We start from the raw sequence: 99,067 nt of genomic DNA on the forward strand, positions 1-99,067 counted from the left end.
ATGCGAGAGTAGGTCATCGTCAGGCATTTATTTCGACACCCCCGGCCATTGGTCGGGGGTGTTGTCGTTTGGGGCCGCAAAAAGATACGGGATCGTTCAGCGAACGATCAGCAGTCGTCGATCAGTCAATTCGTTGCGCTTTGGTCGGCTATGCTCCCCCAGCGGGGCGCATTTCGATAGAATGACGTTTTTCCCGACGGGGACGATCGGAATGACGATTGGTGATCTGATCCGTTTACTGAGCGACGGTGAGTATCACTCCGGCGAACAATTGGGCGAGCAACTGGGCGTTTCACGTACGGCAGTCTGGAAGCAGCTCAAGAAGCTGGAGAAAATGGGATTGCAGTTAGAAGCGGTGAAAGGGCAGGGGTATCGCTTGACCGAGCCGCTGGACCTGTTGTCCGGGCCGGCGATCATCGAGCGCCTGCCTGCAGAGCCGCGTCATCATTTGACCCGCCTTTTCGTCGAAGATGCGTTGCCTTCAACCAACACCTTTCTGCGCGAGCGCTTTCAGCAGGGCGCAGGGCATGCCGAGGTGTGCCTTGCGGAGAGCCAGAGTGATGGACGTGGGCGGCGCGGTCGTCACTGGGTCTGTCCCTGGGGAAGCGGTCTGCTTTTCTCGCTGGGCTGGCGTTTCGATGAAGGTGCGTCTGCGCTGGAAGGCTTGAGCCTGGCCGTGGGTGTGGTGCTGGCCGAAGTGCTCGAGAGCCTCTCCGTGCCTGTGGCGCTTAAATGGCCCAATGACGTGCTGTTGCGACGAAATGGCGATCTCGCGAAGTTAGCTGGGATCCTGTTGGAAGTGAGTGGCGATGTCGCCGGGCCCTGTGAGGTGGTCATCGGTATCGGGCTCAATGTGGCCTTGCCTGAATCGGCTCGAGACCGCGTGGAACAGCCCGTTGCCGCCCTACATGACGTCAGGCCCGACGTTTCGCGCAATGCGCTGTCCGCGTCACTGGTAGAAGCCTTGCTGGGAATGTTGCCTCTTTTCGAGCAACATGGCTTCGAGCCGTGGCGTGATGCCTGGAATCGTCGCAATGCCTATGCAGGGCGCGAGGTGGATATCGCCCAGGGTGGGCGCACCTATACGGCTGTTGCCGAGGGTGTGGATGCCACCGGCAATTTGCAAGTCAGTGTGGATGGAGACGTCCGGCTCTTGGCCGGTGGTGAAATAAGCTTGCGCGCGCGCTCATGATTCTCGATCTCGATATAGGCAACACTCTGTCGAAGTGGCGTCTAAAGGATGTCGCCAGTAGCGAAATCCGCTCACGTGGTGCCGTATGGACGCGGGAGGAGTGGCGTCCCGGTGCTGATATCCCGGATCTCGATGTGGTAGAGGCCGTGCGTATCTCGAGCGTCGCGCGAGAATCCGTGTTGCGCGATACCGTGACATTACTCCGGCGCCAAGTCGGTGTGGTGCATGTGGCGCGGTCAACGGCGGAGGCGCTCGGTGTCAGTTGCGGTTACGATGAGCCCGGACGGCTTGGCGTCGACCGCTGGATGGGGGTTTTGGCCGGCTATCAGTTGACCGGGGGTTGCTGCAGCGTCGATTGCGGAAGTGCGATCACCATGGATTTCGTGCTGCCCGGAGGCAATCATCTGGGCGGCTATATCATCCCTGGGCTGCGTTTGATGAAGGAAAGCCTCAAGCTGGGGACGCGTAATGTGGCCATAGATCCCGATAGTGAGGCGGATGAGCTGCTGGCACCTGGGCGCAATACCGTCGAAGCGGTCAATCACGGCATCTACATGTCAGCGGTCAGTGCCGTCAATCGTATTTACAGTGAGGTGTGTGATCGCGAGGGCGTCGCGTTACCGCTGCTCCTGACTGGAGGCGATGCCCGTGTGGTGTCGCAAGGGCTGCGTATCCCGCATGCGGTATGGCCGGATATGGTCTATGCAGGACTTGAAACATGCTTTCCGCTGACCGCGGCAGAACGCGCTGGGCGACTGGCGGGCGCGCCGTTGCCACCTCCCGTTCCGCCTCTGGAAAAAGTCCGGGCCGGCCTTGCATTCTCAATGCTGCTTTGACACAATGCTGCGCGTTTCGGGTCGACGGGCTCATGGAGAGAGAAAAGCATTGTAAATTAAGTGCTTGACACAGCTCTCAAAAGCCGTAGAATTCGTCGCCACGTTGGAGGGGTTCCCGAGTGGCCAAAGGGAGCAGACTGTAAATCTGCCGCGAAAGCTTCGAAGGTTCGAATCCTTCCCCCTCCACCAGTTTAAGTGCTTGACCGCTAGCTTGTAGAGCGCAAGCAAGAGTGGGTAGGCGGGCATAGTTCAATGGTAGAACCTCAGCCTTCCAAGCTGATGATGCGGGTTCGATCCCCGCTGCCCGCTCCAGGTTAGGCTCATGTAGCTCAGGGGTAGAGCACACCCTTGGTAAGGGTGAGGTCGACGGTTCAAATCCGTCCATGAGCTCCACTATTGGGCGAGGCTCGCTTCTCGCCTTGATGCGATACAATTGGGTTGCCTTCCTGGTTGTAGTTAGCTAACATGGCGCGCGCTGTGGCAAAAGCCTATCAGTAAAGCGCCAGGTTGCAGAGTATAGGCCAGTAGCTCAATTGGCAGAGCAGCGGTCTCCAAAACCGCAGGTTGGGGGTTCGATTCCCTCCTGGCCTGCCAGCCTTCCTCAGCGCTGGTTATTCCTTTATTATTTCTTGTTACGCTTGCCGCGCCTTTAGGAGTTCCTTTCCATGAAACAAAGCGCCGAAGTGCAAGAGTCGCGTTTCGATGTCGCTAGATGGGCGGTCGTCGTCGTTCTTGTCGTTCTGGCGGTGGCAGGCAACGCTTATTTTGCCGATCAAGCGCTACTTTATCGCGTTCTGGGTGTCGTTGTGCTTGGTGTGGCCGCTGCTGCGGTTGCCTTGACTACCACCAAGGGGCGCGCGCTGGCTGAGCTGGCGCGTGGGTCGCGTAAAGAAATTCAGCGTGTGGTTTGGCCGACGCGCCCCGAGACCATTCAGACCACCGCAATCGTGCTGGTAGCCGTGTTGCTGGTCGGAATTCTGCTGTGGTTGATCGATACGCTTCTCGGCTGGGCCATGTCCGGCATCATAGGTTAGGAGTTTTCATGTCCAAGCGTTGGTACGTCGTCCACGCCTACTCCGGTTTCGAAAAGCATGTGATGCGCTCGCTCAACGAGCGCGTCAAGATGTATGGCATGGAAGACCAGTTTGGCGAAATCCTGGTGCCCACCGAAGAAGTCGTCGAGATGCGTGACGGCAAGCGTCGCAAGAGCGAGCGTAAGTTCTATCCGGGGTATGTGCTGGTCGAGATGGAAATGACCGATGCTACCTGGCACTTGGTGAATGAGACGCCACGTGTCATGGGGTTCATCGGCGGTACGCCGGAAAAGCCGGCACCGATTACGCAGAAAGAAGCCGATGGTATCCTGCGCCGCGTGCAGGACGGCACGGATAAGCCGCGTCCCAAGACGCTCTTCGACCCAGGCGAAACAGTACGTGTCGTCGATGGGCCTTTTGCTGACTTCAATGGTGTGGTGGAAGAGGTCAACTACGAGAAAAGCCGTTTGCATGTCAGCGTGCTGATCTTCGGGCGCTCGACCCCTGTCGAACTCGAGTTCGCGCAGGTCGAAAAAGACTGAATTCAAGACGCCGGCTCGGTAGCAGCCGGTGCATGTCGTAGAGACCTTCGGGTCTTGTTGAAACGGGGAGCCGCAAGGCGTTATTACCCAACTGGAGTCCAATATGGCGAAAAAAGTACAGGCCTATATCAAGCTGCAGGTCGCAGCGGGTAAGGCCAATCCGAGCCCCCCCGTGGGCCCCGCGCTGGGTCAGCACGGCGTCAATATCATGGAGTTCTGCAAGACGTTCAATGCCGAAACTCAGGATATCGAGCCGGGCCTCCCGACGCCGGTCGTGATCACGGTCTACTCTGATCGCAGCTTCACGTTTATCACCAAGACGCCGCCCGCAGCAGTGTTGTTGAAGAAAGCGGCAGGAATCAAGTCTGGCTCTGGCGTGCCGAACAAGACCAAGGTCGGTACTGTGACACGCGAGCAGCTGGAAGAGATTGCCAAGACCAAGGAGCCCGATCTGACGGCTTCCGACCTCGATGCGGCTGTGCGCACCATCGCAGGCAGTGCCCGTAGCATGGGCCTCAACGTGGAGGGTCTCTGATCATGGCCAAGCTTACCAAGCGCGCTCAGATGCTCCAGGAAAAGGTCGACAACTCCAAGGTCTATACGTTGGAAGATGCCGTCGCTCTGTTGTCCGAAGTGTCTGCGGTCAAGTTCAAGGAATCCGTCGAAGTTTCGATCAATCTCGGCGTCGATCCACGTAAATCCGACCAGGTTGTGCGTGGCGCTACCGTCATGCCCAATGGTACGGGTAAAGACACTCGCGTCGCCGTTTTCGCGCAAGGCGCTGCCGCCGATGCCGCGAAAGAGGCCGGTGCCGATATCGTGGGTATGGATGAGCTGGCAGCAGACGTCAAGAAAGGCAATATGGACTTCGATGTCGTCGTCGCGGCCCCCGATGCCATGCGTGTCGTCGGTCAGTTGGGTCAGATCCTCGGCCCACGTGGCCTGATGCCCAATCCCAAGGTGGGTACCGTGACGCCGGACGTCGCCACCGCGGTCAAGAACGCGAAAGCCGGTCAGGTACGTTTCCGTACCGACAAGAACGGCATTATCCATGCCGCTATCGGTAAGGTGGATTTTGACGCCAGTGCGATCAAGGGCAACCTTGATGCGTTGGTCGGCGACCTCAAGCGTCTGAAGCCGAGCACGTCCAAGGGCGTTTACTTCAAGAAAATCACCCTGTCCACTACCATGGGGCCAGGGTTGACCGTGGACCACACGCCGTTCGTGTGAGCTACGGTAAACAGGCAGTAACTTTGCGGTCCCCGTGCGCAGCGTCGAGGCGTGACGGCGGGGCACCGTCAAAGACCGCAGGTGTCGCACTTCCTTGAGGGGAATCGACTTAATCGACTTCAGAGTCGCCTGCGCAGATGGTGTGCCGCCAGTCTTCTGGTGAGCACCATCACCCGGCCCCCTCTCGTGGCAATCGAAGATGGGGGAGATGGTAACCACCGGAATGCCTTATAAGGTGTCCGGTACGAAGGAGTGATCACTGTGCCACTAGCACTCGAAGGCAAGAAAGCGATCGTTGCCGAGGTCAGTGAAGCCGCACAAGATGCGCTCTCCGTCGTCGTTGCCGATTCTCGCGGCGTGGCGGTAAGTGCCATGACCGAACTGCGCAAGCAGGCTCGCGAGAATGGTGTGCAAGTCCGTGTTGTGCGCAACACACTGGCACGCCGCGCCCTTGAAGGTACTCCTTGGGAGTGCCTCAACGAGACGTTTTCGGGTCCGACCATGTTGGCTTTCTCCTATGAGCATCCGGGCGCTGCCGCTCGCCTGTTCAAGGAGTTCGCCAAGAGTGAGAAGGACTTCGAGGTCAAGGCGCTGGCATACGAAGGCGAGTTCATCCCGGCTTCCGATCTTGACCGTCTGGCGACGCTGCCGACTCACGACGAAGCCATCGCCAAGCTGCTCTCCGTGATGAAAGAAGCATCGGCTGGCAAGCTGGCTCGTACACTCGCTGCGTTGCGTGACCAGAAGCAGGAAGAAGAAGCGGCCTGAGGGCTGGCTGAAACGCACTGGCACGCACCCTGTATCAATGAGTTCTCGCGAGGCGAGGCTCCCGCAAAGTTAGGAATCTGACAATGGCACTAACTCAAGAAGATATCATCAACGCCGTCGCCGAAATGTCCGTCATGGAAGTGGCTGAGCTAGTTTCCGCGATGGAAGAGAAGTTCGGCGTTTCTGCAGCCGCTGCTGTCGTGGCTGGTCCTGGTGGCGGCGGTGAAGCCGAAGCCGCTGAAGAACAGACCGAGTTCGACTTGGTGCTGACCAGCGCTGGCGACAAGAAGGTCAACGTCATCAAGGTGGTTCGCGAGATCACCGGTCTGGGCCTCAAGGAAGCCAAGGCAGCTGTCGACGGCGCGCCGGCGACCCTCAAGGAAGGCATGTCCAAGGACGATGGCGACGAAGCCAAGACCAAGTTGGAAGAAGCTGGCGCATCCGTGGAACTCAAGTAACTCCGGTGACCATGGCTTTACGCGCTGCGTAAGCTTCATGGCTGGCGGCGGGCATTCCCGCTGCCGGCCTTTTTCTGTTGCTGCTAGCCAGAATGCCACATGTCTGGATAGACGAATTCCGACGGCGAGCTCTCGTAAGAGCTTGCCGTCAGCGCCTGATGGGAAGTCCCTTCAGGCGGCGCCGACCACGCACCGGTCACCCAAGGTGAACAAGCTGGGGAATACAGATGGCTTACTCATACACTGAGAAAAAACGCATCCGCAAGGATTTCGGCAAACTGCCACAAGTGATGGATGTGCCTTACCTGCTGGCCATTCAGCTTGATTCCTACTACGACTTCCTCCAGCAGGACCGGGCGATTGAAGAACGCCTCGACGTCGGCTTGCATGCTGCTTTCAAGTCCGTGTTCCCTATCGAGAGCTTTTCCGGCAATGCCGCTCTCGAGTATGTCAGCTACCGCTTCGGCACACCGGCGTTCGACGTCAAGGAATGCCAGCTGCGTGGCGTGACCTATTCGGCGCCGCTGCGGGTCAAGGTGCGCTTGATCATCTACGATAAGGACTCGTCCAACAAGGCGATCAAGGACATCAAAGAGCAGGAAGTCTACATGGGGGAAATCCCCCTGATGACCGAAAACGGTACCTTCGTCGTCAACGGTACCGAACGTGTCATCGTCTCTCAGCTCCACCGCTCGCCGGGGGTGTTCTTCGATCACGACAAAGGTAAGAGCCACTCGTCCGGCAAGCTGCTTTACTCCGCGCGGATCATCCCGTATCGCGGTTCTTGGCTGGATTTCGAGTTCGATCCCAAGGACAACGTCTACGTCCGCATTGACCGTCGCCGCAAGCTGCCGGCCACGGTGCTGTTGCGCGCGTTGGGCATGGGGGCCGAGGAGATCCTCGAGACCTTCTTCGACACCAGTACCTTTCATATCGAGAAGAAAGGCTTCAGCGTCGAGCTGGTGCCGTCGCGGCTGCGCGGTGAAACGGCGACCTTCGATATCAAGGACGGCGAGGACAACCTCATCGTCGAAGAAGGGCGTCGGATTACCCAGAAGCATATCCGCCAGATGGAAAAAGCCGGCCTCGAGCGTCTCGATGTGCCGATGGAATACCTGTTTGGCAAGACCCTGGCCAAGGATCAGGTCGATCCAAATACTGGCGAGCTGGTATGCGAATGCAATACGGAAATCACGCCCGAGCTGCTTGAAACGCTTGGTCAGGCGGGTATTACCACGCTCGAGACGTTGTACACCAACGATCTTGACGCCGGCTCGTTCGTGTCCGATACATTGAAGATCGACACCACGCGTTCTCAACTCGAGGCGCTGGTCGAGATCTATCGTATGATGCGTCCCGGTGAGCCGCCGACCAAGGAAGCGGCCGAGACGCTGTTCCACAACTTGTTCTTCACCGAGGACCGCTACGACCTATCGGGCGTCGGCCGCATGAAGTTCAATCGTCGTCTGCGTCGCGAAGGGGACAAGGGCTCCGGGATTCTCGACAATCAGGACATCCTCGATGTGCTGAGTGAACTGATCAACATCCGCAATGGCTTCGGTGACGTCGACGATATCGACCACTTGGGCAATCGTCGCATTCGCTGCGTTGGCGAGATGGCAGAAAACCAGTTCCGTGTCGGCCTAGTGCGTGTCGAGCGCGCGGTCAAGGAACGCCTCTCCATGGCCGAAAGCGAAGGCCTGATGCCGCAGGACCTGATCAACGCCAAGCCCGTTGCCGCAGCGGTCAAGGAGTTCTTTGGGTCCAGCCAGCTGTCGCAGTTCATGGATCAGAACAACCCGCTATCCGAGGTCACGCACAAGCGTCGCGTGTCAGCGCTCGGGCCGGGTGGCCTGACCCGTGAGCGTGCCGGTTTCGAGGTGCGCGACGTTCACGCTACGCACTATGGTCGTCTGTGCCCGATCGAGACGCCGGAAGGCCCCAACATCGGCCTGATCAACTCGCTGGCGACCTACAGCCACACCAACAGCTACGGTTTCCTGGAAACGCCGTATCGCCGTGTGAACGAACGTCAGGTCACCGACGAAGTCGTGCATCTGTCGGCCATCGAGGAAGGTGACTTCATCATCGCCCAAGCGTCAGCCACGGTGGACGAAAACGGCAAGCTGGTCGATGATCTGGTCCAGGTCCGCCATCGGGGCGAGACCACCTTCATGGCGCCCGACAAGGTCACCCTGATGGACGTGTCGCCGCGTCAGGTGGTATCCGTCGCCGCAGCACTGATCCCGTTCCTCGAGCACGATGACGCCAACCGTGCCTTGATGGGCTCGAACATGCAGCGTCAGGCCGTGCCGACCCTGCGTGCCGAGAAGCCCCTGGTGGGTACCGGCATGGAGCGCTTCGTCGCCCGCGACTCCGGTGTCTGTGCCGTGGCGCGTCGCGGCGGGGTGATCGACTCTGTCGATGCCAAGCGCATCGTGGTACGCATCAACGAGGACGAGATCATCGGCGGTGAAGCGGGTGTCGATATCTACAACCTCACCAAGTACCTGCGCTCCAACCAGAACACCTGCATGAACCAGCGTCCGATCGTGCGTCCGGGAGACACTGTGGCGCGTGGCGATATCCTGGCCGATGGCCCGTCCGTCGACATGGGTGACCTGGCGTTGGGCCAGAACATGCGCATGGCTTTCATGCCGTGGAATGGCTACAACTTCGAGGATTCCATTCTCATCTCGGAGCGTGTGGTCGAGGAAGACCGCTTCACCAGCATCCATATCCAGGAGCTGACCTGCGTGTCTCGCGACACCAAGCTGGGCGCCGAGGAAATCTCCTCGGACATTCCCAACGTTGGTGAAGCGGCACTAGGCAAGCTCGATGAGGCGGGTATCGTCTATATCGGCGCCGAAGTTGGCCCCGGCGACATCCTGGTCGGCAAGGTCACGCCCAAGGGCGAAACCCAGCTGACGCCAGAAGAGAAACTGCTGCGCGCGATCTTCGGCGAGAAGGCGTCCGACGTGAAGGATACTTCGCTGCGTGCGCCGACGGGCATGAAAGGCACGATCATCGACGTGCAGGTCTTCACCCGTGATGGCGTCGAGAAGGATGCGCGCGCTCTGTCCATCGAGCAAAGTCAGCTCGATGAGGTGCGCAAGGATCTTCAGGAAACTTATCGCATCGCCGAAGAAGCCACCTTCGAGCGCCTCAAGCGCACATTGCTCGGCCAGCCGGTCAATGGAGGCCCCAAGCTCAAGAAGGGTGACGTCCTTGACGAGGCCTATCTTGACGAGCTGCCGCGTAGCCAGTGGTTCAAGCTGCGCATGCAGGACGAGTCGCTCAACGAGCTGCTGGCCCAGGCCGACGAGCAGTTGGAAAATCGTCGCAAGGAGATGGACGAGCGTTTCGAGGACAAGAAGCGCAAGTTGACTCAGGGCGACGACCTGGCGCCGGGCGTGCTCAAGATTGTCAAGGTTTACCTGGCCGTCAAGCGTCGCATCCAGTCGGGTGACAAGATGGCTGGTCGCCACGGTAACAAGGGTGTCATTTCGTCGATCATGCCGGTCGAAGATATGCCGTTCGATGACAATGGTGAGCCGGTCGACGTGGTGCTCAACCCACTGGGCGTTCCCTCGCGCATGAACGTCGGACAGATCCTCGAGACGCACTTGGGCATGGCGGCCTGGGGGCTCGGAGTGAGGATCGACGAGATGTTGCGCGAGGCGCGTCAGCAGCAGGTGGCGGAGATTCGTGACTTCTTGGGGCAGGTGTACAACACCGCCGAGACGCGCCAGGAGGATATCGATTCGCTCGACGATGACGAGATCATTACGCTGGCCAAGAACCTGCGTAGTGGCGTGCCAGTGGCCACGCCGGTCTTCGATGGTGCCAAGGAGCATGAGATCAAGCATCTCCTGAGCTTGGCCAACCTTCCGGATTCCGGCCAGATGGCGCTTTATGACGGCAGGACCGGCGAAGTCTTCGATCGTCCCGTGACGGTGGGCTACATGTACATGCTCAAGCTCAACCACTTGGTCGACGATAAGATGCACGCGCGTTCCACTGGTTCGTACTCGCTGGTTACCCAGCAACCGTTGGGCGGCAAGGCGCAGTTCGGCGGACAACGCTTCGGCGAGATGGAGGTCTGGGCGCTGGAAGCCTATGGCGCGGCCTATACCTTGCAGGAAATGCTGACCGTCAAGTCCGACGATGTGGAAGGTCGTACCAAGATGTACAAGAACATCGTCGACGGTGACCACTCGATGCAGGCGGGCATGCCGGAATCCTTCAACGTACTAGTGAAGGAAATCCGCTCGCTGGGTATTGATATCGAGCTGGAAGGCTAAGCGTTTCACGCTGACGAATGACGGTCCGCGGGGCCTTACGAGGCCCCGCTCATGACAACTCCGCTACGGAGCCGACCCCATGAAAGATTTGGTGAAAGTCCTCAAATCGCAGGCACAGTCCGAAGAATTCGACGCGATCAAGATTACGCTCGCGTCGCCGGACTTGATCCGCTCCTGGTCCTATGGCGAAGTCAAGAAGCCTGAGACCATCAACTACCGTACGTTCAAGCCTGAACGTGACGGCCTGTTCTGCGCCAAGATCTTCGGTCCGGTGAAGGACTACGAATGCTTGTGCGGGAAGTACAAGCGCATGAAGCATCGCGGCATCATTTGTGAAAAGTGCGGCGTCGAGGTCACCAAGGCCGCCGTGCGTCGCGAACGCATGGGCCATATCGAACTGGCTGCGCCGGTGGCGCATATCTGGTTCCTCAAGTCGTTGCCTTCGCGCATCGGCCTGTTCCTGGACATGACCCTGCGCGATATCGAGCGCGTGCTTTACTTCGAGAGCTTCATGGTCATCGATCCAGGGATGACGACCTTGGAGCGTGGCCAACTGCTCAACGATGAGCAGTATTTCGAGGCGCTGGAAGAATTCGGCGACGACTTCGATGCCCGTATGGGTGCAGAAGCCGTACAGGCGCTGCTTAATGATGTCGATCTCGGGGAAGAGATCGAGCGCCTGCGTGAGGAAGTCCCGCAGACCAACTCCGAGACCAAGATCAAGAAGCTCTCCAAGCGCTTGAAGCTGCTGGAAGCCTTCCACAAGTCCGGCAATGATCCGGCGTGGATGATCATGGAAGTGTTGCCGGTGCTGCCGCCGGATCTGCGTCCGTTGGTGCCGTTGGACGGTGGCCGTTTCGCGACCTCGGATCTCAACGATCTGTATCGGCGCGTGATCAACCGCAACAACCGCCTGAAGCGTCTGCTCGATCTCAACGCGCCGGACATCATCGTGCGCAATGAGAAGCGCATGCTGCAGGAGTCGGTCGATGCGCTGCTCGACAACGGTCGTCGCGGTCGTGCGATTACCGGTTCCAACAAGCGTCCGTTGAAGTCGCTGGCCGACATGATCAAAGGCAAGCAGGGGCGTTTCCGCCAGAACCTGCTGGGCAAGCGTGTCGACTATTCCGGCCGTAGCGTGATCACCGTAGGGCCGACGCTGCGCCTGCATCAGTGTGGTCTGCCCAAAAAGATGGCGCTTGAGCTGTTCAAGCCGTTCATCTACTCCAAGTTGCAGTCGCTGGGCTATGCCTCGACGATCAAGGCCGCCAAGAAGATGGTCGAACGCGAGCTGCCGGAAGTGTGGGACATTCTTGCCGATGTCATCCGCGAGCACCCGGTCATGCTCAACCGTGCGCCGACACTGCACCGCTTGGGCATCCAGGCATTCGAGCCGCTGTTGATCGAAGGCAAGGCGATTCAGTTGCATCCGTTGGTATGCGCGGCTTACAACGCCGACTTCGACGGTGACCAGATGGCTGTGCACGTGCCGCTGACGCTGGAATCACAGCTCGAGGCACGTACGCTGATGATGGCCACCAACAACGTGCTGTCACCGGCCAACGGCGAGCCGATCATCGTACCGTCCCAGGACGTTGTGCTGGGTCTGTATTACATGACCCGTGAGAAGATCAATGCCAAGGGCGAAGGCATGGTCTTTGCCAACCTCGAGGAAGTCGAGCGTGCCTTTGGCACCGAAAGCGTGTCGCTGCATGCGCGGGTCAAGGTGCGTCTCACCGAGTACGAGCGGAACGAGGAAAGCGGTGAGCTGAGCGGTACGACTACGACCTCGTTGCGCGACACGACCGTGGGGCGTGCGTTGCTGTTCCGTATCCTGCCCAAGGGTATGCCCTACGAGCTGGTCGACCAGCCGATGAAGAAGAAGGCGATCTCTGGCCTGATCAACGCCGTTTATCGCCGTGCGGGTCTCAAGGATACGGTCATCTTCGCCGACCAACTGATGTACACCGGGTTTCGCCTAGCGACCTGGTCGGGCGCTTCGATCGGGGTCAACGATTTCGTCATCCCCGATTCGAAGAAAGAAATCGTCGATGGGGCCGAAGACGAAGTCAAGGAAATCGAGGACCAGTTCTCCTCTGGCTTGGTAACCGCCGGCGAGAAGTACAACAAGGTGATCGATATTTGGTCCAAGGCCAACGACAAGGTGGCCAAGGCAATGATGGCGGGCATCTCGAAGGAAACCGTCACTGATCGTCACGGCGAGCAGGTTGAGCAGGACTCCTTCAATAGCGTCTTCATCATGGCCGATTCCGGGGCACGTGGTAGTGCCGCCCAGATTCGTCAGTTGGCGGGGATGCGTGGTTTGATGGCCAAGCCGGACGGCTCGATCATCGAGACACCGATCACTGCCAACTTCCGCGAAGGCCTTAACGTCCTGCAGTACTTCATTTCGACACACGGCGCGCGTAAGGGGCTGGCAGATACGGCACTCAAGACCGCCAACTCGGGTTACCTGACGCGTCGTCTGGTCGACGTATCTCAGGACCTGGTCGTTACCGAAGAGGATTGCGGTACTTATGAGGGGCTGACACTGCATCCGGTGATTGAAGGCGGTGACGTCATCGTCTCATTGGCGCAGCGTGTGCTGGGCCGTGTCGTGGCGCAGGACGTCATCGATGCTCAGACCGAGGATGTGTTGATCCCGCGCGGCACCCTGTTGGATGAAGCTTGGTGCGCTGATCTCGACACCATGGGTGTCGACGAGATCATCGTGCGCAGTGCCATTACCTGTGAAACGGCACACGGCGTTTGCTCGTCGTGCTATGGCCGTGACCTGGCGCGTGGTCATCAGGTCAACATCGGTGAGGCGGTCGGTGTCATCGCCGCACAGTCGATCGGTGAGCCGGGTACTCAGCTCACCATGCGTACCTTCCACATCGGGGGGGCTGCATCGCGTGCCTCGGCCGTTGACAGCGTGCAGGTCAAGCACGGTGGCACGGTACGTTTGCACAACATCAAGCATGTCGAACGCAATGACGGTAAGCTCATCGTCGTCTCTCGTTCGAGCGCCCTAGCTGTGGCTGACGAGCAAGGCCGCGAGCGGGAGTACTACAAGCTGCCGTATGGTGCCGAGCTATCGGTGCGCGACGGCGATATGGTCGAAGGTGGGGCGACGGTCGCCAAGTGGGATCCGCATACACACCCGGTCGTCGCCGAGGTTGAGGGCAAGGCCCAGTTCAGTGACATGGAAGAGGGCATCACGATTCACCGCAGTGTGGACGAGATGACCGGCCTTTCGAACATCGAGGTGATCGAGAGTGCCAACCGTCCGGCTTCCGGTCGTGAAAAGCGTCCTATGATCATGCTGCTCGACGACAACGGTGGTCACGTCACGTTGCCGGGTTCCAATACCCCCGTGCAGTATATGCTGCCCGGCAAGGCGATTATCGCGGGTGAAAACGGCGCCCAGGTGGGCGTTGGTGAGGTCATCGCGCGTATTCCGGTCGAGGCGTCTGGCAACAAGGACATCACCGGCGGTCTGCCGCGTGTCGCCGACTTGTTCGAAGCGCGCAAGCCGAAAGAGCCTGCAATCCTGGCTGAGGTTACCGGGACGATCAGCTTCGGCAAGGAAACCAAGGGCAAGCGTCGTTTGACGATCACGCCGGCAGAAAGTGATCCGGTCGAGATGCTCATTCCCAAGTGGCGTCAGATCGGCGTGTTCGAAGGCGAGACGGTGGAGAAAGGTGAGGTCATCTCCGATGGCCCCAGCAATCCGCATGACATCCTGCGTCTACTCGGGATCGCGGAATTGGCCAAGTACATCACGGCCGAGATCCAGGATGTCTATCGCTTGCAGGGCGTGGTTATCGATGACAAGCACATCGAAGTGATCGTGCGTCAGATGCTGCGCAAGGTGGAAATCACCGATGCTGGGGATTCCTCCTTCATCACCGGCGATCAGGCTGAGTACGTCCGCGTCCTCGAGGAAAACGCGCGCCTGGCCCAGGAAGATAAGTTCCCGGCCAAGTGCGAGCGCCTGCTGCTGGGTATCACCAAGGCGAGCCTGGCGACCGAGTCGTTCATCTCGGCGGCTTCGTTCCAGGAAACCACGCGTGTGTTGACCGAGGCGGCGGTATCCGGCAAGCGCGACTATCTGCGCGGCCTCAAGGAAAACGTCGTGGTAGGCCGTCTGGTGCCGGCGGGTACCGGTCTGGCGCACCACGCCGAACGGCGTCGCAAGCGTGAAGACGGTGATCAAGCGGAGGCGCCGTCGGCAATGGATGTCGAGCAGGAGTTGGGTGCGCAGCTCACCGCGCTCGACGCCGACGACGAAGACCTCTAGGCGTGGGTCGTCAAGCCCACTGCCCACGGGTGGTGGGCTTGACGTGGCTCGCCGCCAGACATTAGAATGCGCAGCCTTTAACAGTGGGGTGGGTACGTCCTGCTCCATTGTTGAAAGGTTTGGCAACCATTGGAGTCAGCTACAGATATGGCAACGATCAATCAGCTCGTGCGCAAGCCGCGCAAGCGCCCGGTCGCCAAGAGCGACGTGCCGGCGCTGCAGTCTTGCCCGCAAAAGCGCGGGGTTTGCACCCGTGTCTACACCACCACCCCGAAGAAGCCTAACTCGGCGCTGCGTAAGGTTTGCCGTGTGCGCCTGACCAACGGCTACGAAGTCGCTTCCTATATCGGCGGTGAAGGTCACAACCTGCAGGAACACTCTGTGGTCTTGATCCGCGGCGGTCGCGTCAAGGACTTGCCGGGTGTGCGTTATCATACCGTTCGCGGTGCGCTGGACACGTCTGGTGTGCAGAACCGTCGTCAGGGCCGTTCCAAGTACGGTACCAAGCGTCCCAAGTCTTGATCGCCAAGCGGTCGAGAATTTAACTGTTGTCGGTCAGATAAGAGTAAGGTCGAGCGCGCCATGCGTCGTCTCGAGTTTACCTGAAGGACCCTTCGAATCGAGGGCTTATCATGCCTAGAAGAAGAGTTGTCGCCAAACGCGAAATCCTCCCGGATCCGAAATTCGGAAGTGAGCGTCTGGCCAAGTTCATGAACCACCTGATGATCAGCGGCAAGAAATCTGTAGCTGAGCGCATCGTCTACGGTGCGCTAGACAGGGTTGCCGAACGTAGCAAGGATGAGCCGCTGGAAATCTTCGACAAGGCGTTGGAAACCATCCAACCGATGGTCGAGGTCAAGTCTCGCCGCGTGGGCGGTGCGACTTATCAGGTGCCCGTGGAAGTCCGTCCCTCACGCCGTCAGGCGCTGGCCATGCGTTGGCTGGTGGATGCGGCGCGCAACCGTGGCGAGAAGACCATGGTGCAGCGTCTCGCTGGCGAAATGCTGGATGCCGCCGAAGGCAAGGGTGCTGCTGTGAAGAAGCGTGAAGACGTGCATCGCATGGCAGATGCCAACAAGGCCTTCTCTCACTACCGCTTCTAACCAACGGGGTATTCCATCGTGGCACGCAAGACTCCGCTTAAGCGTTACCGCAATATCGGTATCGTGGCTCACGTCGACGCCGGGAAGACTACCACTACCGAGCGTGTCCTGTTCTACACCGGCCTGTCGCACAAGGTTGGCGAGGTCCATGATGGTGCCGCCACCATGGACTGGATGGAGCAGGAGCAGGAGCGTGGTATCACGATCACCTCCGCTGCGACCACCTGTTTCTGGCAGGGGATGAGCAAGCAGTTCGACGAGCACCGTATCAATATCATCGATACGCCAGGACACGTCGACTTCACGATCGAAGTCGAGCGCTCCTTGCGTGTTCTCGATGGTGCGGTCGTCGTGCTGTGTGGCTCCTCCGGTGTTCAGCCGCAGACCGAGACGGTCTGGCGTCAGGCCAACAAGTACGAAGTTCCGCGTATGGTGTTCGTCAACAAGATGGACCGTGCCGGGGCCGATTACTTCATGGTGCTCGACCAGCTCAAGCAGAAGCTGGGGGCTAACACCGTCCCGATCCAAATCAACTGGGGCGCGGAAGATAACTTCAAAGGGGTTATCGACCTGATCCAGATGAAAGGCATCCTCTGGGACGAAGCCAACCACGGCATGAACTATGAGCTAGTCGATATTCCCGATGAGCTCAAGGAAACTGCCGAGAAGTATCGCGAGGCTATGGTCGAGGCTGCCGCCGAGGCGTCCGAAGAGTTGATGGACAAGTACCTTGAAGAGGGTGAGCTCTCCGAGGCTGACATCAAGGCAGGCTTGCGGCGCCGTACCCTGGATAACGAGATCGTTCTGGTGACGTGCGGTAGTGCGTTCAAGAACAAGGGCGTCCAGGCGGTGCTCGATGGCGTGATCGAATACATGCCGTCGCCCACCGAAGTCAAGGCCATCGAGGGTGAACTAGACGATAAGGACGGCACGATTGCGACGCGCGCAGCGGACGATAGCGCACCTTTCGCCGCGTTGGCCTTCAAGATCGCTACCGACCCGTTCGTTGGTACCCTGACCTTCATCCGTGTCTACTCGGGTGTGCTCAAGTCCGGTGACAGCATCTTCAATTCCGTGAAGAGCAAGAAGGAGCGTGTGGGCCGTATCGTCCAGATGCACTCCAATTCACGCGAGGAAATCAAGGAAGTCTACGCCGGCGATATCGCCGCGTGCATCGGGCTCAAGGATGTCACCACGGGTGATACCCTCTGCGACCTGAATGACAAGATCATCCTTGAGCGCATGGAGTTTCCGGATCCGGTGATCTCGGTCGCCGTGGAACCGAAATCCAAGCCCGACCAGGAAAAAATGGGGACCGCGCTGGGCAAGCTGGCCCAGGAAGATCCCTCTTTCCGCGTCAAGACCGACGAGGAAACCGGTCAGACGATCATTTCTGGCATGGGCGAGCTTCACCTCGACATCATCGTCGATCGTCTGCGTCGTGAATTCAAAGTCGACGCCAACATCGGTAAGCCGCAGGTTGCCTACCGCGAGACGATTCGCGCTAGTGTCGAGCAGGAAGGCAAGTTCGTTCGTCAGTCGGGCGGTCGTGGTCAGTACGGTCACGTGCTGCTGCGCATTGAGCCGCTGACGGCCGAAGACAAAGGCGAAGACGAAGAAATGAACTTCAAGTTCGCCTCCGAAATCGTCGGTGGTGTGGTTCCCAAGGAATACGTGCCGGCCGTCGAGAAAGGGGCCTATGAGCAGCTGCAGAACGGTGTCATCGCGGGCTACCCGATGATTGACGTCAAGGTCACGCTGTTCGATGGTTCCTATCATGACGTGGACTCGAACGAGACTGCGTTCAAGGTTGCCTCTTCCATGGCGATCAAGGAAGGTGCGCCGAAGGCCAAGGCCGTGCTGCTGGAGCCGGTGATGAAGGTCGAGGTCGTGACCCCTGAAGAGTTCATGGGGGATGTCATGGGTGACCTCAATCGCCGCCGTGGCCTCGTTCAGGGCATGGATGACTCGTCGTCGGGCAAGATCATCCGCGCCACGGTGCCGCTGGCTGAGATGTTCGGTTACGCGACCGATTTGCGTTCTCAGACCCAGGGCCGCGCAAGCTACACTATGGAGTTTGCGGATTACGAAGAGGCGCCCTCCAGCGTCGTTGAAGCCGTCATCAACCAGAATGGTTAACCGTTAGCTAACGTAAAGAGGTTATAGCAGTGGCTAAGGAAAAATTTGAACGTAACAAATCGCATATCAACGTCGGTACCATCGGTCACGTCGACCATGGCAAGACCACGCTGACTGCGGCACTGACTCGCGTTTCCGCGGAAGTCTTCGGCGGCGACTGGCGCGAATTCGACACCATCGATAATGCGCCGGAAGAGCGTGAGCGCGGTATCACCATCGCGACTGCTCACGTCGAATATCAGTCCGAGGAGCGCCACTACGCGCACGTCGACTGCCCGGGGCACGCTGACTACGTCAAGAACATGATCACCGGTGCCGCGCAGATGGATGGCGCGATCCTGGTTTGCTCCGCTGCTGACGGCCCCATGCCGCAGACGCGTGAGCACATCCTGCTGTCTCGTCAGGTCGGCGTTCCGTACATCGTCGTGTTCCTGAACAAGGCCGACATGGTCGATGACGAAGAGCTCCTCGAGCTGGTCGAAATGGAAGTTCGTGAGCTCCTCAACGAGTATGACTTCCCGGGCGACGACACGCCGATCATCATCGGTTCCGCACTGATGGCGCTGGAAGGCAAGGACGACAACGGCATGGGTACCACCGCCGTTGCCAATCTGATCAAGGCGTTGGACGCGTACATTCCGGAGCCGGAGCGTGCCATCGATCAGCCGTTCTTGATGCCGATCGAAGACGTGTTCTCCATCTCCGGTCGCGGTACCGTCGTGACGGGTCGTGTCGAGCGCGGCGTCGTCAAGTCTGGTGAGGAAGTCGAGATCGTGGGTCTCAAGGACACCACCAAGACGACCGTTACCGGTGTCGAGATGTTCCGCAAGCTGCTCGACGAAGGGCGTGCTGGCGAAAACATCGGCGCCCTCCTGCGTGGCACCAAGCGTGACGACGTCGAGCGTGGCCAGGTTCTGGCCAAGCCGGGCACCATCACGCCGCACACCGTCTTCGAAGCTGAAGTCTATGTGCTGTCCAAGGAAGAAGGTGGTCGTCACACCCCGTTCTTCAAGGGCTATCGTCCGCAGTTCTACTTCCGTACCACGGACGTGACCGGTACTTGTGAACTGCCGGAAGGCGTCGAAATGGTCATGCCGGGTGACAACGTCAAGATGACCGTGACCTTGATTGCGCCGATCGCCATGGAAGACGGCCTGCGCTTCGCGGTTCGCGAAGGTGGCCGTACCGTGGGCGCCGGCGTCGTCGCCAAGATCGTTAAGTAAGTCTTGGACTTCTGATGATCGAAGGGGGCTCCTCAAGGAGCCCCCTTTTCTGCGCATGTTGGTTTTCCTGTTTGACTCGGGGATCTTGCATGCCTATAATGCGCATCCTTTGAATGCGTGGGTAGACGGCTCGCGCCGTCGACATCCATTGGAGTTTAGGGCTAATGCAGAACCAAAAGATTCGCATTCGGTTGAAAGCCTTTGACCATCGCCTGATTGATCAGTCTGCGCAAGAAATCGTGGATACCGCGAAGCGTACTGGTGCTCAGGTCCGTGGTCCGATCCCGCTACCGACCAACCGCGAGCGCTATACCGTATTGATCTCTCCGCACGTCAACAAGGACGCGCGCGATCAGTACGAGATTCGCACTCACAAGCGTGTGCTCGACATCGTCGAACCCACGGAAAAAACCGTAGACGCGCTGATGAAGCTCGACCTCGCCGCTGGCGTGGACGTGCAAATCAAGCTCGACTGATCACACTAGTCACTAGCGGCTTTTTATAAGGTCGCCACGCCGCGACGGCGTCACACAATGTGCTAGTGGAATGCTCTGGAAAGGGCAGCCATAGCGGGTGATAGCCCCGTACACTAAAGGAGACTGAACATGACTATCGGTTTGGTCGGTAAGAAGAGCGGCATGACCCGTATCTTCACCGAGAATGGTGCCTCCGTGCCCGTAACCGTTATCGAAGTCGAGCCGAATCGCGTGACTCGCGTTAAAACCGTCGAAAGCGACGGCTATAGTGCGATTCAGGTGACTTCGGGATCCCGCAAGGCCAAGCATCTGACCAAAGCTGCCGCAGGGCAGTACGCCAAGTCGGGTGTCGAGGCTGGTCGTGCATTGATGGAGTTTCGTCTGGCAGAAGGCGAAGAGGCTCCTGAAGTGGGCGGCAATATCACCGTATCCCTCTTTGAAGCCGGTCAGAAAGTCGATGTGACTGGCACCTCTAAAGGCAAGGGCTTCCAGGGCGCCGTCAAGCGCTGGAATTTCCGCACTCAAGACAATGGTCACGGCAACTCGCTTGCGCACCGTGCACCGGGCTCCATCGGTATGTGCCAGACGCCAGGTCGCGTCTTCAAGGGCAAGAAGATGGCCGGTCAATTGGGCAATGAGCGTGTCACTGTCCAGAGCCTGGAAATCGTGCGCGTCGATGCCGAGCGTAACCTGCTGTTGGTCAAGGGCGCCGTACCGGGCGCGACCGACTGCGAAGTCATCGTACGCAGTGCCGTTAAAGCTCGCTGAGGGGTATGAGACCGATGAATCTGAATCTCGCAGGTGCCGAAGCCGGCACTGTCGAAGTGTCCGACGCTACCTTCGGTAAAGAGTTTAACGAGTCGCTGGTTCACCAGGTCGTGACTGCGTACTTCGCAGCCGGTCGCCAGGGGACTCGTGCACAGAAGACTCGCGCCGAAGTGCGTGGCGGCGGCAAGAAGCCGTGGCGTCAGAAAGGAACCGGCCGCGCGCGTGCCGGCACTATCCGCTCACCGCTGTGGCGCAGTGGTGGCGTGACCTTTGCGGCGCGCCCGCAAGACTACACCCAGAAAGTCAACCGCAAGATGTACCGCGCTGCCATGCGCTCGATTCTTTCCGAGCTGGTGCGTCAGGAGCGTCTTGTCGTCGTTGACAGCTTTGCGGTGGATGCCCCCAAGACCAAGCAGTTGATTGCCAAGCTGAAGGACCTGGATCTCGAGAAAGCGCTGATCGTCACCGAAGATATCGACGAAAAGCTGTTTCTCGCCGCGCGTAACATTCCCTACGTCGATGTGGTGGATGTCGCGGCTGCCGATCCGGCGAGCCTGGTTGCCTTTGACAAGGTGCTGGTCACCGTTTCCGCTCTGCGTAAATTCGAGGAGAAGCTGGGATGAACCAGGAACGCGTATTCAAGGTTCTGCTCGGGCCTCACATGACCGAGAAGGCCGCATTTGCCGCCGAAAACAACCAGTACGTGTTCAAGGTGGCCCAGGACGCGACCAAGCCCGAGATCAAGAAAGCCGTCGAAGCGCTCTTCGAGAAGAAGGTCGCCGGTGTGCAGGTCTTGAACGTAAAGGGCAAGACCAAGCGCACGCAGCACGGTGTTGGTCTGCGCAAGGGATATCGCAAGGCATACGTCACTCTGGCGGCCGGCGAGACTCTCGAAGACTTCTCTGGCGCCGAGTAAGGCAGGAGTACGGATCATGGCAGTTGTTAAGACCAAACCCACGTCCGCCGGTCGTCGTCACGTCGTCAAAGTCGTCAACGACGAACTCTACAAGGGCCGCCCTTATGACGGCCTGTTGGAGAAGAAGTCCAAGAGCGGCGGTCGGAACAATAACGGTCGTATCACTACCCGTCACGTCGGGGGTGGTCACCGTCAGCACTATCGTGTGATCGATTTCAAACGTGCCAAGGATGGCGTTGCCGCCGTCGTTGAGCGCCTCGAATACGATCCCAATCGTAGCGCCAACATTGCGCTTCTCAAGTACCTGGATGGTGAGCGTCGCTACATCATTGCTCCGCGTGGCGTGAAGGCGGGCGATCGCTTGGAGTCCGGCGTCAATGCAGCGATCAAGCGTGGTAATGCGCTGCCGCTGCGCAACATTCCGGTAGGGTCTACCGTGCACTGCATCGAGCTGAAGCCCGGAAAGGGTGCTCAGATCGCGCGGAGTGCCGGTGCCAGTGCCCAACTGGTCGCACGTGAAGGCAACTACGCCACTGTGCGTCTGCGCTCCGGCGAGATGCGCAAGATTCTGGCGGAATGCCGTGCAACATTGGGCGAAGTGGGCAATTCCGAGCACAGCCTCCGTCAACTTGGCAAGGCCGGTGCGAAGCGCTGGAGAGGCGTGCGCCCGACGGTTCGCGGTGTCGCGATGAATCCGGTGGACCACCCGCATGGTGGCGGTGAAGGCCGCACAAGCGGTGGTCGTCATCCGGTGAGCCCGTGGGGTATCCCCACCAAGGGCCACAAGACCCGTAAGAACAAGCGCACCGACAAGCTGATCGTACGTCGCCGCAAGGCTCGTAGCTGATCGAAATTGCCAAGACATTAAGAGGTAACGGCTGTGCCACGTTCACTGAAGAAAGGTCCTTTTATTGACCTTCATCTGTTGAAGAAGGTTGAGACTGCAGTGGAAAAGAGCGATCGCAAACCGATCAAGACCTGGTCGCGTCGCTCCATGATCCTGCCGAATATGGTCGGGCTCACCATTGCAGTCCATAACGGGCGTCAACATGTCCCGGTGCATGTCTCCGAGGAAATGGTTGGCCATAAGCTGGGCGAATTCGCTGCCACCCGCACCTACCGTGGTCATGCGGCGGACAAGAAAGCCAAACGGTAAGCCAGAGAGGTTAGAGAGATGGAAGTCACAGCAAAGCTGCGTGGCGCTCGTTTATCCGCCCAGAAGGCCCGTTTGGTGGCTGACCTGGTGCGCGGTAAGCCGGTCGCCGAAGCACTGGATACATTGACATATTCGCCGAAAAAAGCGGCGAAGATCGTCAAGAAAGTGCTTCAGTCCGCCATCGCGAATGCGGAAGAAAACAATGGCATGGACATCGACGAGCTGCGTGTCTCGACCATCTGCGTCGATGAGGGCATGACGCTCAAGCGCATCCAGCCTCGCGCCAAGGGCCGTGCGGATCGCATTTTGAAGCGCACTTGCCACATCACCGTCAAGGTAGCCGAGAAGTAGGAGTCGACCAGATGGGTCAGAAAGTAAATCCGACAGGTATTCGGCTAGGCATCGTCAAAGACCACACTTCCGTCTGGTATGCGGAGCGTGGTGCTTATGCCGATAAGCTGAATAATGATCTCGAAGTGCGCCGTTTCCTGGAGCAGCGTTTGAAGAACGCCTCCCTGAGCGGTGTTACCATCGAGCGTCCAGCCAATAACGCACGCATCACCATTCACACTGCCCGTCCGGGTATCGTGATTGGCAAGAAGGGCGAGGATGTCGATCGTCTGCGTCGCGACCTCTCCGAGATGATGGGCGTGCCTGTGCACGTCAACATCGAAGAGGTGCGTAAGCCTGAGCTCGACGCACAACTCGTCGCGCAGAACATTGCCGGTCAGTTGGAACGCCGTGTGATGTTCCGTCGTGCCATGAAGCGTGCCGTGCAAAACGCCATGCGTCTGGGCGCGGGCGGTATCAAGGTACAGCTTTCCGGCCGCCTTGGTGGCGCTGAAATCGCCCGTACCGAATGGTATCGCGAAGGTCGCGTGCCGCTGCATACGCTGCGCGCCGACATCGATTACGCCACTTACGAAGCGCACACCACTTACGGCGTTATCGGCGTCAAAGTGTGGGTCTTCAAGGGTGAGATCCTCGGCGGTATCGAGGAAGTGCGTGCCAAGCAGAAACAAGCTCAGGCACCGGGGCCCAAGAAGAAAGGTTCCAAGTAAGGGGAGAGTGATCGATGTTACAACCCAAGCGTACGAAATTCCGCAAGGTGCAAAAGGGCCGTAACCGCGGACTCGCGCATCGCGGAAGCCAAGTGAGCTTCGGCGAGTACGGCCTGAAAGCCACTGGTCGCGGACGTATCACCGCTCGCCAGATCGAAGCCGGCCGCCGTGCCATTACGCGTCACGTCAAGCGTGGCGGCAAGATCTGGATCCGTGTCTTCCCGGACAAGCCGATTACCGAGAAGCCGCTGGAAGTCCGTATGGGTAAAGGTAAGGGCTCCGTCGAATATTGGGTCGCCCAAATCCAGCCCGGGAAGGTGCTCTACGAGATCGAAGGCGTTTCCGAGGAGCTGGCGCGTGAGGCATTTGCCCTGGCCGCCCAGAAGTTCCCGGTCTCCACCACCTTTGTGAAACGGACGGTGATGTGATGAAAGCCCAGGAAATTCGTGAAAAATCAGTCGAAGCGCTTCAGCAGCAGCTGCTCGAGCTCCTCCGGGAGCAGTTCAACCTGCGTATGCAGAAGGCCACCGGTCAGCTGAGCCAGACCCATCTGCTCAAGCAGGTGCGTCGCGATATCGCTCGCGTTAAGACTGTGCTCAATGAGAAGGCAGGTGACTGAGATGGCTGAAGAAAATAATGCCCGCACACTGACTGGCAAGGTCGTGAGCGACAAGATGGACAAGTCCGTCGTCGTTCAGATCGAGCGCCGTGTCCGGCATCCGATTTACGACAAGTACGTGAAGCGCTCCACCAAACTGCACGCCCATGACGAGGCGAACCAGGCGAAGTTCGGGGACACGGTCTCTATCGAAGAGTGCCGTCCGATCTCCAAGTTGAAGGCCTGGACGCTGGTCGAGGTGGTCGAGCAGGCCAAGGGCTGAGCAGGCCAGCGCCTTTCACCAGTGCAGTCAGTTTAGGTTTGGAGAAAACCGATGATTCAGACGCAGACAATGCTGGATGTCGCCGACAACAGCGGCGCGCGCCGGGTGCAATGCATCAAGGTGCTGGGCGGGTCGCACCGCCGTTACGCCCGAGTTGGTGACGTCATCAAAGTGACGGTCAAGGAAGCGATTCCGCGAGGCAAGGTCAAAAAAGGCCAGGTCCTCAAGGCCGTCGTTGTACGTACCAAGAGTGGTGTCCGTCGCACAGACGGTTCACTGATCCGCTTCGATGGAAATGCGGCCGTTCTGTTGCAAAACGCCAACGAGCAGCCGATCGGTACCCGTATCTTCGGGCCGGTTACGCGTGAGCTTCGCAACGAGAAGTTCATGAAGATCATTTCCCTGGCGCCTGAAGTGCTGTGAGGAGCGAGGCGGATATGCGAAAGATTAAACGTGACGACGAAGTGATCGTCATTGCCGGCAAGGACAAGGGCAAGCGCGGCACGATTAAACGGGTCCTGGATGGGTCTTATGTCGTGTCCGGTGTGAACATGATCAAACGTCACACCAAGCCTAACCCCATGCAAGGCAAGCAGGGGGGTATCGTCGAGCGTGAGGCCCCGATTCACGCATCCAACGTGGCCATCTTCAATCAGGAGACCGGCAAGGCGGATCGCGTCGGCTTCCAGATTCAGGAAGACGGTACCAAGGTACGTATCTACAAGTCGACGCAAAAGCAGATCGACGCCTAACGCGAGTCGGGTAGCAAAATGGCGAACTTGAAAGAACGTTATCAGAACGAGGTGGCAGCTCAGCTCCAAGAGCAGTTCAGCTACGCCAACGTGATGCAGATACCGCGGATCACCAAAGTGACCCTTAATATGGGCATCGGCGATGCGACCAGCGACAAGAAGCTGATCGATAACGCCGTGGGCGACCTGGAGAAGCTTTCCGGTCAACGCCCGGTGATTACCAAGGCACGCAAGTCCATCGCAGGCTTCAAAGTCCGCGAAGGCTGGCCTATCGGCATCAAGGTGACCTTGCGTCGCGAACGGATGTGGGATTTCCTCGACCGTCTCGTGAACGTCGCGATACCGCGCGTTCGAGACTTTCGTGGTCTGAACCCCAAGTCCTTCGATGGCCGTGGCAACTACTCCATGGGAGTGCGTGAGCAAATCATCTTCCCCGAGCTCGAATATGATAAGATTGATCGTATTCGCGGGTTGGATGTCACAATCACCACTACTGCCAACACCGATGAAGAAGGCCGTGCGCTGCTGAGCGCGCTGAACTTCCCGTTCAAGAAATAAGGGTTGGATCATGGCAAAGAAAAGCATGGTGCAGCGTGAGCTCAAGCGCGCAAAGCTGGTAGACAAGTACGCTGCCAAGCGTGCAGAGCTCAAGGCCATCATCTATGACGTCAACGCTTCTGATGAAGAACGCTTCGACGCCCAGTTGAAACTTCAGGAATTGCCGCGCGATTCCAGTCCGGTACGCAAGCGTAATCGCTGCCGCGTGACCGGTCGTCCGCACGGCTTCTATAACAAGTTCGGCTTGGGCCGCAACAAGCTGCGTGAAGCCGCCATGCGTGGCGATGTCCCTGGACTGAAGAAGTCCAGCTGGTAAGCCACGTGAGAATCAGGAGCGCAACGTAATGAGCATGCAAGATACTCTAGCGGATATGTTTACCCGTATCCGCAATGCGCAGATGGCCACCAAGGAGACGGTTTCCATGCCGTCTTCCAACCTCAAGGTCGAGGTGGCCGGCGTATTGAAGCAAGAGGGCTATATCAACGACTTCACCGTTACTGAAGGCGCCAAGCCCCAGTTGGCCGTGACTCTCAAGTACTTCGAGGGTAAGCCGGTCATTGAGCACATCCAGCGCTTTTCCAAGCCGTCCCTGCGCTCTTACAAGGGCAAGGACGCGCTACCGAAAGTCGCGGATGGTCTGGGTATTGCGATCGTGACCACCTCCCAGGGCGTGATGACCGATCGTGCGGCGCGTCAGGCCGGTGTCGGTGGTGAAGTCATCTGCACCGTATTCTAGGAGTTTGGAATGTCCCGCGTAGCCAAATATCCGGTGAAACTGCCGAGTGGTGTCGAGGTCAAACTCGATGCCAACAAGCTGACCGTCAAGGGCGGTCAGGGCACGCTCTCCATGACCGTGCATTCCGATGTCACCATTGGTCAGGAAGAGGGCCAACTGACATTTAATCCGAGCGAGTCCGCCAAAAGCTGGGCGATGGTCGGAACCACCCGTGCGCTGGTGCAGAACATTGTCACCGGCGTCTCGGAAGGCTTTAGCAAGTCTCTCGAGATCAACGGTGTCGGTTACCGCGCGCAAGCAAGCGGCAACACGCTTAACCTGACACTAGGCTTCTCGCACCCCGTCGAGTATACGCTGCCTGAAGGTGTGACGGCTGAAACGCCGAAGAACACCACGATCGTGCTGAAAAGCGCGGACAAGCAGAAGCTCGGCCAGGTCGCAGCGGAAATTCGTGCCTTCCGTCCGCCCGAACCCTACAAGGGTAAGGGAATTCGGTATGGCGACGAAGTTGTCCGCCGCAAAGAAGCCAAGAAGAAGTAAGGCAGGGTTATGAACGCGAAGAAAGAATCTCGTCTCCGTCGTGCCCGCCGTGCTCGCGCCAAGATCCGCGAGCTTGGCGTGTCTCGCTTGAGCGTCAACCGCACGCCGCGCCACATCTACGCGCAGATCATTTCGCCGGATGGTGGTCAAGTTTTGGCCAGCGCATCCACGCTCGACAAGAGCCTGCGCGAAGGATCCACGGGTAATGCGGACGCTGCCGCCAAGGTGGGCGCCCTGATTGCCGAACGCGCGAAGGAAGCGGGCATCACCGAAGTGGCCTTTGATCGTGCCGGGTTTAAATACCACGGTCGTATCAAGGCCCTGGCAGATGCCGCTCGTGAAGGCGGCCTGGAATTCTAAAGGGTTTTACGATGGCGAATAACGAACAGAAGGGCGGCGATCTGCAAGAGAAACTCGTGCAGGTAAACCGCGTCGCCAAGGTAGTGAAAGGTGGTCGTATCTTCGGCTTCACCGCACTGACCGTCGTTGGCGATGGCAATGGTCGTGTCGGCTTTGGACGTGGCAAGGCACGCGAAGTGCCGGTCGCGATCCAGAAGGCGATGGATCAGGCTCGCCGCAACATGGTGAAGGTAAGCCTCAGTGGCTCGACGCTGCAGTACCCGACGAAGGCCCGTCATGGCGCCTCCAAGGTGTTCATGCAGCCGGCGTCCGAGGGTACCGGTATCATTGCTGGCGGTGCCATGCGCTCCGTACTCGAACTGGCAGGCGTCCACGACGTTCTCGCCAAGTGCTACGGTTCCACCAACCCGGTGAACGTGGTGCGCGCGACCATTAACGGTCTCGCCGCCATGCAGTCTCCGGAGGATATTGCCGCCAAGCGTGGTATGTCCGTCGAAGAGCTCGCGGGGTAAGGCATCATGGCAACAGCAACGATCAAGGTTACCCAGACCCGTAGTACCATCGGCATTCTGGAAAAGCACAAGGCCACCATGCGTGGCTTGGGCTTACGTCGAATCGGTCACACGGTTGAGCTGGAAGACACCCCCGCCGTACGCGGTATGGTCAACAAGGTTAATTACCTTGTGCGTGTTGAGGGAGAGTAATCCATGAAACTCAATAGCCTGAGCCCGGCACCGGGCTCAAAGCACGCCGAGAAGCGCGTCGGCCGTGGCATCGGCTCCGGTCTGGGTAAGACTGGTGGCCGCGGCCATAAAGGCCAGAAGTCACGCTCCGGTGGTACGGTGAAGCCCGGTTTTGAAGGCGGTCAGATGCCGTTGCAGCGTCGTCTGCCGAAATATGGTTTCACCTCCATCAAGGCGCTGGCCTCTGAAGAGGTGCGCGTTGCGGAGTTGGCCAAGGTCGACGCTGATATCGTCGATTTGGATAGCCTGAAGAAAGCCAACGTACTCAAGGATAACACCCAGTACGCGAAGGTGATTCTCTCCGGTGAACTGAACAAAGCAGTGACGGTTCGCGGTCTCAAGGTCACCAAAGGTGCCCGTGGCGCGATCGAAGCTGCCGGTGGCAAGGTAGAGGACTAATGGCTAAGTCAGGAAACATGCCGGCCAGTGGAAGTGGTCTGAGTGAACTTTGGGCGCGTCTGCGTTTCGTGTTCATCGCCATCGTGGTGTACCGTATCGGTGCCCATATCCCGGTGCCTGGCATCAATCCTGACCAGCTCGCTGCCTTGTTCAGGGAAAATCAGGGCACCATTCTGGGCATGTTCAACATGTTTTCGGGTGGTGCACTGTCGCGCATGAGTATCTTTGCGCTGGGGATCATGCCGTATATCTCCGCGTCGATCATCATGCAGCTCCTGACGGCGGTCTCGCCTCAGCTGGAACAGCTGAAGAAAGAAGGTGAGGCTGGCCGGCGCAAGATCAACCAGTACACGCGCTACGGTACGGTGCTGCTGGCATTGATCCAGGCGACCGGCATGGCAGTCGGTCTGGTCGGACAGGGCGTCGCCTATAGCGGCGATCTCAGCTTCTACTTCACGGCGATCATGACGTTTGTCGCGGGGGCTGTGTTCCTGATGTGGCTGGGTGAGCAGATCACCGAAAAAGGTATCGGTAACGGCATTTCCCTTATCATCTTCGCGGGTATCGTTGCAGGTCTTCCTAATGCCATCGGTCAGTCGTTTACACTGGCGCGTAATGATGGTGCCTGGAATATTCTGCCGTTACTGGCGTTGACGGTCCTGGGGGTCGCGACTGTTGCATTCGTGGTCTTCATTGAGCGCGGTCAGCGCCGCATCAAGGTGAATTACCCGCGTCGTCAGGTAGGCAACAAGATGTATGCCGGACAGAGCAGTTATCTGCCGCTGAAGGTCAATATGGCCGGCGTCATTCCGCCGATCTTTGCCTCCAGTATCCTGCTGTTCCCGGCCTCGATCGGTCAGTGGATCGGTCAAGGGCAGAACATGGCTTGGCTGCAGGCGGTGTCACAGGCTCTCGGGCCAGGACAGCCGCTTTACATCTTGCTTTTCGCGGCGGCGGTGCTATTCTTCTGCTTCTTTTATACGGCGTTGGTCTTCAATCCCAAGGATGTGGCCGACAACCTGAAGAAGTCAGGTGCGTTCCTGCCGGGTATTCGCCCGGGTGAGCAAACAGCCCGCTATGTCGATAAGGTCATGACGCGTCTGACCCTTTTCGGCGCTTTATATATCACCGCAGTCTCTCTGATGCCACAGTTCCTCGTGGTGGCTTGGCAGGTGCCATTCTACTTTGGCGGCACTTCCTTGCTCATCGTGGTGGTGGTGGTCATGGACTTCATGGCCCAGGTGCAGTCTCATCTGATGTCGAATCAGTATGAATCGGTGATGAAAAAGTCCAACCTGAAAGGCTATGGCAGCGGCGGTATCCTGCGTTAAACGAGCCCCGCTAGGTTTTTTGGAGAGAACGATGAAAGTTCGAGCTTCCGTCAAGAAAATGTGCCGTAACTGCAAGATCATTCGGCGCAATGGCGCGGTCCGCGTTATCTGTAGCGAGCCGCGGCATAAGCAGCGCCAGGGTTGATCCTGCGCTGACGTAAAAGCGGGTGCAGTCATACCCCTTGTCTCCTCAGAGGCAAAGGGGTATGCTATTGCGCCCTTATAGACGACTAAACGAGCAAGCCGCTCAACATTCGGAGTAAGCTGATGGCCCGTATTGCAGGCGTCAATATCCCGGACAACAAGCATGCGGCGATCTCGCTGACCTACATCTTCGGGATTGGCCGTACACGTGCGCAGGAAATCTGCGCCGCTACCGGCATCGCACCGACCGCGAAAGTGCAGGAACTGTCCGCCGACGAGGTGGATACTCTGCGCAACGAAGTCGGCAAGTATACCGTTGAAGGCGACCTTCGCCGTGATACGACGCTTAACATCAAGCGTCTCATGGACTTGGGTTGCTATCGTGGTCTGCGCCATCGTCGTGGTCTTCCGCTGCGTGGTCAGCGTACCAAGACCAACGCGCGTACCCGTAAGGGACCGCGTAAGCCGATTCGCAAATAATACGCACGTTCTGGCGTTAAGACAGGAATAGACATCAACATGGCTAACCCGCGTAGTAACCGTAAAAAGGTGAAAAAGCAGGTAGTGGATGCGGTTGCCCACATCCATGCCTCTTTTAACAACACGATCGTGACGATCACAGACCGCCAGGGCAACGCCCTTTCTTGGGCAACTGCCGGTGGTTCGGGTTTTCGTGGTTCTCGCAAGAGCACCCCGTTCGCTGCTCAAGTGGCAAGCGAACGTGCAGCGACCGCTGCAGCCGAGTATGGTGTGAAAAACGTCGACGTGCTGGTCAAGGGCCCCGGTCCCGGCCGTGAATCCGCCGTGCGTGCGCTCAATGCTGCGGGTTTCCGCGTGCAGAGCATTACCGACGCGACGCCCGTTCCCCACAACGGCTGCCGTCCGCCGAAGAAACGCCGCGTTTAAGGAGACAGATTCATGGCACGTTATATTGGACCGAAGTGCAAACTGTCTCGTCGTGAAGGCACCGACCTCTTCTTGAAGAGCGGTGTCACTCCCTTCGAGAAAAAGTGCAAATCCGAGCAGATCCCGGGTGTCCACGGCCAGCGCCGTCAGCGTCTTTCCGACTACGGCTTGCAGCTTCGTGAGAAGCAGAAAGTGCGCCGCATGTATGGCGTACTTGAGAAGCAGTTCCGTAACTACTACAAGGAAGCGGCCCGCCTCAAGGGCGCGACCGGTGAGTTGTTGTTGCAGCTTCTCGAATCCCGACTGGACAATGTCGTCTACCGCATGGGCTTCGGCTCTACGCGCGCAGAGGCGCGTCAGCTGGTCAGCCACAAGGCAATTGCCGTGAATGGCCGTAGCGTCAACGTGGCTTCCTATCAGGTCAAGCCGGGTGACGTGGTGTCCGTTCGTGAAAAGGCCAAGAACCAGGCGCGTATTCAGAACGCCCTGGGCATCGCCGCCAATCGTGGCGATGTGGCTTGGATCGATATCGACTCCAAAAAGATGGAAGGCACTTTCAAGGCTGTCCCGGAACGCGGCGACCTGTCTGCCGACATCAACGAAAACCTGATCGTCGAGCTGTACTCGAAGTAATCATGCAGCCATTGCGTGATGCCGCCAGGCCCCATGCCAGGGCCTGGTTTCGAGTACCGAGTATCCGTTTGGCAGCCTGAAAGGTGTTCTTATGCAGCGTTCAGTGACAGAGTTTCTCCGTCCTCGCGACATCAAGGTCGAAGAGATCAACGCGAATCATGCGAAGATCGTGCTCGAGCCGTTCGAGCGTGGTTTCGGCCATACCCTGGGGAATGCTCTGCGTCGCATCCTGCTGTCTTCCATGCCCGGTTGCGCTATTGTGGAAGCGGAGATTGAAGGCGTTTTACATGAGTATAGCGCCATCGAAGGCGTCCAAGAGGACGTCATCGAGATTCTCCTGAACCTCAAGGACGTCGCCGTCAAGATGCATGGCCGTGACGAAGTGGTTCTGACGCTGAGCAAGCAGGGGCCGAGTGTGGTGACTGCGGGCGATATCGCCGTCGACCACGATGTCGACGTCATCAACCCGGATCACGTTATCGCGCACCTCAACGACAGCGGCGAGCTGAAAATGCAGCTCAAGGTGGTTCGTGGTCGTGGCTACGAGCCGGCGGATACCCGTGCTTCCGAGGAAGACGAATCGCGTGCGATTGGTCGTCTCCAGTTGGATGCGACCTTCAGCCCGGTGCGTCGTGTGTCTTACTCCGTGGAAGCCGCGCGTGTCGAACAGCGAACCGATCTCGATAAGCTGATTATCGACTTGGAAACCGACGGCACCCTGGATCCGGAAGAGGCGATTCGCCGCAGCGCGACCATCCTGCAAGAGCAGCTGGGCGCGTTCGTCGATCTCGAAGCCGACAAGGAACAGGAAGTCGAAGAAGAAGAGGATCAGATCGATCCGATTCTACTGCGCCCCGTAGACGATCTCGAGTTGACCGTCCGCAGCGCCAACTGCTTGAAAGCCGAGAATATCTATTATATCGGTGATCTGATTCAGCGTACCGAAGTGGAGCTGTTGAAGACCCCGAACCTCGGCAAGAAATCCTTGAACGAGATAAAGGACGTTCTGGCAGCGCGCGGTCTTTCCCTCGGCATGCGGCTGGAAAACTGGCCGCCGGCGAGCCTGAAGGACGATAAGGCCTCTGCGTGAGCGCCGACTCGAGTCCCAGTTTGGTAAGGAATTTCAACCATGCGTCATCGTAAGAGTGGTCGTCACCTCAATCGTACGAGCTCGCATCGCCAGGCCATGTTCAAGAACATGTGCGTGTCGCTAGTCGAGCACGAAGTCATCAAGACTACCCTGCCCAAGGCCAAGGAGTTGCGTCGTCACGTCGAGCCGCTGATCACCCTGGCCAAGCAGGATAGCGTCGCCAACCGCCGTCTGGCCTTCAACCGTACCCGTTCCAAAGAAACGGTCGGTAAGCTCTTCAATGAGCTGGGCCCACGTTATGTCGAGCGTCCGGGCGGCTATGTGCGTATTCTCAAGTGCGGTTTCCGCGCCGGAGATAATGCGCCGATGGCTTATGTCGAGTTGGTCGACCGTCCGGTCGTGGAGGAAGCCGCCGAAGAGTGATCTTCGCGAGGCTTCGCCATCTCGGCACAATAAAGCCGGCCCCTTGGGGCCGGCTTTTCTATGCGCTGTACACAGCTAAGACCGAAAGTTAGGTCTCGGCAGTACTCGTTTCACGCGTCGTTTTGGAGATTGTGCGCTTGGCCAGAATTGGTTCGAGGAAGCGCCCGGTGTGCGAGACGTCCATCTTGGCGACCTGCTCCGGCGTACCCTCGGCGATGATGCGTCCCCCACCGGAGCCGCCCTCGGGCCCTAGGTCGATGAGCCAGTCGGCGGTTTTGATGACATCAAGATTGTGCTCGATGACCACGATGGTGTTGCCATGATCGCGTAGGCGGTGCAACACGCCGAGTAGTTGGCGGATGTCCTCGAAGTGCAGCCCGGTGGTGGGCTCATCGAGTATATACAGTGTCTTGCCGGTATCGCGCTTGGCTAACTCTCGGGCGAGCTTGACGCGCTGCGCCTCGCCGCCGGAGAGAGTTGTGGCGCTTTGTCCCAGGCGCACGTATGACAAGCCGACGTCCATCAGTGTTTGCAAGCGCCGGGCAAGGGCGGGGACCGGCGCAAAGAATTCCAGCGCTTCCTCGATGGTCATCTCCAGCACTTCATGGATATTTTTACCCTTGTACTGGATCTCCAGGGTCTCGCGGTTATAGCGCTTGCCCTTGCAGACATCGCAGGGAACATAAATGTCGGGCAGGAAGTGCATCTCGACCTTGATTAGCCCTTCGCCCTGGCACGCTTCGCAACGTCCGCCCTTGACGTTGAAGCTGAAGCGACCGAGCTTGTAGCCCCGCGAGCGGGCCTCCTGGGTGCCAGCGAAGAGCTCACGGATCGGTGTGAAAATCCCGGTATAGGTGGCCGGATTGGAACGCGGGGTCCGCCCGATCGGGCTCTGATCGATGTCGATGACCTTGTCGAGTAGCTCCAGCCCTTCGATACGCTCGTAAGGTGCGGGAGTGAGGCTCGTGGCGCGATTGAGCTCGCGTGTGGCGACCGGCATCAGCGTCGAATTGATCAGCGTTGACTTGCCCGAGCCGGACACACCGGTCACGCACACGAATAACCCAAGAGGCAGGTCGAGCGTGACGTCTTGCAGGTTGTTGCCGCTGGCACCGGTGAGATGCAGCATCTTCTCGGGGTTGCCTGGGATGCGGTATGGCGGAATCTCGATGCGTCGTTGATCCGACAGGTACTGGCCGGTCAGCGAGGCCTCGCATTGAGTTATTTGCTCCGGGGTGCCTTGGGCGACGATGCGTCCGCCATGTACGCCAGCGCCGGGGCCGATATCGAGCACATGGTCCGCCGCGCGGATTGCCTCCTCGTCGTGCTCGACGACAATGACCGTATTGCCGAGATCGCGAAGGCGCTCAAGTGTCTTGAGTAGCCGGTCGTTGTCGCGCTGGTGCAGGCCGATGGAAGGCTCATCGAGGATGTACATGACCCCGACCAGCCCTGCGCCGATCTGGCTGGCCAGGCGAATGCGCTGTGCCTCACCGCCGGATAGGGTATCGGCGCTGCGTTCCAGGGTCAGGTAATCGAGCCCCACGTTGACCAGGAACTCGAGCCGCGAGTGGATCTCGTGAATGATCTTGACGGCGATTTCGCCCTTGCGGCCGGGCAGTTCCAGCGCCGCGAAGTAATCCCAGGCCTCGCCAATCGGCAATTGCGATACTTCGGGAAGCGGGCGCCCGTCGATGTACACATGGCGGGATTCCTGGCGCAACCGGGTGCCGTGGCAGGACGGACAGGCCCGCACCGCCAGGTGCTTGGACAGGTCCTCGCGTACCATGCTCGATTCGGTTTCGTGGTAGCGCCGTTCCATGTTGGGCAGCACGCCCTCGAAGGCATGTTCGCGGGTGACCTTGCGGCCCCGGTCGTTGACGTAGCTGAAGGCGATCTGGTCTTGTCCGCTGCCGTGCAACACCACGTCACGCTCATGTCGAGCGAGATCTTGCCAGGGCGTTTCCAGCGCGAAACGGTAGTGTTGGGCGACAGCCTGGAGTTGGCTGAAGTAATACACACTACGCCGATCCCAACCCTTGATGGCGCCTTCGGCCAGCGACAGCTCGGGATGGCTTATCAACTTGTGTGGATCGAAATACTGGCGTACCCCGAGGCCGTCGCAGGTTGGGCAGGCGCCGGCGGGATTGTTGAACGAGAACATGCGCGGCTCGAGTTCCGCGATGGAGTAACCGCACACCGGGCAGGCGAAGCGTGCCGAAAAGACGATATTGTCGCGTGCACCGTCCATGTCTTGAATGATGGCGATCCCATCGGCCAGGCCGAGCGCGGTTTCGAACGACTCGGCCAATCGCTGGGCGAGCCCATCGCGGACCTTGATACGATCCACCACCACGCTGATGTCGTGCTTCTTGTTCTTGTCGAGCGGGCCCAGTTCATCAAGTTCCATGGCTTGACCGTCGACCATGGCGCGGACGTAGCCCTGAGCGCGCAGCTCGGCTAGTAGTTGCTGGTGCTCGCCCTTGCGGCCGCTGATGACCGGTGCCAGCAACATGAGCTTGCTACCTTCGGGCAGCCCGAGGACCTGATCGACCATCTGCGAGACCGTCTGTGCCTCGAGGTCGATGTCGTGCTCGGGGCAGCGAGGCGTCCCCGCACGGGCATAGAGCAGGCGCAGATAGTCGTGGATCTCGGTGATCGTGCCGACCGTCGAGCGCGGGTTGTGGGATGTCGACTTCTGCTCGATGGAAATCGCCGGCGAGAGTCCCTCGATGTGGTCGACATCGGGCTTTTCCATCATCGACAGGAATTGGCGGGCGTAGGTGGAGAGAGATTCCACATAGCGTCGCTGCCCCTCGGCGTAGAGGGTGTCGAACGCCAACGATGATTTACCGGAGCCGGACAAGCCGGTCACGACGATCAGCTTGTTGCGTGGTAGTTCGACGTCGATGTTCTGCAAATTGTGGGTGCGCGCACCCCTGACCAGAATTCTGTCCATGCCCACCTCGTGCCGGTTGCGCCGTGGCGGTGGCGCGGTCAAAGGATCGATTATAGAGGGTGGAGTGGAGTCCGGGCAAAGCGCGTCCTTTCCTTGACAGGCCGGCAGTCGGTAAAATGCGCTTGGTCGGCGTCTGCGCGCGTGCGAGACGCCGAGGTGTTGGTTCGTCACGGCCCCTGCGGCAAGGCCTCGTGGGCCGGTTTCGGTATCGAACGTTTCTTCTCTTCAACGACGCGACTCAATCATGTCTTCATCATTGCTTCACACCGAGCGGCGTGCCATTTTCGGCCTCGCCAGCTTATATGCGACGCGCATGCTCGGGCTTTTCATGGTATTGCCGGTCTTGGCACTGTATGCCGATGACTTGGATGGCGCGACCCCCTTGCTGGTGGGGATGGCGCTGGGCGGTTACGGCCTGACACAGGCGATTCTGCAAATCCCCTTCGGACTGCTGTCGGATCGGTTCGGTCGCAAGCTCATCATCAGCATCGGGCTTTTGTTGTTTCTGCTGGGCAGTGTGGTCGCCGCCCAAGCGACGTCGATAGGCTGGGTGATCGCCGGGCGCTGCCTGCAAGGCAGTGGCGCGGTCGCTGGTGCGATCATGGCACTGCTGGCCGATCAGACCCGGGAAGAGGTGCGTACGGCGGCGATGGCGACCATTGGCCTGTCGATCGGCATTGCATTTGGCGTGGCGATGGTCGTAGGTCCCCTGGTTGCCGATCCTTTCGGTTTGGCCGGCGTGTTCTGGTTCACGGCCGTGCTCGCGGCGGTGGGGCTGCTGGTACTATGGCGGTTGGTGCCGCGGGCGCCACGCCTGGTGTCGCATCGTGATGTAGGGCTCGACCGCACTCAACTGCGCGGAATGCTGGCGCGGCGTGATCTGCTGCGCCTGGATTTCTCGATCTTCGCCCTGCACGCCATCCTGACCGCCTGTTTCGTGGCTGTGCCGTTTCGTCTGGAAGCCTTGGGCATTGCGGCGGCGCATCATGGCTGGGTGTATCTGCCGATCATGGCGCTGGCCTTCGTGGCCATGGTGCCGCTGGTGATCGTGGCCGAGAAGTACCGCAAGATGAAGCCGATCTTCATCGGTGCCGTGGCGTGGTTGACGCTGTGCCTGGCCGGACTGGTGGAGTTTTCCGATGGGCGCTGGGCGTTGTTCTCGCTGCTCTGGGGCTTCTTCGTGGCCTTCAACTTGTTGGAAGCCACGCTGCCGTCGATGATCAGCAAGCTGGCCCCGGCAGGCGCCAAGGGCACGGCGATGGGCGTGTACTCCACCAGCCAGTTTCTGGGCGCTTTCCTGGGCGGAACGGCCGGGGGCTTCCTCTCCCAGCATTTCGGCCTGGATGCGGTCTTTCTGGGCGCGACGTTACTGGGTGCGGTATGGTTGGCGATTGTCTGGAAGATGCCGGCCCCCCGCCATCTCTCGAGCGAGATCGTCGCCCTGGACGAGCACTCGATGGGCACGATGGATACACTGATGGAGCGATTCGCCGCCGTGGCCGGCGTCGAGGATGTCATGGTGGTGCCCGACGAGCGTGTCGCCTACCTCAAGGTCGACCGTCAGCGGCTGGACGCCGAGGCGTTAGAGCGCGTCCTCGGATCCCAGCGAGATCACAAGAGCGCCTGATAACGGGCGCTGTACTATTTCAAGGAGACTCACATGGCGCGCGGCGTGAACAAGGTCATCCTGATCGGCAATCTCGGTCAGGATCCAGAAGTCCGCTTCTTACCTTCCGGTAATCCGGTGTGCAATCTACGCATCGCGACCACCGACACCTGGACCGACCGTCAAAGCGGTCAGCGCCAGGAGCGTACCGAATGGCATACGGTGGTGATGTTCAACAAGCTGGCAGAAATCGCCCAGCAGTATGTGAAGAAAGGCTCGCGTATCTATATCGAGGGCCGCCTGCAGACACGCAAGTGGCAGGGTCAGGATGGGCAGGATCGGTATTCCACCGAGATCGTCGCCAACGACATGCAGATGCTCGATTCGCGCAGTGGCCAAGGTGGCGGCGACTACGCTCAGCCCTCGCAAAATGCGCCTCAGCAAGGTATGGGGCAAGGCGCCGCGGCGCAGCAGGGCGGCTACGGCCAGCCACAAGGTGGCCCGCCCCCGCAGCAGGCACCTCAGCAACAGCCGCCCCAGCAGGGTGGGCAGCAAGGTAATTATGGCGCCCCCAATCCCGGCAATTTCGATGACTTCGACGACGAGATCCCGTTCTAGCGCCGGCGAAGTAGTGAATCGATAGTCGCTTGTAAAGCCCCGTGTAGCGGGGCTTTTTCTGTAGCCGGGTTGCCAACCCAAGCCAGTAGCTTCTAAGACTTGAGTCCTAGGCGTTTGGCCAGGCGGTGAAGGTTGCCGCTGTCCGTGCGCAGCGTTCGCGCGGTAGCGGCCCAGTTGCCGTCGTGCGCCTCCAGTGCGTGGGCGATATACTGGCGCTGGAAGGCTTCGACGGCTTCGCGTAGCGGCGCCGGGGGAGCGGGGCGTGCCTCGGGTGCTGACGGTTCGGGAGGCGCGGTGTCGTCGGCGGACGTCGTTGGCAGTTCCAGATGATGCTCGGTGATGCGTACCACGGCGTCGCGGCGCGCGCCCTGCCCTGAGGGTGGCTGTTCGCCGAAGGCGCGAAGTGCGGCACGTCCCAGGGTGTGTTCCAGTTCGCGGATGTTTCCTGGCCACGACCAGGCCAGCAGGGCATGTTCGGCTGCGGCGTCGAGGCGCAGGTTGGCGAGCCCCAGGCGAATGCGATTGTCCTCCAGGAGGCCGCCGACCAGCAGCGGCACATCCTCACGACGTTCCCGCAGGGGCGGGACCTGCAAGGGGAAGACGCTTAAACGGTGGTAGAGGTCTTCACGGAAGCGTCCAGCGGCGACTTCTTGGCTCAAGTCACGATTGGTGACCGCGACCAGGCGTACGTTGACGCGCTGCGGCGCCTCGCTGCCCAGTGGCTGAATCTCGCCTTCCTGCAGTACGCGCAACAGCTTGGGTTGCATGGCCAACGGTAGTTCGCCGATTTCATCGAGCATCAGCGTGCCCTCGTGGGCCATGGCGAAATGGCCGCGATGATCGCGGACGGCGCCGGAAAACGCGCCGCGTCGATGGCCGAACAGTTCGCTTTCGATCAGCGACTCGGGCAAGGCCGCGCAGTTGACGCGGACCAGCGGCCCTGCGCAGCGTGAGGAAAGCGCATGCACGCGCCGGGCGATCCGCTCCTTGCCGACCCCGGTCTCGCCATGCAGCAGCACGCTCATGTCGGTGGGCGCCACCAGGACAAGACTTTCTTCCAGTCGCCGCATGGCGGGGCTTTGCCAATCGGGCGTGCTATTGCGCGGTGCGTTGGGGTCGGGGAAGTGCTGGTCGAGTGCCTGGTTGAGGCGCGAGCGGGTATCGCTTAGCTGTTGCGCGAGACGCAGGCAGGTCGCCAGCAGGCCTGCCGCAGCCAACAGTTCGTCATCGTCGATGGCGGCCAGGCAGCCCGGTGTCAACGCATCCAGCGTCAGCATGCCGAGCAGCCGGTCACCATCGCGCAGGGCCACACCCATGCAGTCATGCACGTGGCTCAAGGTGTCGTCGAGCAGGCCATCGAAGGGATCGGGCAACGGCGAGTCGAGCGGAAAGCGGCACACGCCGGGATGCGCGGCGATCGCGGCCAGACGCGGGTGCTCCGCCAGGCTAAAGCGGCGACCGCGGACTTCGTCATCGAGGCCCAGCACGGCAACGGGTTGCAGGCCATCGTCGTGGGCGACCATCAAAGTGCTGGCATCGGCGGGATAAGCGCCGACCAGTGCGGCGAGCAGTTGTGCCCAGCGCTCGGGCAGGGCATCGCTGCCACGTCCGACGCTGAGGTCGGCGAGCAGGCCGCGCAAGGTATTCAGGAATGCTGTCATTTATACATAGTTTCCAAGAAAGTTGTCATAACGACACGCATAAATGAATGTTATTTTGACACTTGCGATGGCAAAGGCAAGGGTTCGCCCTTCACCGGGTCTCATCTTGAAGTACGCTGGAAGCGGCCACTACGCGGCCTTGCCGGCACTGGCGTGGCACAATGTCGCGGGGGCGGCGAAATGCTCCGAGTTGGCACTCCGATTGCGATAACAGGGATACATACTGCAAGTATCGCGAGGAGACATCATGCTGACATCCGCTCAGGAATCCGTTATCGCCGCCACTACGCCTGTGGTCGCCGAACACATCGAGGCCATCGCCAAGCGCTTCTATCCGTTGATGTTCGCACGCTACCCCGAGGTCAAGACGCTGTTCAATGCTGCGCATCAGCAAAGTGGCGGGCAGCCGCGCGCGCTGGCGGGTGCCGTCGTTGCCTATGTGCAACTGCGCCATGAGCCGGCACGTCTCGACGAGGTGCTGGGCATCATCGTCGACAAGCATGTGTCGCTGGGAATCCGCCCCGAGCATTATCCGATCGTCGGCGAATGCTTGATGGCGTCGATCGGCGAGGTGCTGGGCGAGGCAGTGACGGCGGAGGTCGCCGATGCCTGGAGCGCGCTTTACGAGGAACTGGCGGGGCTTCTGATCGAGAAGGAGGCACGCCGTTATCACGAATTCGCCGCTCAGCCCGGTGGCTGGGACGGTACCCGCGGGTTCCGCATCGTCGCCAAGCGCCCCGAGAGTGCCGTCATTACTTCCTTCGAGTTGGCGCCGGTGGATGGCGGTGCGGTCGCCGCGCATCGTCCGGGGCAGTATATCGGTCTCAAGCTGGCCATCGACGGCGAAACCGTGCATCGCCACTACAGTCTCTCGGCGGCGCCCAATGGCAAGACTTATCGGATTTCCATCAAGCGCGAGGAGGGTGGCCAGGTCAGCCGGTATTTCCATGACCGCCTGGCGGTGGGCGATACCCTGGAGCTGCTGCCACCGGCGGGGCATTTGACCTTGGTCGAGGGCGATACGCCGGTGATGCTGATCAGTGGCGGCGTGGGGCAGACGCCGATGTTGCCGCTGGCCCGGCAGGCGCTCGTCGAGGGGCGTCGCGTCGTCTACCTGCATGCGGCGCGTGATGGCGCGATGCGTGCTTTCGCTGGCGAGTTGGCCGAACTGCGCAAGGCGTATCCGGCATTATTGCGGGTGATTAGCGTCTATTCTCGACCGCGCGCGGAGGATATGCCCGATCATGTCGGCCGCGTGGATGCCGACCTGCTGTCGAAGTATGTGCCGCGTGACGCCGACTGTTATACGGTGGGGCCGACGGACTTCATGCGCTGCGTCGATGCGGTGCTGGGGACGCTCGGGATCGAGGCGGCACGTCGCCATCATGAGTTCTTCGGCCCGGCTGAGCCGCTGGCGGATGTCGCCTAAGACATGGGGTGATGTTTTAAATGCAAAACGCCACGCCATTCGGCGTGGCGTTTTGCATGATGCGTGGCGCCTGACGGGCGCCTTTTCAAAGGAGGGGTGAAGGGGCGCCGGGGCAATCCCGGCGCTTGTCTGATCGGTATGGATGATGAGGCTCAGCGAGTCTCGTTGAGCACCGCCTCGGGAAAATGTCGGCGTAGAATCTGATTCTGAAACGCATCCACGAAGCGACTGTTGATGATGATGATGAAGCGCTCGAAGGGCGCTCCGGCATCTTCCTGGTGAATGCCGTCCACGCTGTGGAAGAGACGGTCGTCACGCAAGTGCAGGATATCGCCGGGCGCGAGAGTCGTGTCGGCTACGGGGGCAGTGCCCGCCTTGTCGGCATAGAGATGGTTATCACCCCCGGCGACATTGTGGCGACTCAGCACCAGGATGCTCAGCGCCTTGCAGCCGTCGGCATGAATTCCTTGGCCCTGCAGAGGATCGATCATGCCTTCGCCACGAACGCCGGTTATCTGCATCAGGATGGGCTCGTTGGGCTTCAGATCCCAGAGTCGCGCCCAGGCACGCACGAAGGCCTTCACGTCCGGCCGGGCCATGAATGCCGGCGTCAGTGGCTCATAGTAGCGCAGGCGGTCCGCCATGCTCTCGGCATCATTGAAGGCACCGCCCTGAGCCATTGGGCAATGGCCCATATCGACGACGGCGTCACGTTCATCCAGCGTCAGCCAGGACATGCGTTTCCAGCGACGGTTGACATAGGGATCTCGGGGCAGGTCGGCGGTGAATGCCTGCCAGGCCTCGAGATCAATCCGAGAGCGCACCTCGGTCCTGGCCCAGTCCTGCTGTTGCAGGGCGTTGATAATCTCTGGTGACCAGTAGTCGGCGAGTGGGTCGGAAGGTATGGTGCTGGAATTGAAGCCATACTTGAGGGTGTCGAGTTTCATGAGATTTTCTCCATTAGAGTGTGGGGCGAGATTGCCCAAGGGTTGCACGGGATCGTCCGAGCAACCCTCGGAAAGGAGAATATCTGCCGCTAAATGTCAAAAAACGTATAAAACCTGTCATATTGATTTGACTTTGATCACACTTCGTGACGCTGGGTGGCAACGTCAGGCCGAGCCTGGCTGCCGTGTCGCTGAATTTCTGTGTATGCCTTTAGGATGAGAGGATCGAGGTGGTGCAAGGGGGCCATCTGGCCTAATGGTGCGAGCAACAGCACCTTTCGATGATGGATAAAGTGGATGAGCGGTCACGATTTCGTTTTCCGACGCTGGTTAGTGCGTCGGTGGCAACAGGTCCGGGCGAGATGGTTAGACGCCCATAGCGATAGCGTTCGGAGCGATATCGAACTCGTGCGCCGCCAGTATTTGGTGAGCGAACAGCGTTTCCGAGCTCTACTGGAGAGCCTGCCCAGGGTGGCGGTCCAGGGCTATGACCGCGAGCGCCGCGTGATCTATTGGAACGAGGCCAGCGCCCGGCTCTACGGCTATGGCGCCGAGGAAGCGCAGGGCCGATTGCTGGAAGAACTGATCATCCCGGAGTCCATGCGTGCACCGGTGGTTCAAGCGCATCAGGCTTGGGTGAGGGATGGGGTCGAGATTCCGCCGGAAGAGCTTGAGCTTCAGCACAAGAGTGGTGAGCTGGTCCCGGTCTTCTCCCACCATGTCATGCTCGGCGAGCACACCGAGGAGCCACTGATGTTCTGTGTCGACGTGGACCTCTCGGATCAGAAGCGGGCGCACCGCGAGCTGGACTTCGCCACGCGCTTCGATGCACTGACGCGTCTGCCCAACCGCCAGACCTTCGAAGCGCAGTTGGACGAGGTCATCATCTCTTGTCGTCGACAGAGTGCCGGGATGATGCTGGTCTATCTGGATGTCGATGACTTCGTGGCGGTCAACGATGTCCTTGGCTATGAGCAGGGCGACCGGCTGCTGATCGAGTTGACTCGGCGGCTGAATCAGGTGACGAGGGCGTCAGATATCATGTCGCGCCTCTCTGGCGACGAGTTCGTGATCGCCTTCCCGATGTTTCAGCGCAAGGAAGTGCTCCTGCAACTGGTCCACAAGCTCCAACAGGTCCTTCGCCCTCCTTTCCTGATGGATGGTGCTCAGCATCAGGTGACGGCCTGTCTGGGGATTAGCCTCTATCCGGACAACGGTGAAACGGCCCGCGAGCTAATCCATAACGCCGACGTGGCCAAGAACCGGGCCAAGTTGGATGGCCACGGTAGCGTGTGGTTCTTCGACCAGAAGCTCCATGACGAGCTGCTCTACCAGCACCGCCTCGTTGACCGCCTGTCGCAGGCCCTGGACAGTGAAGAACTCTCGCTGCACTACCAGCCTCAGGTGTCTGCCGCGAGCGGGCGTATCGAGAATCTCGAGGCGCTGCTCCGCTGGCAGCCGGCGGAGGGGCCGCCGATCTCACCGGCCGAGTTCATTCCGCTTGCTGAGCGTTCTGGCCTGATTCACCGTCTCGGTGATTGGGTCATGGAAACAGCCTGCCAACAGCGGGCGCTGTGGAAGAATGCTGGCCTGGCCATCGAACGCATCGATATCAATGTCTCCGGCCGGCAGTTGAGTCGGCCCGATATCTTCCAGCGCTTCGAAGACTGTCTGGCGCGCCATGGCCTGGGCCCTCGTGATATAGGACTGGAGCTCACTGAGAATGTGCTCATCGAGGCCGACGGCCGTATCCTGGAGGGTTTGCGCCGGCTCCATAGCCTGGGCTTTCGTATCGCCATCGATGATTTCGGCACCGGCTATTCGTCGCTGAGTTACCTCAAGCACTTTCCGGTCACGGCTCTCAAGATCGATCGAACCTTCGTGCGGGATGCCCCGGATCAGCCAGAGGATCGCGCGATCATGGAGGCTGCGATCTTCATCGGTCACCGCCTGGGTCTGGAGGTCGTGGCCGAGGGGGTCGAGAACCGTGAGCAGCTCGAGCTGATCCGGGAGATGCGCTGCGACCTGGTCCAGGGGTTCTATTTCTTCCGCCCTATGCCTGCTCTGGAAATGGAGCGCGTGCTGGGCGGCCTGGTAACGGGGCATCCCGGGGGCTCGGGCTGAGTCCACCGTCCGCTTGGCGTAGAATGTAAGTCTGCGGATCACCACGGCGGCAGGACATCTCCGTGCGCAGTCTGTCGGCGGCAATGAAGATGACAGGCAATGCGGTGATGGGTGAATATGAGGCCCTGGCGCCGGGGTGGGCGACGAATCGAGGAGACGAACATGCGAAAGGAGAGGCCGTGAAGCTGTTGCTGGCGGGTGCGGGACATTGCTTGAGCCTGGCGCTGGCGCGCGAGGCCAATCGGCGTCGCGACACCCAACTGACCATCGCTGAGGGGACACGGGTTACGGCGGAAACCTTGGCCGAGGCCCGGCCCGATGCACTGGTGGTGCCGCCGTTATCGGCGCCATCGCGCCTGGCGCCGGCCGAGGTCATGGCGCATGTCGAGGCGGTCGATGCCAATCTCGAGTTGTGTCGTGAGTATGACTTGCCATTGATCTGGTGTGTGTCCGATGAGCTCTATGAAGAGGGCGGCGACGGGCCGCTCGATGAGCATGTCATTCCCGCGCCGCGTGATGACAGCCTAAAACGCTTGATCGCCACCGGCGATCGGGTGCGTCAGTACCTGCCCAAGCACCTCATCGTGCGGTTGGGGCCGCTGTTCGCGCTCGATGGCGCGCATGCATGGTTGCCCGAATTGCTCGATACGCTGCTGACGGGTGACGAAGTGCGGGCCGCTGAAGACATCATCCTTTGTCCGACCTCCGTGGATGCGGTGGCTATGGCGTTGATCGGCATGATGCAGCAGCAAGGCTGTGGCGCCGATGCCTGGGGAGCCTACCACCTGGCGGGCACCGAGCCGGTCAGCCCTTACACCTTCGCTTCCGTCGTACGTACTCAGTTGGGAACACACCTGGAGCGTCAGGAACGCGACGCCACACTGGGAGCGTTGCATGCCTTGCGCCATCATCACGACCATCCGCTGCGGCGAGTTTTGAACTGTCGCCGCGTGTTGGATGTTTTCGGTATTCATCAAAAGCCCTGGCGGCTCGAACTGAGTCGCATGCTGGATGCTTGGTGCCTATTGCATGACAAGGAGTCGGCAACGTGAAGGTATTACGCAGTCTTGTCTTTTATGCCGGCTATTTTCTGGCGCTGCTGATCAGCGGGCTGGTATTGCTGCCGCTCGCGCCGTTTGTGCCTTTGTTTACGCGTTTTCGACTACTCAATCTTTACAACCGTTTCATCGTGGGGTGGTTTGCCGTGTCCTGCGGCGTACGTTATCACGTGAGTGGGCGTGATAACGTGCCCGAGGGGCCATGCGTGGTGCTCGCCAATCATCAGAGCGAGTGGGAGACGCTGTTCCTGCAACTGATCAAGGTGCCGGTGTGCACAGTACTCAAGCGTGAGTTGCTCAAGCTGCCGGTCTTCGGCTGGGGGTTACGCTTGATCAAGCCCATTGCGTTGGACCGCTCGCGGCCGTCCAGGGCCATGCGCATGGTGCTCGAGCAGGGCAAGCAGCGCTTGTCCGAGGGGCTGTCGGTACTGATCTTTCCCGAGGGCACTCGCGTGCCACCAGGGCAGCGGCGGCGTTACAACAAGAGCGGAGTGGTCATCGCTTGTCGTGCCGGTGTTCCGGTGCTGCCCGTGGCCCACAATGCCGGCGAACACTGGCCGGGGCGGCATTGGGTCAAGAAGCCCGGAGATGTGCACGTGGTGGTCGGTGAGCCGATCGCAACGCAGGGGCGTTCCACCGACGAGGTTCTGGTCGAGGTCGAGCGTTGGATCGAGGCGCAGCTCCGCGAAATCTCGGCGGTACCTCGGCCCGCTGAGGAGGATGAAGCCAGCAAGGTGCCGGCCTGAACCGCTGTCGATAGAGGGTATGCCAGCATGCAAAAGGGGCGTCTCTCGCGAGACGCCCCTTTTTCCGTGTTACCGGGAAATACACGGCGCGGAGGTCGCGCGTCTAGTCCCGGTAGCGCTGCAGTACCAGGCAGGCGTTGGTACCACCGAACCCGAAGCTATTGGACAACACGCGCTCGATGGCCGCATCGTCGCGGCGCTGGTCGACGATATCGAAGCCTTGGGCAGCATCGTCTAGCTCGCTGATGTTGGCCGAAGCGGCAATGAAGGAATGCTCCATCATCAACAACGAGTAGATGGTCTCCTGCACGCCGGTGGCGCCCAGCGAATGCCCGGTCAATGACTTGGTGGAGCTCATCGCCGGTGTGGTATCGCCGAATACCTCACGAATCGCCTTGAGTTCGGCGATATCGCCCACCGGCGTGGAGGTGCCGTGGGTGTTGATATAGTCGATTGGGCCGTCGACGGTCGCCATGGCTTGCCGCATGCAGCGCGCGGCTCCCTCGCCGGAGGGCGCGACCATGTCATAGCCATCGGAAGTGGCGCCATAGCCGACGATTTCGGCATAGATCTTGGCGCCACGCGCCTTGGCGTGCTCCAGCTCTTCGATCACCAGCATGCCGCCACCACCGGCGATGATGAAACCATCGCGCGAGGCGTCATAGGGACGCGAGGCGGTTTCGGGCGCGTCGTTATAGCTGGTCGAGAGCGCGCCCATGGCATCGAACAGGCAGGACAGCGTCCAGTGCTCCTCCTCGCCGCCACCGGCGAAGACCATGTCCTGCTTGCCGAGCTGGATCTGCTCGACGGCGCTGCCGATGCAGTGTGCCGAGGTAGCACAGGCCGAGGAGATAGAGTAGTTGACGCCCTTGATCTTGAACGGCGTGGCCAGACAGGCGGAAACCGTACTGCCCATGGTCCGCGTGACCCGGTAGGGGCCGACGCGACGCAAGCCTTTTTCGCGCAGCACGTCGGCGGCTTCGACCTGGTTGGCGCTGGATGCGCCGCCGGAGCCGGCAATCAAGCCGGTACGCTCGTTGGAGATGTCGCTTTCGTCGAGACCGGCATCGCGAATCGCCTGCTCCATCGAGACATAGGCGAATGCGGCGGCATCGCCCATGAAACGGCGCAGCTTGCGGTCGACCAGAGTGTCGAGGTCGATGTCGACCACACCGGCCACATGGCTGCGGAAACCGCGCTCGGCGTATTCGTCTTTGTACCGGATGCCCGAGCGCCCGCTGCGCAGTGCATCCAGTACCTGTTGCTGGTCGTTGCCCAGGCAGGACACGATGCCCAGGCCGGTGACTACCACTCGTCGCATGGAAGCCTCCTGATCAGAAATTCGCGGTGGAGGTAAACAAGCCAACGCGTAAATCGTTGGCCTGATAGATATCGCGACCGTCGACCGAAACGGTGCCGTCGGCAATTCCCAGTATCAACCGCCGGGTAATGATCCGCTTGAGGTTGATCCGGTAGGTGACCTTATCGGCGTTCGGCATTATCTGGCCCGAGAACTTGACCTCGCCGCAGCCCAAGGCGCGACCGCGCCCGGGGTGGCCCAGCCAGCCGAGGTAGAAGCCGACCAGTTGCCACATGGCATCCAGGCCCAGACAACCGGGCATGACCGGGTCGCCGGGGAAGTGGCAGTCGAAGAACCACAGGTCGGGGTGGATATCCAGTTCGGCGATCAGTTCGCCCTTGTCGTACTCGCCTCCGCCCTCCTGGATCTGCGTGATGCGGTCGAGCATCAGCATATTGGGGGCTGGCAGCTGGGCGTTGCCCGGGCCGAACAACTCGCCCTGGCTGCATGCCAGCAGTTCTTCGTAGCTGAAAGAATGTTGCTTGGTCACTGAGTCTTTCCGAGAGTCGAAATTGTGGTGCGTCGCAGAGCACGGACACCCTAGTCTACTAACAGTGCCGGATGAATGCACGCTGGGCCAGCCTACCGGGCGGACGCGGCCGGTGCAATCCGCTCATGGGCGCGGGTTGCGCCGGTTGCAAGAGAAGGGGCATGATGCCTGCACTTTACTGAACCTCCATTGCTTGAGCCGATACACGCCATGTGGTCAGCCTTCACGCTTAACCGTCCCCTGATCTGGACGGGCATTGCCGCCATGGCCTCCATGTGCCTTCTGCCGACGCTGATATTGCGGTTGGCGGCCTTGGTGGTGGTGATCATCGGTGGGGTGGACGCCTGGCGGCAGATCCGCTTGGAAGCTAACCGGCGTCGACTAACCGAAGCCGCCCTGATGCTGTCTCCCGATGGCGTGTTGATCGCGAATGCCCTCAATCGCATCGAGACGGTCAATCCGGCCTTTACGCAGATCACGGGGTATAGCGAAGAGGAAATACGCGGCCTCGATCCATCGGTACTTTCCTCGGGACGCCACGACAAGGCTTTCTACGAACGCTATTGGCAAACGCTCAACGCCACTGGCCAGTGGGAAGGTGAAGTCTGGAATCAGCGCAAACACGGCGATGAATTTCCCGAATGGCTCCGGGTCCGCACCGTCACTGATACCAAGGGACACGTCACGAATTACGTGGGCTTGTTCACCGATATCAGTCGGCACAAGGCGCGCGAGCAGGACCTGCAGCGTATCGGCTTCGAGGATCCGCTGACCGGCTTGCCCAACCGCCGGCGTCTGCATGACCTGCTGGCCTCGCGCTTGCAACGTTTGCGGGCCGGCGAAGAACTGGACATTGCGCTGATCGACATCGATGGCTTCAAGGCGGTTAACGATGCCATGGGCGTCGACAAGGGCGACCGCCTGCTGTCGCGCTTCGGGCAGCGCCTTGCAGCTTTCGTTGCCGGGGGCGTAGTGGGTCGCCTGGGCGGTGACGAATTCATGGTCATTCGCACCACGACCTTCGACGATCACGAGCATTGGGTGGATGAGTTGCGCGGGCATCTCAGTGAGCCGTTCGAAATCGATGACAAACCCCTGCGCCTGGGGCTGACCATCGGCAGTTGTCGCGCCCCCGACGACGGGCGCAATTCCAGTGTCTTGTTCCAGCGCCTGGAGTCAGCGCTCTACGCCGCCAAGCGCCACGGGCGTAACCATAGCCAACGCTTCCGTCCCTCGCTGGAAGTCGCGGGGGATCCTCAACTCGAGTTGCTCAATGAACTACGCCAGGCTCTGGCGCACGGCACGCAACTCGAACTCTTCTATCAGGCACAGTACCACCTCGACGACGAGCGACTGGCCGGCATGGAAGCCCTGCTGCGCTGGTATCATCCCACGCATGGCATGATCTCGCCGGGCACGTTCATCCCCCTGGCCGAGCGCCACGGACTGATGACGGCGCTGGGCGACTGGGTGATCGATCACGCCTGCGCGCAGTTGTCGACCTGGCGTCAGCAAGAACTATCGTTCGTGCCGGTATGGATCAACATCTCGGCGGTGCAGCTAATTCAGGGCGATCTCGAGGCGCGGCTGTCGTCCAGTTTGGCCAAGCACAACGTCCCCTCAACCATGCTGGGCTTGGAGCTGACCGAGTCGGTGTTGCTAGACGAGCGCGCGGGGGATATCTCGGCACGCCTGGTCGCGCTGCGTGACAAGGGACATCCGATCGCCATCGACGATTTCGGTACCGGCTACTCGTCGATGGCTTATCTCAAGCAGTTGCCGGTGGATAAACTCAAGCTCGACCGTGCTTTCGTGCGCGCTCTGCCTGACGATAGCGCCGATGCCGCGATCACTTCGGCGGTGCTCGCCATGGCGCGTGGGTTGGGGCTGGACGTGGTCGCTGAGGGTGTGGAAACCGAGGCGCAGCGGGACTACTTGCGTGATCAGGGCTGTGCCATGGTGCAAGGCTTCCTCTATGCCCGCCCCGAACGGGTCACCGATGTCGAGAAGCGGCTCAAAGGCGATCCCGAGATGTCGCTGCCCTGAGCGCCAGCCACCCGCATAGACTGCCCCAGAGCACGGCCTGCACCACCACGGCCCAAGGCGCCAGTTCGACATCGTCGGCTAGGCGCGCGCCCCCCAGGTAGGAACTTGGCCCCCCGAGCGCCCCGCCTAGCATCGCCAGCCGAGGATGCTGCCATAGCCAGGCGAGTGAATGATGAATCGTGGTCGCGAACAGCGGCCAGAGAAGCCACAGCCAGATCGGTAGCCCCGAGGCATCGGCAAAGCGTAAACCGCCGAGCAGCGTCAATGTGCCGTCCACGCCAGCGCCCAGCAGCGCGAACCCCGCCAGCCAGCGCCACTCTCTCGGCATACCCAGCCACCGCAAATGGCATGCCACGATCACCACGACCGTCGGCAACGCCCAGGGCGTACCGCCCAGCACGCAGGCCAGCCAACCAGCCTGAAACGCGAGTGCGTTTATAACCTTGCCAAGCATGGGATCAAGGCGCTCCGGTAAGCGGCGCGCGCCGATTGCCGGGTTTGGCCAGCAGCCACTGTGAGGTGCCGATGGTGCGCTCGCGGAAGCCACCTTCGCAGTAGCACAGGTAATAACGCCACATGCGGATGAAGCGTTCGTCATAGCCAAGCGCTCGAATGTGCTCGAGGCGGGCCTCGAAGCGCTGGCGCCACTCGCAAAGCGTGCGCGCATAATGGGCCCCGATCTCGTCCAGGGCGAGTACATTGAGTTGCGTGCGCCGCGCGATACTTTCCAGCATCGCCTGGTGGGAAGGCAGGAAACCGCCAGGAAAAATGTAGCGCTTGATGAAGTCGACCTCGCGCTTGGCTGCTTCATAGCGTTGATCGCGAATGGTGATGGCCTGAATCAGCGCCAGGCCGTCGTCGTCGAGTAAGCGGTCGACGGTGGCTAGATAAGTGGCCAGGTACTGATGTCCCACTGCCTCGATCATTTCCACCGAGACAAGGCGATCATAGCGCCCTTCGAGATCGCGATAATCGCGCTTGAGCAGGGTGATACGATCCTCGAGACCGGCTTCGCGGATGCGTTGTGCGGTATGCGCGTACTGCTCCTCGGAAATGGTCGTGGTGGTGACGTGGCAGCCTCGGGTGCGCGCCGCGTACAGTGCCAGCCCGCCCCAACCGGTGCCAATCTCCAGCAGGTGATGTTCGGGGCCGATGTCCAGCTTGTCGAGAATGAGCTCCAGCTTGTATGTTGAGGCGTCTTCCAGGCTGGCGTCGGAGCGTGGAAAGATGGCGCTGGAGTAAAGCCAGTGCTCGCGATCGAGGAATGTCTCGAAGAGGGCATTGCCGAGGTCGTAATGCGCGGCAACATGACGCCGGGCACGACCAGTGGTATTGCGTTGCAAGGCCTGAAGCGCGCTGAGCACGCCGTGCGCCAGCCGTGCGGGGCCCTTCTCCAGGCGCTCGTTGACGTGCTCCAGGTTGCGCGCGAGCAAGCGAATTAGCGCGACCAGGTCGTCACAGTGCCAGTCACCGTCCATGTAGGTTTCCCCGGCCGCGACGCTGCCACCCAGCGCGATGCGCCGCCAGACTCGGTCGTGATGTATCCGCAGGCGTACCGTGAGGGGGCCACCTCGGCCGAGGCGATGCGTGCCTCCGGCTTCCTCGACGATCAGTACGCCGCCCTCGAGGGTCGATAGCTGGCGCAGCAGGCGTGGCTTGAGCCAACGTGCCACGCGCGTGTCGAGCGTGCTGGCAGGTGTCTTGGTGGCGGAACGGGTCGTCGTCACGGGCGTGTCTCCTCGCCACGAGAATGTGAAAAGAGCGGCACGCGCTTTAGCCACAGGCGCAATGCCTCGAAATGAATGCCGGCCAGCGTCTTGAGACTCATCCAAGGGGCTCGCGCCAGGGCGGCAAGCCACGCGCGCCGCCCCGCCGGCGCGAAATGTAGGCTCAGCGTGGCGTCGAAATGTCGCGTGTCCTCGCGCCATGCCTCCATGTGCATCAGCAGGTGCTCGTCCGGCGTGTTGAAGCGCCAGCGATAGCGCATGTCCATAGGGTTGAACGGCGAGACATGCAGTGCCTTGTTGAAATGGGCGGCATGGGTATGGCGTGTCGGCGTCACCAGATAGGCATAGACGTGGCGTTCCCGCCACGGCGTGTTGGTGACCTCGCCGAGGATGGCGCACAGGCGTTCGTCGTGGTCGTAGGCGTAATACAGCGTGATGGGATTGAAGAGCACGCCACACAGGCGCAGCTGGGTCAGCATGCGAACGGGACCCTCGGGCACCGCTTCGCCCAGCTCATGGCGCAAACGCTGATGGACCGCCGCCTTGAGCGGGAGATGCGTAGGCCCCAGATAATCCTCGCGGCGAAAACGCGCCAGCGCGGCACGTCGTGCACTAAAGCCCGGCAGCGCATCGAAGAGCTCGGGGAGTTCGTCCAGGTCGATCCAGGCCATCCACACGCGGTAGGTGAAGTGATGCGCGCGCGGTGTGAATCGCCGATGGCGCAGCTCGCCCCGGGCTACTCGGCTATGCAAGAGGGCGCTCATGCCGGAGCTCCTTCCGCCACGGCGGAGGATGACGGGAGACGCCCTTGCAGCGCATCGGGTTCGTCGCAGCCCAGTGCGCGGGCCACGCGTAGCGCGCTCCATACACCGTCTTCGTGGAAACCGTGGCGCCAGTACGCGCCGCAGAAATGCGTGCGGTGTTGCGTGCCGGAGATTTCCGCATGGCGCTGCTGAGCGGCGGCGCCTGCCAGCGTGAAGCAGGGGTGACGATAGACGAAACGCCGCAGCATGCACTCGGGGGAAATGGCCTCGCTGTCGTTGAGCGTCACGCAGAAACGCGTTTCACCGGGCAGATGCTGTAGACGGTTCATGTCGTAGGTTACCGAGACACGCGCGTTGTCCTTCCTACCGTCGATGCGATAGTTCCAGCTCGCCCAGGCGCGGCGCCGACGTGGCAGCAGACGAGTATCGGTATGCAGCACCACGTCGTTGTCCTGATACGGCAGGGCGTCGAGGATCTCGCGCTCGGCTTGGCTTGGCGCGGCCAGCATCGCCAGGGCCTGGTCGCTGTGGCAGGCGAGCACCACCTGATCGAAACGTTCCTTTCCCTGGGGTGTGGTCAGTGTCACGCCCGTTGCATCGCGCTCGATACCCAGCACCGGGCAGGCCAGGCGGATGCGCTGGGCGTAAGCGGCCGTCAGCGGGGCTATATAGCGTCGTGCACCGCCCACTAGCGTGTACCACTGAGGGCGATCGTTCACCGACAGCAGCCCATGATGATGAAAGAAATGCACGAAGGACGTCAGCGGGAAATTCGCCATGTCGCGCTCGCTGGCGGACCAGATGGCAGCGCCCATGGGCAGCAGGTAGCGGCGTCGGAAAGTCTCGCTGTAACCGCCCTGGGTCAAGTACTCGCCCAGCGTCATGTTCTCCGGCAAGGTGCCGTGTGATAGATCGCGTACCGCATGGCGGTTGAAGCGCAGGATATCGCGCAGCATGCCGTGAAAGCCGGGACGCAGTAGATTGCGGCGCTGGGCGAACAGCGTATCGAGGGTATGGCCGTTGTATTCGAAGTCCTCGTGCGTGGCATGCACCGAGAAGCCCATCTCGGTGGCTTGCGCGGCCACGCCCAACTGCGCCAGCAGGCGCTGAAAGTGCGGATAGGTACGATCGTTGAAGACGATGAAGCCGGTATCGATGGCATGCCGGTGTCCGTCCAGTTCGACATCCACGGTCGCGGTGTGGCCGCCCAGGTGCTCGTTGGCCTCGAACAGCGTCACCTCGTGGCGTTGCGAGAGGTAATGGGCGCAGGCCATGCCGGCAATGCCGCCACCGACCACCGCGATGCGCGAGGTGGGCACGTTCATGAGCGATCCTCTTCGGCGGCGTTGCGGGTCAGGCGGCGTCCCAGGCGATGACGTAGCGTGGGCGGCAGGATACCCGCCAGTTTGACCAGCAAGGTGAAGCGACGCGGGAAGTGAATGTCGAGTGCACGTTTCTCCAGGCCGCGCAGGATGGCCTCGACGGCGGTATCGACCTCGACGCGCATGGGCATGGGGAAGTCATTGCGCTCGGTTAGCGGCGTGCGCACGAATCCGGGGTGTATGACGCTGACATCGATGCCTTCCGCTGCCAGATCGAGTCTCAGGGAGGCGAGGAAGTAGCTGATCGCGGCTTTGGACGCGCCGTAAGCCTCGGCGCGCGGCAACGGAAAGTACGCCGAAGCACTGGAAACAGCCGCCAACTGGGGGCGCTGTGTGCCATGGCGAGCGCGGCGCAGTAGCGGTAGTGCCGCATCGATGGCGTATAGCGTGCCGTGAAGGTTGGTGGCCAGCACGCGCTCGATGAGATCGACATCGAAGTTGCGCGCGTCTACGTATTCGCAGGTTCCAGCGTTGAGCAGGGCCAGTTCAAGGCCCCCGAAGACAGCTTCTATGTATTCCCCGGCGGCGGTGACCGAGGTGCGATCAGTCAGGTCGGCGGGGACCACCAGGGCATTCTCAAAGGGGGCCGCCAACGCCTCCAGGGCATCGCGTCGGCGTGCAGTCAGCGCGACCCGGTGGCCTTCCCGCAGAAACCGCATGGCAAGTGCCTCGCCGATGCCCGATGTGGCGCCGGTCAACCAGATGCGCTGAGGGGCCGCTGATGTGGTCATGAGCTCTCCTCCAAGTGATGCACACTGACTAGTGCGATGGTGACGTCGGACGCATGCGCCGCTTGAGCCAACGGATCAGCGCGCCGAATATGGGCAGGTGCTCATAAAGCATCGCGCCGGCATCGAAGTAATCGCGTTGCCGACAGATTCTCTCGCCGCGGAACGTCAGCCGTGAACACCCTGCGACCTCGACTCCGTGCCCGCTGGCAAGCCGGGGGTGCGTAAGATACATGACCCAATCGACGCAGGCGTCATCACCCTCACGCTGGCAGTGGCCGGTGTCGAAGCGGCACTCGGTGACGTTGTCGAGCATCTCGGCATAGTAGTGCAGTAACGCGTTGCGTCCCTCGATATGGTGTAACGGGTCCGTGAACGACACATCTTCAGTGTAGAGGTTTTCGAGGTCTTTTGTACATGTTTTGTCCAGCTTTTTGAAGGCATGACAAAATGTCTCCAAGGCAGGGTCCTGGCACATGCTGTCCTCCGAAAAGGGGGGCTGTTACTTCGTCAGTGACTTGAAGGCGTCAAGCGCGCGTTGGCGTGCAGCCTTGTGGTCGACGATGGGCTCGGCGTAGCCGGTTTGCCGGCGTTGCGTCGCGTTGGGGAAAAAGCGTGACTTGAGGGGCAACTCAGCTAGCTCGGGTAGGTATTCCGCGATGAAGCGGCCCTCCGGATCGAAGCGTTCCGCCTGGGTGGTCGGGTTGAAGATGCGAAAATAGGGTGCGGCATCGGTGCCGGTGGAGGCGGCCCACTGCCAGCCACCATTGTTGGAGGCGAAGTCGCCGTCGATGAGATGGCGCATGAAGAAGGCTTCACCACGTCGCCAGTCGATCAGCAAATGCTTGGACAAGAACATCGCCACGACCATGCGCAGGCGGTTATGCATCCAGCCACGCTGGACCAACTGGCGCATCGCAGCGTCGACCAGCGGATAGCCGGTGCGCCCTTCACACCAGGCCTGAAACCCGGCGTCATCGTCGCGCCAGACCAGGGCCTTGGTGTGCGACTGGAAAGGGCGGTGACGGTTGATGTCGGGAAAACTGGCGGCGATATGCAGATAGAACTCGCGCCAGATCAATTCGTTGGCCCAGGCGGTGAGGCCGGCATCGCCGTCGGCCAGCTGCCCCTCGTTGTTGCTCATCACCGCGTGCAGGCACTGGCGATGCGAGATCATGCCCAGCGCTAGGTATGGAGACAGCTCGCTGGTACCGGGCAGCTTGGGGAAATCGCGCTGACGCTTGTAGTGATAGCCGCGAAAGCGCAGGAAGCGCTCGAGCCGGTCGCCGGCCTCGTCCTGCCCCGCGGGCCACAGACTCGGGTCGAGTGGCGCGTCGTCCATTGTTTCGAGTTCGCGCGCGGGCGGCGGGTCGGCGTCGATGGTCAACTGGGCTTGGGGGGACGGTTCTTCCACCAAGGCGATGCGGCGTGACGCCAGCTGGCGATGCCAGGCCTTGGCGAACGGCGTGAACACGCTATACGGTTCGCCCTTGCCGGTGAGCAGCTCGCCGGGGGCGTAAGCGACGGCATCGGTATGGCCCCATGTCGCCAGCCCAGCTTCCTGGAAGGCAGATTCCACTGCCGCATCGCGGCGGCGCTCGTTGAGGGGATATTCGCGATTGAAGTGCAGCGCGCTGGCGCCATGCTCACGCGCCAGTTCGAGCAGTAATGCGGGCGCTTCGTCGAAGGTCGCGATGCGTCGCTGCAGCAAGGGGATATTGAGACCGGCCAGATGCTCGCGCAGCGCTGCTACGCCGCGTAGCCAGAAGTCGATCTTGTTGGCGCCGTGGTCGTGGCGTTGCCACTGCGCAAGGCTGGTCAAGAAAACGGCGATTACTGGTCCGCGTTCGGTGGCGGCATGCAGAGCGCGGTTATCGAAGGTTCGCAAGTCGCTGCGGAACCACATCAATTGCACATCGGACATAGCCAATCCCTGGCGCAGGTATAAAGGTTAGCGTCCCAGCAGCCCATGCAGGCGGCTGACTGCAGCGGGCAACTCGTCGCCGAGCGACGCGACCTGGGTGTTTTCCAGCTCCGTGGCACGGATGCGTGCCACGGGGCCGACCAGGCACAACGGCATGTCGAGCTGCTCCGCCAAGCGTGGCAACTGACGGCGAATGAGATCGCTGCGTTCGGCGTATCCGCTGGTCATGAGTACGGCGCTGGCTTTAAAGCGTTCCGCGGCCAGTGGTAATTCGTTGAACGGCAGGGCGGTATCCAACCATTCGACCCGAAATCCTGAGGCGGACGCGACCAGCGCCAAGAGCAGGAGGCGCAACAGGTCGCGTTCCTCGGGCAGGCGCAGCAATAGTAGGCGGGGCCCCGGCGTGGTTTGGTTGGCGTGGTATAGGCGAATGCCGACCCGTGTGCGCAAGAAGCTTTCCAGCAACCGGCGCTGCAACTCGGCACCAAATTGTTCGTGCCAGCGTTCCTCGAGTTGATCGATCACTGGCTGCCAAAGCGCGGCCACGCTTAAACTGGCGGGATAGAGCGCCATGCTGCGGTTGAACAGGACTTCCAGCGTGTCGCCATCCAGCGCGTCGACGGTCTGTAGCAGTCGCTGGCGCTGGCTTTCCCAGTCGCTGATATCCGCCGGCGGGATGTCATTGACGGCGGGTTCGGCTTGTTCGAGCAGGTCATGCACTTGGCTGACGGGGACGCCTCGGTTGAGCCATTGCAGGATGCGTTCGACCCGCTGTATATCCTCCCGCGCATAGAGGCGGTGTCCCTTGGGGGTGCGCTGCGGACGGATCAGACCGTAGCGGCGCTCCCAGGCGCGCAAGGTCACGGAGTTGACGCCGGTCAGCCGTGAGACCTCGCGGATCGGATACAGTGGCGAACTGGCCGGATCCATCGCCTGTTCACTCATGCGCTTAGGTTCCTCCTGTAGGTATAACCTTTAGCATGGGGGATGAAGTTGTACGTCGCAAGAGTTTTGTACAATCTTCATTACGTCTTACGCTTCCGCGCGGGACGTCACGATGCCTGCCAATGCTTCGACGAAGGCGGGATGCTGGCCGACGGGGTCGAGCAGTGTCAGTGCTGCCTGGGGGTATTGCGTACGCAATGCCTCGAGCTGGGCCGGGACGTCTTGGCGTAGATGGCGCCCGGCGGCAAAGAACAACGGCAAGATATCGAGACGTCGATGGCCTTGGTCATAGAGCTCGGCAACTCGAGTTTCCAGCGAGGGTTCGCTGAGCTCCATGTAGGCGATGACCGCGGGGGTTTCGAGGCGCGCGCGCAGGTCGTGCTCGAGCGTCTCGAAGGGCGCGCGCCAGCGCGCATCGCTGGAGCCATGGGCGAGAAGGATCAAGGCGTGGCTCATCAAGGTTCTCCTGGCTGGCCGGTGGATGACGTACAGCGTACGGGTGAGCATCGGCTATGCTATCTGGCAGGGCATGCCATGTACTTGCCTGCCTAACACCGCATACTCTGTACAATATTCGTATAATACGTGTTCGTACACCCCCTCATGCTCGGAGAGTCATCATGCGTATTCTGATCACCGGCGGTAGCGGTTTCGTCGGTCGTCTGCTCTGTCAACGCCTACACGAGGCCGGCCATCGGTTGCAGGTGGTATCACGATCGCCCAGTCGGGCGCGGAGGGTCCTGCCCGAGGATGTCGAGATCCGCGAGTCGGTCATGGCATTTGCCGACGACGCCCCCGAGGCAATCGTAAACCTGGCTGGCGAGCCCATTGCCGACAAGCGCTGGAGCGAGGCGCAGAAGCAGCGATTGCTCGAGTCGCGGCTCAACATCACGCGCGAGCTGGTGACGCTGTGCGAACGCTTGGAGACGCCGCCTCGGGCCATGGTATCCGGGTCGGCCATGGGCTTCTACGGCGATCAGGGGGAGCGCGACGTCACCGAACAGACCCCACCTACCGACGAGTTTGCCCATCGCCTGTGCGCGCAGTGGGAATCGGCGGCACGGGCGGCCGAGTCGCTGGGCGTAAGGGTCGCGCTGTTGCGTACCGGGCTGGTGCTCGACGCCGGTGGCGGCACGCTGAGCAAGCTGCTTCCGCCTTTTCGGCTGGGGCTGGGCGGCCGCCTGGGGAGCGGGCGTCAGTACATGCCGTGGGTTCATCGCGAGGATTTGGTGCGCATCGTACTGCTGTTGCTCGAGCGGGATGACCTCGAAGGGCCTTTCAATGCCTCCGCGCCGCATCCCGTCACTAATGCCGACTTCACGCGTACCCTGGCACATCATCTGCATCGACCCGCACTGATGAAGGTGCCCGCCGGGTTGCTACGACTGGCCTTGGGCGAGATGTCACGCTTGTTGCTGACCGGCGCCCGCATGCGCCCCGCGCGCCTGGAGGCGGCGGGGTTCACGTTTCACTATCCGACGCTGGACAGCGCCTTGAAGGCGATTCTCGGCCGCTGACGCGTGGGCCTCCCGTAGACTTACTCGGGCGGATCGACGGTGACGATCACGCGCACTGCGTCGAGGCGCAGACGCGTGGCATCGATGGCCGTATCCAGCGCCTGGCGCTCGTGAGTGAGGGCATCGATTTCCGCGTCGCGCACTGCCGGGTTGTGACGTGCCAAGGCCTTGAGACGCGCCAGCTCGGTGTCCAGTGTCTCGCGCATGCGCGTCTGTGCGGCCTCGACAATGCTCGGCAACTCGTTCTCGGCCTCGCCTTCGGCGTTGGTCAAAAGCTCGCGCAATTGTGCATGGCGCGACTTGATCAGGTCGCGCGCGACGGCCTTCTTGACCTTCTTGAGGTTCTTCGCCAGGCCCCCGAACGAGACCTTCTGGGTCAGGTTGGCGCCCGACTCGTCGAGCAATAATCGCACCGCCGTGGGTGGCAAAAAGCGCCCGACATTTAGGTGTTTGGGCGCCGGGCAGTGGGTCCGGAACACCAGCTCGGCCATCAGTCTCCCGCCGGGAATCGAGGGGTGCTGAAGCAGTGCCAGCGCCGTGTTGCCCAGGGTGCCGTCGAGGATGCGCTCCATCATTTCTCGCACCAGCGGATGCTCCCAGGAGAGGCGCTGCACGTCGTCGCGGGCCAGGGCGCGCTGTCGGTCGAACGTCGCCGAGAAGCCTTCCTCGCCTTTGACCAGGCCCGGCAGGCCGTCGAGCATGTGCGGCCCTGCCAGCAGGTGCTGGATATCGCCCCCTAGGTCACGACTCTCGACGCCGAACACGTCCAGCGCCTTATCCACATAGCGCGGAAGCGTCGTGTCCTCGTCTAGCTCGCGGATGGCCTCGGTGACGGCCTGGGCGCGTTCCGGGCGGCAAGCGTTCCATTCCAGCAGCCGGTCGCGGCCGGCTTCGTGCGCGGCGAGGCGGCTTTCGAAATAGGCGCGGGTTTCCGCGATGACCTCTTCGAGGGAAGCGTTGTCGAGCAGGGAGTCGGCCACGGTATCGCCGAAGGCATCGTAGAGCTCGCTGCCGATGCCATGCGGGGCGTTGAAAGCGCGCATGCCCTCGTCGTACCAGCGCAGCAGGCGCTCGCCGGGGCTGTCTTCGAACACCGGCACGTAGAGCTCGATGGCGTGTTGCTGGCCGATGCGGTCGAGGCGGCCGATGCGTTGCTCGAGCTGATCGGGATGCGCCGGTAGGTCGAACATCACCAGATGGCGGCAGAACTGGAAGTTGCGCCCCTCGGAGCCGATTTCCGAGCATACCAGTACCTGGCAGCCGTCTTCGTCGTCGGCAAAGGCCGCAGCGGCCCGGTCGCGCTCAATGAGCGTCATGCCCTCGTGGAACACCGGCGCCTGGAACCCGCCCAGCACGCGCAGCGCCTCGCTGAGTTCGCTGGCGGTTGTGTGGTCGTGGGCGATGACCAGCACCTTGTCGCGGCCGACCTCGGTCAAGCGTTCCAAGAGCCAGGTCACGCGCGGATCGATCTGCCACCAGGGTTCGGTATTGAGCGCACTGACGCCCGGCGAAACATCGCCCGGCGAATCGTCGCTCAATGCGCGATACATGGCGTCGGGGTAGAGCAGCACCTCGGGATGATCGAGCCCGGTAGCGATCAGCAGGTCATCGAGGTAGTCCATGTCGCGGTCCAGCTTGCGCAGTTCGCGGCGGTAGCTGGCGGGCGGGGTCAGGCGCGAGACGTGCAAATGGCGTTCGGGGAAGCCGGCGACATGACGGCGACTGTTGCGAAACATCACGCGGCCGGTGCCGTGGCGGTCGAGCAACTGCTCGCGTAGCTGGCGGCGGGCGCTATGGCGCTGCGTCTCGTCGCTTTCGGGATCGAACAACGTCTCGAGCAGTGCCTGGCTGTCCGCGTCGTCGATGACGGCGCCCACGGCGTCGCGATCTGCGGCATCGCCGGGCAGGCGTTCGAGAGCGTCCACCGCCTCAGCGACCTTGGCGTAGCCCGCTTCTTCGGCGGCGAAGGCATCCAGGCTGGTGTAGCGCTCGGGGTCGAGCAGGCGTAGCCGTGCGAAGTGGCCGGCCTGGCCCATCTGCTCGGGCGTGGCGGTGAGCAGCAGCACACCGTCGATGACGCGCGCCAACTGTTCGACACAGGCATAACCGGGGCCGCTGGATTCGGGCGTCCAGTCGAGATGATGGGCCTCGTCGACGATCAGCAGGTCCCAGTCGCAGGCCTGGGCCTGGGTTTGACGGTGCGGATTGGCGAATAGCCATTGCTGACTGGCCAGCACCAACTGGGCGCTCTCGAAAGGGTTGCCGACGCTGTGCTGGCTCTGCTGTTCGTCGAGCAGGGTGAAATGCAGCGAGAAGCGGCGCAGCATCTCGACCAGCCATTGATGGCTCAGGCTGTCGGGCACCAGGATCAGTGCACGCTCGACACGCCCGGTGAGCAGCAGGCGGTGCAGGATCAGACCGGCTTCGATGGTCTTGCCCAGGCCCACCTCGTCGGCGAGCAGCACGCGCGGCGCATGACGGCGCGAGACCTCGTCGGCGATGTACAGCTGATGCGGGATGAGGTCCACACGTGGTCCGGCCAGACCGTGCGCCGGATGCTGGGCGATGCGGTGATAGTGGTGCAGGGTGCGGTAGCGCAGTTCGAACCAGTCGTTGCGGTCGACCTGGCCGGTAAGCAGTCGGTCGCGCGCTTGCTGAAAGCGCATGCTGTCGGCGAGGCGGCTTTCGGGAAGCTCGTCGTATTCGCCGTTTTCGGTTTCGACGATATAGACCAGCAGCCCGTTGGCTTCCTTGGTGTCGTCGACGGTCAGCGTGCGGCCGTCGGCGGCTTCGATCCGGTCGCCGGCGCCGAAGACGACGCGGGTCAGCGGCGCCTGGCGAACGCTATAGGTGCGCGTTTCCTGGCTGGCGGCAAAGAGAACGGTCACGCTTCGGACGTCACAGCTCAGGATCGTGCCCAGCCCCAGCTCGGCTTCGCCGTCGCTGACCCAGCGCTGGCCCGGAATGAATTCGCTCATGATGCCTCGGGATGATGATGTAACGGTACGTGGCGCGCCGTCTTGCCGGGGGAGCATGCAGGACGGCGGGGCGCGGTATTCTACCGGAAAGCGGCGAAGGGCTTAACAGGCGATTGCGTTTTCAGGTCCTGGGCGATAGCCAGCGCATGAGGTGCGCCGTAGACAAATCGCCCATCTGATAATCGAGTAGCCGGCCGTGGCTGTCGAGGCGTAGTGTCAGCGGCAGTGCGGGCATGTCGAAATAGGCCTGCAGGCGTTGTTGCGGGTCGCGCAAGTCATGAGTGAAGGAGGCATTCCGGGCGTCGAGATAGCGTGCGGCTTGCAGTAGGGTCTGGCCTTCGTTGACCGTCACCACGGTGGCAGCGTCGCGATTCAGGTCGGCAAGCCGCGCCAGCGTGCGGCGGCATGCCCGGCAGTCGCTGCGCCACAGTACCACGATGAGCGGAGGCCCCGACGTCAGCGTATCGAGGCGCGTCGGGGTGCCATCGAGTGCGTTCAAGGTCAGATTCGGCAAGTGCGTGGGCGGAGGCTCGACCGCTAGCGGCTGCCAGGCGTTCAGCCCCCACCATAGCGCGCTACATGTCCCGAGCACGCCGGTGGCCAGTCGTCGCTGGCGCACGGGAAGATCGCGTAAGCGCCATAGTGTCCACGCGCCGGCACCGAGCAAGGCGCCCAGCGGATGATACCCGGACTGCCACAGCGTGACGGCCTCGAGTGGCGCCTGGGGATAAGCCTCGGGGTGCAGCACGACGTATATCAGGCGAGCCCCGATCAGCGCCGCCACCAACGTACCGCTCAACCACTGGCGTTGCCGTGTGCGGGGTAGGCGCAACAACGCGCCCAGCATCAATAGTGCGAGCGCCGTGAGGGCGGCGTAGAAAGGTGCGGATGGTAACGGCACGTGGCCGAGCATGATCGGCGGCATGAGATCCTCATGGTGGCGATGACGAATCGCGATGCCTGACACGTTACACTAACGCCCTTGGGGTCGCCTCTTTAAAGCGTGGTGGCTAGATTGAAGTTCTCGCGAGGCGTCAGGGCGAGGCGGACAGGGGAGAGTGCATGGTGAGTTCGCGCTATGGGATCGATGGTTTGCGCGCGGCAGCCATCGCCAGTCAGGCCGTGGGATTCATCCTGATCATGACGCTGGAAACGTGTCTGGGCGACGCGGCACGCCCCTGGCAGGGCGTGACCCTGGCACTGATGCTTCTCGCTGCATGCTGGGTGGCGCTGATGCGCCGCTATCGTCGCAACAAGCAGCGCCGGGCCATGGCCGAGCGGGTCAGGCGAGCGCACGAAGACGATGAGTGAGGGGGCTCATCAAGGTGCCAGGCCGTGTGGCCCCAAGGGTTGGCAGCGGCGTGGATCGAGAGCCAGCAGCATCAGCTGCCAATCGCCGGGTAGCGGTATGGTCAGTACCCGCCAGGCACAGCCACGCGAGGCACTGGGATGTTCGCACGACGCCTCCACGCAACGTGCGCCCTGGTGGGTCAGCAGCGGCGCAAGACGTTCGAACTCCACGTTGTCGGCTTCCAGGCGTAGCGTGCTGGCGGGTGCCTCGGGGTGCTCCTCAAGCAGTAGCACATGGCTGTTATGACCTTCGCGGTGCAGTTCAAGATAAGCGCTGTACGGGGTGCGCAACAAGATCGGCAGCGCCAGGTGTGCCTGTAACCACTCGAGCAAGGGCTCAAGGCGCGCGACATGAAGCGCGGCGGGTTCCAGCGATAAGCGTTGCATGATGGACTCCCAAGACGCCGATGGGCGTATCCATCAGTATGGATGCTGACGCGCCACTGGGAAGCACTGCATGACTATGGTGCGGATGCACGATGCCTATCGATGTTGTGGGGAAAACATTCTGGTGAAGCATCAGGGACAGAAGGCTGGTGGCACGTCCATGTGCCTTGGGGCTTCCTAGCCTGTCTACCGTGAGCCTATACGCGAGGATTAGCGATAACCTGGGTTAAGGAGTGGTAATCGTCGGCGTATCAGATCCCTTGTACCTCGATATCATGCGGTACTAACCTCCGTTTGTGTGCTCATGGTCCGGCATGTGTTGGCGACTGCGTGCCGCATCGTTGGCCGTGCGGCGGCGCACTGTCGGGGTTTCCGTGGCTGCTAGATCAACGGATTTCCATCTGCACCTTGTTAGGCCTTCTCCCCCAGGGCGGCAATATGGTCCGGCAAGCGATCGTGAGAGCCATACATGAAGTGGTTCTCCATGCGCTCTGCAAATTGGGCAGCCTCCGGATCGCGCTCCACCGCCATGGCTATCTCACGCACGTGCATCGGCGATGCGCCGCAACATACTCCGAGATAGTTGACTCCCTGAGCATGAGCGTCGCGAGCAAAGGCGCCGAGTTCGTAGCGATTGCAGAACAGTGGATCCAGGGCGGTCGGGAAAGGACGTCCGTGGGGAGCCGGACAGCTGCAGCCCTGATTGTCGGAGAGGTTGAAGAAGGTCGGCTCCTGCTCGGTGGTGCGATAGGCCACCGGTAGCGCCGCCACATGGCAGGCAACGGCATCGCGGATCTGCTGGATCCAGGGCAACATGGTGTCCGGCCCTCTGAAGCAATTCATGCCGACCACGCTGGCTCCCTTCTTCTCAAGGGCAACACAGGTTTCCACGATGCCGGGACCATCGATCATGCGATTCTCGGCCATCGGCGCCAGGGTGACGACGGCAGGCAGTCCCTTAGCCTTGATCGCGTCCAGAGCTGCTTCGGCTTCTCCGGCATAGTAGAAAGTTTCCGCGATGATGAAGTCAGCGCCTTCCTCTATGGCCCATTGCACCATCTCGTCGAACATGGCGCGCACACTCTGCTGTGAGGCAGGGTCTTCAGGGTCCCAGACGTTGCTGTTGGAAATGTTGCCGGCCATCAGATTGCCGACCTGTTTATTGGCGACCTTACGAGCAATCTTCAGGGCAGCCCGGTTCAGCGGTTCCAGCAGGTCTTCCTTGCCGATCACCCTCATTTTTTCACGGTGGCCGTTGTAGGTGAACGCCTGAACAACGTCTGATCCCGCATGCTGAAAATCACGGTGCAATGCTTCCAGTGCGTCCGGGCGCAGCAGCGCCACCTCGGGTACGAACTCACCGGCAGAGAGATAACCGCGCCGTTCAAGCTCGAACAGAAAGCCTTCGGCACAAATGAGGGGACCCTGGTCGAGTCGTTGGGTGAGCAAGTCGTGTGCCATGAATACTCCGAGGTGGTATGTGCCTTCAGTTGGCTGCATTTTGGCAGTCCTTTAATGTTCACCACCAGTGAAGGATTCTTATCCTCAAGATGAGTGAAATTCATTCATGAGAAGATCTCCAGTAGAGATTTGAATATTAACCAGGCTCTTTGGTGTGAGGTGATGGCGTCAGCTAGCCTTCTGATGCTTGGATCCTGTAGAAGCTAAGAGAAAAGCAACAAAAAACGGCCACTGCTCCGAAGAGCTAGTGGCCGTTTTTACAAATGTTCTTGGTCGGAGTAGCAGGATTCGAACCTACGACCTCTGCCTCCCGAAGGCAGCGCTCTACCAAGCTGAGCTATACTCCGTTCGCGCCGGGGTGCCGGCTCGACGGGGCTGCATTATACGCATCCGCGGTGCGCGCGCAACCCTTTTGCGAGGCGGCGGCGGGTCAGGTCTGGCGCTCGACAGCGAGATGGGCGAGCTCGGCCATGCTGTCGCGATAGCGGCTCTCGGGTAGAACCTCGAGCTGGGCGAGCGCGCGGTCGGCCATTTCCACGGCGCGGCGGCGGGTGTATTCCAGAGCGCCGGTATCGTTGACGATGGTCAGCACCTCGTCGAGATGATCGAGCCCGCCCTGGCGGATGGCGCGACGGATCAGCTTGGTCTGTTCGGCATCGCCGGCGGCCATGGCGTGGATGAGCGGCAGCGTGGGTTTGCCCTCGGCCAGGTCGTCGCCGACATTCTTGCCCATGGCGTCGGCATCGCCTTGGTAGTCGAGGAGGTCGTCGACGAGTTGAAAGGCCAGGCCCAGGTAGCGTCCGTAGAGTTTGAGGGCCTCTTCCTGCTCGGGGGTCGCATCGGCAAGTATCGCGCCGCTGTGGCTGGCGGCCTCGAAGAGCATGGCGGTCTTGCCCTGAATGGTGTCGAAGTAGGCGGCCTCGTCGATATCGGGATTGCCGATATTGGTCAGCTGCAGCACCTCGCCTTCGGCGATCACGCAGGTGGCGCCGGAGAGGATCTCCATCACGCGCATCGAGCCGACCTCGACCATCATCTGGAACGAGCGCGAATAAAGGAAGTCACCGACCAGCACCGAGGGGGCGTTGCCCCAGGCGTCGTTGGCGGTGGCCTTGCCGCGCCGCAGGTGCGATTCGTCGACCACGTCGTCGTGCAACAGCGTCGAGGTATGCATGAACTCGATCAGCGTGGCCAGGGTCACGTGGCGGTCGCCCGGATAGCCCAGCGAGCGCGCCGCGAGCAACACGAGCAAAGGGCGCAGACGCTTGCCGCCGCTTTCGATGATGTAGTGACCAATGGTTTCGACGAGGGGAACCCGGGAAGCCAGTTGGGCGAGAATGGTACGATCGACGGCGGCGAAATCATCCGCGACCGCCGCATGGATGGGCGATGCGTTGGGCTGCATGGGTCGGCTTGTCGCAATAAGGGGTTGGGCCGCCGCATTGCGGCCTTGGGCTCGGGCTATGCTAGGGGGCCCCCCGAGGGGCGTCAAGGCGCGTGCCGGGGTTGCGCGAGGCCGCGTCATTCGTGGTGTGAAAGACGCTTGCCCGGTATGCCGGTGTGTCGCTATAATACGCGGCTCGACTCATCATGCTCCCTGTCAGATGGCTGCCGGAAGGGGCGCCACTCGCCGCAGGCCGATGAAGAGCGCAATCCCGATGAGTGCTGGAGAGTGACATGTACGCAGTAATCAAGAGCGGTGGCAAGCAGTACCGCGTTCAGGAAGGCCAGACCCTGAAGCTCGAGAAGCTGGAAGTGGCCACGGGTGACACCCTCGAACTCGACCAAGTGCTGCTGGTTGCCGATGACAACGACGTCAAGGTCGGCGCACCGCTGGTTGAAGGTGCCAAGGTAACGGCGGAAGTCGTTTCCCATGGTCGCGGTGAGAAGGTGCGTATCATCAAGTTCCGTCGCCGTAAGCATCAGATGCGCCGTCAAGGTCATCGTCAGTGGTTCACCGAAGTCAAGATCACCGGAATTTCCGCGTAAGCGATATTCCCTAGATAACGCGAGGTATTTGCAATGGCTCATAAAAAGGCTGCCGGTAGTTCTCGTAACGGTCGCGACAGCGAATCCAAACGCCTTGGTGTCAAGCTGTTCGGTGGCCAGGCGGCGACCGCCGGCAACATCATCGTGCGTCAGCGTGGCACCAAGTTCCACGCGGGCAGTGGCGTTGGCATCGGCAAGGATCATACCCTGTTCGCTTTGAACAACGGTGTGATCAAGTTCGAGACCAAGGGTCCGAAAAACCGTAAGTTCGTGAGCGTCGTCTCCGCCTGAGACCGCCATGAACGATGAAGGAAAAGGCCCCGCTCAGGCGGGGCCTTTTCGTATAGGGCGGCCGTAGCCGTCGGGAGAAGTGTCCATGCAATTCGTCGACGAAGCCTCGATCATTGTGGAGGCCGGCAAGGGCGGTAACGGCTGCCTGAGTTTCCGGCGCGAGAAGTACGTTCCCAGGGGTGGGCCGGACGGCGGCGACGGTGGGCACGGCGGTAGCGTCTACCTGATCGGTGACGACGCGCTCAATACACTGATCGATTTCAAGTATCAGCGTTTCTACAAGGCGCCCAATGGGCAGCCCGGCCAAGGCCGTCAGATGAGCGGCCGAAACGGTGAGGATCTGCACGTCAAAGTGCCGGTGGGGACCACGGTGATCGACGAGGATACCCTCGAGGTAATCGCCGACGTGACCGAGATCGGCCAAGTCGAGCTGGTAGCGCAGGCAGGGCGTCGGGGGCTGGGCAACATTCACTTCAAGTCTTCCACCAACCGGGCGCCACGCAAGACCACACCGGGCACCGAGGGCGAGCGCCGCAACCTGCGCTTCGAGATGAAGGTGATGGCGGATGTCGGCCTGCTGGGCGTGCCCAATGCCGGCAAGTCGACGCTGATTCGTGCCGTTTCGGCCGCCAAGCCCAAGGTCGCCAACTACCCTTTCACCACGCTGGTGCCCAACCTCGGGGTGGTCAAGCTGGGCACGCACGAGCATTTCGTGATGGCCGATGTACCCGGGCTGATCGAAGGCGCGTCCGACGGCGCGGGTCTGGGCCTGCGCTTCCTCAAGCACCTGACTCGCACGCGGTTGCTACTGCATGTTGTCGATGTGGCGCCGTTCGATGAAAGCGATCCCGTGGAGAGTGCGCGCGCCATCGCGCACGAGCTCGAGCAATTCTCCACCACGCTGGCCGAGCGTCCGCGTTGGTTGGTGCTCAATAAGCTCGACTTGCTTCCCGAGGAGGAGCGTCAGGCTAAGGCCGATGACATCGTCTCGCGCCTGGAGTGGACGGGGCCAGTGTTCCGGATTTCGGCGATCAGCAGCGAGGGTACTCAGCCGCTGGTGCAGGCGGCACATCGCTGGCTGACCGAGCAGCGTCAGCTCGAGGCGGAAGACGAGGCGGCCTTCGAGCATGAGCGCGAGATGCGCCAGCGCATGGAAGATGAGGCCGTGGCGCGCGCCGAAGCGCGCATGTCGCGCAAGCGCAAGCCGGCCCAGGAAGATAATGATGATTTCGACGATGACGATTACGACGTCGAGGTTGAATACGCCCCCTGAGCGGAAGCGAGAAGGGAGGGAAGCCGGTGAATGAGTCACAGTCGACGAGTCGTGATGCTTTGCATGGTGCGCGGCGTGTCGTGATCAAGATCGGCAGTGCATTGTTGACCAACGACGGCCGAGGTCTCGATGCCGAGGCCATCGGCGGTTGGGTCGATCAGATCGCCTCCCTGCATGCGCGCGGTGTCGAGGTCGTGCTGGTCTCGTCCGGGGCGGTGGCCGAGGGCATGGCGCGTCTGGGCTGGGCATCCCGCCCCTCGGCAGTGTATGAATTGCAAGCGGCGGCGGCGGTGGGGCAGTCGGGCCTTTCGCAATGCTACGAGGGCCACTTCGCGCGGCACGGTCTGCGCAGCGCGCAAGTGCTGCTGACGCATGATGATCTTTCCGACCGCAAGCGCTATCTCAATGCGCGCTCGGCGTTGCGCACGCTGGTCGCGCTGCGCGTGGTGCCGGTGATCAACGAAAACGACACCGTGGTCACCGACGAGATCCGCTTTGGCGATAACGATACGCTGGGCGCGCTGGTGGCCAACTTGCTGGAAGCGGACGCGCTGATCCTGCTCACCGACCAGGAAGGCTTGTTCGATGCCGACCCACGCCACGACCCCGAGGCGCGGCTGATCAGCGAGGGGCGCGCTGACGACCCTGCCCTGGCGGCGTTTGCCGGCGATGGCGGCGCCCTGGGGCGCGGCGGGATGACGACCAAGGTGCGTGCGGCGCGCCTGGCGGCGCGCTCCGGTGCGTTGACAGTGATCGCCAGCGGGCGTCAGGCGGCAGTGCTCACGCGACTGGCGGAAGGCGAGGCGCTGGGCACGTTGTTGATGCCGGATCATGCGCCGATGGCGGCGCGCAAGCGGTGGCTGGCGGGACAGCTTCAGGTGCGCGGCACGCTGGTGCTTGACGATGGCGCGGTCGAGGTACTGCATCGCCATGGCTCGAGCTTGCTGCCGGTGGGCGTGCGGCGTGCCGAGGGCGCCTTCAAGCGCGGCGATATGGTGGTCTGTGTCAACGAGCGGGGAGAACGGGTCGCCAAGGGGCTGGTCAACTACGGTAGCGACGAAGCGCGGCGTATCGTGGGCCAGCCCAGTCACCGCATCGAGACGCTGCTTGGCTACATGGAGTCGCCGGAGCTCATTCACCGCGATAATCTGGTCATCATCTGAGGGGCGTGATGTCGAGGAGGCGGTCGGTGAACCTATAGCCGTTTCCATGCGAAGCATGCTAGAATACTGCATCCTCTCAGACACGGCCCGTTATGGGGCGCCTTGTGAGTGGCGATCCCATTTTGGCCGATTCGCGTGACATAGCATAATAGTCATGCGAATCAATTTCTTACAGAACATGACTGTCAACATCTCCAAGGAGTAGACGGTGGCGAACACCAAACAGGCCCGTAAACGCGCACTCCAGGCGGAGCAGCGTCGTCAGCACAATGCCAGCCAACGCAGCATGGTGCGCACGTATATCAAGCGCGTCGTCAAGGCGATCCAGAGCGGCGATCACGGTCAGGCCATGACCGAGTTCAAGGCGGCACAGCCGGTCATCGACCGCATCGCCGACAAGGACGCGATCTCCAAGCGCAAGGCTGCACGCATCAAGAGCCGTCTGAATACGCGAATTAAGGCCCTGGCTGCCTGAAGCCGGGACTTGGCGGCAACGCGTGAAAAAACCGGCTTCGGCCGGTTTTTTTGTAAGTGGCGCTTGAAGGATGTTTATAAAACAGGCGAGCACAATCCTTGTGTAAACATCCTCTTGGGTGTCGACTCCGAGGGCGTGGAGGTAGTCGGTGACGGGTAAGCAATCACAGCCGGAAGCAGTGGCGGCGTCGCGGCCTTCGGCGCGTGGCGGCCTGTTACGCTCAGGAATGGTGGTCAGCACGATGACCATGCTCTCACGCGTACTCGGGTTGGCGCGTGATGTCGTGATTGCGGCCTTGTTCGGCGCTGGCAGCGGTGCGGATGCCTTCTTCGTCGCCTTCAAGATCCCCAACTTCATGCGCCGCCTGTTCGCTGAGGGCGCCTTCAATCAGGCGTTCATTCCGGTGTTGTCCGAGTACGCCACTCAGCGGACCCGTGAAGAGGTGCGAGAATTGCTTGATGCGGTGTCGGGCAGTCTCGGCTTGATACTGGCGTTGCTCAGCGCCGTGGCGGTGCTTCTCGCGCCCTGGCTGGTATGGCTATTCGCGCCGGGCTTCAGCGCCGACCCGGGCAAACTGGCGCTGACCGCTGACATGCTGCGCCTGACGTTTCCCTATTTGTGGCTGATTTCGCTGACGGCCTTCGCGGGTAGCGTGCTCAACACCTGGAACCGCTTCGCCGTGCCGGCGTTCACCCCGGTGCTGCTCAATCTGTCGTTGATCGGCGCGGCGCTATGGCTGACGCCCTGGATGCAGGACCCCATCATGGCATTGGCCTGGGGCGTGCTGATCGCGGGTGTCGTTCAACTAGGCTTTCAGGTGCCGTTTCTGGTGCGCTTGGGGCTGACGCCGCGTCCCTGGCCCAACTTCCGGCACCCGGGTGTGCGCCGCGTTCTAGCATTGATGGCGCCGGCGCTATTCGCCGTGTCGGTGTCGCAAATCAATCTGTTGTTGGATACCGTGCTGGCGTCGTTGCTGGCGTCGGGTAGCGTGTCTTGGCTTTACTACTCGGATCGTCTGGTGGAATTGCCGCTGGGGGTGTTCGGCGTGGCGCTGGGCACGGTGATCCTGCCGGCGCTCTCCAAGCGGCACGCCGAGCAGTCGCCCGAGCATTTCGCGAAGATGCTCGACTGGGCGCTGCGCGCGGTGTTGTTGATCGGGTTGCCTGCGAGCCTGGCCTTGGTGCTGCTGGCCGAACCATTGCTGGTGAGCCTTTTTCATTACGGGGCGATGACCGATCACGACATTGTGATGGCGGCGCGCAGCTTGCGCGCCTATGCGCTGGGCCTGCTGCCCTTCATGCTCATCAAGGTGCTGGCGCCCGGCTATTTCGCCCGCCAGGATACCAAGACGCCGGTCAAGATCGGCGTTTTCGCCATGCTCGCTAACATGGTCTTCAATCTGTTGCTGATCTGGCCGTTGGCACATGCCGGTCTGGCGCTGGCCACGGCGCTGTCGGCGTTTCTCAATGCCGGCTTGCTAGGCTGGGGGCTACGGCAGCGAGGCGTCCTGATATTTCAGCCGGGCTGGGGACGCTACGCAATGACGGTGGGGGGCGGCTGTCTGGTCATGGGGGGCGGCCTATGGTGGCTGATACCCGAGTGGCACTCCTGGCTAGATTGGGACGTATGGCAGCGCGCCGCGACCTTGTTGGGGCTGACCCTGGGTGGCGTAGTGGTCTATTTTGGATGGCTGGCGCTATGTGGGGTGCGCCTTAGGCATTTCCGCCTGCGTGGCTGAGGGTGGGGCAGGCCTGGCGGATGGCTGTCAGTTGCCGCCCCCTTGGTTATAATCGAACGTTTCACCGGCATATGAACGGCACATGGAACTGATCAGAGGACTGCACAATCTGCGCGAGGCGGGCCCGTGCGTGGCGACGATCGGCAATTTCGATGGCGTGCATCGCGGTCATCAGGCGATCCTCGATCAGCTCAAGAGTCGCGCCATGGTGCTGGGGCTGCCGATGACGGTGGTCGTCTTCGAGCCCCAGCCGCGTGAGTATTTTGCCGGCGAGCAGGCACCGCCTCGGTTGAGCCGGTTGCGCGACAAGGTCGAACTGCTGGCCGAATACGGCGCCGAGCGCGTCGTCTGCCTGCCCTTCAATGCCGCTCTGCGAAGTCTGACGGCCGACGAGTTCATCGAGCGCGTGCTGATCCGGGGTCTGGGCGTCAAGCATCTCGTGGTGGGTGACGACTTCCGTTTCGGCTGTGACCGGGCGGGGGATTTCGCGTTGCTGCAACGCGTGGGCGCACACCGGGGGTTTGAGGTCGAGCATACGCGTACCTTTGCACTCGACGACGAGCGCGTCTCGAGCACTCGGATACGCACCCTGCTGGCCAGCGGCAACTTCGCCCAGGCTGCGCGGCTGCTGGGGCGCCCTTATCAGCTCTCGGGGCGCGTGGTCGCCGACCGGCAGCTGGGGCGCACCATCGGCGTGCCCACCGCCAATCTGCCGTTGGCGTCGCGTTCCCTGGCATTACGCGGCATCTATGCCTGCGTCACGCGGCTGCCCGATGGCCGCGAGTTGCCGGGGGCGGCCAACATCGGTTGGCGGCCGACGGTGGGCAGCACCCGGCCGGTGCTGGAGGTGCATCTGTTCGATTTCGACGGTGACCTCTATGGCCAACGCCTCACGGTCGTGCCCTGCGCGCGGCTGCGAGGCGAGGTCAATTTTGCGGGGCTGGAAGCCCTGACGCGTCAGATTCATGCCGATCTGGCGCAAGCACGTCGCTATTTCCGCGCGGCGACGCCGTTCGATGCCGTCGCGCTCGAGCTGCCGTGCACTACGACTGGCTGGACTTATCCGCTGGCCTCGGCGCCTCTGGCGCCCGAGCCTTCGACTTCCGACTCCTCGGCCGGCGCTCGCCCGGCCGACCAAGACGATGGCTGACCTTCCGCTATGAGCGATTACAAACACACCCTGAACCTCCCCGAGACCGACTTCCCCATGCGCGGCATGTTGCCCAAGCGTGAACCGGGGCGGGTATCGCAATGGCAGGACATGAACCTTTACGAGCGCTTGCGCGAAGCGCGCGCCGGCCGCGAGAGCTTCGTGTTGCACGATGGCCCTCCCTACGCCAACGGCAGCATTCATATCGGTCATGCCGTCAACAAGATTCTCAAGGACGTCGTCGTCAAGTCGAAGGCGTTGGCAGGATACGATGCGCCCTATGTGCCTGGCTGGGACTGCCACGGTCTGCCCATCGAGCATAAGGTCGAGACCACCCACGGCAAGCATCTCGCCGCCGATGAGGCTCGCGATCTATGCCGCGAGTACGCGGGGGCGCAGATCGAGGCGCAGAAGACCGACTTCGTGCGCCTGGGCGTGATCGGCGACTGGGAGCATCCCTACCGGACCATGGATTTCGCCAACGAGGCAGGCGAAATCCGCGCCTTGGCCAAGATGGTCGAGGGCGGGTATGTCTTCAAGGGGCTGAAGCCGGTCAACTGGTGCTTCGATTGTGGCTCGGCCCTGGCCGAGGCCGAGGTCGAGTACGCCGACAAGAAGTCCGATGCCATCGATGTCGCCTTCACCGCCGCCGAGCCTGCCAAGCTGGCGACGGCGTTTGGGCTTACCTCGCTCGACAAGCCGGCGGCGATCGTCATCTGGACCACCACGCCGTGGACCATTCCCGCCAACCAGGCGTTGAACGTGCATCCCGATTTCACCTACGCGCTGGTCGATACCGGCGAGCGGCTGCTGGTGCTCGCCGAGGAACTGGTCGAAAGTTGTCTGGCGCGCTACGGCCTTGAGGGCGACGTCTTGGCGATGACCACGGGCGCGGCGCTGGAATTCATCACGTTCCAGCACCCGTTCTATGAGCGTGTGGCACCGGTGTATCTCGCCGATTACGTGACCGTGGAAGAGGGCAGTACGGGGATCGTCCACTCGGCGCCGTCGTACGGTCTGGATGACTTCATGACCTGCCGCGAGCACGGCATGAGCTTCGATGACATGCTTAACCCGGTGCAGGGTAATGGCGTGTACCGCGATGATTTGCCGTTCTTCGGCGGGATGATGATCTGGAAGGCCAATCCTCAGATCGTCGACAAGTTGCGTGAAGTGAATGCGCTGATGGTGCATACGCCGATCACGCACAGCTACATGCACTGCTGGCGCCACAAGACGCCGGTCATCTACCGCGCCACCGCCCAGTGGTTCGTGGGCATGGACCGCGAGGACGATGCGGGGCGCACCCTGCGTCAGCGCGCCTTGGAAGGCGTCGAGGCGACGCAATTCGTCCCCGCCTGGGGCAAGGCGCGCCTGCACTCGATGATCGCCAACCGCCCCGACTGGTGCATCTCGCGGCAGCGCAACTGGGGCGTGCCGATTCCGTTCTTCCTGCACAAGAAGACCGGGGAGTGGCATCCGCGTACCGTCGAACTGATGGAAGACGTCGCCAAACGTGTCGAAGCCGAGGGTATCGATGCCTGGTTCCGTCTCGACGCCCACGAATTGCTCGGCGATGAGGCCGAGCAGTATGACAAAGTGACCGATACCCTCGATGTGTGGTTCGATTCCGGTACCACGCATTGGCATGTGCTGCGTGGCTCGCATTCGCTGGGGCATGCACAAGGGCCGCGCGCCGATCTGTATCTCGAGGGCTCCGACCAGCATCGCGGTTGGTTCCATTCGTCGCTGCTCACCGGGTGCGCCATCGACGGTCACGCGCCTTACAAGGCGCTGCTGACCCACGGCTTCACCGTCGACGAAAAGGGCCGCAAGATGTCCAAGTCGATGGGCAATGTTATCGCCCCGCAGCAGGTGATGGATAAGCTGGGCGCCGATATCCTGCGCTTGTGGGTGGCTTCCACCGACTATTCCGGTGAGATGGCGGTCTCCGACGAGATATTGAAGCGCACCGCCGATGTGTATCGCCGTATTCGCAATACCGCGCGCTTCTTGCTGGCCAACTTGAATGGCTTCGATCCCGCGCGTGACGCCGTGGCGTTCGAGGACATGCTGGCCCTGGATCAATGGGCGGTGGATCGCGCCGCGCAGCTTCAGCAGCGCATGCGGACGGCCTATGATGACTACCGCTTCCGTGACGTCTACCAGCAGGTGCACGATTTTTGCGCACATGAGCTGGGCGGCTTCTATCTGGATGTGATCAAGGATCGCCAGTACACCACCCAGGCCGATTCGCGCGCGCGTCGCAGCTGCCAGACGGCGCTCTATCATGTGGTCGAGGCGTTGGTGCGTTGGGTCGCACCGATCCTGTCCTTCACCGCCGAGGAAATCTACGAGGCCATCCCCGGGGCGCGCGGCGATAGCGTGCTGCTGGAGGAATACTACCCGCATCTGACGACCCTGAAGGCGGATGCCGGCATGGGCCGTGAGTTCTGGTCGCGGGTGCTCGAGGTCAAGCAGGCGGTCAACAAGTGCCTGGAAGACGCACGTAACGCCAAGGCGGTACGCAACAGCCTCGCCGCCGAGGTCACGCTTTACGCCGATGATGGCTTGCGCGAGACCTTGTCGCAGCTCGGTGATGAGTTGCGTTTCGTACTGTTGACCAGCGAGGTGCATCTGGCGTCGCTGAACGTGGCGGGCAGCGAGCAGGCCGAGGCCAGCGAGCTCGACGGCCTCAAGGTGGGCGTGATGGAAAGCCCGCACACCAAGTGCGAGCGCTGCTGGCATCATCGCGCGGACGTGGGGACGCATGCTGCCGATCCGAACCTGTGCGGTCGCTGTCTGAGCAACCTGCCCGACGGGCCGGGCGAAACGCGCCGTTATGCCTGAAGCTGCGATGCCTGATGACGCATCACGGGCCATAGCGCCGCTTGATCATGACATGAGAGGCTCGAATGAACGACGCTGCAACGCCTGATCGATCGGTATCGCCGCCCATGCAGCAGCCCTTGCGCTGGCTGTGGTTGGCGTTACTGGTCATCGTGCTGGATCTTGGCAGCAAATGGATCGCCAGCACGTATTTGATCTATGCACAGCCGGTCGAAGTGTTGCCGGTGTTCAACTTCACGCTGCTGCACAACACCGGCGCGGCGTTCAGCTTCCTGGCCGATCACGCCGGGTGGCAACGCTGGCTGTTCGCTGCCATCGCCATCGGCGTGAGCATCGGCCTGACCGTGTGGTTGACACGGCTCAAGGCCGATGAACGCCTCTCGGCGGCGGCGATTGCACTGGTCATCGGCGGTGCGTTGGGTAATCTTTATGACCGCCTGGTGCACGGTTACGTAGTCGACTTCCTGTCGTTTCATTGGCAGGGATATTACTTTCCTGCCTTTAACTTGGCGGATACCGCCATCACCTTGGGGGCTATTGGCTTGATTCTGGCCTCCCTGCGTGACGGCCGACGACACACGGCGACATCCGATAAGAGAGACGCCCCATGAGTGAATACCACATCGGCGATGGGATGGAAGTAACGTTGCATTTTACCGTCAAACTGGAAGATGAGACGGTGATCGACTCCACCCGCGACAAGGCACCGGCGACGTTCCAGGTCGGCGATGGTAATCTGCCCCCGGGATTCGAGACCCCGCTCAAGGGCATGACCGATGGCGAGACCGGTCGTTTTACCATCACCCCCGAGCACGGCTTCGGCCAGCACAACCCGCAGAACGTGCAGCGTCTGCCGCGCGACCAGTTCGACGACGAGCTCGAGGTCGGCACGATGATGTCGTTTACCGACCCGGGCGGCGGCGAGCTGCCCGGCGTCATTGCCGAGATCGACGAGCGCAATGTCGATGTGGACTTCAATCACCCGCTGGCGGGGCGTACCCTGACCTTCGAGGTGGAAGTGATCGAGGTTCGTCCGGCCACGACCCATTAAGCTTTGACGGGCGCACGCCGCCCATCGATACGATGCCACGACGCATCGAGGCGAGGTAAGCATGCAAATCAAGCTGGCCAATCCACGCGGTTTCTGTGCCGGTGTCGACCGCGCCATCGAGATCGTCAATCGTGCGCTCGATGTGTTCGGGCCACCCATCTACGTGCGTCACGAAGTCGTCCACAACCGCTTCGTGGTGGATAGCCTGCGCGAGCGCGGCGCGGTATTCGTCGAGGAGTTGCATGAAATCCCCGACGACGTGATCGTCATCTTTTCCGCCCACGGTGTGTCGCGTGCGGTCCAGCAAGAGGCCGAGCGGCGTGGGCTGCGCATCTTCGACGCCACCTGCCCGCTGGTCACCAAGGTGCATATGGAAGTCCTGCGCTACGCCAAGCGTGGTCAGGAGTGCGTGCTCATCGGGCATGCCGGCCATCCCGAGGTCGAAGGCACCATGGGGCGCTACGATACGTCCTTCGGTGGGCAGATCCACCTCGTCGAGGACGAGCAGGACGTGGCGAGCCTCGAGGTCAACGATCCCGAGCGGCTGGCATTCGTGACCCAGACCACGCTGTCCATGGATGACACCTCAAGGGTCATCGATGCCCTGCGCGAGAAGTTTCCGCGTATCGACGGGCCGCGCAAGGATGACATCTGCTACGCCACCCAGAACCGCCAGGACGCCGTGCGCGGATTGGCCAGCGAAAGCCAACTGGTGTTGGTGGTGGGCAGCCCCAACAGCTCCAATTCCAACCGTCTGCGTGAACTGGCCGAGCGTACCGGTACGCCGGCGTATCTGATCGACACCGCCGAGCAGATTCGCCCCGAATGGGTAGACGGCGTGGGCACCATCGGCATCACGGCCGGTGCCAGCGCACCGGAAGTCCTCGTCCAGGCGGTCATCGACCGGCTCCAGGCGTTGGGCGCCGAAGTCCCCGATGAACTCGCCGGGCAGGCGGAAGACATCACTTTTTCCATGCCCAAGGAACTGCGCGAGCAGGTGATCGCCAGCGCTTAAGCCGTTGGTAGTATGCGACACAATGTGTCGTTACATTTCGTTGCAGAATAGGCTACATTGGGGGCGTCCGGACGTTCGCCCCTTGCCGCGTGCGCGACGCTTTGCCTCAACCATCAGGAAGTCGTACGTGCCGCATCGTGCTTGCCGCTTTCGCCACGTGTCGCATCATCGTGGTTTTTCCCTTCTCGAATTGCTGATCGTGCTGGTGATCTTCGCGATCATGGCGAGTATCGCCGTGCCCAGCTTTCAGTCCTTGCGTCAGCACCAGCAGCTCACCGACGCCAGCAACGCATTGGTCGCCGCACTGCGCCTGGCGCGGGGCGAAGCCATCATGCGCGAAGACGAGGTCACGCTGAGCGCAGTCGAAGACGGTGGCTGGGCGCAAGGCTGGCGCATAGAAGGTGGAGGGGATAGTAATAACCCTATCGCCGTCCATCAGCCGCTACCTGCCCAGCTTAGCGTGGGAGACAAGAACGCTCGGTCGCAAATTGTCTTCGGGTCCTTGGGATATCCGAAAGATGGGGAGGCGGCCAGTTGGCAATTGCGCCTATCGGGTGACTCGCGTTGGATATGTTTGAAGGTAACCGGGCGGGCCTATGTCGCCGAGTCGGGCAAGACGTGTAACGAGGAGAGTGGCGAGTGATGGAATCACCGATACAGCGTCCTCCTCATCGCCAGCAAGGTTTCGGCCTAATCGAAGTGCTGGTGGCGCTGACCATCCTCTCCATCGGCATGCTGGGGCTTGCCGCCATGCAGCTCAAATCCTTGCAGGCCGCCCGCGAGAGTCTCAATACGACACTCGCCACCATCATGGTCCGCGACATGAACGAACGCGCCTGGGCGCAGCAGGATGAAACTTGTAAGGCTCTGTTGAGTAAGTGGCAGACAGATGTCGCTAAGGTTGACGGCCTTCCCTCGCCCCATGGTAGTTGGCCTGATGATGTCGGCAACGGCCTTTATGACCTCGAGATCACTTGGCAGGGACGTGGAGACCCGGATGACGCAGACTATGAGCCTCCGCACGTGAACTTGGTGGCCCTCTTGCCGTGTGAGACGGAGGGCTAATGAATAATCAACAACGCCAAAGCGGCTTCACGCTGATCGAAACGATGATCAGCATGTTGCTTGGATTGATTATCCTCGGCGGGACGGTGACCGCGTACCAGGCCATCAGCGGACTTGGTGAGCAGCGAGATGCCGTCTATCAATTGCAGGATGAGCTACTCTATGTGCACCGTACGCTAGCTCAGGCTGTGACAACGGCCGATACGGTAGAGGTGATCGACGACAAGACGTTGAAGATTACGCCTTTCGAATCGGCGGAAGGTGGTGGCGACGCAGGGTGCCCACAAAGCGGGAGCGAGTGGACTGTTGTTGCTGGTAATGGTGGAGATCAGAAGCTGATGTGCAATGACCAAAAAGTGCTGAGGTTGGAGGCTCCAGGCATTACCAGTGTGAATTTTTATGACTCTAGCTCTGAGTCTGAAGGATGTATCGATGCCAAGAATCGATATGTATGCGTCACGTTGAAGTACACCCCATGCCGCGAAAAAGATGAGTGTGATGTACAAACTCTAAGCTTTAATCTTGCCTCTCGCGCAACGTCTGATAGTGATGGTGGTCCGTGATGCGTCCTCATAAGCAGTCTGGATTCGTGCTTATCATTGGGTTGATGCTGCTGACAGTGGCGTCCGGTGCTGTCGTGTCCAGCATGTCTTTCAACAAGTACCAAGAGCGCCAGGCGGGTAATTATGTACGTGCCAACAATGCTCAACTAGGAGCCGATGAGGCCTTTCGGCATTTTATGAAAGATGACGCCGAATGGGTAGGTTATGTTAAGGCGAAGGTAAGGGAGAAATTGCTGACGGATGATGAAGATCCAGACCCGATTATATTAAATAAAAGTTATTTTAATACCTTGCCAAATAACCCTCCTTTACCTTGGAAGGACCGCAAGATATATGCATCCGGAGGTCAATACACGCGTCCCATGGTCGAGCGTGTCGAAAAAGTCGATAATGATACGGTCCGCGTGACATTTTCGGGACGCAATTTAGTCGACGGCAATTCCAGTAATGTTGGTTTTTCGAGTTTTAAGGCCGATTTTAACGTAGGGGGCGGTGACGAGCCCGGCGGTGCCTATCGTGAAGTCCTGCTAGGCTGCGAGGGCGTGTCCCTGAGCGGCAGTGCCAAGATCGATAGCTATGATTCCCGCAAGGGGGCTTATGGCGCCAAGCTGGAAGATGGTGGGTACAACCGTAACGGTACCCAGGGTATTATATCCACTAATGCTGATAAAGACGGCAATGTGACTCTCAACGGGTCGTCGCCGATTTACGGCCAAGTGCGTGCCACCGGTAATGTCACCGCTAGCGGTTCGGCATCAATCCATGGCGATATCCAAGCTAACGGCGATGTCATTATCAGCGGCGGTGGTTCCAAAATCCTGGGTAATGTCGCCTCTCGCCAAGCGGTGCGCTTGAGCAGTAGCGGGCTTGTGGAAGGTAACGTGAAGGCTAACACGGAAATCGTCACCGGTAATTGGAGTTCACGAATCGAGGGCGATGCCACGGCGCCGGTCGTGCGTACGACCACCAATCGTGACGTGGCCGAGCAGGTGGAAGGCACCATCAACCTTACATCGCCGAACGTGGGCGAAGTGACGACGGCGAGCTGCGACTCTTTCACGACGCGAGAAGGTGCGACTATCGGTGAATTGAGCGATGCACTGGCGCCTTACGCCTCGTCGGGGAGCCTGTCGATTGGCGGCGGCAATCAGACCTACACGCTGACGCCGAGTGGCCTGCAGGTACCTGCGGATCGTAACAATAATAGCGTACCCAACCCCGATAGCTACCAAGTCACGCGCGATGTCACCGTCGAGGGTGTCTTTCCCGAGCCTACCAATGCGCTGGTGCTGGACAGCTTCTCGTTGGGTGGCAGTGCCAACTTCGTCGTCGATGGTGGCGACATGACCCTCTACGTCAAGGGCGATATCAATATCGGCGGCGGCGCCTCGTTCACTGTGGCCGAGGGGAGCTCGCTCAAGATCGTCACCGACGGACGCTTCAACCTGCCCAGTGGCCTCGATATCGCTTCCGATAGCGGGACCGACGACGAGGGCAACCCGATCCTGTCCATCTATTCGACGTTTGATGACGGCGGCGCTAGTGGCTGGAACGCCGGCGTCAATATCAGCGGCAACTCCACCTTCAGGGGCACTATTTTCGCGCCGTACAGCACCGTTAATGTCGGTGGTAGCGGGGAGTTGTTCGGTGCCGTGAAAGGGCAGCGTGTCGAGGTTTCCGGCAGTGGCGATATTCACTACGACGAGGCACTGATGGAGTCGAGTATCGGCACCGGGGATGGTGGCTCCGGGAATGAGGCTGGCGATGGCGAAGGTGGCGAAAATAACGGCGGCACTACCTGGACACTGGTGGGCTTGTCATACGGCCAGCCGGAGGAATGAGTCATCGCGCGCAGGCGGCGTCTCCATCGGGCAGGCGCTCGATGCGTACCCGTCCGCCGCGACTCAGCACGATGCGCCGTGCCGGTGTCGTCGTCTTGGCCGTGCACAAATAGAAGCTGCCGATCTGAAAGCTGCCCGAAGCGCGAATCGAGTAGCCGTTCGGCGCGTAGCGCACGTAGCGCCGCAAGGGCTGGTTGGCGTGCAGCCGGAGCCCGCCTGGCGGTGCACCACCCGCGCGTAGCGTTGGCTCCGAGGACGATTGCTCGCCATCGTCATTGCGATCGGCGAATATGCGCCAGCCCCGAGTCCATCCTTCCTGCTCGCTTATCATCATTACCGGCACGCCTTGGCGAATGGCCTCGCTGCGGGCGTAGTAGAGCGCCTGATAAAGCGTGTGACTGGCGGCCTGCAAGCGTTGATCGCGTAGCAAGTGACCCATGGCGGGCACGCCCTGGGTGGTGAGTACGCCGACAATGACGATGATCACGAGCAACTCGAGCAGTGTCATTCCTCGCATGCGCCACGATGTCGAATGCATCGATTGCCTTTCTATGTATTAGAAATTACTTTATATGTTTATAAAGGAGTCCGGGCAGGCGAGCAAATACGATGCGGGTGACATACAGGAATGCGCGATGGCGGGATGGGCATGGGTCGGGTTTCAGCCTGATCGAAGTGCTGATCACGCTGTTCATTCTGTCCTTCGGCATGCTGGGATTAGCGGCTATCCAGGCCCAGGCACTGCGGGCTCAGCGGCATGCCGATGCCCAGTCCCAGGCGGTGCAGCGGGTGGAGGCGATGCTCGAGCGTTTGCGTATCGACCGTCGCGGCGCGTTGGCCGGTGCCTACGATCAGCCGTGCAGTGACGACCCCGCCAGCGCCGCCTCGGGCCAGGTGCGCACCTGGCTGAAGGGGCTCGTGAACGCACTTCCTCAGGCGCAAGGCTGCATCGAGGTGACCGGCGATGACGATGTGGCGACGGCCACGGTGAAGGTGATCTGGCGAGCGCCCCGTGCGCGCTGGAGTGATGACGATGGGCAGCGGCAATATCGAGTGCAAACCCGGCTTTGAGCGACCCACGTCGGGGCGACGACGCCAACGTGGGGTGTCGCTGATCGAGTTGATGGTGAGCCTGGCGCTGAGCATGATCGTGCTGCTCGGCGTCATCGACCTGTTCATCGCCTATCAACAGCAGTATCGCTTGCAGACGCAACTGGCCCAGATGCAGGAAAGCGGCCGCTTCGTCACTGACGTACTGACGCGGGAACTACGCAAGGCGGGGTATGCCGAAGGGGAACAGGCGCAGACCTTTCCGGCGACATCGCGTTTTGCCCAGGGCGCCATCGTCGCGGGGGACGATAGCACCTTGCGGGTCCGCTATTACGGCAGCACGGATGAGCCTCTGCAGGATTGCCTGGGCGGGCACATCGAGAACACCGACATCACGCGGGCCACGTTGTCGCTGAATGCCGCGCGGGGATTGGATTGTGCGGTAAACGGTGCGTCTCCCCAGCCGCTCGACGCGAATGTCGAGGCCATGGCGCTGCGTTATTTCGTCGGCGGCTGGCGTCGCGCCGCGCGCGTCGGCGACTGGGCCAGCGTCAAGGGGGTGAGCATCGAGTTGCTGGTGGCCTCGCGACAGGAGGGGCTCGTCGACGCGGCATCGTCGTATGTCTTCAACGGCGAAACCGTCACGGCGTCGGATCATCGCCTGTATCGGGTGTATACCACGAGTGTGGCCCTGCGCAATGTGACGTCGCCACCACTTGCCTCCGTGCGGGATGAGTCTTCACCGTGAACGTCAGCGGACCCTCTCGAGAGCGGGGCATGACGCTGATCGTCGCGCTGATTCTGCTGATGGCGATGACGGCGTTGGGGCTCGCCGGCTTGCAGAGTGCGGTCCTGCAGGAGCGCATGGCGCGCAATGTCATGGATCGCCGGGTGGCGTTCCAAGCGGCGCAGGCGGCGCTTGAAGAAGGCGAATGGCGATTGCGTCACGCGGCGTATACTTTGCCGGATGCTGAGGGCGACTGCACGGCGCTGGATTGTCTGACACCACGGCTATCGAACGCCAGCCAATGGTCGGCTGCGCGCTGGCGGCGTGAGGGATTGGCTTATGGTGACAGCGGTGCCCCGCCACTGGCGGGTGTCAGCGAACCGTCGCGTGTGACGTTCTCGCTGCTGGCGAGTGTGTGCCCCAAGGCGGGGGCGTCATGCCAAGTGCGTGTCGAAATGACGGCATTCGGTTGGGGCACGCGCCCGGTGACGCATGCGATACTCGAGCGTCGTGTCACGCTGATACTGCCTCGCGAGTCAGGCGAGGCGTTGATTCAAGCCCAGCAGGCGCAGGCCGATAATGACGACACATGCGTTACCTCCTTTTCCGAAGGGCCCTTTCGTCCGGCGTGGCGCGAGGTCTTGCGTTGAGTGCCTTGCGTAGAACGTCTCGTTTTCCATCTTCAGGAGCCCATGCCATGCGTCGACACCAAGGCTTCAGCCTGATCGAGTTGATGATCGTGCTGGTCATCATCGGGATCCTGGCCGCGATCGCCATCCCCTCGTACACCGATTATGTGCGCAAGGCGGAGCGCGCCAAGGCCCAGACTAAATTGATGGAATGGGCGTATCGGATGGAGCGTCAGTACACGCAATATAATCGCTACGATGCTGGCGATACTGATGAACTGGTGCCGGAGAGTGAGGCTTACCAGTTCAGCTACGCTGCGCTTTCGGCCAACGAATTTACGCTCAAGGCGACGCTCAAGAACAGCCAGGATGGGCAGGATTGTGCTTGGATGAGGCTGGATCAGGCCGGCCAACGGGGAGAGCCGGCGGGCGAGGACTGCTGGTAAGAGGGGCGCCTAGCCGCTGCCCTGCACAAGTGGCACATGGTAGATTACGGGTTTCGCAATGATGAAATGAGTACCCGCGTGAGTGATTTCCTGATCGTTGGGGGCGGCGTCATTGGCATGATGACGGCCCTGCAACTTGCCGACGCCGGTGGCCGCGTCACCTTGCTCGAACGCGGCGAATGCGGCCGCGAGGCCTCCTGGGCCGGTGGCGGTATCGTCTCTCCCTTGTATCCCTGGCGCTATAGCGCGCCGATTTCCGCCTTGTCGCGCTATTCCGAAGGTGCCTACCCCGAATTATCGCTGCGCTTGCTCGAAGAAACGGGTATCGATCCCGAGTATCGCCAGCGAGGCTTGCTGTATCTGCGGGTCGACGATGAACCCCGGGCGCTTACGTGGGCACGCGAGGTCGGCAAGCCCCTGGAGCGGGTCGGTGCCGATACGATTTACGCCAAGGAGCCCAATGCCGCGCCCGGTTGCGACTCGGCGCTGTGGATGCCGACCTTGGGCAGTATTCGTAATCCACGCTTGTGCAAGGCGCTGCGGGCCCGCCTGCAGGCGATGCCCAACGTAACCCTGCGCGAGCATGTCGCGGTCGAGGCGCTGGATGTGGCGGATGGCCGCCTTCGTGGCGTACGGACCTCGGCGGGCCACGAGGCGGCCGAGCGCGTGGTGGTGTGCGGTGGCGCCTGGGCCGGCCAGCTGCTGGCGGGTGTCGGCGTAACGTTGCCGGTGCGCCCGGTGCGCGGGCAGATGATCCTGTTCAAGGCGCCGCCCGGCCTGGTCGAGCGCGTGGTGCTGAAGGATGGTCGTTACGTGATCCCGCGGGGCGACGGGCGAATCGTCGCCGGCTCGACGCTGGAAGAAGTGGGTTTCGATCAGCGCACCACCGAGGTGGCCAAGGGCTCGCTTTACGATAGCGCGCTGTCGATCGTGCCGGCACTGGCCGAATGCCCGGTGGAGCATCACTGGGCCGGGTTGCGCCCCGGGTCGCCGAACGGTGTGCCGTATATCGGTGCGGTGCCGGACATCGAGGGGTTATGGGTCAACGCCGGCCATTATCGCAATGGCCTGGTGCTGGCGCCGGCCTCGACGCGGCTGCTGGCCGATCAACTGCTGCAACGCGCGCCGGTGGTCGATCCCGCCCCCTATCGGCTAGGTGGTGTCTGACGACACGGCGTTTTGCCAGCGAGCCGGCGTTGCGTGACAATACAGCCATGAGGCCGTCTCGACGGCAGTTTCTACAGCCAATCGCAATGAGAGAGGCGCTTTCCGCTCATGCAAGACCTGACTCTGGTGATGGCCCAGCTCGACCCGCTGGTGGGCGATATCCCCGGCAATACCGCGCAGGCCATCGAAGCCGTGCGCGAAGCGCGCATCGAACATCGCGCCGATGTAGTGGTCTTCCCTGAACTGTTCCTGACCGGCTACCCGCCGGAAGACCTGTTGCTGCGCGAGTCGATGGAAACACGCCTGGAAGAGGCGCGTGCGACAATGGCGCGCAAGGTATCGCGAGACGTGATGGTCATTATCGGTTATCCAGGCAGGCGCGATGGCCGGCTGCATAACCTCGCGGGCGTGTTGTACAACGGCGAATGGCTCGGCGAATACGCCAAGCAGGCGCTGCCCAACTATCAGGTATTCGACGAGCAGCGCTATTTCACCCCGGGGCACTCGCCGCTGGTCATCGGGCATGGCGGCGCCAAGCTGGGGATCCTCGTTTGCGAGGATCTATGGGACGGCGCGCCGGTGACACAGAGCGTCGAAGCCGGCGCCGACATCCTGATCACACTCAACGCCTCGCCCTATCACCGCGACAAGCCGCTCGAACGTGAACGGTTATTCGCCCGTCGTGCTCAGGCGGCTGCGCGGCCGCTGGTATATCTCAACCAGATCGGTGGACAGGACGAGCTGGTCTTCGATGGTGGTTCGCTGGTGCTCGATGCTCGGGGCGAGGTCGCGGTACGTGCGCCGTTCTGGGAAGTCGGGCTGATGCCGGTGCGTTTTACCGACACGCAAGGCACTTGGGCGCCCGAAGCCGGCGAATGCGAACCGCTGCTGGCCTCGGAAGAAAGCCTGTATTGCGCACTGGTGACCGGGCTTCGCGACTACGTCAACAAGAGCGGCTTTCAGGGCGTAGTGTTGGGACTCTCCGGCGGTATCGACTCGGCCCTGTCGCTGGCCATCGCGGTCGATGCTCTGGGGCCCGAGCGCGTGCAAGCGGTGATGATGCCCTATCACTACACCGCGGATATCTCCAAAGCGGATGCGGCCGCGCAAGCCGAGTTGCTGGGCGTGCATTACGAGGTCATGCCGATTGCACCGATGGTGGAGGCTTTCACTTCAACGTTGGAAGAGAGCTTCACCGGGACTGAGCGCGATACCACCGAAGAGAATCTGCAATCGCGTTGCCGGGGCGTACTGTTGATGGCGCTTTCCAACAAGAAAGGGCTGATGGTGTTGAGCACCGGTAACAAGAGCGAGATGGCGGTGGGCTATGCCACGCTGTATGGCGATATGGTAGGCGGCTACAACGCGCTCAAGGACGTCTACAAGACGTGGGTCTATCGCCTCGCCAATTGGCGTAATGCGCAGGCGCCGGCGATTCCCGAGCGTGTCATTACGCGTCCACCCTCGGCCGAACTGGCTCACGATCAGGTGGACAGCGATTCCCTACCGGGTTATGACGAGCTTGACGCGATCCTCGAGCGTTACATCGAAGGCGACATGAGCGCTGAAGCGATCATCGATGCCGGCTTCGCCAGCGAGGATGTCTATCGGGTCGTGAAGCTGGTCGACCGCAGCGAATACAAGCGGCGTCAGGCACCGGTGGGGGTTCGTGTGACGGCGCGGGGTTTCGGGCGGGATCGCCGCTATCCCATCGTCAATGGCTGGCAGCCGGGGGAATAACCCCGGCTGCCGCCGGGGAGCTATAAGAAGGAAGAGCGGCGCTGCGCGCCTGGAAGCTGGAAGAATCGCTATCTGCCAAGGCAGGTGTTTTTAGCGTTTGATTTTTCTTCCAGCTTACCTCTTATGACTTACAGCTCCCCGGAGGAGCGCCGTTAGAGCGTCAACGGCTCGGCATCGACATACTTGGGATCGAAAGCCTTGCCATCGAGGCGCGGATTGTCGGGGTCGTTCTTGATGAGCGTCTGCAAGGCGGTGCGTGCCCGCTCGGGCATGTTGAGCCCCATGTAGCCTTCGACTATGACGGCCAGGGCGTCGCGCGTAGCGGGGGTCTGCGGATAATGCTGGAGAACCCATTTGCCACGATTGATAGCCGCTAGATAGGCGCCCTTGCGCAGGTAGAAATCGGCTACATGCAGCTCATGGCGCGAGATCACATTACGCAGGTAAACGATGCGTTGGCGTGCGTCGGCCGCATAGGGGCTTTCCGGGAAGCGCCGCACCAGCTCGCCGAAGTCGACATAGGCATCACGTGAAGCACCCAGGTCGCGCTTGGAGATGTCGATCAACTCGAGACCTTCAAGGCTGAAGCGCCCGGCTTGGTAGGCGGCCAGACCGCGCATGTAATACGCGTAGTCGACCTGCTCGTGATCGGGGTGCAAGCGAATGAAGCGGCTGGCGGCGGCACGCGCTTGCTCCCAATCCTCAATCTGATAATACGCGTAGATCAGTTCCAACTGGGCCTGCTCGGCGTAACGCCCAAAGGGGTAACGCGTGTCCAGCGCCTCGAGGCGTGTCACAGCAGTGCTATAACGCCCGGCATCGAGCGCCGATTGCGCTTGCTGATAGAGCGCCTGTTCTTGAAGGTCCGGTGCCGGCTCGCTGCTGGCGCAACCGGTGAGTAGCGCGCCACTAAGCAGCAACGCACCGAACGTGCCAAGTGAAGGGAATCGCATCGTCATCCTCGTTCAACCAATACGGGGCGGCCGTGCTAGAATCCGCCAGTTCGGAGTCACTATAAAGCAAACGCCCCCGGTGGCGAAATGGAACCGAGCATTGCCATGGCAGATACCGTGCAGCGAGCAGAGCGCGTCCCCGAAACGATGGCCGGCCAGCGCCTCGACCAAGCTGCCTCGACGTTGTTCGCGGACTTCTCCCGCGAGCGCCTCAAGGCGTGGATCAAGTCAGGGGCGCTGACTTGCGATGGCGCGTCCGCGCGTCCCAAGGACAAGTTGCGTGGTGGCGAGCAACTAGCTCTCGAGGCCACGCTTGAAGAAGACAAGCGCTTCGCGCCGCAGGCCATGGCGCTGGAGGTCGTCCATGAAGACGACGACGTCATGGTGATCGACAAGCCGGCGGGACTGGTCGTGCATCCCGCCGCAGGTAACCCTGACGGTACGCTGCTCAATGCGTTGCTATACCATGCGCCCGGACAGATGCAGCTGCCCCGCGCGGGCATCGTGCACCGGCTCGACAAGGACACCACCGGCTTGATGGTGGTGGCCAAGACGCTGTCGGCGCATGCTTCGCTGGTCGAGCAATTGCAGGCGCGTACGGTGTCGCGTGAATACGATGCCGTCGTCACTGGCAGGATGACGGCTGGAGGCAGCATCGATGCGCCGATCGGGCGGCATCCCAAGGATCGCAAGCGCCAGGCCGTCACGCCCTCGGGCAAGCCGGCGGTGACGCATTACCGTGTGGTGGAGCGTTTTCCTGCCCATACGCATGTCCGCTGTCGGCTTGAAACCGGGCGTACCCACCAGATCCGCGTGCATTTGGCGCACCGCCGCTTTCCCTTGATCGGTGACCCGGTCTATGCCGGGCGTCTCAAGCTACCGGCGGGGGCCAGCGAGGCACTGAAGGATGTGCTGCGGCATTTCCCGCGTCAGGCCTTGCATGCACGCAAGCTGGCCTTCGTGCATCCGGGTACCGGCGAGGCGGTGGAGTTTCGCGCGGCGTTGCCGGACGATATGCTGATGTTGCTGGATTTTCTGCGCGATGCAGCCAACACGCACGCTGAGTGAGCCTCACATGAGCGAACGCCCTACCTTGATTCTGCCCGACTGGCCGGCGCCGAGTACGGTCGGCGCCTTCGTCACCACGCGTGAGAGCGGGCCCAGTCAGGGCGCCTTCGCGTCCTTCAATACGGCACATCACGTGGGCGACGATGCCGCGTCGGTCGACCGCTGCCGCCGCCTGTTGAGTGCCGAGCTCGACGACGCCCGTCCCTTGTTGTGGCTGAACCAGGTGCATGGTGCCGCCGTCCAGCAGGACTACCGCGCGGCATTCGCCGAGCAGCCGCCGCGAGCGGACGCTTCGGTGGCTTTCGACCAGGGATATGCCTGTGCGGTCCTGACCGCCGATTGTCTACCGGTGTTCTTCTGTGATCGCCAGGGCACGCGCGTGGGCTTGGCGCATGCCGGCTGGCGGAGCCTGGCGGGCGGCGTGCTGGAAGCCTGCGTGGCGGCCTTGGGGCAGTCGCCGGACGAGCTCATGGCATGGTTGGGGCCGGCGATCTCCAAGGCGCAGTTCGAGGTCGGCGCTGAGGTGTTCGAAACCTTCGTGGCCGTGCAACCCGAAGCGGAAAGCGCCTTCGAACCCAGCCCTTACCGCCTCGGGCACTATATGGCTGACCTCTATCGCCTGGCGCGATTGCGTCTCGAGCGACTAGGGGTCGGCCATATCGGAGGCGGGCATTTCTGTACCGCCTGTGAGTCGCGTTTCTATTCCTACCGCCGCGATGACGGCCACACTGGGCGCATGGCCAGCGTGATCTGGCTGCGGTGAGCCGTTGCCTTGCGACCATGCCGGGGTGTTCTCGAACATCGGAACGATTTTTGCACGCCATGCCTTGAAACGCACTGAGCATACCTCCATTGATTATGTCAATATGAAATAACCGTGTGGTACGCCGATGGCGTGCCGCAACGAAGGAGGGTTTCGATGCGTATCGATCGCATGACCAGTAAATTGCAAAACGCTCTGGGCGAGGCGCAGTCCCTGGCGGTAGGGCGCAGTCACAACCAACTCGATCCCGGCCATGTGCTGATGGCGCTCGTCGAGGCGCAAGAAAACGGCATCAAGGGCCTGGTGCAGAAGGCCGGTGGCGATGTTTCACGCCTGCGCAACGGGCTTTCCGAGTATCTCGACGACTTGCCGCGCGTCGGTCAGTTCGACGGCAATGTGCAGCTTTCCTCGGCGTTGTCGCAGTTGTTCAATCTCGCTGACCGTGAAGCCCAGCAACGCGGCGATCAATATATCGCCAGCGAGCTGGTGGTGCTGGCGGCGCTGGAAATGAAAAGCGCGATTAGCAAGGTGCTCCAGCAGGCCGGTCTCGACGTGCAGTCCGTGCGTAGTGCCATCGACAGCTTGCGCGGCGGTAACAAGGTGGACGACGTCTCGGCCGAGGAAAGCCGCGAGGCGCTGGACAAGTACACCATGGACCTGACCCAGCGTGCTGTGGATGGCAAGCTCGATCCGGTGATCGGTCGCGATGACGAGATCCGTCGTACGATCCAGGTGCTGCAGCGGCGTACCAAGAACAACCCGGTGTTGATCGGCGATCCCGGCGTGGGCAAGACCGCCATCGTCGAAGGTCTTGCTCAGCGCATCGTCAATGGCGAGGTGCCCGAAGGCCTCAAGGACAAGCGCGTGCTGGCGCTGGACATGGGGTCACTGCTGGCCGGCGCCAAGTATCGCGGCGAGTTCGAGGAGCGTCTCAAGGCCGTGCTCGGCGAGTTAGGCAAGGAAGAAGGTCGCGTCATCCTGTTCATCGACGAATTGCACACCATGGTCGGTGCCGGCAAGGCCGAGGGTGCGATGGATGCCGGCAACATGCTCAAGCCGGCACTGGCGCGCGGTGAGCTGCACTGTGTCGGGGCCACCACCCTGGACGAGTATCGTCAACATATCGAGAAGGATGCGGCGCTCGAGCGGCGCTTCCAGAAGGTGCTGGTGGATGAGCCCAACGAAGAAGATACCGTGGCGATCCTGCGTGGCCTCAAGGAGCGCTATGAGGTGCATCACGGCGTCGATATCACCGACGGCGCGATCATTGCGGCGGCCAAACTGTCGACGCGCTATATCACCGACCGGAAACTGCCCGACAAGGCCATCGACCTGATCGACGAGGCGGCGTCTCGGATCCGTATGGAACTCGACTCCATGCCCGAGGAGATGGACCGCCTCGACCGCCGGCTGATCCAGCTCAAGATGGAGCGTGAGGCGCTCAAGAAAGAAACCGATGAAGCGACCCGCAAGCGTCTCGACTCGCTTGAAGCGCAGATCGACGAGCTGAGCCGTGAATATGCCGACCTCGAAGAAGTCTGGAAATCCGAGAAGGCCAGCATCCAGGGAGCGGCGCAGTTCAAGGCGGAGCTCGAGCAGGCGCGCATCGACCTCGAGGCGGCACGCCGCCAGAGCGATCTGGGGCGCATGTCCGAGTTGCAATACGGGGTGATCCCCAAGCTCGAGCAGCAGATCGCCGAGGCCAGTGAGCACGAGGCGGATACCGCCCAGCACCAGCTGTTGCGCTCCAACGTGACCGAGGAAGAGATCGCCGAGGTGGTCTCGCGCTGGACCGGCATCCCGGTGTCCAAGATGCTCGAGGGCGAGCGCGACAAGCTGCTGCGCATGGAAGAGGCGCTCCACGAGCGGGTCATCGGTCAGGACGAGGCGGTGACCGCGGTGGCCAACGCCGTGCGCCGTTCGCGCGCCGGGCTGGCCGATCCTCATCGCCCCAACGGATCGTTTCTGTTCCTGGGGCCTACCGGGGTCGGCAAGACCGAGCTTTGCAAGTCGCTGGCCAACTTCCTCTTCGATACCGAGGAGGCCATGGTGCGCATCGACATGTCCGAGTTCATGGAGAAGCATTCCGTGGCGCGGCTGATCGGGGCGCCGCCGGGCTATGTCGGCTACGAGGAAGGCGGTTATCTGACCGAGGCGGTGCGCCGCAAGCCGTATTCTGTACTACTGCTCGATGAGGTCGAAAAAGCGCATCCGGATGTCTTCAACATCTTGCTGCAGGTGCTTGAGGATGGCCGACTGACCGATGGTCAGGGGCGCACGGTGGATTTCCGCAATACGGTGATCGTGATGACCTCCAACATGGGTTCGGACATCATCCAGCGCATGGGCGGTGATGACGCCGACTACGCTGTGATGCGCGATGCCGTGATGGAGGTGGTGGGCGATCACTTCCGTCCGGAATTGATCAACCGCATCGACGAAGTGGTGGTATTCCACGCCTTGGGGCAGGAGCAGATTCAGTCCATCGCGGCCATCCAGCTCGAGCGTCTCCAGGCACGCCTGGCCGAGCGCGAGATTCGTCTCGAGGTCAGCGACGACGCCCTGGCGCAACTGGCGGTGGTAGGCTTCGATCCGGTGTTCGGTGCGCGGCCGCTCAAGCGCGCCATCCAGAGCCGGATCGAGAACCCGCTGGCGCAGGAACTGCTCGCCGGACGTTTCGCGGCGGGCGACACCATCCGCGTCACCACAGAAGACGGTCACCTCGTCTTCGCCAAGTAACGCGAGCGGTCCGGCGTCTCGGGCCGCTCGATGCTCTCGATACACGGTCGCGTCCTGACCGTTCTCTCGCCCGCGACGTGCTGCGTCGCGGGCTTTTTGTGCCAGCTACAACGCAGTTTTCAACTAGCAAATTTGAGTGAAGTGCTAGTACATCAATAGGAGATTGCGCCACGCTGCCGGCCGCGTGTGAGCGGCGGAGGTTGACAGCTCGGGGGCGCTGATGGAATCTAGGTGGTTCCTGATTGCGGGCGCAGCCATTGACGGGCGATCCCCGGCCGCTGCGTGAAGGGTAGGTTGGAAAATGCCTCTACCCGCCTGTCGAAGGAGATCAAGGGTATGGGCCAAACGCCTGTTCCCGCCAACCCCGACACGGCGATCTGCCGTGCCAGGAATCGCTCGGGCCAGCCGGTCTCGGCGGTTTCTATGAGTGCGGGTCCTCACCCCGGGCCCAGAGCCAGGATTATGGCATCAGGTGCCGGCGTAGCCGGCAGCGGCGTACCGCCGCATCGACACTTCGCTGCCCGTAACGTGGCAGTGAAATGGCACTCGTTATCTCCAGGGGAGAACTATCAGTGGAATTGCTTTCCGGCGCCGATATGATCGCCCGCTTCCTGCAGGATGAGGGCGTCGAACGTATCTACGGTTACCCTGGCGGCGCAGCGTTGCATATCTATGATGCGCTGTTCCGCCAGGACAAGGTCAAACACATCCTCGTTCGTCATGAACAAGCCGCCACCCACGCCGCCGATGGCTATGCCCGTGCCTCGGGCAAGCCGGGTACGGTGCTGGTTACCTCCGGCCCCGGCGCAACCAATGCCGTGACCGGTATTGCTACCGCCTACATGGATTCGATCCCGATGGTGGTGCTGTGTGGCCAGGTGGCCAGTCACCTGATCGGCGAAGATGCCTTTCAGGAAACCGACATCGTCGGCGTGACGCGTCCCATCGTGAAGCATAGCTTCGCCATCAAGCACCCGTCGGAGATCCCCGAGGTGCTCAAGAAGGCTTACTACCTCGCCGCGACCGGTCGCCCGGGGCCGGTGGTGGTGGATATCCCCAAGGATATGACGGCGCCCACCGAGCGTTATGAGTACGTCTATCCGAAGAAGGTCAAGATCCGCTCCTATAATCCGGTCACGCGGGGCCATAGTGGCCAGATCAAGAAAGCCGTGGACATGATGCTCAAGGCGCGGCGGCCGGTGTTCTATACCGGCGGCGGTATCGTTACCAGTGGCGCGAGCGAAAACCTGACGGCGTTGGTGAAGCGCTTGGGCTTCCCCATTACCACCACGTTGATGGGCATCGGCTCCTATCCGCAGACCGATGCGCAGTCGCTGGGTTGGCTGGGGATGCACGGCAGCTACGAGTCCAACATGGCCATGCACCATGCCGACCTGATCATCGCCATCGGGGCGCGTTTCGACGACCGCGTTACCAATAACACCTCGAAGTTCTGTCCTACGGCCAAGATCGTGCATGTGGATATCGACCCCAGCTCGATTTCCAAGACGGTGCGCGCCGATGTGCCGATCGTGGGGCCTGCGGATAGCGTCATCAATGAAATGATCAGCCTGCTGCAAGGCCGGGAAATGGCCAACGCCGAGGCGCTGCCGGAGTGGTGGACGACCATCGACGGCTGGCGCGCCGAACGCGAAGGCAAGCTCTACGAGGCTTCTCAGCCGGGTGAGCGGCTCAAGCCGCAGGAAGTCATCGAAGCGGTGTATCACATCACGCGCGGCGAGGCCTTCGTGACCACCGATGTCGGCCAGCACCAAATGTTCGCGGCGCAGTACTACAAGTTCGACAAGCCCAATCGCTGGATCACTTCCGGGGGGCTGGGCACCATGGGCTTCGGTTTCCCGGCGGCGATGGGCATCAAGCAGAACTTCCCTGACGACACCGTGGTGTGTTTCACCGGTGAGGGCAGCTTTCAGATGATGATGCAGGAACTGTCGACCTGTAAGCAGTTCGGTACCGGGGTGAAGATCATCAACCTCAACAACGGGACGCTGGGTATGGTGCGCCAGTGGCAGGACCTCAACTACAAGTCGCGCCATGCGCACTCGTACGTGGAGTCGCTGCCGGACTTTCAGAAGTTGATCGAGGCCTACGGTTTCACGGCGCTCAAGGTGGAACATCACGACGAGCTCGATGCGGCGCTGGAGCGCACGTTCGCCGACAACGACGAACTGGTGTTCCTCGATATCGACGTCGACCCCCGGGAACACGTCTATCCGATGCAGGTGCCCCTAGGCGCCATGCGTGACATGCTGCTTTCGAAGACGGAGCGGACCTGATGCGCCACATCATCTCGATCCTGCTGGAAAACGAACCCGGCGCCCTGTCCCGCGTGGTTGGGTTGTTCTCCCAGCGCAACTTCAACATCGAAACGCTCAACGTGGCGCCTACCGAGGACCCGAGTCTGTCACGCCTGACGGTGACCACGGAGGGCGATGACCGCGTCATCGAGCAAATCACCAAGCATCTCAATAAGCTCATCGATGTGGTCAAGCTGGTCGACCTGACGGAGGGTAATCACATCGAGCGTGAGCTGATGCTGGTCAAGGTGAAGGCGCTGGGCGCTAGCCGCGACGAGGTCAAGCGCACGGTGGATATCTTCCGCGCGCAGATCGTCGACGTCACGCCGAGTGTCTACACGGTGCAGATTACCGGCGATGCCGGCAAGCTGGATGCCTTCGTCCAGGCCATGGCGCCGATCGGCATTCTCGAGGTGGCGCGTACCGGGGTATCGGGCATTTCGCGAGGTGACAAGATACTCAGCCTCTGAGCCATGTGCCCGCATACCCTTGACATTATAAGGCCGCTCTCACGAGCGGCCTTTTTACTTTAAGAGGTTAAGGCTAGCGGATTTGCGACCATAGGGCCTTGACCAGCGGATTGCGCAGCTTCTTCTCGGTGACGCAGAGCCCGACCTCGTAAGGCGTCAGCGCGGGCTCGACCTCGAGGGCCTGGATGCGCTCGGCCAATGGGCTGTTGTCGACCACGATCTGCGGCACCACGCCGACCCCGAACCCCAGTCCGACCATGCTGACGATGGCTTCGTTGCCTGCGACTTGGGCATAGATGCGCGGCTTGATACCCAACTGGCGGAACCACGCATCCGTTCGCTCGCGGGCGAGACCCGACTCCGAGAGGATCATGGGAATGCTACCCCAACTGGCGGCGTCCGTCGTGGCGGTGAGGCCGGCCAGCCATTCCGGCATGGTGCGTGGCGCGATGAACAACAGCGGCGACGTGGCGATTGGCTTGAAGGCGAGCTGTGCGGGCAGGGTTTCGGGGCGCGCGGTGATCGACATGTCTTCTTCGCCGCTGAGAACGCGTGAAACCGCGCTGGCCGGGTCGCCGGTATGCAGCTTCAATTCGATGCGCGGATGACGCAGGCGAAACTCGCTGAGCAACTCATAGAGAAAGCTGTAGCTGGCGGTCACCGAGCAGTAGATGCTGATTTCGCCGGACAGTTCGCGGCTTTCCGCCATCAGTGAGTGACGAAATACATCCCATTGCTCCAGGGCATCGCGTGCATAACGCTGGAAGAGTTGGCCTTCATGGGTCAGGCGGACACTGCGGTTGTCGCGCTCGAACAAGGTGACGCCGAGCTGTGTCTCGAGTTGGCGGATCGTGCGGCTCAGCGTCGAAGGACTGACGTGACACAACTCGCTGGAGCGGCCAAAGTGAAGCGTATCGGCCAGGCTGAGGAACTGCTGGTAGGGACGAGTATCCATGACAATATCATTTCAATTTTCGGCATACGGTATTGCAAATATAGCGTTTTACGCAACGCTTGGGGCTGGCGTAAAGTGACATCAAAGCGTCGCGACAGACGACGCTCATGGCGGAAAGCCATCAACGCTGACACTTCATACGTTTCTTCTTCGATATCTGGAGTACGACATGCGCGTTTATTACGACAAAGATTGCGACCTCTCGCTGATCCAGGCGAAGAACGTCACCATCGTGGGTTATGGTTCCCAAGGCCACGCCCATGCCCATAATCTCAAGGAATCTGGCGTCGAGGTCACCGTGGCGCTGCGTCCGGGCTCTTCGTCCGTGGCCAAGGCCGAGTCGGCGGGCTTCAAGGTGGCCTCCGTGCCCGAGGCCTGCAAGACGGCCGACGTGGTGATGCTGCTGGCGCCCGACGAAAATCAGAAAGCGATCTACGAGCAGGATATCGCGCCTAACTTGAAGGAAGGCGCGACGTTGGCCTTCGCGCATGGCTTCAACATCCACTACAACCAGGTGACGCCGCGCCAGGATCTGGACGTCATCATGATCGCGCCGAAAGCGCCGGGTCATACGGTGCGCTCCGAGTTCGTGCGCGGTGCCGGCGTTCCCGATCTGATTGCCATCCAGCAAGACGCCACTGGCCAGGCCAAAGAGCTGGCGCTTTCCTACGCAGCCGGTATCGGCGGTGGTCGCAGCGGTATCATCGAAACATCCTTCAAGGATGAAACCGAGACCGACCTCTTCGGTGAACAGGCTGTGTTGTGCGGCGGTACCGTGGAGCTGGTCAAGGCCGGTTTCGAGACGCTGACCGAGGCGGGTTACGAGCCCGAGATGGCCTACTTCGAGTGTCTGCACGAACTCAAGTTGATCGTCGACCTGATGTACGAAGGCGGTATCGCCAACATGAACTACTCCATCTCCAACAATGCGGAGTATGGCGAGTACGTCACTGGTCCCAAGGTCATCAATGAGCAGTCGCGGGAGGCGATGCGCAATGCCTTGAAGGACATCCAGACGGGTGAATATGCCAAGATGTTCATCAACGAGGGCAACACTAACTATCCGTCGATGCATGCGCGTCGCCGCCTGAATGCCGAGCATCCGGTCGAGCAGGTGGGCGCGAAGCTGCGTGGCATGATGCCCTGGATCGCGGCCAACCAACTGGTCGACAAGAGCAAGAACTAAGCGCTTACTGTGGGTCGGTAGCGAGCGGGCGCGGCCAATTGGTCGCGCCCGTTTACGTTTTGGGTCGTCAAGGAGACCGACTGTCGACTAGGATTGCAGTGTGTAGAATGTCGGAATGGCCCATCAAGGGCCGTCCCATGGCAACGGATGACTTTTATGACGCAAGAATCGGGCACGCCAGAATCGCCCAAGGATGCCGACACCGAGAATGTCTCGGAGGATACTTTGGCGTTTCAGGACGAAGACGAAATCATTGAGGAGACCATCGAGAATGGGAAGCGCGTGCGTCGGAGGGGCATCTACTTATTGCCCAACCTATTCACGCTGTCGGCGTTATTTTCTGGTTTCTTCTCCATTATCGCAGCGATGAATGGCAACTTCTCCGGGGCCGCTATCGCGATTTTCGTCTCCATGGTGCTCGATGGGCTCGACGGGCGCGTGGCACGGATGACGAACACGCAAAGCGCCTTCGGTGCCGAGTTCGACAGTCTGGCGGACATGGTCTCGTTCGGTGTGGCGCCGGCATTGGTGGCGTTCTCCTGGATCCTGCAAGACGTCGGGAAGATCGGTTGGATCGCGGCCTTTATTTTTGCCTCCGGTGCAGCATTGCGCTTGGCCCGTTTCAACGTGCAAATCGGTAGTACCGATAAGAAGTGGTTCGTCGGCTTGCCGAGTCCTTCTGCGGCTGCGCTCGTCGCTGGCTGTGTCTGGACGCTGCATAAATTCGATGCTGACGCCTTGGGCTTCAAATTGTTCATCGCCTTCATCGTCGCGGCAGCGGGGGTGTTGATGGTCAGTAATATCCGCTACCACAGCTTCAAGGAAGTCGATTTCAAGGGGCCCGTTCCCTTCGTCGTGCTGTTGGCGATTGTGCTTGCATTCGTGGTGATCTCACTCGAGCCCTCGCTCATGCTACTGATCCTGTTCGGTTGCTATGTGGTGTCGGGGCCTCTGCTCGCACTCATACGTAAGATACGCTGAGTTCGTTTCTTTCATACCCAATGCTTGCCGATTATCCACATCTCCTTTCATGCGCCGCCCCAGCGGGGATGTGGATAAGCTGAATGGCGGCATCGCTTAGCTCTCGCCAATTGAGCGGTAACTATTTTTACATCATCCCCTTGCGTTCCCGCTGGTGGATCCGTAAAGTACGCATCCGCTGCCGGCGACGGGCTTCGT

Annotated in this window: 101 protein-coding genes and 5 tRNA genes; 83 read left to right on the forward strand and 23 right to left on the reverse strand. The window is 61.1% G+C overall.

Annotated features, from left to right (window positions below; genetic code table 11):
* The first annotated feature begins 211 nt into the window (after positions 1 to 211).
* From RVY79_RS15520 to rplQ, 46 genes are all read left to right on the forward strand, one after another.
* On the forward strand, positions 212 to 1,192 hold the full coding sequence (locus RVY79_RS15520; RefSeq protein ID WP_317465338.1) for a biotin--[acetyl-CoA-carboxylase] ligase: 981 nt from the start codon (positions 212 to 214) through the stop codon (positions 1,190 to 1,192).
* A complete protein-coding gene (locus RVY79_RS15525; protein ID WP_317465339.1) occupies positions 1,189 to 2,028 on the forward strand; it encodes a type III pantothenate kinase in 840 nt (279 codons plus the stop codon). The genes RVY79_RS15520 and RVY79_RS15525 overlap by 4 nt, the downstream gene beginning before the upstream one ends.
* Positions 2,029 to 2,133: 105 nt before the next feature.
* Positions 2,134 to 2,217 (forward strand) — tRNA-Tyr (locus RVY79_RS15530).
* A 49-nt stretch (positions 2,218 to 2,266) separates the two neighbouring features.
* Positions 2,267 to 2,340 (forward strand) — tRNA-Gly (locus RVY79_RS15535).
* 6 nt (positions 2,341 to 2,346) lie between these two features.
* Positions 2,347 to 2,421 (forward strand) — tRNA-Thr (locus tag RVY79_RS15540).
* Positions 2,422 to 2,546: 125 nt separating this feature from the next.
* A tRNA-Trp gene (locus RVY79_RS15545) sits at positions 2,547 to 2,622 on the forward strand.
* A 71-nt stretch (positions 2,623 to 2,693) separates the two neighbouring features.
* Positions 2,694 to 3,062, forward strand: coding sequence for a preprotein translocase subunit SecE (gene secE / locus RVY79_RS15550; protein WP_317465340.1), 369 nt, complete (start codon positions 2,694 to 2,696; stop codon positions 3,060 to 3,062).
* Between the two features lie 8 nt (positions 3,063 to 3,070).
* Complete coding sequence (gene nusG, locus RVY79_RS15555) at positions 3,071 to 3,604, forward strand: transcription termination/antitermination protein NusG (protein ID WP_246900990.1); 534 nt, start codon at positions 3,071 to 3,073, stop codon at positions 3,602 to 3,604.
* A 103-nt stretch (positions 3,605 to 3,707) separates the two neighbouring features.
* The gene (gene rplK, locus RVY79_RS15560) at positions 3,708 to 4,139 is read left to right on the forward strand and encodes a 50S ribosomal protein L11 (RefSeq protein ID WP_040239445.1); all 432 of its coding nucleotides are present in this window, start codon (positions 3,708 to 3,710) and stop codon (positions 4,137 to 4,139) included.
* 2 nt (positions 4,140 to 4,141) lie between these two features.
* The gene (rplA, locus tag RVY79_RS15565; RefSeq protein ID WP_317465341.1) at positions 4,142 to 4,834 is read left to right on the forward strand and encodes a 50S ribosomal protein L1; all 693 of its coding nucleotides are present in this window, start codon (positions 4,142 to 4,144) and stop codon (positions 4,832 to 4,834) included.
* A gap of 261 nt (positions 4,835 to 5,095) precedes the next feature.
* Positions 5,096 to 5,602 (forward strand): 50S ribosomal protein L10, encoded by a 507-nt coding sequence (rplJ, locus tag RVY79_RS15570; protein ID WP_317465342.1) that lies wholly within the window; start codon positions 5,096 to 5,098, stop codon positions 5,600 to 5,602.
* A gap of 83 nt (positions 5,603 to 5,685) precedes the next feature.
* Positions 5,686 to 6,060 carry a 50S ribosomal protein L7/L12 gene (gene rplL, locus RVY79_RS15575; RefSeq protein WP_317465343.1) on the forward strand — a complete coding sequence of 125 codons (375 nt, stop codon included), beginning with the start codon at positions 5,686 to 5,688 and terminating at the stop codon, positions 6,058 to 6,060.
* A gap of 227 nt (positions 6,061 to 6,287) precedes the next feature.
* Positions 6,288 to 10,364: a DNA-directed RNA polymerase subunit beta gene (rpoB, locus tag RVY79_RS15580; protein WP_317465344.1), complete on the forward strand. Its 4,077-nt coding sequence runs from the start codon at positions 6,288 to 6,290 to the stop codon at positions 10,362 to 10,364.
* A gap of 79 nt (positions 10,365 to 10,443) precedes the next feature.
* The gene (gene rpoC / locus RVY79_RS15585; protein WP_317465346.1) at positions 10,444 to 14,667 is read left to right on the forward strand and encodes a DNA-directed RNA polymerase subunit beta'; all 4,224 of its coding nucleotides are present in this window, start codon (positions 10,444 to 10,446) and stop codon (positions 14,665 to 14,667) included.
* 147 nt (positions 14,668 to 14,814) lie between these two features.
* A complete protein-coding gene (gene rpsL / locus RVY79_RS15590; RefSeq protein WP_011505724.1) occupies positions 14,815 to 15,189 on the forward strand; it encodes a 30S ribosomal protein S12 in 375 nt (124 codons plus the stop codon).
* 110 nt (positions 15,190 to 15,299) lie between these two features.
* Positions 15,300 to 15,770, forward strand: coding sequence for a 30S ribosomal protein S7 (gene rpsG, locus RVY79_RS15595; protein WP_317465348.1), 471 nt, complete (start codon positions 15,300 to 15,302; stop codon positions 15,768 to 15,770).
* An 18-nt stretch (positions 15,771 to 15,788) separates the two neighbouring features.
* A complete protein-coding gene (gene fusA, locus RVY79_RS15600; RefSeq protein ID WP_317465349.1) occupies positions 15,789 to 17,909 on the forward strand; it encodes an elongation factor G in 2,121 nt (706 codons plus the stop codon).
* 29 nt (positions 17,910 to 17,938) lie between these two features.
* Positions 17,939 to 19,132: an elongation factor Tu gene (gene tuf, locus RVY79_RS15605; RefSeq protein WP_317465350.1), complete on the forward strand. Its 1,194-nt coding sequence runs from the start codon at positions 17,939 to 17,941 to the stop codon at positions 19,130 to 19,132.
* Positions 19,133 to 19,296: 164 nt separating this feature from the next.
* Positions 19,297 to 19,608 carry a 30S ribosomal protein S10 gene (rpsJ, locus tag RVY79_RS15610; RefSeq protein ID WP_011505728.1) on the forward strand — a complete coding sequence of 104 codons (312 nt, stop codon included), beginning with the start codon at positions 19,297 to 19,299 and terminating at the stop codon, positions 19,606 to 19,608.
* A gap of 129 nt (positions 19,609 to 19,737) precedes the next feature.
* The gene (rplC, locus tag RVY79_RS15615) at positions 19,738 to 20,376 is read left to right on the forward strand and encodes a 50S ribosomal protein L3 (protein ID WP_317465353.1); all 639 of its coding nucleotides are present in this window, start codon (positions 19,738 to 19,740) and stop codon (positions 20,374 to 20,376) included.
* A gap of 14 nt (positions 20,377 to 20,390) precedes the next feature.
* The gene (rplD, locus tag RVY79_RS15620) at positions 20,391 to 20,999 is read left to right on the forward strand and encodes a 50S ribosomal protein L4 (RefSeq protein WP_317465355.1); all 609 of its coding nucleotides are present in this window, start codon (positions 20,391 to 20,393) and stop codon (positions 20,997 to 20,999) included.
* The gene (gene rplW, locus RVY79_RS15625; protein ID WP_040239417.1) at positions 20,996 to 21,292 is read left to right on the forward strand and encodes a 50S ribosomal protein L23; all 297 of its coding nucleotides are present in this window, start codon (positions 20,996 to 20,998) and stop codon (positions 21,290 to 21,292) included. Before rplD ends, rplW begins: the two co-directional genes overlap by 4 nt.
* A gap of 16 nt (positions 21,293 to 21,308) precedes the next feature.
* The gene (gene rplB, locus RVY79_RS15630) at positions 21,309 to 22,139 is read left to right on the forward strand and encodes a 50S ribosomal protein L2 (RefSeq protein WP_317465356.1); all 831 of its coding nucleotides are present in this window, start codon (positions 21,309 to 21,311) and stop codon (positions 22,137 to 22,139) included.
* A 33-nt stretch (positions 22,140 to 22,172) separates the two neighbouring features.
* On the forward strand, positions 22,173 to 22,448 hold the full coding sequence (gene rpsS / locus RVY79_RS15635) for a 30S ribosomal protein S19 (RefSeq protein WP_011505733.1): 276 nt from the start codon (positions 22,173 to 22,175) through the stop codon (positions 22,446 to 22,448).
* An 18-nt stretch (positions 22,449 to 22,466) separates the two neighbouring features.
* The gene (gene rplV, locus RVY79_RS15640; RefSeq protein ID WP_040239413.1) at positions 22,467 to 22,799 is read left to right on the forward strand and encodes a 50S ribosomal protein L22; all 333 of its coding nucleotides are present in this window, start codon (positions 22,467 to 22,469) and stop codon (positions 22,797 to 22,799) included.
* 11 nt (positions 22,800 to 22,810) lie between these two features.
* Positions 22,811 to 23,509 carry a 30S ribosomal protein S3 gene (gene rpsC, locus RVY79_RS15645; protein ID WP_317465357.1) on the forward strand — a complete coding sequence of 233 codons (699 nt, stop codon included), beginning with the start codon at positions 22,811 to 22,813 and terminating at the stop codon, positions 23,507 to 23,509.
* A gap of 14 nt (positions 23,510 to 23,523) precedes the next feature.
* Positions 23,524 to 23,937 carry a 50S ribosomal protein L16 gene (gene rplP / locus RVY79_RS15650; protein WP_133698322.1) on the forward strand — a complete coding sequence of 138 codons (414 nt, stop codon included), beginning with the start codon at positions 23,524 to 23,526 and terminating at the stop codon, positions 23,935 to 23,937.
* Positions 23,937 to 24,128 carry a 50S ribosomal protein L29 gene (gene rpmC, locus RVY79_RS15655; protein ID WP_011505737.1) on the forward strand — a complete coding sequence of 64 codons (192 nt, stop codon included), beginning with the start codon at positions 23,937 to 23,939 and terminating at the stop codon, positions 24,126 to 24,128. The genes rplP and rpmC overlap by 1 nt, the downstream gene beginning before the upstream one ends.
* Position 24,129: 1 nt before the next feature.
* Positions 24,130 to 24,390: a 30S ribosomal protein S17 gene (gene rpsQ / locus RVY79_RS15660; RefSeq protein ID WP_317465358.1), complete on the forward strand. Its 261-nt coding sequence runs from the start codon at positions 24,130 to 24,132 to the stop codon at positions 24,388 to 24,390.
* A gap of 51 nt (positions 24,391 to 24,441) precedes the next feature.
* Positions 24,442 to 24,813: a 50S ribosomal protein L14 gene (gene rplN, locus RVY79_RS15665; protein WP_040239405.1), complete on the forward strand. Its 372-nt coding sequence runs from the start codon at positions 24,442 to 24,444 to the stop codon at positions 24,811 to 24,813.
* A gap of 14 nt (positions 24,814 to 24,827) precedes the next feature.
* Positions 24,828 to 25,142: a 50S ribosomal protein L24 gene (rplX, locus tag RVY79_RS15670; protein WP_097024029.1), complete on the forward strand. Its 315-nt coding sequence runs from the start codon at positions 24,828 to 24,830 to the stop codon at positions 25,140 to 25,142.
* Between the two features lie 18 nt (positions 25,143 to 25,160).
* Complete coding sequence (gene rplE, locus RVY79_RS15675) at positions 25,161 to 25,700, forward strand: 50S ribosomal protein L5 (protein ID WP_133698325.1); 540 nt, start codon at positions 25,161 to 25,163, stop codon at positions 25,698 to 25,700.
* Between the two features lie 10 nt (positions 25,701 to 25,710).
* On the forward strand, positions 25,711 to 26,016 hold the full coding sequence (rpsN, locus tag RVY79_RS15680; RefSeq protein WP_317465361.1) for a 30S ribosomal protein S14: 306 nt from the start codon (positions 25,711 to 25,713) through the stop codon (positions 26,014 to 26,016).
* Between the two features lie 28 nt (positions 26,017 to 26,044).
* Positions 26,045 to 26,437 (forward strand): 30S ribosomal protein S8, encoded by a 393-nt coding sequence (gene rpsH / locus RVY79_RS15685; RefSeq protein WP_317465362.1) that lies wholly within the window; start codon positions 26,045 to 26,047, stop codon positions 26,435 to 26,437.
* A 9-nt stretch (positions 26,438 to 26,446) separates the two neighbouring features.
* Positions 26,447 to 26,977, forward strand: a complete 531-nt coding sequence (gene rplF / locus RVY79_RS15690; RefSeq protein ID WP_317465364.1) for a 50S ribosomal protein L6 — start codon at positions 26,447 to 26,449, stop codon at positions 26,975 to 26,977.
* A gap of 9 nt (positions 26,978 to 26,986) precedes the next feature.
* Positions 26,987 to 27,337, forward strand: coding sequence for a 50S ribosomal protein L18 (gene rplR / locus RVY79_RS15695; RefSeq protein WP_133698329.1), 351 nt, complete (start codon positions 26,987 to 26,989; stop codon positions 27,335 to 27,337).
* 11 nt (positions 27,338 to 27,348) lie between these two features.
* Entirely contained in the window at positions 27,349 to 27,849 is a 501-nt protein-coding gene (gene rpsE / locus RVY79_RS15700; RefSeq protein WP_317465366.1) for a 30S ribosomal protein S5, read from the forward strand.
* Between the two features lie 6 nt (positions 27,850 to 27,855).
* The gene (rpmD, locus tag RVY79_RS15705) at positions 27,856 to 28,041 is read left to right on the forward strand and encodes a 50S ribosomal protein L30 (protein ID WP_133698331.1); all 186 of its coding nucleotides are present in this window, start codon (positions 27,856 to 27,858) and stop codon (positions 28,039 to 28,041) included.
* A gap of 3 nt (positions 28,042 to 28,044) precedes the next feature.
* Positions 28,045 to 28,479 (forward strand): 50S ribosomal protein L15, encoded by a 435-nt coding sequence (rplO, locus tag RVY79_RS15710; RefSeq protein ID WP_317465368.1) that lies wholly within the window; start codon positions 28,045 to 28,047, stop codon positions 28,477 to 28,479.
* On the forward strand, positions 28,479 to 29,810 hold the full coding sequence (gene secY, locus RVY79_RS15715) for a preprotein translocase subunit SecY (RefSeq protein ID WP_317465370.1): 1,332 nt from the start codon (positions 28,479 to 28,481) through the stop codon (positions 29,808 to 29,810). The genes rplO and secY overlap by 1 nt, the downstream gene beginning before the upstream one ends.
* Before the next feature lie 31 nt (positions 29,811 to 29,841).
* On the forward strand, positions 29,842 to 29,955 hold the full coding sequence (rpmJ, locus tag RVY79_RS15720; RefSeq protein WP_008959154.1) for a 50S ribosomal protein L36: 114 nt from the start codon (positions 29,842 to 29,844) through the stop codon (positions 29,953 to 29,955).
* 122 nt (positions 29,956 to 30,077) lie between these two features.
* Positions 30,078 to 30,434, forward strand: a complete 357-nt coding sequence (gene rpsM / locus RVY79_RS15725) for a 30S ribosomal protein S13 (protein WP_317465376.1) — start codon at positions 30,078 to 30,080, stop codon at positions 30,432 to 30,434.
* 39 nt (positions 30,435 to 30,473) lie between these two features.
* Positions 30,474 to 30,860 (forward strand): 30S ribosomal protein S11, encoded by a 387-nt coding sequence (gene rpsK / locus RVY79_RS15730; RefSeq protein WP_011505752.1) that lies wholly within the window; start codon positions 30,474 to 30,476, stop codon positions 30,858 to 30,860.
* A gap of 12 nt (positions 30,861 to 30,872) precedes the next feature.
* Entirely contained in the window at positions 30,873 to 31,493 is a 621-nt protein-coding gene (gene rpsD, locus RVY79_RS15735; protein ID WP_133698335.1) for a 30S ribosomal protein S4, read from the forward strand.
* Positions 31,494 to 31,584: 91 nt separating this feature from the next.
* Complete coding sequence (locus RVY79_RS15740) at positions 31,585 to 32,583, forward strand: DNA-directed RNA polymerase subunit alpha (protein WP_317465378.1); 999 nt, start codon at positions 31,585 to 31,587, stop codon at positions 32,581 to 32,583.
* 39 nt (positions 32,584 to 32,622) lie between these two features.
* A complete protein-coding gene (rplQ, locus tag RVY79_RS15745) occupies positions 32,623 to 33,006 on the forward strand; it encodes a 50S ribosomal protein L17 (protein ID WP_317465379.1) in 384 nt (127 codons plus the stop codon).
* 88 nt (positions 33,007 to 33,094) lie between these two features.
* On the opposite strand, the gene uvrA is transcribed toward rplQ, so the two are convergent.
* The gene (gene uvrA, locus RVY79_RS15750) at positions 33,095 to 35,965 is read right to left on the reverse strand and encodes an excinuclease ABC subunit UvrA (protein ID WP_317465380.1); all 2,871 of its coding nucleotides are present in this window, start codon (positions 35,963 to 35,965) and stop codon (positions 33,095 to 33,097) included.
* Positions 35,966 to 36,209: 244 nt separating this feature from the next.
* On the opposite strand from uvrA, the gene RVY79_RS15755 reads away from it, so the two are divergent.
* Both RVY79_RS15755 and ssb read left to right on the forward strand, forming a co-directional pair.
* A complete protein-coding gene (locus tag RVY79_RS15755) occupies positions 36,210 to 37,592 on the forward strand; it encodes an MFS transporter (RefSeq protein ID WP_317465382.1) in 1,383 nt (460 codons plus the stop codon).
* A 33-nt stretch (positions 37,593 to 37,625) separates the two neighbouring features.
* Positions 37,626 to 38,189 carry a single-stranded DNA-binding protein gene (gene ssb, locus RVY79_RS15760; RefSeq protein ID WP_317465383.1) on the forward strand — a complete coding sequence of 188 codons (564 nt, stop codon included), beginning with the start codon at positions 37,626 to 37,628 and terminating at the stop codon, positions 38,187 to 38,189.
* A gap of 92 nt (positions 38,190 to 38,281) precedes the next feature.
* On the opposite strand, the gene norR is transcribed toward ssb, so the two are convergent.
* Positions 38,282 to 39,850, reverse strand: a complete 1,569-nt coding sequence (norR, locus tag RVY79_RS15765) for a nitric oxide reductase transcriptional regulator NorR (RefSeq protein WP_317465385.1) — start codon at positions 39,848 to 39,850, stop codon at positions 38,282 to 38,284.
* A 247-nt stretch (positions 39,851 to 40,097) separates the two neighbouring features.
* On the opposite strand from norR, the gene hmpA reads away from it, so the two are divergent.
* Positions 40,098 to 41,279, forward strand: coding sequence for an NO-inducible flavohemoprotein (gene hmpA, locus RVY79_RS15770; protein WP_317465386.1), 1,182 nt, complete (start codon positions 40,098 to 40,100; stop codon positions 41,277 to 41,279).
* Between the two features lie 152 nt (positions 41,280 to 41,431).
* On the opposite strand, the gene RVY79_RS15775 is transcribed toward hmpA, so the two are convergent.
* The gene (locus tag RVY79_RS15775) at positions 41,432 to 42,226 is read right to left on the reverse strand and encodes a 2OG-Fe dioxygenase family protein (RefSeq protein ID WP_317465388.1); all 795 of its coding nucleotides are present in this window, start codon (positions 42,224 to 42,226) and stop codon (positions 41,432 to 41,434) included.
* A 297-nt stretch (positions 42,227 to 42,523) separates the two neighbouring features.
* On the opposite strand from RVY79_RS15775, the gene RVY79_RS15780 reads away from it, so the two are divergent.
* The 3 genes from RVY79_RS15780 (at position 42,524) to RVY79_RS15790 (ending at position 46,154) form a co-directional block, all read left to right on the forward strand.
* Positions 42,524 to 44,350, forward strand: coding sequence for a putative bifunctional diguanylate cyclase/phosphodiesterase (locus tag RVY79_RS15780; RefSeq protein ID WP_317465389.1), 1,827 nt, complete (start codon positions 42,524 to 42,526; stop codon positions 44,348 to 44,350).
* A gap of 179 nt (positions 44,351 to 44,529) precedes the next feature.
* On the forward strand, positions 44,530 to 45,402 hold the full coding sequence (locus tag RVY79_RS15785; protein ID WP_317465449.1) for a sugar nucleotide-binding protein: 873 nt from the start codon (positions 44,530 to 44,532) through the stop codon (positions 45,400 to 45,402).
* Positions 45,399 to 46,154 (forward strand): lysophospholipid acyltransferase family protein, encoded by a 756-nt coding sequence (locus tag RVY79_RS15790; protein WP_317465390.1) that lies wholly within the window; start codon positions 45,399 to 45,401, stop codon positions 46,152 to 46,154. The genes RVY79_RS15785 and RVY79_RS15790 overlap by 4 nt, the downstream gene beginning before the upstream one ends.
* A gap of 103 nt (positions 46,155 to 46,257) precedes the next feature.
* On the opposite strand, the gene fabB is transcribed toward RVY79_RS15790, so the two are convergent.
* Positions 46,258 to 47,475: a beta-ketoacyl-ACP synthase I gene (gene fabB, locus RVY79_RS15795; RefSeq protein ID WP_317465391.1), complete on the reverse strand. Its 1,218-nt coding sequence runs from the start codon at positions 47,473 to 47,475 to the stop codon at positions 46,258 to 46,260.
* A 13-nt stretch (positions 47,476 to 47,488) separates the two neighbouring features.
* Positions 47,489 to 48,004 (reverse strand): 3-hydroxyacyl-[acyl-carrier-protein] dehydratase FabA, encoded by a 516-nt coding sequence (gene fabA / locus RVY79_RS15800; protein ID WP_246976096.1) that lies wholly within the window; start codon positions 48,002 to 48,004, stop codon positions 47,489 to 47,491.
* Between the two features lie 210 nt (positions 48,005 to 48,214).
* Between fabA and RVY79_RS15805 the strand changes: the two genes are divergently transcribed.
* On the forward strand, positions 48,215 to 50,050 hold the full coding sequence (locus RVY79_RS15805) for a putative bifunctional diguanylate cyclase/phosphodiesterase (RefSeq protein WP_317465393.1): 1,836 nt from the start codon (positions 48,215 to 48,217) through the stop codon (positions 50,048 to 50,050).
* On the opposite strand, the gene RVY79_RS15810 is transcribed toward RVY79_RS15805, so the two are convergent.
* From RVY79_RS15810 to RVY79_RS15850, 9 genes are all read right to left on the reverse strand, one after another.
* Positions 50,019 to 50,504, reverse strand: a complete 486-nt coding sequence (locus RVY79_RS15810; protein ID WP_317465394.1) for a DUF2878 domain-containing protein — start codon at positions 50,502 to 50,504, stop codon at positions 50,019 to 50,021. The genes RVY79_RS15805 and RVY79_RS15810 overlap by 32 nt on opposite strands.
* 4 nt (positions 50,505 to 50,508) lie before the next feature.
* The gene (locus tag RVY79_RS15815; protein ID WP_317465395.1) at positions 50,509 to 51,777 is read right to left on the reverse strand and encodes a cyclopropane-fatty-acyl-phospholipid synthase family protein; all 1,269 of its coding nucleotides are present in this window, start codon (positions 51,775 to 51,777) and stop codon (positions 50,509 to 50,511) included.
* Entirely contained in the window at positions 51,774 to 52,541 is a 768-nt protein-coding gene (locus RVY79_RS15820; protein ID WP_317465396.1) for a DUF1365 domain-containing protein, read from the reverse strand. The genes RVY79_RS15815 and RVY79_RS15820 overlap by 4 nt, the downstream gene beginning before the upstream one ends.
* Positions 52,538 to 53,866 carry an NAD(P)/FAD-dependent oxidoreductase gene (locus RVY79_RS15825; RefSeq protein WP_317465397.1) on the reverse strand — a complete coding sequence of 443 codons (1,329 nt, stop codon included), beginning with the start codon at positions 53,864 to 53,866 and terminating at the stop codon, positions 52,538 to 52,540. Before RVY79_RS15825 ends, RVY79_RS15820 begins: the two co-directional genes overlap by 4 nt.
* Positions 53,863 to 54,654, reverse strand: coding sequence for an SDR family NAD(P)-dependent oxidoreductase (locus RVY79_RS15830; RefSeq protein WP_317465398.1), 792 nt, complete (start codon positions 54,652 to 54,654; stop codon positions 53,863 to 53,865). The genes RVY79_RS15825 and RVY79_RS15830 overlap by 4 nt, the downstream gene beginning before the upstream one ends.
* Before the next feature lie 28 nt (positions 54,655 to 54,682).
* Positions 54,683 to 55,129 carry a nuclear transport factor 2 family protein gene (locus tag RVY79_RS15835; RefSeq protein ID WP_317465399.1) on the reverse strand — a complete coding sequence of 149 codons (447 nt, stop codon included), beginning with the start codon at positions 55,127 to 55,129 and terminating at the stop codon, positions 54,683 to 54,685.
* Positions 55,130 to 55,153: 24 nt separating this feature from the next.
* Complete coding sequence (gene phrB, locus RVY79_RS15840) at positions 55,154 to 56,575, reverse strand: deoxyribodipyrimidine photo-lyase (protein WP_317465400.1); 1,422 nt, start codon at positions 56,573 to 56,575, stop codon at positions 55,154 to 55,156.
* 27 nt (positions 56,576 to 56,602) lie between these two features.
* Positions 56,603 to 57,520, reverse strand: coding sequence for a MerR family transcriptional regulator (locus RVY79_RS15845; protein ID WP_317465402.1), 918 nt, complete (start codon positions 57,518 to 57,520; stop codon positions 56,603 to 56,605).
* Between the two features lie 87 nt (positions 57,521 to 57,607).
* Complete coding sequence (locus RVY79_RS15850) at positions 57,608 to 58,027, reverse strand: CbiX/SirB N-terminal domain-containing protein (RefSeq protein WP_317465403.1); 420 nt, start codon at positions 58,025 to 58,027, stop codon at positions 57,608 to 57,610.
* A 113-nt stretch (positions 58,028 to 58,140) separates the two neighbouring features.
* On the opposite strand from RVY79_RS15850, the gene RVY79_RS15855 reads away from it, so the two are divergent.
* Positions 58,141 to 59,037, forward strand: coding sequence for a TIGR01777 family oxidoreductase (locus RVY79_RS15855; RefSeq protein WP_317465405.1), 897 nt, complete (start codon positions 58,141 to 58,143; stop codon positions 59,035 to 59,037).
* 20 nt (positions 59,038 to 59,057) lie between these two features.
* Here RVY79_RS15855 and rapA read toward each other — a convergent pair whose 3' ends face one another.
* Together rapA and RVY79_RS15865 are read right to left on the reverse strand one after the other, a co-directional pair.
* Positions 59,058 to 62,015, reverse strand: a complete 2,958-nt coding sequence (rapA, locus tag RVY79_RS15860) for an RNA polymerase-associated protein RapA (RefSeq protein WP_317465407.1) — start codon at positions 62,013 to 62,015, stop codon at positions 59,058 to 59,060.
* A gap of 121 nt (positions 62,016 to 62,136) precedes the next feature.
* Positions 62,137 to 62,940: a TlpA disulfide reductase family protein gene (locus tag RVY79_RS15865; RefSeq protein WP_317465408.1), complete on the reverse strand. Its 804-nt coding sequence runs from the start codon at positions 62,938 to 62,940 to the stop codon at positions 62,137 to 62,139.
* 137 nt (positions 62,941 to 63,077) lie between these two features.
* On the opposite strand from RVY79_RS15865, the gene RVY79_RS15870 reads away from it, so the two are divergent.
* A complete protein-coding gene (locus RVY79_RS15870; protein WP_317465409.1) occupies positions 63,078 to 63,326 on the forward strand; it encodes a hypothetical protein in 249 nt (82 codons plus the stop codon).
* 9 nt (positions 63,327 to 63,335) lie between these two features.
* Here the strand turns inward: RVY79_RS15870 and RVY79_RS15875 are convergent, their stop codons facing one another.
* The 4 genes from RVY79_RS15875 to ispB form a co-directional block, all read right to left on the reverse strand.
* A complete protein-coding gene (locus tag RVY79_RS15875; protein WP_317465410.1) occupies positions 63,336 to 63,752 on the reverse strand; it encodes a hypothetical protein in 417 nt (138 codons plus the stop codon).
* 411 nt (positions 63,753 to 64,163) lie between these two features.
* Complete coding sequence (locus RVY79_RS15880) at positions 64,164 to 65,252, reverse strand: homocysteine S-methyltransferase family protein (RefSeq protein WP_317465411.1); 1,089 nt, start codon at positions 65,250 to 65,252, stop codon at positions 64,164 to 64,166.
* 231 nt (positions 65,253 to 65,483) lie between these two features.
* Positions 65,484 to 65,560 (reverse strand) — tRNA-Pro (locus tag RVY79_RS15885).
* 83 nt (positions 65,561 to 65,643) lie between these two features.
* Positions 65,644 to 66,618 carry an octaprenyl diphosphate synthase gene (ispB, locus tag RVY79_RS15890; RefSeq protein ID WP_317465413.1) on the reverse strand — a complete coding sequence of 325 codons (975 nt, stop codon included), beginning with the start codon at positions 66,616 to 66,618 and terminating at the stop codon, positions 65,644 to 65,646.
* 272 nt (positions 66,619 to 66,890) lie between these two features.
* On the opposite strand from ispB, the gene rplU reads away from it, so the two are divergent.
* From rplU to RVY79_RS15965, 15 genes are all read left to right on the forward strand, one after another.
* Positions 66,891 to 67,202, forward strand: a complete 312-nt coding sequence (rplU, locus tag RVY79_RS15895) for a 50S ribosomal protein L21 (RefSeq protein WP_317465415.1) — start codon at positions 66,891 to 66,893, stop codon at positions 67,200 to 67,202.
* A 33-nt stretch (positions 67,203 to 67,235) separates the two neighbouring features.
* Positions 67,236 to 67,493 carry a 50S ribosomal protein L27 gene (gene rpmA, locus RVY79_RS15900; RefSeq protein WP_317465416.1) on the forward strand — a complete coding sequence of 86 codons (258 nt, stop codon included), beginning with the start codon at positions 67,236 to 67,238 and terminating at the stop codon, positions 67,491 to 67,493.
* Positions 67,494 to 67,578: 85 nt separating this feature from the next.
* On the forward strand, positions 67,579 to 68,766 hold the full coding sequence (gene cgtA / locus RVY79_RS15905) for an Obg family GTPase CgtA (RefSeq protein ID WP_317465417.1): 1,188 nt from the start codon (positions 67,579 to 67,581) through the stop codon (positions 68,764 to 68,766).
* Between the two features lie 26 nt (positions 68,767 to 68,792).
* Positions 68,793 to 69,929, forward strand: coding sequence for a glutamate 5-kinase (gene proB, locus RVY79_RS15910; protein WP_317465418.1), 1,137 nt, complete (start codon positions 68,793 to 68,795; stop codon positions 69,927 to 69,929).
* A gap of 208 nt (positions 69,930 to 70,137) precedes the next feature.
* Positions 70,138 to 70,404, forward strand: a complete 267-nt coding sequence (gene rpsT / locus RVY79_RS15915) for a 30S ribosomal protein S20 (RefSeq protein WP_317465419.1) — start codon at positions 70,138 to 70,140, stop codon at positions 70,402 to 70,404.
* A gap of 226 nt (positions 70,405 to 70,630) precedes the next feature.
* Positions 70,631 to 72,142, forward strand: coding sequence for a murein biosynthesis integral membrane protein MurJ (gene murJ, locus RVY79_RS15920; RefSeq protein ID WP_411161734.1), 1,512 nt, complete (start codon positions 70,631 to 70,633; stop codon positions 72,140 to 72,142).
* Positions 72,143 to 72,224: 82 nt separating this feature from the next.
* Positions 72,225 to 73,292, forward strand: coding sequence for a bifunctional riboflavin kinase/FAD synthetase (gene ribF / locus RVY79_RS15925; RefSeq protein ID WP_317465422.1), 1,068 nt, complete (start codon positions 72,225 to 72,227; stop codon positions 73,290 to 73,292).
* A 9-nt stretch (positions 73,293 to 73,301) separates the two neighbouring features.
* On the forward strand, positions 73,302 to 76,142 hold the full coding sequence (gene ileS, locus RVY79_RS15930; RefSeq protein WP_317465424.1) for an isoleucine--tRNA ligase: 2,841 nt from the start codon (positions 73,302 to 73,304) through the stop codon (positions 76,140 to 76,142).
* Between the two features lie 65 nt (positions 76,143 to 76,207).
* Positions 76,208 to 76,753 carry a signal peptidase II gene (lspA, locus tag RVY79_RS15935; protein WP_317465425.1) on the forward strand — a complete coding sequence of 182 codons (546 nt, stop codon included), beginning with the start codon at positions 76,208 to 76,210 and terminating at the stop codon, positions 76,751 to 76,753.
* Positions 76,750 to 77,193, forward strand: coding sequence for an FKBP-type peptidyl-prolyl cis-trans isomerase (gene fkpB / locus RVY79_RS15940; protein ID WP_317465426.1), 444 nt, complete (start codon positions 76,750 to 76,752; stop codon positions 77,191 to 77,193). The genes lspA and fkpB overlap by 4 nt, the downstream gene beginning before the upstream one ends.
* Before the next feature lie 61 nt (positions 77,194 to 77,254).
* Positions 77,255 to 78,208, forward strand: a complete 954-nt coding sequence (ispH, locus tag RVY79_RS15945) for a 4-hydroxy-3-methylbut-2-enyl diphosphate reductase (protein ID WP_317465427.1) — start codon at positions 77,255 to 77,257, stop codon at positions 78,206 to 78,208.
* Between the two features lie 127 nt (positions 78,209 to 78,335).
* The gene (locus RVY79_RS15950; RefSeq protein ID WP_317465428.1) at positions 78,336 to 78,851 is read left to right on the forward strand and encodes a GspH/FimT family protein; all 516 of its coding nucleotides are present in this window, start codon (positions 78,336 to 78,338) and stop codon (positions 78,849 to 78,851) included.
* Positions 78,851 to 79,273 (forward strand): type IV pilus modification protein PilV, encoded by a 423-nt coding sequence (gene pilV / locus RVY79_RS15955; protein ID WP_317465429.1) that lies wholly within the window; start codon positions 78,851 to 78,853, stop codon positions 79,271 to 79,273. Before RVY79_RS15950 ends, pilV (RVY79_RS15955) begins: the two co-directional genes overlap by 1 nt.
* Positions 79,273 to 79,836 (forward strand): type II secretion system protein J, encoded by a 564-nt coding sequence (locus tag RVY79_RS15960; protein ID WP_317465430.1) that lies wholly within the window; start codon positions 79,273 to 79,275, stop codon positions 79,834 to 79,836. The genes pilV (RVY79_RS15955) and RVY79_RS15960 overlap by 1 nt, the downstream gene beginning before the upstream one ends.
* A 404-nt stretch (positions 79,837 to 80,240) precedes the next feature.
* Complete coding sequence (locus tag RVY79_RS15965; protein WP_317465431.1) at positions 80,241 to 81,677, forward strand: polymer-forming cytoskeletal protein; 1,437 nt, start codon at positions 80,241 to 80,243, stop codon at positions 81,675 to 81,677.
* 1 nt (position 81,678) lies between these two features.
* On the opposite strand, the gene RVY79_RS15970 is transcribed toward RVY79_RS15965, so the two are convergent.
* Entirely contained in the window at positions 81,679 to 82,215 is a 537-nt protein-coding gene (locus RVY79_RS15970) for a GspH/FimT family pseudopilin (RefSeq protein WP_317465432.1), read from the reverse strand.
* Between the two features lie 71 nt (positions 82,216 to 82,286).
* On the opposite strand from RVY79_RS15970, the gene pilV (RVY79_RS15975) reads away from it, so the two are divergent.
* The 6 genes from pilV (RVY79_RS15975) (at position 82,287) to RVY79_RS16000 (ending at position 87,436) form a co-directional block, all read left to right on the forward strand.
* Complete coding sequence (pilV, locus tag RVY79_RS15975; RefSeq protein WP_317465433.1) at positions 82,287 to 82,748, forward strand: type IV pilus modification protein PilV; 462 nt, start codon at positions 82,287 to 82,289, stop codon at positions 82,746 to 82,748.
* Positions 82,711 to 83,475: a PilW family protein gene (locus RVY79_RS15980; protein ID WP_317465435.1), complete on the forward strand. Its 765-nt coding sequence runs from the start codon at positions 82,711 to 82,713 to the stop codon at positions 83,473 to 83,475. The genes pilV (RVY79_RS15975) and RVY79_RS15980 overlap by 38 nt, the downstream gene beginning before the upstream one ends.
* A 29-nt stretch (positions 83,476 to 83,504) precedes the next feature.
* A complete protein-coding gene (locus tag RVY79_RS15985; protein WP_317465436.1) occupies positions 83,505 to 84,104 on the forward strand; it encodes a PilX N-terminal domain-containing pilus assembly protein in 600 nt (199 codons plus the stop codon).
* Positions 84,105 to 84,151: 47 nt separating this feature from the next.
* Positions 84,152 to 84,529: a type IV pilin protein gene (locus RVY79_RS15990; protein WP_317465437.1), complete on the forward strand. Its 378-nt coding sequence runs from the start codon at positions 84,152 to 84,154 to the stop codon at positions 84,527 to 84,529.
* 78 nt (positions 84,530 to 84,607) lie between these two features.
* Positions 84,608 to 85,696, forward strand: coding sequence for a glycine oxidase ThiO (gene thiO / locus RVY79_RS15995; protein ID WP_317465438.1), 1,089 nt, complete (start codon positions 84,608 to 84,610; stop codon positions 85,694 to 85,696).
* A 108-nt stretch (positions 85,697 to 85,804) separates the two neighbouring features.
* Positions 85,805 to 87,436, forward strand: coding sequence for an NAD+ synthase (locus RVY79_RS16000; RefSeq protein ID WP_317465439.1), 1,632 nt, complete (start codon positions 85,805 to 85,807; stop codon positions 87,434 to 87,436).
* Positions 87,437 to 87,588: 152 nt separating this feature from the next.
* Here RVY79_RS16000 and RVY79_RS16005 read toward each other — a convergent pair whose 3' ends face one another.
* The gene (locus RVY79_RS16005) at positions 87,589 to 88,389 is read right to left on the reverse strand and encodes an outer membrane protein assembly factor BamD (protein WP_317465440.1); all 801 of its coding nucleotides are present in this window, start codon (positions 88,387 to 88,389) and stop codon (positions 87,589 to 87,591) included.
* 105 nt (positions 88,390 to 88,494) lie between these two features.
* Here RVY79_RS16005 and rluD point away from each other — a divergent pair, with 105 nt between their 5' ends.
* The 5 genes from rluD (at position 88,495) to ilvN (ending at position 95,747) form a co-directional block, all read left to right on the forward strand.
* On the forward strand, positions 88,495 to 89,457 hold the full coding sequence (gene rluD / locus RVY79_RS16010) for a 23S rRNA pseudouridine(1911/1915/1917) synthase RluD (protein ID WP_317465441.1): 963 nt from the start codon (positions 88,495 to 88,497) through the stop codon (positions 89,455 to 89,457).
* A gap of 7 nt (positions 89,458 to 89,464) precedes the next feature.
* Positions 89,465 to 90,220 (forward strand): peptidoglycan editing factor PgeF, encoded by a 756-nt coding sequence (gene pgeF / locus RVY79_RS16015; RefSeq protein WP_317465442.1) that lies wholly within the window; start codon positions 89,465 to 89,467, stop codon positions 90,218 to 90,220.
* 156 nt (positions 90,221 to 90,376) lie between these two features.
* Positions 90,377 to 92,959 (forward strand): ATP-dependent chaperone ClpB, encoded by a 2,583-nt coding sequence (gene clpB / locus RVY79_RS16020; RefSeq protein ID WP_317465443.1) that lies wholly within the window; start codon positions 90,377 to 90,379, stop codon positions 92,957 to 92,959.
* Between the two features lie 572 nt (positions 92,960 to 93,531).
* Positions 93,532 to 95,256, forward strand: coding sequence for an acetolactate synthase 3 large subunit (locus tag RVY79_RS16025; protein WP_317465444.1), 1,725 nt, complete (start codon positions 93,532 to 93,534; stop codon positions 95,254 to 95,256).
* Positions 95,256 to 95,747 carry an acetolactate synthase small subunit gene (ilvN, locus tag RVY79_RS16030; protein ID WP_075368568.1) on the forward strand — a complete coding sequence of 164 codons (492 nt, stop codon included), beginning with the start codon at positions 95,256 to 95,258 and terminating at the stop codon, positions 95,745 to 95,747. Before RVY79_RS16025 ends, ilvN begins: the two co-directional genes overlap by 1 nt.
* A 73-nt stretch (positions 95,748 to 95,820) precedes the next feature.
* Here the strand turns inward: ilvN and ilvY are convergent, their stop codons facing one another.
* Complete coding sequence (gene ilvY, locus RVY79_RS16035) at positions 95,821 to 96,702, reverse strand: HTH-type transcriptional activator IlvY (RefSeq protein WP_317465445.1); 882 nt, start codon at positions 96,700 to 96,702, stop codon at positions 95,821 to 95,823.
* Between the two features lie 169 nt (positions 96,703 to 96,871).
* Here ilvY and ilvC point away from each other — a divergent pair, with 169 nt between their 5' ends.
* Positions 96,872 to 97,888 (forward strand): ketol-acid reductoisomerase, encoded by a 1,017-nt coding sequence (gene ilvC / locus RVY79_RS16040; RefSeq protein WP_317465446.1) that lies wholly within the window; start codon positions 96,872 to 96,874, stop codon positions 97,886 to 97,888.
* A gap of 156 nt (positions 97,889 to 98,044) precedes the next feature.
* Positions 98,045 to 98,869 carry a CDP-diacylglycerol--serine O-phosphatidyltransferase gene (pssA, locus tag RVY79_RS16045; RefSeq protein ID WP_317465447.1) on the forward strand — a complete coding sequence of 275 codons (825 nt, stop codon included), beginning with the start codon at positions 98,045 to 98,047 and terminating at the stop codon, positions 98,867 to 98,869.
* Positions 98,870 to 99,067: the final 198 nt, after the last annotated feature.

Origin of the sequence: Chromohalobacter sp. HP20-39, assembly GCF_033052815.1 — a bacterium.
Taxonomy (GTDB): domain Bacteria; phylum Pseudomonadota; class Gammaproteobacteria; order Pseudomonadales; family Halomonadaceae; genus Chromohalobacter.

Coding starts and splice junctions, on each gene's coding strand:
- pssA (WP_317465447.1), top strand. CDS start 98,045: ATGACGCAAGAATCGGGCACGCCAGAATCGCCCAAGGATGCCGACACC.
- RVY79_RS15850 (WP_317465403.1), bottom strand. CDS start 58,027: ATGCTCACCCGTACGCTGTACGTCATCCACCGGCCAGCCAGGAGAACC.
- rpsK (WP_011505752.1), top strand. CDS start 30,474: ATGGCTAACCCGCGTAGTAACCGTAAAAAGGTGAAAAAGCAGGTAGTG.
- rplP (WP_133698322.1), top strand. CDS start 23,524: ATGTTACAACCCAAGCGTACGAAATTCCGCAAGGTGCAAAAGGGCCGT.
- rplN (WP_040239405.1), top strand. CDS start 24,442: ATGATTCAGACGCAGACAATGCTGGATGTCGCCGACAACAGCGGCGCG.
- rpsH (WP_317465362.1), top strand. CDS start 26,045: ATGAGCATGCAAGATACTCTAGCGGATATGTTTACCCGTATCCGCAAT.
- uvrA (WP_317465380.1), bottom strand. CDS start 35,965: ATGGACAGAATTCTGGTCAGGGGTGCGCGCACCCACAATTTGCAGAAC.
- rpsG (WP_317465348.1), top strand. CDS start 15,300: ATGCCTAGAAGAAGAGTTGTCGCCAAACGCGAAATCCTCCCGGATCCG.
- RVY79_RS15810 (WP_317465394.1), bottom strand. CDS start 50,504: ATGCTTGGCAAGGTTATAAACGCACTCGCGTTTCAGGCTGGTTGGCTG.
- rplA (WP_317465341.1), top strand. CDS start 4,142: ATGGCCAAGCTTACCAAGCGCGCTCAGATGCTCCAGGAAAAGGTCGAC.
- clpB (WP_317465443.1), top strand. CDS start 90,377: ATGCGTATCGATCGCATGACCAGTAAATTGCAAAACGCTCTGGGCGAG.
- RVY79_RS15525 (WP_317465339.1), top strand. CDS start 1,189: ATGATTCTCGATCTCGATATAGGCAACACTCTGTCGAAGTGGCGTCTA.
- rplB (WP_317465356.1), top strand. CDS start 21,309: ATGGCAGTTGTTAAGACCAAACCCACGTCCGCCGGTCGTCGTCACGTC.
- rpmD (WP_133698331.1), top strand. CDS start 27,856: ATGGCAACAGCAACGATCAAGGTTACCCAGACCCGTAGTACCATCGGC.
- ispB (WP_317465413.1), bottom strand. CDS start 66,618: ATGCAGCCCAACGCATCGCCCATCCATGCGGCGGTCGCGGATGATTTC.
- rpsM (WP_317465376.1), top strand. CDS start 30,078: ATGGCCCGTATTGCAGGCGTCAATATCCCGGACAACAAGCATGCGGCG.
- rpoC (WP_317465346.1), top strand. CDS start 10,444: ATGAAAGATTTGGTGAAAGTCCTCAAATCGCAGGCACAGTCCGAAGAA.
- ribF (WP_317465422.1), top strand. CDS start 72,225: ATGGAACTGATCAGAGGACTGCACAATCTGCGCGAGGCGGGCCCGTGC.
- rplK (WP_040239445.1), top strand. CDS start 3,708: ATGGCGAAAAAAGTACAGGCCTATATCAAGCTGCAGGTCGCAGCGGGT.
- cgtA (WP_317465417.1), top strand. CDS start 67,579: ATGCAATTCGTCGACGAAGCCTCGATCATTGTGGAGGCCGGCAAGGGC.
- murJ (WP_411161734.1), top strand. CDS start 70,631: ATGGTGGTCAGCACGATGACCATGCTCTCACGCGTACTCGGGTTGGCG.
- RVY79_RS15880 (WP_317465411.1), bottom strand. CDS start 65,252: ATGCAGCCAACTGAAGGCACATACCACCTCGGAGTATTCATGGCACAC.
- rpsN (WP_317465361.1), top strand. CDS start 25,711: ATGGCAAAGAAAAGCATGGTGCAGCGTGAGCTCAAGCGCGCAAAGCTG.
- rpsD (WP_133698335.1), top strand. CDS start 30,873: ATGGCACGTTATATTGGACCGAAGTGCAAACTGTCTCGTCGTGAAGGC.
- RVY79_RS15870 (WP_317465409.1), top strand. CDS start 63,078: ATGGTGAGTTCGCGCTATGGGATCGATGGTTTGCGCGCGGCAGCCATC.
- rpmC (WP_011505737.1), top strand. CDS start 23,937: ATGAAAGCCCAGGAAATTCGTGAAAAATCAGTCGAAGCGCTTCAGCAG.
- RVY79_RS15875 (WP_317465410.1), bottom strand. CDS start 63,752: ATGCAACGCTTATCGCTGGAACCCGCCGCGCTTCATGTCGCGCGCCTT.
- RVY79_RS15845 (WP_317465402.1), bottom strand. CDS start 57,520: ATGAGTGAACAGGCGATGGATCCGGCCAGTTCGCCACTGTATCCGATC.
- RVY79_RS15960 (WP_317465430.1), top strand. CDS start 79,273: ATGAATAATCAACAACGCCAAAGCGGCTTCACGCTGATCGAAACGATG.
- norR (WP_317465385.1), bottom strand. CDS start 39,850: ATGACAGCATTCCTGAATACCTTGCGCGGCCTGCTCGCCGACCTCAGC.
- rpsE (WP_317465366.1), top strand. CDS start 27,349: ATGGCGAATAACGAACAGAAGGGCGGCGATCTGCAAGAGAAACTCGTG.
- lspA (WP_317465425.1), top strand. CDS start 76,208: ATGAACGACGCTGCAACGCCTGATCGATCGGTATCGCCGCCCATGCAG.
- RVY79_RS15740 (WP_317465378.1), top strand. CDS start 31,585: ATGCAGCGTTCAGTGACAGAGTTTCTCCGTCCTCGCGACATCAAGGTC.
- ilvY (WP_317465445.1), bottom strand. CDS start 96,702: ATGGATACTCGTCCCTACCAGCAGTTCCTCAGCCTGGCCGATACGCTT.
- RVY79_RS15820 (WP_317465396.1), bottom strand. CDS start 52,541: ATGAGCGCCCTCTTGCATAGCCGAGTAGCCCGGGGCGAGCTGCGCCAT.
- ilvN (WP_075368568.1), top strand. CDS start 95,256: ATGCGCCACATCATCTCGATCCTGCTGGAAAACGAACCCGGCGCCCTG.
- pgeF (WP_317465442.1), top strand. CDS start 89,465: ATGAGCGAACGCCCTACCTTGATTCTGCCCGACTGGCCGGCGCCGAGT.
- rplU (WP_317465415.1), top strand. CDS start 66,891: ATGTACGCAGTAATCAAGAGCGGTGGCAAGCAGTACCGCGTTCAGGAA.
- rplW (WP_040239417.1), top strand. CDS start 20,996: ATGAACCAGGAACGCGTATTCAAGGTTCTGCTCGGGCCTCACATGACC.
- RVY79_RS16005 (WP_317465440.1), bottom strand. CDS start 88,389: ATGCGATTCCCTTCACTTGGCACGTTCGGTGCGTTGCTGCTTAGTGGC.
- ileS (WP_317465424.1), top strand. CDS start 73,302: ATGAGCGATTACAAACACACCCTGAACCTCCCCGAGACCGACTTCCCC.
- ispH (WP_317465427.1), top strand. CDS start 77,255: ATGCAAATCAAGCTGGCCAATCCACGCGGTTTCTGTGCCGGTGTCGAC.
- RVY79_RS15990 (WP_317465437.1), top strand. CDS start 84,152: ATGCGTCGACACCAAGGCTTCAGCCTGATCGAGTTGATGATCGTGCTG.
- pilV (WP_317465429.1), top strand. CDS start 78,851: ATGGAATCACCGATACAGCGTCCTCCTCATCGCCAGCAAGGTTTCGGC.
- rpsJ (WP_011505728.1), top strand. CDS start 19,297: ATGCAGAACCAAAAGATTCGCATTCGGTTGAAAGCCTTTGACCATCGC.
- rplV (WP_040239413.1), top strand. CDS start 22,467: ATGGAAGTCACAGCAAAGCTGCGTGGCGCTCGTTTATCCGCCCAGAAG.
- RVY79_RS15855 (WP_317465405.1), top strand. CDS start 58,141: ATGCGTATTCTGATCACCGGCGGTAGCGGTTTCGTCGGTCGTCTGCTC.
- RVY79_RS15835 (WP_317465399.1), bottom strand. CDS start 55,129: ATGTGCCAGGACCCTGCCTTGGAGACATTTTGTCATGCCTTCAAAAAG.
- fkpB (WP_317465426.1), top strand. CDS start 76,750: ATGAGTGAATACCACATCGGCGATGGGATGGAAGTAACGTTGCATTTT.
- RVY79_RS15825 (WP_317465397.1), bottom strand. CDS start 53,866: ATGAACGTGCCCACCTCGCGCATCGCGGTGGTCGGTGGCGGCATTGCC.
- rplE (WP_133698325.1), top strand. CDS start 25,161: ATGGCGAACTTGAAAGAACGTTATCAGAACGAGGTGGCAGCTCAGCTC.
- RVY79_RS15830 (WP_317465398.1), bottom strand. CDS start 54,654: ATGACCACATCAGCGGCCCCTCAGCGCATCTGGTTGACCGGCGCCACA.
- RVY79_RS16000 (WP_317465439.1), top strand. CDS start 85,805: ATGCAAGACCTGACTCTGGTGATGGCCCAGCTCGACCCGCTGGTGGGC.
- pilV (WP_317465433.1), top strand. CDS start 82,287: ATGCGGGTGACATACAGGAATGCGCGATGGCGGGATGGGCATGGGTCG.
- rplF (WP_317465364.1), top strand. CDS start 26,447: ATGTCCCGCGTAGCCAAATATCCGGTGAAACTGCCGAGTGGTGTCGAG.
- secY (WP_317465370.1), top strand. CDS start 28,479: ATGGCTAAGTCAGGAAACATGCCGGCCAGTGGAAGTGGTCTGAGTGAA.
- nusG (WP_246900990.1), top strand. CDS start 3,071: ATGTCCAAGCGTTGGTACGTCGTCCACGCCTACTCCGGTTTCGAAAAG.
- rplD (WP_317465355.1), top strand. CDS start 20,391: ATGAATCTGAATCTCGCAGGTGCCGAAGCCGGCACTGTCGAAGTGTCC.
- rpmJ (WP_008959154.1), top strand. CDS start 29,842: ATGAAAGTTCGAGCTTCCGTCAAGAAAATGTGCCGTAACTGCAAGATC.
- RVY79_RS15980 (WP_317465435.1), top strand. CDS start 82,711: ATGGGCAGCGGCAATATCGAGTGCAAACCCGGCTTTGAGCGACCCACG.
- rpmA (WP_317465416.1), top strand. CDS start 67,236: ATGGCTCATAAAAAGGCTGCCGGTAGTTCTCGTAACGGTCGCGACAGC.
- ilvC (WP_317465446.1), top strand. CDS start 96,872: ATGCGCGTTTATTACGACAAAGATTGCGACCTCTCGCTGATCCAGGCG.
- rplL (WP_317465343.1), top strand. CDS start 5,686: ATGGCACTAACTCAAGAAGATATCATCAACGCCGTCGCCGAAATGTCC.
- rpsQ (WP_317465358.1), top strand. CDS start 24,130: ATGGCTGAAGAAAATAATGCCCGCACACTGACTGGCAAGGTCGTGAGC.
- rplR (WP_133698329.1), top strand. CDS start 26,987: ATGAACGCGAAGAAAGAATCTCGTCTCCGTCGTGCCCGCCGTGCTCGC.
- rplX (WP_097024029.1), top strand. CDS start 24,828: ATGCGAAAGATTAAACGTGACGACGAAGTGATCGTCATTGCCGGCAAG.
- RVY79_RS15970 (WP_317465432.1), bottom strand. CDS start 82,215: ATGCATTCGACATCGTGGCGCATGCGAGGAATGACACTGCTCGAGTTG.
- fabB (WP_317465391.1), bottom strand. CDS start 47,475: ATGCGACGAGTGGTAGTCACCGGCCTGGGCATCGTGTCCTGCCTGGGC.
- RVY79_RS15520 (WP_317465338.1), top strand. CDS start 212: ATGACGATTGGTGATCTGATCCGTTTACTGAGCGACGGTGAGTATCAC.
- RVY79_RS15780 (WP_317465389.1), top strand. CDS start 42,524: ATGAGCGGTCACGATTTCGTTTTCCGACGCTGGTTAGTGCGTCGGTGG.
- rpoB (WP_317465344.1), top strand. CDS start 6,288: ATGGCTTACTCATACACTGAGAAAAAACGCATCCGCAAGGATTTCGGC.
- hmpA (WP_317465386.1), top strand. CDS start 40,098: ATGCTGACATCCGCTCAGGAATCCGTTATCGCCGCCACTACGCCTGTG.
- rluD (WP_317465441.1), top strand. CDS start 88,495: ATGGCAGATACCGTGCAGCGAGCAGAGCGCGTCCCCGAAACGATGGCC.
- rplC (WP_317465353.1), top strand. CDS start 19,738: ATGACTATCGGTTTGGTCGGTAAGAAGAGCGGCATGACCCGTATCTTC.
- rapA (WP_317465407.1), bottom strand. CDS start 62,015: ATGAGCGAATTCATTCCGGGCCAGCGCTGGGTCAGCGACGGCGAAGCC.
- RVY79_RS15865 (WP_317465408.1), bottom strand. CDS start 62,940: ATGCCGCCGATCATGCTCGGCCACGTGCCGTTACCATCCGCACCTTTC.
- RVY79_RS15985 (WP_317465436.1), top strand. CDS start 83,505: ATGACGCTGATCGTCGCGCTGATTCTGCTGATGGCGATGACGGCGTTG.
- RVY79_RS15805 (WP_317465393.1), top strand. CDS start 48,215: ATGTGGTCAGCCTTCACGCTTAACCGTCCCCTGATCTGGACGGGCATT.
- phrB (WP_317465400.1), bottom strand. CDS start 56,575: ATGTCCGATGTGCAATTGATGTGGTTCCGCAGCGACTTGCGAACCTTC.
- rpsL (WP_011505724.1), top strand. CDS start 14,815: ATGGCAACGATCAATCAGCTCGTGCGCAAGCCGCGCAAGCGCCCGGTC.
- RVY79_RS15775 (WP_317465388.1), bottom strand. CDS start 42,226: ATGAAACTCGACACCCTCAAGTATGGCTTCAATTCCAGCACCATACCT.
- ssb (WP_317465383.1), top strand. CDS start 37,626: ATGGCGCGCGGCGTGAACAAGGTCATCCTGATCGGCAATCTCGGTCAG.
- rplQ (WP_317465379.1), top strand. CDS start 32,623: ATGCGTCATCGTAAGAGTGGTCGTCACCTCAATCGTACGAGCTCGCAT.
- rpsC (WP_317465357.1), top strand. CDS start 22,811: ATGGGTCAGAAAGTAAATCCGACAGGTATTCGGCTAGGCATCGTCAAA.
- RVY79_RS15755 (WP_317465382.1), top strand. CDS start 36,210: ATGTCTTCATCATTGCTTCACACCGAGCGGCGTGCCATTTTCGGCCTC.
- rplO (WP_317465368.1), top strand. CDS start 28,045: ATGAAACTCAATAGCCTGAGCCCGGCACCGGGCTCAAAGCACGCCGAG.
- secE (WP_317465340.1), top strand. CDS start 2,694: ATGAAACAAAGCGCCGAAGTGCAAGAGTCGCGTTTCGATGTCGCTAGA.